Consider the following 115,343-nt stretch of genomic DNA (forward strand, 5'->3'; position numbering starts at 1 on the left):
GGGCGGCCTGGGTCGCGCCGCCGCGTGGTCGGTGGCGGGCTGGCTGGTGGCGGGGCTGCAGCTCTGGGTGCTCTGCCTGGGGCTGGGCCTGCCCCCGACCGCCCGGACGCTCGCGCTGGCGACGGGCGGCTGGGCGCTCGCGTGGACCGCCGGGTTCCTGTTCGTGGTCGCGCCGGCGGGCGCGGGCGTGCGCGAGCTGGTGCTCGCGGCGGTGCTCGCCGGGGTGCTCCCGGGCCCGGCGGCGGGGCTCGCGGTGCTCGTCAGCCGGGTGGTCCTGACCCTCGTCGACCTGGCGTTCGCGGGTGCGGGGCTGCTGCTCGCCCGGGCTGCCGGACGAATTCGTGCCGGATCACCGCCGTTACGCCCGTGAATGCCCGGCGTGTTCGGCGCGTCCTACCCGGTCAGCGGCGTAGTCTCGGCGCGTGAGATCGGTGAGACAGTGTTCGCGCTCGGCCTGCACCAATGCGGCCGTGGCGACGCTCACGTACGTGTACGCGGACTCGACCGCGGTCTTGGGTCCGCTGGCGCACCTGGCCGAGCCCCACAGCTACGACCTGTGCGCGGAGCACGCCGAACGGCTGACCGCGCCGCGCGGGTGGGAGGTGGTGCGCCTCATGCCCGAGTTCGAGGACGCGGGGCCGAGCCCCGACGACCTGTCCGCGCTGGCCGACGCCGTGCGCGAGGCCGGCCGCCGGCGTCGTCCGGCAGAACCGCCGACGGTGACGGAGACGGCCCGCCGCGGCCACCTCCGCGTGCTGCGCGCGGACGACGACAACTCGGCCTGACGGTCGGCCGCGCTGTGGCCGGCGTGCCCGCGCCGGGCTGATCGGCAAAAGGGTCGGTGATCGGCAGAAGGTCAGGTGATCGGCACCCCGGGGTGCCGATCACCTGACCTTCTGCCGATCATCCGAACCGCGTGGTCGAACCGCGCGTCGTCCGGCGTGCAGCGCCGCGGCGGGTCAGGGGACCCAGGCGCAGACCGCGTGGCCCGCGCCCGAGAGCTCCAGGTTGCCGGCGTCGTGCGGCACGAAGACCGACTCGCCCTGCGCCAGGCGCTGCGGACCCTCCTCGGAGCGGTCGGCGGTGAGCACCAGCTCGCCGTCGAGGCACAGCAGGATGCGCGGCCCCGTCGCGGGCAGCGCCACGGGCTCGCCCGGGTCGACGTCGGCGGTGGTCAGCGCGAACTCCGTGACCGGCACACGGTAGGTGTGCACCTGCCCGCGGCTGCCCGCCGTCGTCACCTCGGGGGCGGACGGTTGTTGCGGGGCGAACACGGTGCACGCGACGAGGTTCTCCTCGTCCACGAGCTTGGTGGTCAGGCCCGCGCGGAGCACGTTGTCGGAGCTGGCCATGATCTCGATGCCGACGCCGGACAGGTAGGCGTGCACCACGCCCGCGGGCGTGAACGCGGCCTCGCCCGGCTCCAGCGAGAACCGGTTGAGCATGAGGGACGCGATGGCGCCCGGGTCGCCGGGGTGCTGCTCGGCGAGGTCGATCACGGTGCGGTCGGCGCGCTCGAACGGGGAGCCGGCCGCCAGGCGGGCCCGGACCGACTCGAGGGTCGCCTCGATGTCGGCGGCGCAGGCCTCGTCGGCACGCGCGGAGAGCAGGTGGTTGAACGCCTCACGCATGCCGTCGTGGCTGCGGTCGTTGAGCAGGGCCGCGCGGACGCCGGCGACCATGTCACCCGCCAGGCCCTCCAGCACGTCGAGGATGGTGCGCGGCGTGCGGAAGCCCGCCAGCCCCTCGAACTGCGAGAGCGCGACGATCATCTCGGGCTTGTGCTGGTCGTCCTTGAACGACCGCTTCGGCGAGGTCAGCGGCATCCCGGCCTTGTTCTCGCGCGCGAAGCCCTCCCGGGCCTGCCGCGGCGAGGGGTGCACCTGGAGCGACAGCGCCTTGCCGGCGGCCAGCACCTTGAGCAGGTACGGCAGGCGCGGGCCGAACTGCTCCGCGACCCGGTGGCCGAGCGTCTGCACGGGCGCCTCGCGGACCAGGCGGTCGAGGGCGACGTGGTCGACCTCGCCGTCGCGCGCGATCGCGCTGACGGACGGCGCGCTGGTGTGTGCGCCGAGCCACATCTCCGCCTGCGGTTCACCGTCCGGTTCCGCGCGGAGCAGGTGCGGGATCGCGTCGACGGATCCCCAGTCGTACCGCTGGATCGTGTTGGTCAGCGGGAGCGGGGAGTGGAACTGGGCAATCGCAAGCACCGCGCAAGGATAACCGTACGAAACATCCGGTTCCTGGACAGGGGTGGTCGGGGCACCCCGACCCGCGGATGGGGGGCACCCCTGATCGCGGTGGGCCGTCCGCGTTCCGTAGGCTGGCGGCGTGGCCATCGATCTGAGCACCCTCGTCAAGGCGTACGACGTACGCGGTGTCGTCCCCGACCAGCTCTCCCCGCACGTGGCGCAGGCCCTGGGGGCCGCGTTCGCCCGCGCGGTCGTCCTCGCGGACGCCGGCGCCGGTTCCGCGGACGCCGACGAGGCCGCGGCGGGCCGGCCCGCCATGGTGATCGGCCGGGACATGCGGGACTCCGGGCCGGAGCTGGTGGATGCGTTCGCGCGGGGCGTGACGGGTCAGGGCGTGGACGTCACGCTGATCGGGTTGTGTTCCACGGATGGTCTGTACTTCGCGTCGGGGCGGCTGGACGTGCCGGGCGCGATGTTCACCGCGAGCCACAACCCGGCGCGGTACAACGGGATCAAGCTGTGCCGTTCGGGCGCGCGTCCGGTGGGGCAGGAGACGGGTCTGGCGCAGGTCCGGGAGCTGGCGCAGGGGTATCTGGACGACGGGCTCCCGGAGCCGGTCGCCGAGCCGGGCCGGGTGACCGAGCAGGACGTGCTCGCCGACTACGCGGGGTTCCTGCGGGAGCTGGTGGACCTGTCCGGCGTGCGGCCCCTGAAGGTCGTGGTCGACGCCGGCAACGGCATGGGCGGCCTCACGGTCCCTGCCGTCCTGGGCGATGCCGCGGGCCTGGCGGGGCTGCCGGTGGAGGTGGTGCCGTTGTTCTTCGAGCTGGACGGCACGTTCCCCAACCACGAGGCCAACCCGCTGGAGCCGGCCAACCTGATCGACCTGCAGGCCGCCGTGGTGGCGAACGAGGCGGACCTGGGGCTCGCGTTCGACGGCGACGCGGACCGGTGCTTCGTGGTGGACGAGCGGGGCGGCGCGGTCTCGCCGTCCGCTATCACGGCCCTGGTGGGGCTCGCGGAGGTGACCAAGGAGCTGACCGCCGGCCGCACGCCGACGGTGATCCACAACCTGATCACGTCCCACGCCGTCCCGGACCTGCTGTCCGCGGCGGGCGCGGAGACGGTGCGCACCCGGGTGGGGCACTCGTTCATCAAGGCGCAGATGGCCCGGCACGGCGCGGTGTTCGGCGGCGAGCACTCCGCGCACTACTACTTCCGCGACTTCTGGTTCGCGGACACCGGGATGCTGGCCGCGCTGCACGTGCTGGCCGCGCTCGGGACGCAGGACCACACGATGTCGGAGCTGGCCGAGATGTTCGAGCCGTACGTCGGATCGGGGGAGATCAACTCGACGGTGCCGGACGCCGCGGCGGCGACCGAGCGGGTGCTGGACGCGTACCGGGCGGCGTATCCGGGGATCGTGGTGGACACCCTGGACGGGGTGACGGTCTCGCACTGGGAGTCGCACCCGCAGTGGTGGTTCAACCTGCGCGCGTCCAACACCGAGCCGTTGCTGCGGCTGAACGTCGAGGCGGCCGACCAGGACATCATGGAGAAGGTGCGCGACGACGTCCTGTCGCTCGTGCGTGATCCGGCCGCCGAGCCGGCCGAGGGAGAAGAGACACCGTGAGCACTGCCAAGACCGAGGCGCTGGAGCCGTGGGTGCGCGAGATCCTGCGCTGCCCCGTGACCGGGGCGACCCTGACGGACGGCGTCGGGCCCGGCGGCGAGCCGGAGCTGCACTCGACCGATCCCGAACGGCCGCTGGCCTACCCGGTGCGCGACGGCATCCCGGTGCTGCTGGAGTCGGACGCCCGCCCGCTCTGAGCGGCCGGACGGGCGAGCAGCCGGCCGGGCTCAGCCTGGCCGGATGCTCGTGAACCAGGACGACGGCACGTTGCCCGCCGAGGTCTTCGCGCCCACACGGGACCGGATCTGGTCGGCCTTGCCCGAGACGCTCCGGGTGGCGCCGTTCGGCGCCGTGGCCACGAGCCGCTTGACCTGACCGCTCGAGTACCGGTCCGTCACCTTGATCGACGCGACCCGGTCCAGGCCGAAGAGCTGCTGCGCCCTGGCCTGGCTGAGCGCCCGCTCCCAGCGCACCATGCCGTTGCCGGGGGCGGCCTTCGAGTACGGGTCCGTCTCGGACCGCTCGTAGGGCACGGCCGACGACCACACGTCCTCGGACCGGGCGCTGCGCCAGCCGTACCGGGAGCTCCCGCCGCTCGACGAGTAGTAGTGGGCGGCCACGGGCCGGCCGCCGTAGGTCAGCACGCTCGCCCGGCTGAGCGAGCGGGTGGTGGAGCTGACGGCCTTGCGCCAGTACGCGCTGCCCTCGCCCGAGGCCTTCTTCCACCCGGAGAACTGCTGGTCCCGGATGTCGTCCACGACGTGGCAGCGGCAGACCGCCTTGCGCTGCGCCGTCTCCAGCACCGCGTACGACCGGGCGACGACGGCCTGCGCGCGCAGCGCCTGCTGGCCCCCGGCGGAGCCCCACGAGGAGGGCATCTCGGCCACGCCGTACAGGTAGTCGGTGTTCAGCCGCAGCCGGTTGACGACGTTCGGCACCCCCTGCGACGCGCTGAGCAGGAGCCGCCCGTACCGGTAGGAGCCGTGCGCGCCCTTGACGCTCGCCGTCGCGGGGCTCGCGCCGGGTTTGTACGAGGGCGTCCCGGCCCACTGGAGCGTGAGCTCGTCGTGCCGGTGCAGCCTGCCGTCCGGCGTACGCACCAGCACGTCGCCCTTGGCCGTCGACACGTTCAGCGTGCCCGCCGGGCCGAAGGCCACGGTCCGCTCGCCCACGCGCAGCCGCCACCCGCCGCCGCGCACCGTGACCTTGGTCGCGCCCGCGTCGCCGTAGCTCGCGTACGAGTACGGGTCGGGCCCGTAGACCTGCACGTCGATCAGGGTCTTGGTGTTGACCCGCTTGGCCACGGTGCCCTGGTAGTAGTGCGCGAGGATGCCGGCGGCGGAGTGCCCGCGCCGGGACATCTCGTAGGCGCCGTACTGCGCCATCCCCACACCGTGCCCGAAGCCCGAGCCCTCGATGACGAACCGGTCGGGCACCGCCGCGCTCGCGGTGCCGGGGGCCGCGACGAGCGACGCCGCCGCGAGGACGACGGGGAGCAGGAGGTGGCGCCAGCGGTGCGGGCGACGCCGCCCGGGCTGGCGTTCGCGTCCGCCGCGCGGGGCGGGGGAGGGGACGGGTCGTTCGGCGCCGGCTCGTGTGCTCATGGTGATCTCTCCTCACTGCACTCTGCATCACGGCCCGCCGCTCGGCACCCGGGGTCACCCACAGGTCACCCGCCCTCACCCGAAACGGGTGATTAATGCCGCCATGGGTGCGGTGTCGCCCGGCCCTGCCTACGGTCGGGGCCATGAAGCCACTCGTGCGGCGAACGACCACGACATCCCTGGTACTCGTGCTCTCCGCCGGTGGCGTGCTGCTGCCGGCCGTCGAGCTGCCCCTTCCGGAGGCCTCGGCGGTGACACCGGAGGTCGACGAGGTCCGCGTGCGCGGCGTCGACCCCGCGGCGCGGCGCGACCCGAGCGCCCTGCGCGCGGCGCAGGGCCACGACGAGGCCCACGCGGACGCCCACCCGGACGCCCCCGCGGACGCGAAGGACGACGACGGTGGCACGGCCGGCGGCACGCAGTCGGGGTCCGCGGACGACGCCGGGGCGGCGCCCGGCCGGCTCGCGGCGCTGAGCCCCCGCACCGAGACCCTGGAGTTCCTCGTCGCCGGCGTCACCTGGGACGCCGGCTCGGACGAGGAGGTCACCGAGGTCGCCCTGCGCGTCCGGGAGGACGACGCCTGGGGCGCCTGGCAGTCGGTCGGCGTCGAGGAGGTCGGCGCCGACGGCGCGGGCGTCCCGGGCGGGCGGGCCGGGACCGAGCCGTTCCTGTCCGCCGGCGCCGACGCCGTGCAGGCCCGCGTGCGGACGGTGAGCGGGCGGACGCCGTCCGGCCTGCGTGTCGACGTCGTGGACCCGGGCGCGACGGCCGCGGACGCGAACGCGGGGGCGACGGCGCAGCCGGCGGGCTCGGCGAACGCGGCGACCGGTGACGAGATCCGGCCGGCACTGGTGCCGCGCAGCGGCTGGGGCGCCGACGAGTCGCTGGGCGAGGTGTGGCCCGAGGTGTCGGGCCGGCTGGACGCGATGTACGTGCACCACACGGCGGGCACCAACTCGTACAGCCGGAGCCAGTCGGCGGCGATCGTCCGCGGCATCTACGCCTACCACACGCAGTCCCGGGACTGGCCGGACATCGGCTACCAGTTCCTCGTCGACCGGTACGGGACGGTGTTCGTGGGACGCCGGGAGGCGGCGACGGACAACCCGATCGGCGCGCAGGCCGGGGGCTTCAACACCGGCACCATCGGCATCTCCGCGATGGGCAGCTTCGACTCGGCGTCCCCGACGTCGTCCCTGCTGCGCAGCCTGGAGCGCGTCCTCGCGTGGAAGGCGTACCGCTACCACATGCCCGTGACCGGGACCGTGGGCCTGCCGAACGGCGGCAGCTCGGGATCCGGCACGCGCAGCGACCCGGGCGACGTGGTGCGGGTGCCCCGCATCCTCGGCCACCGCACCACGAACTTCACCGCGTGCCCCGGGACCCGCCTGGCCGAACGGCTCCCGGCGATCCGCCGGGCGGTGAACGCGATGAAGAACGCCGCGCTCGACCGCTATGGCACCGTGCGCTTCACGACCGGCACGATCACGGCCCGGGCCGCGAAGGGGAACCAGTACCCGATCCAGTGGCCGGCCCGCACGCGGTTCCACTGGGCCGCCGAACCGGGGGCGGTGCGCTACCAGGTGCTGGAGCGGTACGCCGGCTACCGGTCGCCCATGCCGAACGAGCGCTACTGGCGGCGGATCGTCACGGTGACGGGCACCTCGGCCAACCTGTACGCCGCCGAGGGGCTGTCGGTGCAGTACGCCGTGCGGGCGGTCGACCGCAACGGCCGGCTCGGCCCGATCTCGCACCTCGTGCGCACCACCCGCCCCGTGCCGTTCGCCTCGATGGCCCGCACCACGGGCACCTGGGCGCTGGTGCGCAACGGCTCCTACTACCGGGACCGGGCGTGGTCCACGGTGCACGCCGACAGCCGGCTCGTGGTGTCCGACGTCGAGCGCGTGACGCAGGTGCGGGTCATGACCGCGACGGCGCCCGGGCGCGGGCGGCTGGCCGTGTACGTGGGGTCGACCCGCGTGGGCGTGCTCGACACCGACCGGCCGAGCGCGGCCCAGCGGGTCCTCACTGTCCGCCTCCCGCGGACCATGTCGGGGCGGGTGACGCTGCGCACGCTCGACGACGCCCGGGTGCGGGTCAGCGGGGTGGCGTTCGTGCGGTGGTGAGCCTGCCAGGAAGCACTTCACGGAGGGGGTAGGGACCGCCTGTATCCTCGTGGGCGTTCATCCGCCCCGAAAGGTTGGTTCCCGTGAAGCACCTCGTCCTGCACGTCGGCGCGCACAAGACCGGTACGACGCTCGTGCAGAAGGCCCTCCGTGCGAACCGTGAGGCCTTCGCGGCGCGTGGTTACGACGTACTCATCCGCAACGAGTACGAGAACCTCACCGAGGGATACCACTCCCGGTGGCGCCGGCAGGGCGGCAGCCTCCGCAACGTGACCCGGGCCTTCGAGATGGTGCGGAACGCGGCGACGCAGGACAGCCTGATCATCTCGCACGAGGACCTCCTGGCCTCGGTGCACTCGTTCCGGACCGGCCCGCTGTACGCGCCCGCCGGCGACGTCCTGGGGATCGCCCAGGAGGTGCTGCGGCCGGAGCGCACCACGGTGCTGCTGTACGTGCGCCGCCAGGACCGGTTCGTCGAGAGCTCCTACCTGCAGACCGTGCGCGTGGGCTCGACCCAGTCGTTCGAGGAGTTCATGAAGCCCGTGACCTCGGACAACCTGCGGTGGGACACCCTGGTCGAGACGATCAAGGGGGCCGTCCCCGCGGACGCCGAGGTGCGGGTCAACTACTTCGAGGGCATCAAGGAGCTGCACTCGCGGCCGTTCGTGCGCGAGTTCTACCAGCAGACCGGTGCGGGTGTGACACCCTCGTTCTCCTTCAACACCGAGGCCGTCAACCGCGGGTACTCTGACGCGGCACTGAAGCTTGCGCTCGTCGGCAACGGCGAGCTCGACGCGGAGGACCGCCGTAAGCTCCGCCTGTTCCTCGACGCCAACTTCTCGAACGTGACGCACCCGTCGCCGCTGCTCCTGACGCCGGAGCAGCGCGAGCAGATGCTGACCGAGCTCGCGCCGTCCAACAAGGCGCTGCACGGGATGGTGACACCCGGCATCTCGCAGGCCGCGGCGGACCTCGCGGTGAACAAGGGCGAGTCGCCGTACCTCCGCGGCGGGAAGTGACCCGCACCGCGACATGACGTTCCGTCGCCCAGGGGGCGGCGGGCTTGGCAGATCTGACCACACTGATCAAGGATGGTTCCCGTGCATTCCAAGACCCGGCGCGTGACACGATGAAGCGACTTCGACTGTTCCATTTCGACATCAAGACGTACGGCAACTACGGGGACACCCTGCTGTTCGAGACCGTGCGCGAGCTCTTCGAGGGCTTCGCGGGCGGGGACGCCTTCGAGATCGTCCAGAGCCGACAGCTGCGCGACCCCGTGACCGCGCGTCTGGTCGACTTCATCAACGAGAACGTCGACGCCGTCGTCGTCGGCGGTGGTGGCCTGTTCCTCAGCGACACCAACCCGAACCAGCGCTCCGGCTGGCAGTGGAACATCTCGCTGGACCTGCTGCGCCGCATCGAGAAGCCGCTCATCATCTTCGCGGTGGGCAACAACCGCTTCATCGACCAGCCGGACTTCGAGGACCCGTTCCGCGAGCACGTCAACCTGACGCTCGAGAAGTCGGTGTTCTTCGGTCTGCGCAACCACGGCTCGGTGGAGACCATCAAGCCGTACATCACGGAGTCCAACCGGGACCGGGTCACGTACCAGCCGTGCCCGACGACGCTCTCGTCGTTCCTGTACCCGGACCTGTTCCGCGACGAGATCCCGCACGAGCGCCGCATCTCGGCCGAGTCGATCGTGGGCAAGCGCCAGGCGCGCGCCGGGTTCGACGCCGACAAGATCTACGCCGACCAGGTGGACGTGCTGGCCAAGCTCTCGGGCGAGGGCTGGCGCATCGAGAGCGTGCCGCACGCCCGCGCTGACATGGGCTTCCACGACCGGCTCACCGAGCGCGGCATCGTGGACAGCGAGCATGTCCTGTGGGGCAACCGCGACGTGCTCTACCAGGGCATCGAGTACTTCGCCGGCCTGCCGATGATCCTGGGCACCCGCGGTCACGCGCAGATGGTGCCGTTCGGCATGGGCGCGATCCCGCTGTCCCTGTACGTGCACCACAAGATCCGCTACTTCGCGACCGACATCGGCCACGCGGACTGGGCGATCGACCCGCGCGCGGACGGCTTCCAGGACACCCTGTACCGCACCATCAACGAGGCCTACGAGCGCCAGCCGGAGCTGCGCAAGGAGCTGGCGGGCGTCCGCCAGGGCTTCTTCGACACGTCGATGGACAACCTCTCGACGATCTACAAGAACCTCACGGGCGAGACGGTCACGCCGTCCTTCCGCGCGCTGACGCCGCAGGAGCGCCGTACCGCGGCGCGGGCGTACGACTCGTCCATGCGGTTCGACAAGCTCGAGCAGGACAACGGCCGGCTCAAGCGCGAGCTGAACAAGGCCCGTAAGGACCTCGAGGCCGTGGGCGGTCCCCGCAAGCAGCTCGTCCCGGACGGCCTGCGCCGGCGCCTGCGCCCGCTGCGCAAGCGCCTCATGGGCGGCTGACCTGAGGTGAGCCGAAGCGCCGGGGTGGTCCGCCGACCGCCCCGGCGCTTCGTCGTGCGCGGAAATCCGGGCCGTCGGGCCCGCCCGCGCGTACTCTCGGTGCGATGAAGCACCTCGTGCTCCACGCGGGCGCTGCCAAGACCGGCAGCACGCTCGTGCAGAAGGCCCTCAACGCCAACCGGGAGAAGCTCGGGGCGAAGGGCTACGCGGTCCTGGTCCGCCACGACTACGAGACCGCCACCGGCGGGGCGCACGCCCGGTGGCGCCGCAAGGGCGCCGGGATCGAGAACGTCGGCCTCGGCTTCGCGCGGCTGCGCGACCAGCTCGACCACGAGAGCCTCGTGCTGTCGCACGAGGACCTGTTCGCGACGGTGCAGTCGTTCCGCGACGGGCCGGTCTACCGGGCCGCGGGCGACGTGCTGCGCCTCGCCCTCGACGAGCTGCGCCCCGAGCGGGTCACGGTGCTGTTCTACGTGCGCCGGCAGGACCGGTTCGTGGAGAGCGCCTACCTGCAGACCGTCCGCATGGGCTCCACCCTCACGTTCGAGGAGTTCATGGAGCCGGTCGCCGACGAGTACCTGCGCTGGGACGTGCTCGTCGACCGGATGCGGGCGGCGCTGCCCGACGGCGCGGACCTGCGGGTCAAGTACTTCGAGAGCATCAAGACCCTGGGGTCGCGCGGCTTCGTGCGGGACTTCTTCGCGGCGACCGGCGCGGGCGTGCCGCCGACGTTCTCGTTCAACACCGCGAGCGTCAACCGGGGCTACTCGGACGTGGCACTCCAGATCGCGCTCCTCGGCAACGGCCTGCTCGAGAAGCAGGACACGCGGGAGCTCCGCCACTTCCTGGACGCGCACTTCTCCAACCTGACGCACCCGCCGCCCCGGCTCCTGACCCCGGAGCGGCGGGCCGAGCTGCTCGCCACGCTCGCGCCGTCGAACGAGGCCCTGCACCGTTGCATCGGCGCGGACGGCACGTCGCCGTACCTGCCCGGAGCCGGCTGACGTCGCCGCTCACACACCGGGTGACGTCGTCGCGGTCCCCGCGCAGGTCGGGCGGCCCGCGGTTATATTCCCCTCAGAGGGGGCAGCCGCGCGATGTGAGGGGACCATGCGACGTCTACGCCTTCTGCACCTCGACCTCAAGACCGTCTACAGCTACGGCGACCAGCTCCTCTTCGAGCTCGTCCGCCAGACCTTCAACTCCTGGGGCGGCGGTGAGCAGTTCGAGCTCACGAGCAGCAGCCCGTTCCGCGAGCGGGCGACCACCGCGTTCGTGGACGACATCAACGAGCACTTCGACGGCGTGGTCATCGGCGGCGGGGGCATCTTCCCGCGGCGCACCAACGCCACCCCCGCCTCGGGCTGGCAGTGGAACATCACCACGGAGCTCCTGGCGCGGCTGAGGAAGCCGATCATCGTGTTCGGCGCCGGCAACCCGGCCCCGTTCGACCCGGAGCGGTACAACGAGGTGTTCCGCAGGCACGTCAACCAGACGATGGCGCAGAGCGTCTTCTTCGGGCTGCGCTCGACCGGCGCCGTCGAGGACATGCGCGACTGGCTGGAGGCGCCGGAGGACGCCCCGCAGCTCACGCTGCAGCCGTGCCCGACGACGATCGCGCGCGTGCTGCTGCCCCGCCTCGCGAGCGAGCCCCCCGACGAGGACGCACGGCGGATCGGTATCCAGGTGGGCCTGGAGGCGGCGCACGTGAGCTCGGGTCTTGAGCCCGATGCGATCTTCCCGCGCCTGCGCGACCTCGTCCGGGCGCTCCAGGAGGACGGCTGGGCCGTCGAGTTCCTGGGCCACAAGCGCACGGACATGAAGTTCTTCCAGGAGTACGGCGCCGAGCTCGGGCTGGTGGGGCACCGGCTGTTCGGGAGCACCCGCGTGCTGTTCGAGGGCGTGCACACCTACGCGCACCTGCCGCTGGTGCTCGGGGCACGCGGTCACTCGCAGATGATCCCGTTCGGCCTGAACAACATCCCGCTCTCGCTGAGCACCAACAACAAGATCAAGTACTTCGCCCATGAGATCGGCCACCCCGAGTTCCTGGTCGACCCGTGGCGGAGCGACTTCGCGACCGACGCGTTCGCGCGGATCGACGAGGCCGACCGGAAGCGCGCGGTGCTGCGCGCGGAGCTCGCGGCGACCCAGCAGCGCTTCGTCGACACGACCCGGCACAACCTCTCGGTCATCTACGAGCGCCTCACCGGGGAACAGGTCGACGCCGACCTCGTGCCCTACAGCGAGCGGGAGCTCAGCCTCGCGCAGGCCTGCTACGACGCGGACTTCGAGCGGCGCCGGCTGGCCGAGGAGGCCCACGCCGCGCAGGCCGGGGCACGGGCGCAGGGGCCGGCGGGCGGCGCGGCCGCCGCGCGCACGGCGCGGCCGACCCGCTCGGCGGCGCACGCGGCCTCCGGCAAGCAGGGGTCGCTGGCCACCTTCCGCCGGATCGTCCGGGCCGGCCGCCGCCGGGCCCGGCGCGTCCTCAACCGGTGACGCAAGAACCCGTGGGGCGGGAACCGTCCGGTTCCCGCCCCACGGGCTGCGTCGTGCTCGGTTCCGCTCCGGGCGAGTGCCTCGTTCCTCGGCCCTCACCCTGCGCTGCGCCTCCGGCTCAGGCTCTGCTTGTCTGTCGCCTGAGCCTGCGGCTCCGCTCCGGGCGAGTGCCTCGTTCCTCGGCCCCCACCCTGCACTGCGCCTCCGGCTCAGGCGAGCTTCTTCTTGATGGAGCGTGCCTGCGCCAGCATCATGTCCTTCATCACGCTGCGGCGCGGGTCGATGGCGTACGCCTGCTTGAGCACGCGCGCGCAGTCGTCGTGCCGGCCCAGGCGGCGGTACGCCTTGGCCAGCTCGCGCAGCTCGCCCGACGTCGGCTGACGCTCCGCGATGACGCCCTCCAGCAGGCGCACGGCCTCGTTCGCCTTGTTGGTCCGGTTGGCGAGCTGGGCCTGCCGGAACGGGCTGCTGCTGCCGGCCTCCGGCGGCTTGCCGCCGGCCGCGGTGTGGCGCAGCTCGCGCACCAGCTCGTTCTTCTCCCAGTCGGAGAGGTAGTCGAGCCAGGCGTAGTCGAGCTGGTCGTACCGCTCGCCCTTGGACGTCGGCTCCCACGGCTTGCGGCCCACGTAGTGGAGGACCTTGACGTCCTCCTCGTTGAACACCTGCGGGTGGTGGGAGTAGATGCGCTTGGTGGTGTTGTACTCCAGCGGCAGCTTGCGCCAGTCCGAGAAGAACTGGTTGAGGAAGCCCTGGTCGCCGCCGTCGTAGGACGTCGTGTGGCTGAGCTGCGACATCATCTTCTCGAACATGCCGTGCGACGGGTTCACGGCGAAGACGCCGGAGTTGAACACGTTGCCGTCGGGCAGGTCCAGGCCGGCGTCCGGCACGGCGGCGAAGTCGTCGCCCTCGAACAGCTCGTCCAGGCTGCCCTTCACGACGGTGTCGCTGTCGAGGTAGACGACCCGGTCGAAGAAGTCGAGCCGGAACACGTGCAGCTTCGTGTACGTCATCGCGAAGCGCGCCTGGATCTTGTTGCCGCCCGAGTTCATCGGGTTGCGGATGCCCGGGACCTGGATGGTCCGGATGTCGCTCGCGGCCAGTGCGCTGCGGTCGGCGTCGGGCGTGACGAGCGCGATGAGCGGGACGTCGGAGTGCTCGCGCAGCGAGTTCGCGAGGGCGCGCGCGCCGTGGTGGTACGAGCCGGAGACCACGGTGACGTACGCGCACTTGCGCCCGCCGATCTCCTTCCACAGCGGACCGCCGACCGCGGGGACGATCACGGAGGTGTCCTCGCCGACCTCGGGGAGCTCGAGGTCCACCGTGTCCTTGGAGGCGGCGAGCGTCGGCACCGCCTCGGGCGTCAGGTGCGGGCGCTCCGTCAGCTCGTCGGCCGGGGGCACGAACAGGTGCAGCGTGTCGGACTGGCTCACCGAACGGATGGTCGCGTCCGGGAACTCGGCGAGGCAGGAGCGCAGGAACGCGAGGTCGGAGTCGAGGCCGTGGGCCGACTCGTAGCCCGGCGTGAGGTCCTTGTCCTTGAGCGCGGACTCCGCGGCCTGCGTGACCGTGTAGCCGTAGCGGCTGTCCTTGGACTCGTAGAGGTCGACACCCGCGAGGTAGATCTCGCGGAAGCCGACCCCGAGGCCGAACGCCAGGGCCTGCATGCCCGTGGTGGGCAGGCCGGGCCGGCTCATGAAGGCGCGGGCGAGGCGGGGGTGCCGCGCCGGGATGGACCAGGAGTCCAGCTCCTCGACGCCGGCGAGCGGGTCCAGGCCGTACTTGTCCCCGTCGCGGTTCGCGGCGTGCCGCATCGGGCTGAGGATCCGGCGGACGTCGTAGCGTCCCGAGCGGACCTCGTCCTGCAGCAGCTTCTCCAGCTTCTCGTTCGGGATGGCGCTGAAGTACGCGTCGACCCGGTCACCGAAGTGGTAGTTGCTCTCCAGGAAGAACCAGTTCATCCGGAAGACGACCACGTCCGCCGGGATCCGGTGATAGGGAGGCATGGCCGACGACGGCCCGTTGCCGACGATCAGCAGGGGCCTGTCGATCAGGTCGGCGAACGATGCGATCTCCGCGTCGCCCGGTTCACGGCCGAGCGGCACGCTCCGCATGGTGGGCATCGAGATAACTCCCTTTCGGTGTACTGAGACCGGTTGAGTCTAACGGCGATGTGGTGACACGAGAGGTCAAGCCTTGGCGACGTCCGCGGCCGCGGCGCGGACGTGCGGGAGCAGCAGCAGCTGGCGGTCCGCGACGTCGGCCCGGTACTCGTCCTCCCGGGCCAGCACGTCGAGGGTCCGCTCCGCGAGCCGGGCGCCCAGGTCGGCGTCCGCCACGTCGTAGCCCCAGTCCGGGCGCTCCACGTCCTCCAGGAAGTACCGCATCTTCGGGTGCGACACGATGCTCAGGACGGGGGTGCCCAGGCCGAACGGGATCATGGTCGCGTGACCGCGCATGCCGATCACGAGCGACGCCTGCCGGTAGACGGCGAGCGCGTCGGCCTGGTCCATGTAGTGCAGCTCGTCGACGGGCAGCACCAGGTCGTGCGCCTCCTCCAGGTCCTTCGCGAGCTTCAGGTCGCCGCGGGTGTGCGCGGCGATCCGGACCTCCGCGCCGCCCTTGCCCGCCTTCTCCGCGAGCTCGACGATCTGCTCGAGGAAGTCCGCGTACCCGCCGCCGAAGCGCCGCTCGCTGCGGTCGAAGGCCGCGTTGATCAGCACCGTGCCGGAGCCGGTGCGTCCGGCGGGCAGCTCGGGGCGGATGTGCTCGAGCACGGTGGTCGGGCAGGGCACGAAGCGCACCTTGTCGTGCAGCTCGGCGGGCAGCAGGTCGCGCACGCGCTCCATCGAGCCGGTGTTGCGCAGGCCCAGGAACTCGGCCTTGCGCGTGAACTCGATCAGGCTGCGGCGGAACAGGTCGCCCTTGAACCGCTGCCCGGTGAAGAGGTTGAAGCCGACGGCGAAGGCGTAGACGGGCACCGTCAGCGCGTCGAGCGAGGCGGGCGGCACGTTCCACTGCCAGCCGCTGTTCGAGTTGGGCGAGGTGTCCGGGAGGAAGAGGCCGCCGCCGCCCACGACGAGCGCGCGCTGGGCGTTCGCGATCCGGACGAACTCGTCGTCGAACACCTGGTGGGCGTGGAACGGCGTCCACTCGGTGGGGCCGGCGGGCTCCGTGATCGCGTCCCGGACGGCGTCCGGCAGGACGATGTCGCCGAAGTTCTCCCCGCGGTCCACGTAGAACGCCACGTGGCCCATGCCGCCCGTGGGGGCGTCCGCCTCCGCGGGCGTGATCGGGTTCTCGGACCGGGCGAGCACGGTCCGCACCGACGAGCGCGGCATGTCGTGGCGGATCGCCTTGCGGGCCAGGGCGTGCGCCGACTCGTCGTCGTGCATGATCCAGGCCACCTGCGCCGCGCGGGCGGAGCCGAGGCCGGGGCTGGCGATCCGGAAGGCCCGGCGCGCCGCGTCGTACCGGCTGAGCGCCGACAGCGTGGTGCCGAGGGCGACGAGGTACCGCTCGGTGACCATGCCGTACTGGCGGAACGTGCCCTGCAGCAGGTGCAGCGCGCCGGCGTGGTCGCCGTCGGCCGCGATGTACTCGGCGTTCTCGACGGCGACGTCGAGCAGGTCGGGCCGTGCCTCCAGCACCGTCATGCGGCCGGCGTCGGCGAACGCGTCCAGGAGGTCGCCCAGCGGTCCCTCGACGCCGTGGGTCAGGCACGCGACGAGGTACCGGCCGAACGCGGCGTCGGCCGCCTTGCGGTTGGCGAGGGAGACCGTGGCCGCGAGCTCGCGCAGGTCGGCCAGCTCCGCCGGGCCGTCGTCGTTGCGCATCCCCGCGCGGAACTCCACGAACTGCTGCATGTCCTCGACGGCTCGCTTCGCGTTGGCGTGGCGGCGGGCCACCGAGCCGGTGCCCTTGGAGGCGTCGTAGAAGTGCTGCTCCGCCGCCTCGGCGTCGCCGCCGAGAAGGGCGACGATGCCCGCGAGGCGGAGGGTCTCGGCGTCGGGCGCGCCCGTCCGCAGCAGCCGGGTGAGCGTGGCCGCGGCGGGCAGGTCGCCGCGGTCGATCGCCGTGCTCGCGCCGGCGAGCAGCGCCGCGCGCACCGCGGGGACGTGCTTCCAGGCGATCACGCCTCGCGCGAGCGCGCGCGTGGTGGCCGCGTCGAGCTTCGGCCGGGAGCCCGTGGCCCGCTGCAGAGCGCGCATCACCTCGGCGGTACGCTGCGCGTTCTCACGCCGCTTGGTCCGGGAAACGGCTCGAGGCACGTCGCCGTCGTGCGGGGAGTTCGCCATGCGACCTTCGGTTCCGGGCACTCGAGCTGTCTCCGTTCTCGGCACGGTCACGCCGGCTTCTGGGGCGCCGCATACCGTTTCGTGGGGATTCTTCTGGGGGACCGGCGGCTGTCGCCGCGCTACGGCAGGATCCCACATCCTGCCCGGCGCCGGGGGCGGGCCCGTGTGCGTCGGACGGCGCGGGTCGCGCTAGTGTGGACGGCGTACCCGTCCAGTCCCGATCCGAGAGTGCCACGTATGTCAGTACCCGGTGAAACCCCGTCCGCCGTCGTCGTCATCCCGGCCCGGGGAGGTTCGCAGGGCGTACCCCTGAAGAACCTTGCGCGGGTGGACGGGATCACGCTGGTCGGACGGGCCGTCCAGGCGTCCCTCGCCGCCCCCTCGGTGGCCGAGGTCATCGTCTCGACCGACCACGACGAGATCGCTGCCGAGGCACGGCTGCACGGCGCGCGCGTGGTGGTCCGCCCCGCCGAGATCGCCGGCAGCACGGCGTCGTCCGAGTCGGCCCTGCTGCACGTGCTCGACCGCGTCGAGGCCGGCGACGGCGGCCTGCCCGCCCAGGAGATCCCGCCCGTCACCGTGCTGGTGCAGTGCACCTCGCCGTTCATCGACCCCGAGGACCTGGACACCGCCATCCGCCGCGTCACGCGCGGCGAGAAGGACGTCGTGGTCGCGGTCTCCGAGACGCACGACTTCCAGTGGCGCATCGACGACGGCGTCGCCACACCCGTGGGCCACACCACCGACTTCCGCCCGCGCCGGCAGGACCGCGCCCCGCACTTCCGCGAGACCGGCGCGTTCTACGTGATGCGCACGGACGGCTTCCGTGAGACCGGCCGCCGCTTCTTCGGCGACGTCGGCATCCAGCCGCTGGCGCCCGAGTGGTCCATCGAGATCGACGAGCCGCGCGACCTCTGGCTCGCCCGTCAGCTCGTCGACCAGGAGAGCGACGCCGCGCCGGTGCCGCTCGACGTCGACGCGCTCGTCACCGACTTCGACGGCGTGCACACCGACGACCACGCCTACGTGGACCAGGACGGCACCGAGCAGGTGCGCGTGAGCCGCGGCGACGGCATGGGCGTGTCCCGCCTGCGCCGGACCGGCCTGCCGTTCCTCATCCTCTCGACCGAGACCAACAAGGTGGTCGCGTCCCGCGCCGACAAGCTGAAGGTGCAGGTCATGCACGGTGTGGAGGACAAGGCCGCCGCCCTGCGGGCGTGGATCGCCGAGCAGGACCTCGACCCGGCACGGGTCGCGTACGTCGGGAACGACGTGAACGACCTGGCCGCCATGGCCGTCGTCGGGTGGCCCGTCGCGGTCGCCGACGCGCGTCCCGAGGTCAAGGCTCAGGCCCGGCTGGTGCTGTCCCGCGAGGGCGGGAACGGTGCTATCCGTGAGATCTGTGACCGTATACTCGCTGCGCGTCCGGGTGAAGTCACCGCCAGTTCGGCAGCCACCCAGACCCCCGTCGTCACCGGTTAGTCCCGACGACACGTAACAGCACTACCCTGTGCTCGACCCTTTCGGAAGGACCTTCTTATGAGCGCGACGAACGCGCAGCCCGCGCCGGTCACTATCGGCGACCTGCAGGTCGGCGCCGACCAGCCCGTGTACGTGATCGGTGAGATCGGCATCAACCACAACGGTGACGTCGAGATCGCCAAGAAGCTGATCGATGTCGCGGTCGAGGCCGGATGCCAGGCCGTGAAGTTCCAGAAGCGCACTCCGGAGATCAGCACGCCGAAGGACCAGCGTGACAAGATCCGTCAGACGCCCTGGGGCGAGATGACGTACCTCGAGTACAAGTACAAGGTCGAGTTCGAGGAGCCCGAGTACACGGAGATCGACGCGTACGCCAAGGAGAAGGGCGTCCAGTGGTTCGCCTCTCCGTGGGACGCTCCCTCGGTGGACTTCCTGGAGAAGATGGGCGTGCCGACCCACAAGGTCGCCTCCGCCTCGGTCACCGACCACGAGATGCTTCGTGCGCTCGCCGCCACCGGCAAGCCGATCATCCTGTCGACCGGTATGTCGACGCTGGAGCAGATCGACGCCGCCGTGGAGATCCTGGACACGAGCAAGCTCGTGATCCTGCACGCCACGTCGACCTACCCGCTTCCCCCCGAGGAGGCGAACCTGCGCACCATCACGACGCTGCAGGAGCGCTACGGCGTGCCCGTCGGCTACTCGGGCCACGAGACCGGCCTGCAGATCTCCCTCGCCGCCGTGGCGCTGGGCGCCGTGGCCGTCGAGCGGCACATCACGCTCGACCGCGCCATGTGGGGCTCGGACCACGCCTCCTCGCTCGAGCCCAAGGGCCTCGAGAACCTGGTGCGCGACATCCGCATCCTCGAGAAGGCGCTCGGCGACGGCCAGAAGCGCGTCATGCCCGGCGAGTTCTCGCCGATGTCGCGCCTGCGTCGCGTCGACGCCTGAGCCGAAGGTACAACGCAGGGTGGGGGCCGAGGAACGAGGCACCCGCCCGGAGCGGAACCGCAGGCTCAGGCGTCAGAAGAACAGAGTCTGAGCCACAGAGCCTGACACCGCACCACTGCTTGAGTCGTCGGAGGCGGGCACCGCACGCGCGGCGCCCGCCTCCGATGTTTCCGAAGACCGACTGAACACGAGATCGTGGACCCCTGGGTCCCGCCAGCGCGTCAACGAGAGGAGGCCTCGTGCCCGAGCGGGTAGAGGCGGCGAGCATGCCGTTGGTGACGGTGGTCGCCGTCGTACGTGACGAGGAGCCCTACCTCGAGGCGATGGTGCGCTCGATCCTGGGCCAGGACTACCCGCACCCGCTGCACATGGTGCTCGCGGTGGGACCGTCCAAGGACCGCACCCGCGAGATCGCGGACAAGCTCGCCGTCGAGACCGGACGCGTCACCGTGGTGGACAACCCCACGGGCTCCAAGCCGCTCGGCCTGAACGCAGGCCTGGAGCGCATGCCCGAGGGACACTCGATCTTCGTGCGGGTGGACGGCCACACGGTGGCCGAGCCCACGTACGTGCGCCGCGCCGTGGAGGCCCTCCAGGCCGCCGGCGCGGACGGCGTCGGCGGGCGGATGCTGCCCGTCGGCGACACCCCGGTGCAGAAGGCCGTCGCGCGCGCGATGAGCCACCCGGCGGGACTCGGCGCCGCGTCCTTCCACACGGGCGGCGTCGCCGGCCCGGCCGAGACGGTCTACCTGGGCACCTTCCGGCGCGAGGCGCTGGAGCGCGTGGGCGGGTACTCGCCCGTGTACGTGCGCGCCCAGGACTGGGAGCTGTGCCTGCGCCTGCGCACCAGCGGCAGCCTGCTGTGGTTCGACCCGTCGCTCGTGGTCGAGTACAAGCCGCGCCGCAGCCTGGGCGCCGTCGCCACGCAGTTCTGGCGCACCGGCATGTGGCGCCGCGAGGTCGTGCGCCGCAACCCCGGCACCGCGAACCTGCGCTACCTCGCCCCGCCGACCGCCGTCGTCGTGCTGGGCGTGTCCGTGCTCGTGGCGATCGGCGGCGCCGTCGCGGGCTCGCTGCCCGTGACGCTGGTGGGTCTCGTGCCGCCGGCCGCCTACCTCCTCGGCGTGCTGGCGGCGTCCGCGCACGCGGCGACACGCCGCCCGCGGCTCGACCTGCGCTCGGCGCTGGCCCTGCCGGCGACCCTCGTGACCATGCACATGGCGTGGGGCGCCGGGTTCCTGCGCGGGCTCACGGAGCGCGTGCGGGTCGACGACGGCGTCTAGTCCTCGTTGAGTGCTGGGTATTTGTGGGTTCTCCGCTCTCGGAGCCACAAATACCCAGCACTCAACGAGGGTGGTCAGGCCTTCTTGTCCAGGAACAGCAGCCGCACCGGACGGGTCGTCAGACGGATCGTGTCGTAGACGAACTTGGGCAGGTACATCTGCAGCGCCATCCGCAGGTAGCGGGCACGCAGCCACGGCTTGACCTGGGCCAGCTCGGTGAGCGTCCCCGCCTCGCGGCGCGCGGCCAGCTCCCGGACCGTCGCCGGCAGCTCCGAGTCGGTGGCGTGCAGATAGTTGTCCTCGAGCCATGCGGTGTCGGGCTGGGGCCCGCCGGCGCGGAACGCGTCGCCGGCGTCGGCCACCGGCATCACGCAGCCGCTGCCGGCGAACGGCGCGTTGAGCAGCTCGGGGGTCACGCCGAAGTCGTCGATGATGACGGTCGACAGGCCCAGGGCCAGCGACTCCATCGCGGCGGTCGAGCTGACGGTCATGAGCGCGGAGCCGGCCTGCAGCCACTCCGCCATCGGACCGTCGACGAACCGCAGCGCGTCGCTGCGGTGCCCCAGGCGCTCGTGCTCGGTGTCCCACAGCTCGTCGTAGGGGAACGCCTCGTTGTGCGTCTGCCGCTCGCCCTTGCGGGCGCGCAGCTTCACGATGACCTCGAAGTCGTCCTCGGCGAGCTTCGCCAGGCGGTCCAGGAGGGTGACGCGGTCGGGCCGGTTGTCCGGCACCTTGGCCTGCGCGGCGAACACGACGCGCTTGACCGGCTCGGCGCCCAGGCTCGTGGCCATGTGCTCGAGGAACGGCAGGTGGGCCAGCGGCACCTCGGGCGTGACCCCGTGCGCGGCGAAGGCCTCGTGGTAGGCGTCGACCTCGAGGCGGCTGTGCACCACGAACGCGTCGCACCAGCGGCGCCAGCCCGTGCCCTCGGGCGTGGCGGGCAGCGCCATGCCGGGCAGGCCGGTGATCAGGGCGGGGCGGCGCTTGCCCGCCGCGGCGACGACGGCGCGCGCCACGACCTCGGCGACGGGCCCGGTGGCCGCGATGAGCACGACGTCGGGGGTGTTGTCCCGGATCTGCGCGGCGAGGTCCCGGACGGGCAGGACGGCGGGCCGGACCACCGAGGACCCGGCGACAGCGGCGGCGATCTGACTGGTGGTCGGCGCGATCGGCGTCTTGACGATCACGGCCGAGCGGTCGAGCCCGCTCTCGTCGGCCGGGCCGAGCCTGTCGAGCGTCGCGCATGCCCACTTCAGATACGAGTCGCTGTCCGCGACCGCGAGCACGCGGATGGTCATTCGTTCGCCTCCGGGGAGTCGGTTTCCGAAGCGTCGTCGGCTGCTGCCCGGGCTTGCCGGGCGAGCTCGACGACGCTGGTCAGGTGTGCTCGTTGTTCGGCCGTGGCGCGCGGTGTCCACCAGTCGGCGGGCACGTCGAGCGCGGTGACGGGGACACCGAGCGGTGAAATGATAGTGGTCAACAGGATGGTCGATGTCGACGGCAGGCTGAGCACCCGCTGGCCCGCCCGCAGGCCCCGCAGCCGGATCTCGACGGGGGCTCCGGGAGCGTCGACGGTCACGCCGTCGATCTCGGCCAGGGTGGCGAGCAGCTCCGGCGTCTGCCGGCGGTGCGGCACGTAGCGCAGGGCGCTCTCCTTGGCCAGCGACCGGATCCAGTCGACGTAGCGGTGCGGGTCGATCAGCTGGTCCGCGGCCATCGCCGACCCGACGACGATCGTGGGTTCCGGCATGGCCTCGTCGGCGGGCTGCGCGGTGAGCCAGCCGAACTGGTTGTGCCGCACGTCGAAGCCCTGGGCCCGCAGGCCCGCGGACAGCTCGGGGGTGAGCGGCATGGCGGTGAAGATCGTGACGCGGCCGTCGGCGGCGAGCGACCGCAGACGTCCGGCGGCGACGGCGCCGAGCCGGCGGCGGGGGGCACGCGCGGGCCGGCCGATCCGGACCAGCGGGTCGCGGCGCACCAGCAGGCGGCACAGCTCGAGCGTCGCCAGGCCGTCGTCGACCAGGACCATGCGCTCCGGGCGCCGCAGGGGCGCGGTGGCCTGGAACAGGCCGGAGAAGGCGTCGCCCACGAGCCAGACGGGCTCGCGCGCGGTCAGGGCGCTGCGGCGGCCGGCCAGGTCGAAGGTCAGTCCGTCGGGGAGGCTGAGCTCGCGCACCGCGGACAGGGCGTCGCCCAGGGCGGGGACGTCGTCGCGCACGTGCACGTGCGTCTCGGTACCGCCGTACCCGGCGGCGTGCGCTTCCACCGTGCAGAGCAGCTGCAGCGGCGACTCGACCAGGGCGCCGGCGACACGCGGGAACGTGGCGTCCGGGTCGGTCGTTCGAGGAGCGGGACGGGGGTGCTGCACGCGTGGCAGTCTCTCACGTGACACGTCCGCCGAGGTCCGGCGGGCGTGGTTCCGTGCGGTCCTCCGCTAATCCCGACCACACTGCTAGGGTTCGTGACCCGCTAGGATCGAACGGCCGGATCGTCACCGGCAGTGCCCCCGACCAGACAGGTATTTCCCAGACCGTGAGCACACCTACTACCGACGCGGCCGCGCCAGCAAAGCCTGCCGCCAGCGGTGATGCTAAGAAGCCACCGCCGCCGCTCGTCCCCGGCACGACGTCTGCCGAGCGGCTCGCTCTCGCGAAGAAGTACGGGCTGCGCCCCCTGAACGTCCGCCCGCCGCTGGGCGAGTACATCCGCGACCTGACCGGACGCTGGGCCTTCATCCGCGTCCTGGCCACGTCGACGGCGTACGCCAAGAACCAGAACAACTACCTGGGCCAGCTCTGGGCAGTGCTCAACCCCATCCTGAACGCGACCGTGTACGTGCTGATCTTCGGCATCCTGCTCGGGCTCAACCGCGGGGTGGACAACTCGATCGCGTTCATCGTGATCGGCGTCTTCATGTACCGCTTCATCGAGTCGTCGGTGACCGGCGGCGCCAAGTCGATCAGCGGCAAGACCCAGCTGCTGCGCTCCCTGCACTTCCCGCGCGCCGTGCTGCCGATGTCGACGGTGCTGTCGCTGCTGACCACGCTGCTCCCCGCGATCGTGGTCATGTGCATCGTGTCGCTGCTCAGCGGGCTGCTGCCCGGCTACGAGATGATCCACATCACCTGGTGGTGGCTCCTGCTGCCCGCTGCCGTCGCGCTGATGTGGATCTTCAACACCGGGCTGGCCTTCTTCATGGCGCGGTACGTGGCCACGACGCCGGACATCGAGAACGTGCTGCCGTTCATCATGCGTGTCGTCATGTACGCCTCCGGCGTCATCTTCCCGCTCGCCGACTACGTCGCGCGGATGGAGATCCCCGAGACGTCCAAGGCGATCGTGGGCGGCATCCTGGAGTACCAGCCGGTCGCGGTGTACCTGTACCTGGTGCGCTCCGTGCTGATGCAGGAGGAGCAGTTCCCGCCCAGCGGTCTCATGTGGGCGCTCGGCGGCGTGTGGGCCGTCGTGTTCTTCGTGGCCGGGTTCATCGTGTTCTGGCGCGGCGAGGAGAGGTACGGACGTGACTGAGGCCGACGAGCACATGGACTTCGACCTCGAGGTCGAGCCCGAGGACGCCGGGCAGGAGGCGCTGGAGACCGACCTGGGCGACCCCTGCCTCGTGGTGGACGACCTGCACGTCGTGTACCGCGTCATCGGCGGCCGCGCCCGCAAGGAGGCCGAGAAGGGCGGGGCCGAGGTCCGCGAGATCAAGGTCAAGGTGCCCTTCCACAAGCGGCTGCTCCAGGCCGGACGCCGGCACGTCGGCGCGGTGAGCGAGGTGCACGCCGTGCGCGGCGTCTCCTTCACGGTGCGGCACGGCGAGTCCGTCGGGATCGTCGGCGTCAACGGCTCGGGCAAGAGCACCATGCTCCGGGCGATCGCCGGCCTCATGCCGCCCAAGAAGGGCAGCGTGCACGTGTCCGGCGAGCCGTCGCTGCTCGGTGTGAACGCGGCGCTCATGCCGCAGCTCTCGGGCGAGCGGAACATCATGATCGGCGGCCTCGCGCTCGGGCTCACGCCCAAGCAGGTCGACGAGAAGTTCGACGAGGTGGTGGAGTTCGCCGGCATCGGCGACTTCGTCTACCTGCCGATGCGGACGTACTCCTCCGGCATGGGCGCGCGCCTGCGGTTCGCGATCTCGTCGGCCGCGTCGCCGGACATCCTGATGATCGACGAGGCCCTCGCCACCGGCGACGCCGCCTTCAAGGAGCGCAGCAAGTCGCGCATCGAGGAGGTCCGCGCCAACGCGGGCACCGTCTTCCTGGTGAGCCACTCGATCTCGACGATCGAGGCCATGTGCACGCGCGTGCTGTGGATGCACCAGGGGCAGCTCGTGATGGATGGTCCCGTGCACGAGGTCGCCGAGGCGTACAAGAACTTCGTGCGCGCGCAGCGTCCCGGCATGGGCCCGGCCCGTCGGCGGGCGCTGCAGCGCAAGCGTGCGGCGGAGGAGGCCGCGCGGAAGAAGGCGGAAGAGGCCGAGCTGAAGAAGGCCGAGGCCAAGAAGGCCGCGGAGGCCACGGCCTGAACCCGGGGCTCTGACGGGCCCGGTGGGTGATCGGTAGAAGGTCAGGTGGTCGGCAGCCCGGGCTGCCGACCACCTGACCTTCTACCGATCACCTGACTTCTTGCCGATCACCCTGCGCCGCGCTGTCTCAACCCAGCAGGGTCTGGAGGTGGCGGCGCACCTGCTCCACCGCCTGCGGGACCGGGACGTCGGTCGTGTCGATCACGAGGTCGGCGTCGTCGGGCTCCTCGTAGGGGGAGGAGATGCCCGTGAACTCGGCGATCTCGCCGGCGCGGGCCCGGGCGTAGAAGCCCTTGCGGTCGCGGGCCTCGCACACCTCCAGCGGCGTGCTCACGTGCACCAGGACGAAGTGCGCGCCGGCCTCCTCGGCCATGGCCCGCACCCGCGCCCGGCCGGCGGCGAAGGGCGCGATCGGCGCGGCGACGGCGATGCCGCCGTGCCGCGCCACGAGCGCCGCCACGTAGCCGATGCGCTCCACGTTGGTCTCGCGGGACGCGCGGTCGAACCCGAGCCCCTTCGACAGGTGCTGGCGCACCTCGTCGCCGTCGAGCAGCGTGGTGCCCAGGCCGTCGTCCTCCAGCTCGGCCGCCAGGGCGCGCGCCACCGTCGACTTGCCGGAACCCGACAGGCCCGTGAAGAACACGACGGCGCCGCGGCGGTGGGCCCCGCTCGCGGCGCGGGTCAGCTCGGCCGCGGACGCCGGCGGGTACAGCGCGCGGACCGCCTCGTCCCGCACGCCCGGCAGGGCCGCCACGCGCTCGGCCGTGGCCGGCGAGCGGTGCGCGGCCAGCCGCTCGACGCGGGCCGCGCCGTAGGCGGCGGCGACGTCGTCCAGGGACGCGCCGCCCCGCCCGGACCACGGCACGACGACGGTGGTCACCCGCGCGCCCGTGCGCTCGGTCAGGGCGGCGGCCAGGCCCTGGGCGGCTCGCACGAGCCCCGGGGCGCCGACGACGCCGGGGCCGGGGGCGTGCCGCGCGACCGGCACGAGCAGCAGCACGCCCGAGCCGGCGTCGCTGCCGGAGCCGGAGCCGGAGCCGGCGTCGCTGCCGGAGGCGAGCGCCACCGCGGCGTCGGTCTCCTCGCGGGTCGGCACCTCGGTGACGAGCAGGCCGAGGCCGGCGCCCGGGCCGTCGCCGAGGCTCGCCCGCACCTCGCGGGCCGGACGGCGCACGGCGGCGTCCCACTGCGGCCCGATCGCCGCGGCGAGCGGCTTGAGCGGCTCGACCGCGGGCGCCTCGCCGGGCCGGGTCGTGAGCCGGGCCAGCGGCGTGTTCTCGGCATCCGTCAGCAGGATGCCGGCGGGCAGGGCGGCGGCGGGCAGGGTGGCGGCGGGCACGGTGTCGGCGACCGGGCTGTCGGCCGGAGCGTCGGCGGCGGGCACGTCGTGAGCCGGGCCGGGCCGCAGCGCCGTCACGAGCGCCGACGGCGGGAGCGCGCCGCCGAGGGTGAGCTCGAGGACGTCCAGCTCGTCGTCGGACAGGACGCGGGCGGGGGAGTCGGTCATCGGTGCGGGCTCGTCTCTGCCGGGTCGTCGGCGGTCTCGGGTTCGGGTGCGGGGCCGGCCGGCGGTCCGGCAGCAGGTCCGGCTGTGGGTGCGGTCGTGTGTCCGGCAGCGGGTTCGGCGGTGGGCCCGGCCGTGCCTGAGGCCGGACCGGCCGGGTGCCGGTCCTCGTCCGCCGAGTCTGCTACGGATGCGGGCCGGCCGGCGCCGAACCGGCGCTTGACCCAGAACCACACCAGGTTGCCGACCACCAGGGCGGCCCCGGCCGCGCCGAGCACCACGGGCAGGCTCGCGCCGAGCAGCTTGAGCGCGGACGCGAGCAGCAGGATGGCCAGCGCGCGGCGGATGATGCCGCCCGGCGCGCGGGACGACACGTGGGCGCCGAACCAGGCCCCGGGGATCGCCCCGATGAGCAGGGACGTGGTCAGCCCGAGCGAGAAGTCGCCGTACAGGATGTGGCCCAGCGACGCCGCGGCGACGAGGGGCACTGCCTGGACCAGGTCGGTGCCCACGAGCTGGGACGCCTTGAGCGCCGGGTAGAGGAGCAGGAGCACCACGATCACCACGGAGCCGGCCCCGACCGACGTCATGCCCACCAGGAGCCCGGCCACGGCGCCGAGGATCACGGTGGGGACGGGCCGGACCACGAGCTCGCGCGGCGCGGACGCCGGTGTCGGGCCCTCGCCGAGCGCCGAGCGGCTCCGCACCATCTGCAGCACGGCGCGCAGCACGAGGCCGCCGGACGCGATGAGCAGGGCCACCCCGAGCACGGTCTGGAGCGCGGTGTCGAGGGAGTCGCCGAACGGCAGCGCCTTGATGAGCAGGGCGCCGGAGAACGCGGCCGGCACCGAGCCGATGCACAGCCACAGCACGAGCCGCAGGTGCACCGTCCGGCGCCGCAGGTGCACGATCGCCCCGGCGGGCTTCATGAAGAGACTGGCGACCACGTCGCTGGAGACCGCCACGAGCGGGTCGACGCGGAAGACGAAGATCAGCATCGGCGTCATGAGGGCGCCGCCGCCCATCCCGGTCAGGCCGACGACGAAGCCGACGGCGAGACCGCCCAGGACCAGGGGAAGGTCGACGCTCATCCGGCGCGGACCACGGGTCGGGAACTGATCGTCGGTTTCCCGATCAAACTCATCGGAATAGTGGTCATTAGCGCTCCCTGCTGCCGGTAGTGATGCTTACTGGTCCACTGGCGCTGGATCGCATGCCGGAATGGTAGCCTCGGCGCGTCCGCCGGACTGCACCTGTGGCACCTTGGCCCCCTGTCGAGCGTCGCGTCAGGACGGCCGGATCTGCCGGAAGCCGTCCACCCTGGAGACCGATGAACGCGCCGTCCCCCACGCTCCCTCCGGCGTCGCTCGACGACGACGCCCTCGCCCGCGCACTCGCCTCGGGAGCGGCGGAGGTGCTGCTCGCGCTCCGCGCCGAGGTCGACGCCGCGGGCGGCTCCTTCGTCGCGAAGGAGCTGAAGGACGCGGGTGACGCCGCCGCCCAGGCCTGGCTCGCGGCCGCGCTGTCCGAGGCCCGGCCCGCCGACGCCGTCCTCTCGGAGGAGGCCAAGGACGACGCCGTCCGCACCGGCGCCGACCGGGTGTGGATCATCGACCCGCTCGACGGCACCCGCGAGTTCGCCGAGCGGCACGCCGACGGGCCCCTGGCCGGGCAGTGGCGGGACGACTTCGCCGTTCACGTCGCGCTCTGGGAGCGGGGCCCCGGCCTCACCTCCGGCGCCGTCGCCCTGCCCGCCCGCGGGCAGGTCCTGACCACCGCGGACGCCGTCCTGCGGGACGACGACTCGGCCGCGGTGCTGGCCGGGGACCGGCCGCTGCGGATCGCCGCGAGCCGGAGCCGCCCGCCCGCCTTCGTGGCGGCGCTGGCCGAGCGCGCCGACGTCGAGCTGGTGCCCATGGGCTCCGCCGGGGTCAAGGTGCTCGCGGTCGCCGACGCTACAGTTGACGCTTATGTCCACGGCGGTGGGCAGTACGAGTGGGACTCCGCGGCGCCCGTCGCCGTGGCCGGGTCCCGCGGTCTCGTCTGCACCCGCCTCGACGGATCCGAGCTCGAGTACAACCGGGAGAACCCCTGGCTCCCCGACCTGTTCGTATGCCCCCCGGCCCTCGCTCCGCGCCTGCGTGAGCTGCTCGACTCCGTCGGTGTCGAGTCCGTGGTCGGGGCAGATAGCAAAGAAGGTGCTTGAGGAGTGAAGAGTCACGTCCTGAGCCAGCTGCGCAGCCTGGAGGCCGAGAGCATCCACATCATGCGCGAGGTGGTCGCCGAGATGCAGCGGCCCTGTCTGCTGTTCTCCGGCGGCAAGGACTCCATCGTCATGCTGCACCTCGCGGTCAAGGCGTTCGCCCCCGCGCGCGTCCCGTTCCCCATCATGCACGTCGACACGGGGCTGAACTTCCAGACCGTGCTCGACTGCCGGGACCGCTGGGTGGAGCGCACGGGCGTGCAGCTCGTCGTCGCCTCCGTCCAGGAGGGGATCGACCGCGGCCTCGTGCAGGAGGAGCCCAACGGCTCGCGCAACCGGATCCAGACGCCGGTGCTGCTGGAGGCGGCCGAGAAGCACGGCTTCGACGCCCTGTTCGGCGGCGGCCGCCGCGACGAGGAGAAGGCCCGCGCCAAGGAGCGCGTGTTCTCCTTCCGCGACGACTTCGGCCAGTGGGACCCGAAGAACCAGCGCCCCGAGATCTGGAACCTCTACAACGGCCGCGTGCACCAGGGCGAGTCGATCCGGGTGTTCCCGCTGTCCAACTGGACCGAGCTGGACATCTGGTCCTACATCGAGGCCGAGGACATCGACCTGCCCGACCTCTACCTCGCCAAGGAGCGCGAGGTCGTGGAGCGCAGCGGCATGCTCTACGAGGTCAACGACTTCACCCCGCTCAAGGACGGCGAGAGCGCCCAGGTCCTGTCCACGCGCTACCGCACGGTCGGCGACGCGAACCTCACCGCCTGCGTCGAGTCCGCCGCGACCACGCTGCGCGACGTCGTCGAGGAGGTGGCCGCCGTCCGCCTGACGGAGCGCGGCGCCACCCGCGGCGACGACAAGGTCAGCGAGGCCGCCATGGAGGATCGCAAGAAGGAAGGCTACTTCTGATGACGACGACTCTTCCCGACGCCGCCGCGGCGCACCCCGAGGTCGCCAGCGGCGACCTCCTGCGGTTCGCCACGGCCGGCTCGGTCGACGACGGCAAGTCCACCCTGATCGGCCGGCTGCTGTTCGACAGCAAGTCGATCTTCGCCGACCAGCTCGAGTCGGTGGAGCAGGTCAGCCGGGACCGCGGCAACGACTACGCGGACCTGTCGCTGCTGACGGACGGGCTGCGCGCCGAGCGCGAGCAGGGCATCACCATCGACGTGGCGTACCGCTACTTCGCGACGCCCAAGCGCAAGTTCATCATCGCGGACACCCCCGGCCACATCCAGTACACGCGGAACATGGTCACGGGCGCCTCGACGGCGGACGTGGCGCTCATCCTCGTGGACGCGCGCAAGGGCGTGGTGGAGCAGTCGCGCCGCCACACGTTCCTGGCCACGCTGCTGGGCGTGCCGCACGTGGTGGTCTGCGTGAACAAGATGGACCTCGTGGACTACGACGAGCAGGTCTTCGAGAAGATCCGCGCGGAGTTCACCGAGTTCGCCTCCCGCCTGCGCGTGCCCGACCTGACCTTCATCCCGGTGTCCGCCCTGGCGGGCGACAACGTGGTGACCCGGTCCGAGAACATGCCGTGGTTCGACGGCTCGCCGCTGCTCAGCCACCTCGAGCGGCTGCACGTGGCCTCCGACCGCAACCTGGTCGACGTCCGGTTCCCGGTGCAGTACGTCATCCGGCCCCAGCAGAACGACGCGCGCGACTACCGCGGGTACGCGGGCACCGTCGCGTCCGGCGTCATGAAGCCGGGTGACCGGGTGCTGGCCCTGCCCGCCGGGCTGGAGACCACGATCGAGTCCATCGACACGGCCGACGGCCCCGTCGAGGAGGCGTACCCGCCCATGTCGGTGACGGTGCGGCTGGCCGACGAGATCGACATCTCGCGCGGCGACATGATCTGCCGCCCGAACAACGCGCCCACGGTGACGCAGGACGTCGACGCGCAGATCTGCTGGATGGACGAGTCGGCCGCCCTGGTGCAGGGCAAGAAGTACGCGATCAAGCACACCACCCGGTGGGCACGCGCGATGGTCAAGAACATCAACTACCGCGTCGACGTGAACACCCTGCACCGCGACGAGGAGGCCACGGAGATCAAGCTGAACGAGATCGCGCGCATCCGCCTGCGCGTGACCCAGCCGCTGTTCGTGGACTCCTACCAGGCCAACCGCCAGACGGGTGCGTTCATCCTGGTCGACGAGGCCACCAACAAGACCGTGGCCGCGGGCATGATCGGCGGGGCCGCGCACCAGTACTGAGTCACCTCCGGGTCACCGCTCGGGCGGGGTCCGGCCAGCGCTGGGTGCGTCCACCCGGTCCTGATACGCTCCGCAGCGCCAGAGGGCCGCCGACCTCGGTCGGCGGCCCTCCGACGCTGCCGAAGTGGTCCCTGGCCAGGGCGCTCGTTCCCCCGCCGGACCACACGCTCCGTGCACCGACCCGGAGGATCAGTGACCGTTGTCTCCGACCCGCTGCCGCCCTCGGGCGTGACGGCGGGCCCGGCCGGTGCGCCCGACGACCGGTCGGTGCCGCTCGCCGTCGTCCGGCCCCGCGCGAGCACGCACATCCCCGAGCTGCACGGCCTGCGCGGCCTGGCCCTGGCGCTCGTGGTGGCGTTCCACCTGTTCGGCAACGGCCGGGTCTCCGGCGGTGTCGACGTGTTCCTGGTGCTCTCGGGGTTCCTGGCGACCGGCTCGCTGCTGCGCCGCGCCGACACCCGGAGCCTGCGCCTCGGCGACCACTACGGGCGCACGTTCGCCCGGCTGGTGCCCCCGGCGCTGCTCGTCCTCGCGGCGACGGCGGCCCTCACCTGGTGGGTGCTGCCGCGCGGCACGTGGGTGCAGACCGGCCGTGAGCTCCTCGCCTCCGCGCTGTACTACGTGAACTGGGAGATGATCGCCGGCCAGCTCTCCTACGGCGCGGCCGGCCCGCAGACCAGCCCGCTGCAGCACTTCTGGTCGATGTCCGTCCAGGGCCAGTTCTTCCTGGCCTGGCCCGTCGTGGTGCTGCTCGTGGTGGCGGTCGCACGCCGGTTCTGGATCAGCTCGCGCGACCTGCTGCTCGTGGTGGTCGGCGCGCTGACGGTGGCCTCGTTCGTCTTCGCGCTGACCCTGCACGGCGCGGACCAGCCGGTCGCGTACTTCCACTCGTGGGCGCGGTTCTGGGAGCTGGGTGTGGGCGGCTTCCTCGCCCTGCTGCTGCCCTGGCTGCGGGTGCCCCACGGCCTGCGGCCGCTGCTCGGCTGGGCCGGCCTCGGCCTGGTGGTCTCCAGCGGTTTCGTGCTCGACGGCGGCGCGCTGTTCCCGGGGCCCTGGGCCCTGTGGCCGGTCACCGGCGCGCTGCTCGTGCTGCTCGGCTCCGGCGGCGCCGCGGCCTGGGGGCCGCGCCGGCTGCTGCAGGTGGCGCCCCTGCGCTTCGTCGCCGACATCTCCTACGCGCTGTACCTGTGGCACTGGCCGCTGCTCATCGCCTACCTGCACCACGAGGGGCGCGACCGGGTGGACCCGCTCGGCGCCGCGGCGATCATGGCGGTCTCGGTCGCGCTGTCCTGGCTCACCACCAAGCTGGTGGCCGACCCCGCGCAGCGGTTCCGGGAGGCGGTGGGCGGCTCGCGTGCGCTCGTGGCGACCGCGGTGGCCGTGTCGCTGGTGGCGGGCGGCGCCGTCGTCGGCATCCGGCTCCTGGAGCGGCAGGACGCCGCGCTGCTCGCCGCCGCCGAGGCGGCCGCGCAGGCGGACGCGCGGTCCTACCCCGGGGCGCTCGCCCTGAGCCCGGCGCACGGCGCGGACGTGCCGGTCGACGTCGACGTGCTGCCGGCGCCCGCCGTCGCCGCGCTGGACCTGCCCGCCGTCGACGACGACGGGTGCATCCAGGACAACGTGGTGAACCCGGGCACCGACGTGCCGATGACGTGCACGGTCACCGGCTCGCCGGACGCGGACCACCTGGTGGTCATGGTGGGGGACTCCCACATGATCCAGTGGGCACCCGCCATGGCGGAGGTGGGCAGCAGGGAGAACTGGGAGGTGCTGCTGCTGGCCCGGCGCGGCTGCCGCCTCGCGGCCCCCGTGGGCGCGACCGACCCGGCGGACATGTGCTGGTCGTGGCGGATCAACGCGCTGGAGCGGCTGGAGGAGCTGCAGCCGGACGCCGTCGTCGTGATCGGCAGCCGCACGTCGACCTCCGAGCCCGGCGACACCGTGATCCCGGCGGAGGCCCGGGCCTGGCGGCAGCTCGCGGACGCGGGCATCCGGGTGGTCACGCTGCGCGACAACCCGCGGTTCGGCTTCCAGGTGCCCGCATGCGTGGAGCAGCACGCCGACGGCCTTGCGTGCGCCCGCGCCCGTGCGGACGTGTACTCGCCGGTCAACCCGGTCGAGGAGGCCGAGGGCGTGCCGGACTCGGCGGTGCACCTCGACCTGACCCGGTACATCTGCGGGGACCAGCTCTGCCAGGGCGTCGTCGGCAACGTGCTGATCTACCGCGACGACAACCACATGACGGCCACCTACGCGGGGACCCTCGCCCGCCCGCTGCACAACGCGCTGCGGGTCAAGGCGCCGTGGCTGTTCGTGGACCCGATGAAGCCCCCGGCGGTACGCACCCGCTTCTGACCCAGGAACGTGTCAGACCCTCAGGTCCCGGGAGGGACCTGAGGGTCTGACACGTTCAGGACGCGGAGTCAGCGGTTGACGGCGTCCAGGGCGTCGGCGATGCCGTCACCGTAGAAGCTGTTCTCCGCCGGCGTGCCCACGCAGGCCGGGCCGGCCGTCGTGGTGGTGCACTCGTGGTCGTCGGCCTGTGCCCGGACGGCCGCCTCCAGCCGGGCGGGCGACCAGCGCGGGTGCGCCGACTTCAGGAGCGCCAGCACGCCCGCGACGTGCGGCGACGCCATCGACGTGCCGCTCTTGAGGCCCCACGTGCCGTCGAGCTCGGTGGACAGGATCGAGCTGCCCGGCGCGGAGACGTCGATCTTGCCGAGGCCGCGGTTCGAGAACGAGCTCAGGTTGCCCGCCTGGGTCAGCGACGAGACGGACACGACGCCGTCCAGCTCGGTCGGGATGTCCTCGCACCCGGAGTTGATGGTCCGCTGGACCGCCGCCGAGTCGTTCGGGCTCGAGCTGTCCGTGGTGTTGTTCGCCAGGTCGGTGGCCGCGTTGCCCGCTGCGGCGGCGTGCACCACGCCCTGCTTCGTCGAGAACTCCACCGCGCGGCGCACGGCCTCCTTGGCGGCGGCCTGGTCGGGCTGGTCCTCGCACCAGTACATGAAGGGGTCCACGTAGTACGAGTTGTTCGTGACGTCCATGCGCTCCAGGCCCGCCCAGACGAAGCCGCACACCGCGTACTCGGGGTAGATGTAGCCGTCGTCGTTCACGACCTTGACCGAGGCCAGCTTGACGCCCGGGGCCACGCCCACGATGCCGGTGCCGTTCTGCGCCGCGGCGATGGTGCCGGCCACGTGCGTGCCGTGGTCGGACGTGGTGGGCAGCCAGCCGGTCGCCGACAGGTCGGGCTTACCGGCGTCGGTGCAGTTCACGGACTGGTCGGCGTCGACCTGGGAGGCCAGGTCCGGGTGCGCCGCGTCGATGCCGGAGTCGAGCACGCCCACCGTGACGCGCGCCGACCCGGGGTTGATCTCGACGGCCTGGTCGGCCTTGATCATCTCCATGTCCCACTGCGTCACCTCGCCCGGGTCGGGGTCGGCCGTGGTGGAGCGGGACGGACCGTCGACGGTGCCGCCCACGGAGCCCTTCTGCCCCTTGCCCACCACGGACCGGCTCTCCTTCGCGCCCGCCGGGGTGTCCCCGCCGGGCGTGCCCTCCGTGGGGGAGACGGTGCGCGTCGCGCCCACCGACTCGATGACGCCGAGGCGGTCGAGCGCCACCACGTCCTCACGGAACGAGCCGTTCGCGGAGTGCACCACGACGACGCCGATCTGCGGCCAGCTCTGCACGACGACGCCGTCCGCGCGCCTGATCGCCTGGGTGGCGAGCGCCGCCTGGGCGGCCCCGGGCCGCTCCGTGTTCACGACGTACGAGAACAGGGCCCCGTCCGGCGTGACGATCGGGACCGGGGTCGACTCGGGCTCGTCCGCCGCGCCGGCGACGCCGCCGAGCGCGGTGAGCGCGAGCGTCGTCGCCGTGGCGACGGCGAGTGCTCGACGGGAGTGGGACATGCGCATGCTTCACTCTCCAGTGGCTGAAAGTTCGAGTCCCCCTGCGGGACCCCGTAGGGCAACCTACGCGTCCTGACCAGGATCGCCATCGCATCCGCACAAACTGAAACGGGCGCGAAACACGAAATTCTTCACCCCACTGTTTTTGTGGGACAGTGGGCCCCGTCCTTGCCCCCGAAGCGAAGAGCCTGACACTCCATGACGGCAACGACGACGGCTCCGGCCGCCACCGAGGACCACGCCTCGACGAACTCCGAGGCCCCCGTCCGCACCCGCAAGTTCCGTCCCGAGGTCCAGGCACTGCGAGCCCTCGCGGTGCTGCTCGTGGTGATCTACCACATCGATCCCACGGTCCTGCCGGGCGGCTATATCGGTGTGGACGTCTTCTTCGTGATCTCCGGGTTCCTCATCACGGGCCACCTGTGGCGCGAGGTCTCGACCACGGGCTCGGTGAGCCTCAAGAAGTTCTGGGCCGCCCGCGCCCGGCGCATCCTGCCCGCCTCGGTGGTCACCACCGTCGGCGTGATCGTGCTCTCGCTCGTGCTGCTGCCGCCCTCCCTCGTGGAGTCCTGGTGGCGGCAGGCGCTCGCCTCCGTGCTCTACGTCGAGAACTGGGCGCTCGCGGCCGAGGCCGTGGACTACCAGGCCGCCAGCAACGACCCCACGGCGTTCCAGCACTTCTGGTCGCTGGGCGTCGAGGAGCAGTTCTACCTGGTCTGGCCGCTGCTCGTGCTGCTGGCCGTCGGCATCTGGGGCGGCGCGCGCCGCGGCGTCGTGGTCAAGGACCCCGAGTCGCTGCGCCGCGTCCTGCTGGTGATCTTCTCCGTGGTGGGCGCCGCCTCCCTGGTCTGGGGGGTCCGGCAGTCGCTCGCGGACGACCCGGTGGCCTACTACTCGACGCTGACCCGCGTCTGGGAGCTCGCCGCGGGCGGCATCCTGGCCCTGCTGATCCGGGACACGCAGCGCTTCGCGCCGCTGCGCAGCACCATGGCCGTGTTCGGCGCCGCGACCATCGTCGCGGCGGCCTGCCTGTTCGACGACGGCACGCCGTTCCCCGGCTTCGCCGCCGTCGCGCCCGTGCTCGGCGCGTGCGCCGTGATCCTGGCGGGCCGCACCACGGGCCCGGGCTCGCTGCGCACCGTCACCGAGTCGTGGGGCGTGCAGCGCATCGGCGACATCTCCTACTCGCTGTACCTGTGGCACTTCCCGGTGATCGTGTTCTTCGGCGTCTACACCGGCCGCGACCCCCGGTTCACCGACATCATGGTGATCCTCCTGGCCTCGTTCTCCATGGCGATCGCCAGCTACGCCCTCGTGGAGCAGCCGGTGCGCGCATCGCGCTGGTTCCGGGCCGACGGCCGCATGCTCGTGGCCGCCCTCGTCGCGATGGTGCTCGTGGCCGGGCTCACGCTGACCCTGCCGTGGCGGGTGCAGGGCATCATCGAGCGCTGGGACCACAACGCCCAGGAGGCCGCGGACGAGGCGGACCAGACCATCCCCGAGGGGATCCAGCGGGACTTCGCGCCGTTCGTCGACGGCAGCACCGCGATCTCGCCCAACCCGATCAAGGCGGCGCAGGACAAGAGCCCCGAGGTCGACGCCTGCCAGGCGGGCCAGCGAGACGCCGTCACGACGCCGTGCGAGTTCGGCGCGACCGAGGACCCGGCGGCCACCGTGGCCGTGGTGGGCGACTCGCACGCCGCGATGTTCACCGAGCCGCTCGTCCAGGTCGCCACGGAGCGCAACTGGCGCGTGGTCACGTACCTGCACTCCGCCTGCCCGTACAGCGCGGACTCGCGCAACGGGTCGAGCCCCGAGATCGATGCCTGCAACGCGGCCAACGCGCAGACCCGCGCCGAGCTGCGCGAGCTCGCGCCCGAGCTGGTGGTCACGACCTTCCAGGAGTCGTACTCGCTCGCCGCGCGCGACGGGGAGGAGCACTCCGGCGCCGCGGGTCTCGCCGAGGTCTGGAACGAGCTGACCGACCGGGGCTCGCAGGTCGTGGTGCTGCGGGACACCCCGCACGCGCGCGAGGACGTCATCGAGTGCGTCACCGAGAACTACTCCGACCCGACGCAGTGCGACCAGCCGAGGAGCGACGCCCTGGGCGGCCGCGACACCGTGCCGGGCGCGCTCGAGGAGGCGCCGGGGGTCAAGTCCGTGGACGTCCTCGACTACTTCTGCGACGAGGAGACCTGCCCCGCCGTGATCGGGAACGTGCTGGTCTACCGCGACCCGAACCACGTGACGCGCACCTACATGACCGAGCTGACCGACCGGCTGCGCGAGGCGCTGCCCGCGCGGCTCTGACCGCGTTCGTCCTGCGCGTTCCGCGGGACGGACGTAGCCTGCCGGACATGTGGCGATCTTTCGCTCGGCAGACCGGTTCGCCCCGCTGGGTCAGCACGGCGCTGGCGGTCGCGCTGCTCGTGCCCACCACGGGCGGCGCGGCAGGCGCCGCGCCCCGCGAGGCCTCGGGCACCACCGCCGGCGCCGTCGCCACCGCTGCCCGGCCGAGCGCCCTGACCGGCGCCGTCACCGAGCGGCGGCTGCGCAAGGGGGAGACGTTCTGGATGTTCGGCCGCCTCACGGTGGGCGGCTCGCCCGCGGCGGGCCGCGCCGTCGTCGTACAGAAGAAGCGGATGGACGAGTCCGGCTGGCGCACGGTGGGCGCCGACACCACGAACCGGTCGGGGCGGTACAGCGTGCGGGTCCGGGCGGGCGCCGTCTACGAGTACCGCGCGATCTACCGGGGCTCCGCGAGCGCGCGGTCGTCGTGGACGGCGCGGATCGGCGTCGGGTTCACCACGGCGGACCGGACCATGACGTCCCGCGAGCGGCAGATGGGCGCGGCGATCGGCCGGCCGACGTCGGGCCACCGGCAGGTGACGCGTACCGTGGTGTCCCGCTCGTACCAGAAGGGGATCCTGGTCAAGGTGACCCGCTCCGGCCGCGACCGCACGTGGTGGGTGCACGGCGGCATCCTCGCCGAGTACCGGCACCTGGGCGGCGCCACGGGCCGTATGGGCGCCCCGGTGATGGACCCGCTGTGCGGCCTGGCGCGCGGTGGCTGCGTGCAGCGGTTCGAGGGCGGCGTGCTGTACTCCAACGGCGACGGCGCCGAGGCGTCGACCGGGCTGACCGGCGTGCTGGGCGAGGTCGTGGCGGCGGCCCGCTCCCAGGTGGGCTACGTGGTGCGGTACGACGGCGGCAACGGCTCGCGCTACGACTGGTACAGCAAGTACAACGCGTGGGCGCGCACCAACGCGCCGTGGTGCGGCCTGTACCAGTCCTGGTTCTTCAAGGCGTCCGGCCACGCGACGCTCGTGCCGCAGTCCACCACGTGGGGCGCCTACCGCGACTCGGTGCGGCGCAACCTGCCCACGGGCTCGACGCCGCGCGTCGGCGCCCTGGCCTTCGTGTCCTACATCGCGTCCGGCGAGGCGTCGCACGTGATGTACGTGGTGCAGGTGGACGGCTCCCGGATCAAGGTGATCCACGGCAACACCGGGGGTGCCGGCACGGTGCCGTCCGGCGCGCGGGGCGTCGTCGAGCAGTGGGTGCGCGAGTCGCAGGTGCTCTACTACGCGTACCCGCGGTACTGACCCCTCGGGTGCCGGCCGGCTAAGCGGGCCGGCTGAGCCGGCCGGTCAGGCGAACCGGCGACGCCGCGCCCCGACCCGTTCCAGCACGCCCGCCACGACGCAGCTCGCCACGAGGATCGCGACGGTGACGGCGGCCCCGAGCGCCATCGACCGCAGCCAGCCCACCTCGGGCGTGTGCAGCGCGTCCGTGACGAACGGGTGCAGCAGGTAGACGTACAGCGAGTGGTGGCCCACGGTGCGCAGCGCGTCGCCGACGATCGGCAGGGGAGTGCGCAGGGCGTCCCGGAGCGCCGGCACGCACAGGGACGCGCCCAGCGAGAGCACGGTGAACGCGGCGACGCTCCACCACGGCCCGGCGCCGTCCGAGGTGTAGACCCAGCTCCGGGCGACGAGGCCCACGGCCACCACCGGCAGCACCCACACCAGGGCGAGGCGCGGGATCCACCCGTTGCGCACCGCCACCCCGAGCAGGATCCAGACGAAGTACCCCGCGTACCGGGCGTCCACGTTGTCCAGGACGACCTGCGGGACCAGCTCCTTCAGCGGCGTCTGGAACAGCAGGGCGCCGGCGACGGCGGCCACGCCGAGCGCCGCCCGGGCCACCACGGAGCGGGCGAGCGGCCCGCCGAGCAGGCGCAGCAGCAGCACGCTCAGGAACAGCATGGGCACGTACCAGAGGTGGAACGAGGGGCGCAGCACCAGCACCTCGACGAACGACCGCACCGAGCCGAAGGCGTCGGGCTCCTGCACTGTCAGCCACAGCACGCTGACCACGAGCCACGCCGCGATCATGCGCTTCCAGTAGTGGCGCAGCAGCTCGCCCCACGGCCGGGTGCCGAACCGTGCCATCGAGATCATGTACCCGGACAGGAACAGGAACATCGGCATGTGGAAGCCGTAGATCATCCACTTGGTCCACGAGTCGCCGACGCCCTGCCAGAAGGTGTGCCCGAAGATCACGAGCACCATGAGGATGCCCTTGAGCTGGTCCGGTCCCGGGTCGTGCCGCGTGCTGCTCATCGCCGCAGAGGTTACCCCGGTCCGGCGCTCCGCCCGTCGGAGCGCCCGTCCCCGGCCGGTCCGTCCTCGAACAGCCAGGGCGCGCCGGCCCGGAGCTGCCGCCCCACGACGGGCGTGAGGGTGCGCACGTAGGTGTTGGTCAGGTGGTCGTCGTCGCGGTAGACGAGCACGTTGCCCACCACGGCGGCGCACACCTCGGGCCCGCAGATCGAGTCGGTGAGGTCCAGGTGCACCGCGGTCGCGGGCACGCCCGGCGCCGTCGGCACGGGCGAGACGGCGGCGAGCTGCTCGGCGCGGGGACGCCCGCAGGCCTCGGCGAAGCCGGCGGCGTCGACGCACTCGGGCACGAACCACTCGAAGCGGGGGTTGTCGCGGACGGTCACGACGCGGATCCCGGCGGAGTCCAGCGTGCGCCACGCGTCCACCTGGCCGGGCAGCACCTGCTCGGGCGAACCGTCCTCGTACGTGCGCGAACCGACCACCACGACGGCGTCCGGGCGGGCCGCCACCAGCGCGGCCAGCGCCCGGCCGTTCCATCCGGCGCACGACGGCGGGGGTACGGGGGCGGCGGGCGTGGCACCCGTGGGCCCTGCGCCCGTGGATCCCCTGCTGGCGGCCTCCGCACCCGCGGACCCCGTGCCGGCCGTGCTCTCGCCGCCGCCCGACGTCGCGAGGCGGCAGCCGTGCTTGAGCATCTCGCGCAGCTCCCAGCCGTGCGCCCGGGCCAGCGCGGCGAACGCCTCCTCGTACTGCTGCTCGTGCGACGCCCCCGCGAGGTAGACGACGGCCACCGGGTCGTCCTGCGCCACGACCGTGCACTCCAGCAGCTCGGAGCGGTCGCCGCCCTGCACGCAGTCGGGCCGGTCGGGATGGTCGTCGTAGGCCACCCACGTGGCGGGCCGGAACGGGACCGCGTCCGGGTCGTCGCGGCCGGCGTCCGCGGGATCCGCGGGGGGCGAGCCCGGGGCGAGGGCCGCGGCGCCCGGATGGTCCGGCGAGGGGGCGAGCAGCCCGTCGACGCTGTGCCGCACCGTCTGGTCGTGCGCGGTGGCCGCGGCCTGGGTGCCGCCCAGCATCAGCACGGCGGCGCCCGCGAGCACGGCGAGCGTCTGCCGGCCCGACGGCGTCCCGGTGGCCCGGGCGGTCACGTCGCCGACCAGGTCGGCGGGGCCGGGCGTGTCGGCGGGGCCGCGCTGGGCGGCGGCGCTCGCGGGCCGGCGCGCGGCCAGACGGGCCGTGACGTGGGCGAGCAGCGGCTCGGCCACGTACCGCGTGGTGAGCCAGGCGAGCGCGGCCGAGGCCACCAGGACCCCGGCGGCGGTCAGCGGGGTCGCGCGGTGCGCCCCCCGTCGTCAGGAGCCAGAACACCAGGACGGGCCAGTGCCACAGGTACAGCGCGTACGAGACGCGCGCGCCGAGACGCAGCGGGGCGCTGTCCAGGAGCCGCTCGACGCCGCGGGACGGGCGGCCGGCGGGACGCGCCCCCGCCGCCGGCCCCGGGACGGTCGCGATCAGCACCAGCGCCGCGCCGCCCACCGGCACGAGCGCCCAGGCGCCGGGGAACACGTCGGCGCCGTCGACCACGAAGCCCGACCCCACGACCAGGACGAGGCCCGCCCACCCGAGCCGGCTCCGTACGCGGCCGGCCTGGGCGACCGCGCGGCCGGCGTGCGGGAGGAGCAGGGCGAGCAGCGCCCCCACGCCGATCTCCCAGAACCGCGTGAAGGTGCTGAAGTAGGCGACCTGCTGGTCCACCCGGACGAGCCACAGCGCGTAGCCGAACGACGCGGCGGTGGCCGCGCCCGTCACCGCGGTGACCAGGTGCCGGGGCGCCGACGGTCCGCGCCCGGCTCGCGCGCGGCGTCGGGCGGCGGCGACCAGGCACAGCACCACCAGCGGCCAGACGGCGAAGAACTGGCCCTGCACCGAGAGCGACCAGAAGTGCTGCAGCGGGCTGGCGTCGGGTCCGGCCGCGCCGTACGCGAGCGCGGAGTGCACCAGCTCCCAGTTCTCCCAGAACGTCGCGGCCGCGCCGACCTCGCGCAGGCCCGCCGACCAGCGCAGCCGGGGCGCGAGCGCGAGCAGGGCGACCGTGACGGCGGCCAGCACCACGAGCGCTGCGGGCAGCAGGCGCGCGAGCGTCCGGGCGTAGTGCGCCGCGAGCCGCAGGGTGCCGCCCTCGGCGCGGCGCAGCAGCGTGCCGGTCGCGAAGAACCCGGACAACACCAGGAACACGTCGACGCCGCCCGAGACCCGGCCCTGGCCGAAGAGGTGGAACGCGACCACGAGGAGCAGGGCGAGCCCGCGCAGCCCGTCGAGGGCGGCGACCCGACGGGCCGGTGCGGCCGGGGCTGGTGCGGCGGGGAGGGTGAGGAGCACGTCGGCACGCTAGGGCCCGCGCCTTACGCCTGGATGGCCCGCAGGTCACGTCCTGATCTCGGCCGCCGATCGCCTGCTGAATCTCTGTCAGTCCACCGAGGCGTCAGCCGCCCTGGTCAGCTGCCGTCAGCTCGCCTGGGCCCGGCGGGTCGCCTGCTCCGCCGGGTCCGGGACCGGGGCCGCCGCCAGGAGGCGTCGCGTGTAGTCCTGCTCCGGGCGGCCCAGGACCTGCACCCGCGCGCCCGTCTCGACCAGCCGGCCGCGGTGCAGGACGGCGACGCGGTCGGCGAGCTCGTCCACCACCGCGAGGTCATGGCTGATGAACAGGCACGCGAAGCCGAGGGACTGCTGCACCTGGCGGAACAGGTCGAGCACGGTGGCCTGCACGGACACGTCCAGGGCCGACGTCGGCTCGTCGGCGATGAGCAGGTCCGGCCCCAGCGAGATGGCGCGCGCGATCGAGACCCGCTGGAGCTGGCCGCCCGACAGCTCGTGCGGGTACCGGGACACCCACGCCGCGGGCAGCTCCACGCTCTCCAGCAGCTCCGTGGTGCGGCGTTCCAGCTCGGGCCCGCGCAGACCGGCGTGCACCCGCAGGGGCTCGGCCACGGACTCGCCGATCGAGTAGCGCGGGTTCAGCGACGCGGCGGGGTTCTGGAACACCACCCCGATCCGGGCCCGGGCGGCACGCACCGTTCGCGGGGTGTCCTGGCCGGGGCGGGTCCCCACCACCTCGACCGATCCGGACGTGACGGGCGCCAGCCCGAGCGCGCAGCGGCCCATCGACGACTTCCCGGAGCCGGACTCGCCCACCAGCGCGACGATCTCGCCGGGCTGCACGCTGAGGGTGACGCCGTCCACGGCCCGCACGGCGCGGCCCCGCCGGTCGCGGTACTCCACCACCAGGTCGTCGAACGCGAGGGCGGGCCGGCCGCCGTCGTCCGCCCCGCTCGGGCGGTCCGGCGTGCCCACGCGGGGCACGGCCGCGAGCAGCTCGCGCGTGTACGCCGCACGCGGCGCCTCGAAGAGCTGCCGCACCGGCGCGGTCTCGACCACCTCGCCGCCGCGCATCACGACCACGCGGTCCGCGAGGTCGGCGACCACGCCCATGTCGTGCGTGATCAGCACGATCGCCGTGGAGACCCGCTCGCGCAGCCGGCGCAGCACGTCCAGGACCTCGCGCTGCACGGTGACGTCGAGGGCCGTGGTCGGCTCGTCCGCGAGCAGCACCTCGGGGTCGCAGGCCAGCGCCATCGCGATCATCACGCGCTGGGCCTGGCCGCCGGAGAACTGGTGCGGATAGAACTTCAGGCGCTCGGCCGGGTCGGGCAGCTCGACCAGGCGCAGCAGCTCCACGGACCGCTCCCGGCGCTCGGCGCGCGTGAGGCCGGGCGCGTGCCGCCGCAGCATCTCGTCGAGCTGGTAGCCCACGGTGAACACGGGGTCCAGCGCGCCCGAGGAGTCCTGGAAGACCATCGCGACGCGGCGCCCGCGCACGTCCTGCAGGGCGCGGCGCTCCAGCCCGATCAGCTCCACGGCCTCCCGGCCCGCCCCGCCGAGGCGGGCGCTGCCGCCCACCGTCGCGTGCCGGCCGAGCAGCCCGAGCAGGGCGAGCGACGTGACGCTCTTGCCCGAGCCGGACTCGCCGACGACGGCGAGCACCTCGCCCGGCAGCACGTCGAACGACACCCCGCGCACGGCGTGCACGTCGGGGGCGTGGCCGTCGTCGACCCGGAACGTGACGGTCAGGTCGCGCACCTCCAGCACGGGGGTACGGTCGGCGCCGGCGCCGGCGCCGGCGCCGGGGCCGGGGCCGGGCGCGGTGCCGGGCTCGGTCTCGGGCGAGGGGCCGGAAGCGGTGGCGACGTCGGTCACGGTTCTCCTGTTCCGTCCGCCGCCTGGGCGTCGCGGTACGCCTCCCAGTCGGCGAGCATCTTGCGGTGGTACCCGGCAAGCCATTCCATGTAGTTGCGCGCGTTGACGAGCCGCTTGTGCGGGCCGTCGGCGTCGCCCGCGAGCGCGAGCCCGTCGTCGATCACGTTCCGCAGGTGGCCCAGGTAGGCCCGTTCGCTCGCGAGGAAGCTGCCCCAGATGTCGTCCTCGACGCGGAAGTAGTGCTGGCGGTCGCCGAGCACCGCGTGCCGCTTGACGAACCCGGTCTCGACCAGGCGCCGGGTGCTCGTGGAGACGGCGCCGGCGCTGGCCTTGAGCAGCCGCGCGATCTGCTGCGAGGACAGGTACGGCCGGTCCACGATCATGAGCAGGCCGACGATCCGGCCCTCCATGCGCGGGCTGTGCGACGCACCCCAGGTCAGGGCGAACTGCTCCACGAAGTGCTCGGCCGCGGCGTCGAGCACGGGGTCGTCGGCGGCGTCGGCGGGCTGGTCAGCGGGGGTGTGGCTGCTCATGCGCCCACCCTAGGAGCCGGGCTCACGAGCGACCCCTCGGGTCGAGCACGTCGCGCAGCACGTCACCCAGGGTGATCATGGCGAGCACGGTGATCGTGAGCACGACGGCGGGCGCCACCAGCATGTGCGGCGACGTCTGGAAGAACGACTGCGCGCTGGAGAGCTGCAGCCCCCACGAGATCGACGGCGCGTTGAGGCCCAGCCCGAGGAACGTGAGCGTCGACTCCGCCACGATCACGCTGCCCACCATGATCGTCGCGACGGCCAGCACCGGGCCGAGCGCGTTGGGCAGCACGTAGCGCGCGATGATCCGCCGGTCGGGCAGGCCCATGGCGCGCGCCGCCTCGACGTACGGCGCGTCACGCACGGTGCGCACCGAGCCGCGCACGAGCCGCGCCATGGTGGGCCACGAGAACAGCGCCAGCACCAGGGCCACGGACACGGCGGACCGCGAGCCCACCGACGTCAGCACGACGACGGCGCCGAGCAGGAACGGGAACCCGAGGAACACGTCGGTCAGCCGGGCCACGACGCGGTCGAGCCAGCCGCCGTAGTAGCCGGCGAGCGTGCCGACCACCAGCGCGACGGCCAGCGCCACGGCGGTGCACAGCAGCCCCACGGTCAGCGACGCGCGCGTGCCGAACACGACGTTGGCCCACACGTCGCAGCCCTGCACGTCGGTGCCGAGCACGTGCCCGCCGCCGGGCGGCAGGGCGCTGGAGGCCAGGTCGCAGGCCCGCGGGTCGGGGTGGCCGAACCAGCCGGCGAACGCCGAGGGGACCAGCGCGACCAGGCCCAGCACGGCGAGCACGGCCGCGGACACCCAGAACAGCGGGCGACGGCGCAGGGTGCGCCAGACGCCGCGCCGGGCGACGGCCGGCGCGACCGCGGGGGCCGGGTCTCCCGCGGCGGGGGGTCCCGCGGCGGGGGCGGCGGGCAGGGGTTCACTCATGGCGGATCCTCGGGTCGAGGACGGAGGCGAGCAGGTCGACCAGGAGGTTGGTCAGCAGGAACACGAGGATGAGCGCGGTGGACACGCCCACGATCGTGGGGCCCTCGTGGGCGCGGATCGCCTGGAACAGGAGCTGCCCGACGCCGGGCAGGTTGAACACGCCCTCGACCACGACGGTCCCGCCGAGCAGGTACCCGAGGTCGATCGCGAGGTAGGTGAGCACCGGGATCGCGGAGCTGCGCAGCACGTGCACCCCGACCACCTGGCGCTCCCGCAGGCCCTTGGCCCGCAGGGTCCGCACGAAGTCGGTGCGCAGCGTGTCCACCACGGAGCCGCGCATCAGGCGGGCCACCGAGGCGAGCCCGAACACGGCGATGACCGCGGCGGGCAGCAGGTACGCCGTCGGCCACCCCGCGCCGGTGCCCGCCACGGGGAACCAGGCCAGCTCCACGCCCAGCCAGAGCTGGGCGGAGACGGCGAGCACGAACACCGGGATCGAGGTGGCCACGACGGTGCCGGCCAGGACCAGGCGGTCGCTGACGGCCCCGGCGCGCAGCCCGGCGACCAGGCCGAGCAGCACGCCGAGCAGCACCTCGATGCCCCAGGCGGTCAGTGCCAGGGTGATGGTCACGGGCCAGCGCAGGGCCATCCGGTCGCCCACGGACTGCCCCTGGAACGTGGTGCCGAGGTCGCCCTGGAGCAGCCCGCCGAGGTAGCGCAGGTACTGCTGGAGCACGGGCTCGTCCAGGTGGTAGCGCTCGCGCAGCTCGGCCACCACGTGGGGGGCCAGGGGCCGGTCGCCGCCGAGGGCGGCGATCGGGTCACCGGGCAGCGCGAACACCATGAGGTAGATGATCAGCGTTACGCCGAGGAAGACCACGAGCAGGTCGACCAGGCGTCGGGTGACGCGCCGGGTCATGCGCGCGCCGCCAGCACGTGCGACACGGCCAGCGTGGCGCCGTACTGCACGCCCACGAGCCGTTCGACCGGCAGCACCTGGAGGCCGGCCACGGACTGGGCGTCGGCCAGCCAACGGTCGTACAGGTCCCGGGCCCGCGCGTGCACGCGGTGCAGCCGGGCCGTGGCCAGGCCGGCCGTGGCCTCGGCCGCCAGGGCGCGGACCAGCATGCCGCCGAACCGCAGCCGGAACATCCGCACGACCTCCTCGCTGCTGAACACCTCGGCGCCCGTCGCGGGCCGCGACGGCAGGCGCCCGGCCCGGACGAGCTCGCTGGTGCCCGTCTCGGTCATCATCGGTACGAAGGACTCGCTGGCCCGCAGGAACGGGCTGCGCAGCGTCAGGTCGCCCCGGGCCTCGTCCAGCAGGCCGGTCAGGGTGCTCCCGAGCTCGACGAGCGCCTCGGCCTTGGCCCGGACGACGTCCACGTAGTCGGCGCCGGAATCGGCCGTGTCGTCCGCCGCCGGGTGCGACCAGTACGGCAGCTCGGCGATCAGGCTGACCGTCCCGTGCCGCCGGGCGTAGGCCGCCGACCCCTCGCCGCCCACCAGCGACGGGGCGTCCAGCCCGAGGGACTCCAGGTAGTCGTACTCGTTGCGGGTCGACCCCGCCCGGTAGATCGCGGGGGCCAGCCGCTCCAGCGCGGGGGACTCGGGCTCGCCCGTGTCGAGCGGCAGGCCGAGCGCGGCGGGCACCGCGTGGAGGGGCGCGACGGCGTCCGGCAGGTCCTCGCTGAGGTAGTAGTACACGCCGCCCAGCTCGGCGTTGTGCAGGCTGACCATCAGCTCGGGCCGCAGCTCGTCGATCAGGCGCATGAGCGCCTGGGTCTCCGGAATCACGTCGTCGAAGTACGCGCCCTTGTACGCGAACGGGAACGTCCACTCCACCTGCTCCGACGGCGCCGGCCGGTAGAACCCGCGGGCGTAGGCGGCGCGGTCGGCGGGGTCGCCGAACCAGGACTCGTTGAGCCGGGTGCCGTCCGGGTCGATGCACGGCACGAGGTGCCAGGTGGCACCGGTCGAGGCGCGCAGCCCGGGGTCGGCCACGAGCTCGGCGGCCAGGTGCTGGAGCGTGCGGAACCCGATGGGCTCGTTGGGGTGCACGCCCGCGAAGAGCAGGTGCGGCCGCGGCCCGTCGCCCACCGAGAACATCTCGATCGGCTCCCCGAGCCGCGACGTCCCCACGCGCCGCCGGCGCACGAGCGACGGGTGGTCGTCGGCCAGGGCCGAGAACCAGTCCAGGAGCGCGTCGACCGTGGGGAAGTCGCTGATCGGGGGGACGGCGCGGGCCCGGTCGAGCACGTCGTCGAGCAGGCTCGCGTCGAGCCCCCCGGTGGTGGTGCCGCTCATGCGCCCTCGGCGAGCACGACGGCGGAGAAGGTCGGGTTGCCCACCGCGGACGTCGGCAGCTCCGCGACGCGTTCCGAGGTCACGTAGGAGTACGTCTCGAAGAACAGCGGCGGGGCCGGGAAGTCCTCCAGGAGGCGCTCCTGCACCGCGGCGTAGGCCTCGCCGGCCGCGTCGGGGTCGGCCTCGGCGTCGGCCGCCGCGATCAGGTCGGCGACGTCGTCCTCGTAGTACGGGATGCAGTTGGGGCAGCCGCCGTTCTCCACGAAGAACGAGCGCAGCGTGTTCTGCTGGCTGGGGTAGAGGGCGCCCCAGCGGGAGAAGAACGGCCCGTCGATGTCGCCGTTGGTGCGGTTCTCGGAGAACTCGGCCCAGTCGGCGCTCGGCGTGGCGACGGCCTCGACGCCCAGGTTCTGGCGGAGCTGGTTGGCGATGGCCTTGTACAGCTCGTCCAGCCCGATTCCGCCCGGGAAGTAGATGTCGATGGTGCCGTCGAACCCGCCGGCCTCGTCCAGCAGGGCCTTGGCCGCGGTCGGGTCGTACGTGCAGAAGTCGCCGCAGATGCCCTCGGGCGTGCCCGCCTCGACGGCCGGGGTGAACGCGGTGGCCGGTGTGTAGAGGCCGCCGTAGACGACGTCGGAGATGGTCTCGCGGTCGATCGCCATGGAGATGGCCTGGCGCACCCGCACGTCCTCGTACCGCTCGTCCCACAGCGGGAGCCCGAGGAACGAGATGCCGGGCGCCTCGAAGGTGTACAGGCGCTCGCCGAAGTCGCCGGACGCCTGCGGCAGCCGGGCCGCCGGCACGCTCGCGACGTCGATGTTGCCCGCCTGCACGTCGGTGTAGGCGGTGGTGGCGTCGGCGTACGGCACGAACGAGATGGCGTCGACCGTGGGGGCGGTGCCCTGGTAGTCGGCGTACGCCTCGGTCTCGATCGGCTCGTTCTCCACGTAGTCGCCGACCACCTGGAACGGGCCGTTGCCCACGGGGTGGGTGTTGTAGGCGTCCATGTCCTCCAGGGCGGAGGCGGGCATCGGGTACATCGCGGTCTGGGCCTGGCTGACCTGCATCGGGAACTGCCCGTCGGGGCCGTCCAGCGTCACGGTGAACGTCAGGTCGTCCGTGACGGCCAGACCCGACATCTCGGTGGTCCTCGGCTCGCCCTCCGCCGGGTTCAGGTCGTCGTACCCGGCGATGCCGGCGAGCTGGCCGGAGTTCTCGAAGGCGTCGGGCCCGTAGGCGACGGCGTTCCAGGAGTCGACGTACGACTGGGCGGTCACGGGCGTGCCGTCGTGGAACGTCCAGCCGTCGCGCAGCGTCACGGTCCAGGTGGTGGCGTCGTCCGACTCGATCGACTCGGCGGCCACGTAGGTGAGCTCGCCGTCGGCGTCCACCCAGGTCAGCGGGGACCAGACCGCCATGTTCAGGTCGTAGGCGACGGTCTGGCGGCCGGGGATCGTCTGGATCGGGTCGGTGACGGCCACGCTGATGGCGCCGCCGCCGGCGTCACCGGCGGCGTCGTCGGCGCCGGCCGCACCGCAGGCGGACAGGGCGAGGGTCAGCGCGAGGGCGGTCACCGCCGTACCGGCGCGGTAGGGGAGCGACCGGAGTCTCGGGTTCATGGTTCCTCCACGGGTAGCGCGCTCTCGCGCACCGGGTCCTGCTCGGGTGGCGAACAGTTGAGCGCACACCGGCGATCAAGGTCAATGAAGTTTCAGAAGGAAATGAAAGTTTTACGCGGCGGTCACACGTGACGGGTCCCGCACAGGCCTGCCCTGATGGTTCGATGACCCTGTGATCCACACGAGCGACTACGAGATCCAGGACGAGGCCCGCGTGCGCGACCTGGTCCGCACCCACGGCTGGGCCACCCTGGTCTCCGTGGCCGACGACGGCGCCCCGGTCGCCTCCCACCTGCCGGTCCTGCTGGAGGACACGCCCCCGGGCGCACCGATGAGCCTGCTCAGCCACGTCGGCCGGCCCGACGAGGTGCTGCACGCCCTGGACAGCGGCCGCGAGTCCCTGCTGATCGTGCAGGGCCCGCACGGCTACGTCTCGCCCGGCTGGTACGACATGACGCCCGCCGTGCCGACGTGGGACTACCTCGCCGTCCACCTCTGGTGCACGGTCGAGCTGCTCGGGCCCGAGGAGTCGTACGCGGTCCTGTCCGACACCGTCGACCGGTACGAGTCGGTCATGCCCGAGCCCGTCCGGCTGCCGAGCGTCGAGGAGTACGCCCACCGCATCGCCCGCGGAGCTGCCGGCTTCCGGCTGCGCGTCAACCGCTGGCAGGGCAAGGCCAAGCTCAGCCAGGACAAGCCGCGCGCCGTCGTCGAGCGCGTCGTGACGGCGCTCGGTTCCGACCCGCACTACGCGCAGCCGGCGCTCGCGGCCGAGGTGCGCGCCGAGCTCGACCGCCGCCCGGCGGACGCGCCATGACCCCGGCCGAGCCCCTGTTGCTGACGAACGCCCGCCTGGTGGGCGGGTGCGTGCCGAACGTAGGGATCGTCGGCGGATCAGGGGGTGTTGCGCCGACCAGTCCTACGTTCGGCGGGGCCGCCGGGGGGTCTGTCGGCGGGACCGTCGACGTGTTGGTGCGGGACGGGGTGGTCGCCGCCGTCGGGGCGGCCGGGCGGGTCGGCGACGGCGGCGTCGAGCGCGTCGACCTCGGCGGGCGCACCCTCATGCCCGGGCTCTGGGACGCGCACGTGCACCTCACGCAGTGGGCGCTCGTGCGGCGCCGGCTCGACCTGTCGGGCGCGCGCTCGGCCGCCGAGGCCGCCGCCCTGGTGCGCGACCGGCTCGCCGCGGGGCCGCCCGAGCCCGGCACGGCGCTGGTCGCCTACGGCTTCCGGGACGGGTTGTGGCCCGACGTCCCCACGGCGGACCTGCTGGACGCCGTCGCGGGCGAGGTGCCCGTGGTGCTCGTGTCCGGCGACCTGCACTGCGCGTGGCTGAGCACGGCAGGCCTGCGGTTCGTCGGCGTCGGCGCGCACCCCACGGGCGTGCTGCGGGAGGCCGAGTGGCTGCCGCTGGCCGCCGCCGTCGACCGCGCGCCCGACCACCTGGCCGACGCCTGGGTGGCCGACGCCGCCGCGGCCGCCGCGGCGCGTGGCGTGGTCGGCGTCGTCGACCTGGAGATCACGGACAACCTCACGGCCTGGCGCCGCCGGTTCGCCGGCGGGTTCGGCGCGCTGCGGGTCCGCGCCGGGGTCTGGACCCCGTGGCTCGACGACGTCCTGGCCGAGGGCCTGCGCAGTAGCGACGTGCTGCCCGGCACGGGCGGCCTGCTGGAGCAGGGGCCGTTCAAGGTGGTCACCGACGGCTCGCTCAACACGCGCACCGCCTACTGCCACGACGCGTACCCGGGCCTGACCGGGCCCGAGGCGCACGGCATCCTGTCGGTGCCGCCCGCCGAGCTGGTCCCGCTCATGGCACGCGCGCACGCGGGCGGGCTGCGGTGCGCGATCCACGCGATCGGCGACCACGCCAACACGCTCGCGCTGGACGCGTTCGCCGCGACCGGCGCGGTCGGCTCGGTCGAGCACGCGCAGCTCCTCGACCCCGCGGACCTCGCCCGCTTCGCCGAGCTCGGCGTGGTCGCGTCCGTGCAGCCGGAGCACGCCATGGACGACCGCGACATCGCCGACCGGCACTGGTCGGGGCGCACCGGCCGCGCCTTCGCGTTCGGCGCGCTGGACGACGCCGGGGCGGTGCTCACCCTGGGCTCGGACGCGCCGGTCGCGCCGCTCGACCCGTGGTTCGCGGTCGCGGCGGCGGTCAGCCGGTCGCGGGACGGCCGCGCGCCCTGGCACCCGGAGCAGCGGATCGGCCTGCGCACGGCCCTGGAGGCCTCGACGGACGGCCGCGGCCTGGTCCCGACGGCGGGCGCGCCGGCCGACCTGGTGGTCCTGGACGCCGACCCGCTCGCGCCCGGGGCGGACGCCGGCTCGGGCTCGGGCGACGCCGATGCCGCCGACCTGGACGCGGCGGCGACGGCGCTCCGCGACCTGCCGGTGGCAGCGACCCTCCTGTCGGGCCGCTGGACCCACCGCACGTTCTGACCCGCCGCGCTCACTCGATCGGTGGGGCCCACCCCCGGCGGCCGTGCGCGCCCGGGCGCGCGTCGCGTGAGGCTGCGCCCAGAGGCCCAACGTAGGAGTAGTCGCCGCAAGAGCGCTCTTGCGGCGACAACTCCTACGTTCGGCAGCGGCCCTCGTTCAGCGGCCCTCAGTCAGCGGCGTTGAGCGCCACCGTGCGGAAGCCCGCGTTGCCCATCGACGAGTCCGGGGTGTTCGACGAGCGCGCCGAGTTGCGGTAGCGGTTGCAGTACGAGAGGTGGCACAGGTAGCTCCCGCCGCGCAGGATGCGCTGGGCACCCCGCTCGGGGCCGGCCGGGTTCGCCGCGGGGGAGTGCGCGTAGTACCCCGGGTCGAACCAGTCCTGGCACCACTCCCAGACGTTGCCCACCGGCTGCCACAGGCCGTACCCGTTGGGCTCGAACGTCCGCACCGGGGCGGTGGTGAGCCAGCCGTCGTCGAGCGTGTTGGTCCGCGGGAACGCGCCCTGCCAGATGTTGGCGCGCCACCCGCCGTCGTCCACCTCGGCGTCGCCCCAGGGGTACTTCGCGTCCTCGACGCCGCCGCGGGCGGCGTACTCCCACTCCGCCTCGGTGGGCAGGCGGCGGCCCGCCCACGCGCAGTAGGCGACGGCGTCGTTCCAGCTCACGTGGGTTGCGGGGTGGTCGTCCAGGCCGTCGACGTCGGAGCGCGGCCCGCCCGGGTGCGCCCAGTCCGCGCCCTGGACGCCGAACCACCAGGGCGTGCCGTCGGCCTGGCCCATGATGTCGGCGGGGTCGGCCGCGACGGCGAGGTGGAACACGGCCGAGAAGCCGAACGTCTCCGCCTCGGTGCGGTAGCCGGTGTCGTCGACGAACCGCGCGAAGTCGGCATTGGTCACCGTGGTCGCGTCGATCTCGAACGCGTCGAGCGTCACCTCGTGGCGCGGCGTCTCGCCGTCGCCGGGGTTGCGGTCGCCCGACGAGTCGCCCATGGTGAACCGGCCGGCGGGCACCCGGGTCTGCTCGACGTCGTGCCGGCCCCCGGCGGGCGCCCCGGCGACGTCGGCCGGGCGGGAACCGAGCTGGACGAACGCCTCCCGCCCCGGGGTTCCGCACCCGCACCCGCAACCGTCGTGCCCTGCCCCGTCGTGCCCTGCCCCGTCGTGCGCGTCCCCCGTCTGCTCGTCGCTCGTCACGCCCCCACGGTATCCGCGCCGGGCACGGTGCCGCCCGCTGCGCTGCCGCCCGGTGCGGCGGCCGAGCGCGCGGCGACGGCCGCGGCGACCTCGGGGTCCGAGCTGGGCCGCGTGACGCCGTAGCGCGCCAGGTAGCCGATCCGCGACTCCCGGACGTGGGCCGCCATCAGGGCGGCGGCCCGCTCGCCGTCGCCGGCGTCGATCGCCCCGACGATCACCCGGTGGTCGGGCCAGAGCCGCTTGCCGCGCGACTGCATGTCGGCGGCGTAGAGCCACTCGATCTTCCAGGAGAGCTGGCGCAGCAGCCGGGTCAGGGTCGCGCTGCCGCTGAGCTCGGCGATCGCGATGTGGATCTGGTCGTTGATGCCGACCAGCGGGTCGAGGTCGCCGGCGGCGACGTGCGCGTCCCCGGCGTCGAGCAGGGCGGCGATCTGCCGCCGCAGGCGCCACCAGTCCTCGGGGCTCTCGTCGCCCGAGTAGAGCGCCGCCGCCCGCCGGGCGGCGCTGCGCGCGGTGGACACCTCCAGCGCCTCCCGCACCGCGAACAGGTCGTCGGCGTCGTGCACCGGGATCGCGGCGACCCGCGAGCCCACGTGCGGCCGGGAGTCGATGAACCCCTCGCTCTCCAGGCCGCGCAGCGCCTCCCGGACCGGGACCCGCGAGACGTCGTACCGCTGGGCCAGCGAGGCCTCCGTCACGCGGGCGCCGGGCGTCAGGACCCCGGCGATGATGTCGCGCCGGATCGCGTCCTGCACGGTGGGTCGCACCAGAGCGGGGAGCGCGGGCTCATCGGGCAAAGGCGGCACCGGGGATGGCTCCTAGCAGGTCTCGGGTGTAGTCGGCCCGCGGGGAGTGGAACACGTCGTCGACGGACCCCTGCTCCTCGACGCGGCCTTGCCGCAGCACCACCACATTATCCGCTATGCCGCGGACCACCGCGAGGTCGTGGCTGATGAAGAGGTACGACACACCGAGCCGTTCCTGCAGGTCAGCGAGCAGGTCCAGGATCTGCTCCTGGACCAGCACGTCGAGCGCCGAGACCGCCTCGTCGAGCACCAGCAGCTCCGGCTCGGGGGCCAGCGCCCGCGCGATAGCGACCCGCTGCCGCTGCCCGCCCGACAGCGCGCCCGGGTGCCGCTGCGCGACGTCCCGGGGGAGCGCCACCTGGTCCAGCAGCTCCGCGACCCGCGCCCGGCGCGACTCCCGGTCGCCGATGCCGAAGATGCGCAGCGGCTCGTCGATCACCCGCTCCACGGTGTGGGTCGGGTCGAGCGACGCGTACGGGTCCTGGAACACCGGCTGCACCCGGCGGCGCAGCGCACGGCGCTCGGCCCGGCCCGCCCCGGCGATGCTCGCTCCGTCCACCAGCGCCTCGCCCGAGGTCGGCGTCTCCAGGCCCAGCAGGATGCGCGAGACCGTCGTCTTGCCCGAGCCGGACTCGCCCACCAGGGCGGTGGTGCCGCCGCGCGGCACGGAGAAGGACACGTCGTCGACGGCGCGCAGCAGCCCGCCGCGCCCGCGCACCTTGTACTCCTTGACGAGGTTCCGCACGGTGACGACGTCACCCGCCGGGCCGGCGTCGCCCGCCGGGCCGTCGTCGCCCGCCGGGCCGACGTCGCCCGCCGGGCCGACGTCGCCCGCCGGGCCGGCGCCGCCCGCCGGGCCGTCGTCGCCCGCGGCCGCGGTGGCCGAGCCGGCCGGAGCCGCCGCGGCCTCCGCCGCACCCTGCGCGACGACGGCCGCGGGCGCCGCCGCGACCAGCCGCCGCGTGTACTCGTGCTGCGGCGAGCGCAGCACCTGCTCGGGCGTGCCCTGCTCCACGATCCGCCCGTCGAGCATGACGATCACCCGGTCCGCGCGGTCGGCCGCGAGCCCCAGGTCGTGCGTGACCAGGATCATCGCGGTCCCGTGTGCCTCGGCGAGCGCCACCAGGTGGTCCAGGATGCGCCGCTGCACGGTCACGTCCAGGGCCGACGTCGGCTCGTCGGCGAGCAGCAGCTCCGGCTCGCGGGCGAGCGCCATCGCGATGAGCACACGCTGGCGCATGCCGCCGGAGAACTCGTGCGGGAACTGCCGGGCGCGGCGCTCCGGCTCGGGCACGCCGGCCTCGGCCAGCAGCTCCAGCACCCGCTGCCGCACCGCCGGGCCCCGCAGGCCGTCGGCGCGCAGCGCGTCGGCCACCTGGTCGCCCAGCCGCATGGCCGGGTTGAGGTTGGTGCCCGGGTCCTGCGGCACGAGCCCGATCCGGCCGCCCCGGACGGCCCGCATGCGGGACTCGCCGGCCGCGGCCAGGTCCTCGCCGTCGAGCTCGACGGTCCCGCCGGTGATCCGGCCCGCGCCGGGCAGCAGCCGCAGGAACGCGGCGATCACCGTCGACTTGCCCGAGCCGGACTGGCCCACGATCGCCACCCGCTCGCCACGCGCGACGTCGAGGTCGACGCCGCGCACGACGGGGGTGTCGCCGTAGGCGACGTCCAGGTCGCGCACGCGCAGCAGCGGCGCGGCGGTGTGGTCAGCGTCCTGCGGCATATCCCTGCGCTCCTCTCGGGTTGGCGGCCGCGCCGAGCAGTCCTGTGGCCGGGTCGCGGGTCACGGCGGACAGGCGCCCCAGCGCCCAGTCGCCGGCCCGGGTCACGACGTGGCCGCGGCCCTCCAGCGCGGTGATGACGTCGTCGCCCAGCCGGTCCTCCACGACCGCCCCGCCCGGGGTCCAGGTGCGCGGCCAGAACGAGCCGGGGAACGACGTGGTGTGCAGGGCGGGCGCGTCGATCGCCTGCTGCGGCGTGTACCCGCCCACGAGCACGCGCAGCAGGAACAGGAGCTGCCACTGGTCCTGCTGGTCGCCGCCCGGCGAGCCGAGCGCGATCACGGGCTCGCCGTCGCGCAGCACGAGCGTGGGCGTCAGGGTGGTCCGCGGACGCCGCCCGGGCGTCAGGGCCGACGGCGACGCCTCGTCCAGCCACGTCATCTGCAGGCGCGTGCCCAGGCAGAAGCCGAGGCCTGGCACCGTCGGGGAGGACTGCAGCCAGCCGCCGGACGGCGTGGCCGAGACCATGTTGCCCCAGCGGTCCACGACGTCGATGTGGCACGTGTCGCCGCGGGTGGCGCCGGTGTGCTCCGGCGAGTCGGGCTCGGTGGTGGGCGCCGGCACGGTCGGCTCGCCCACGCCGGGCGCCGGCACGGTCGGCTCGCCCACGCCGGGCGCGGGCACCGTCGGCTCGCCCACCCCCGCCGCCGCGCCGCTCCCGGGCGCGCCCGGCAGCGACCCGGCGGGCGCGCTGGTCGCGTACTCGGTGCGCAGCACCGGCACCGGAGGCGTCGCCCGCCCCGGCACGTCGCCCGGGCGCAGCTCGTGGCTCGCGGCGTCCGTGATCAGCGCCCGGCGCGCGGCCGCGTACTCCTCGCTCAGCAGGTACGTCAGCGGCACGTCGTCCGCGGCCGGGTCGCCGTACCAGACGTCGCGGTCGGCCAGCGCCAGCTTCTGCGCCTCGATGACCGTGTGCGCGCCGAGCTCGGTGGACGGGTCCAGCGCGGCGTCGTCGAACCCCTCCAGGATCTTGAGGGTGGCCAGCAGCGCCGGGCCCTGGCCCCAGGCGCCCGTCTTGGCGACCGTGTACCCGCGGAAGGTGACGGTCGTGGCGTCCTCGTACGACGCCGAGAAGGCCGTGACGTCGGCCGCCGTGATGACGCCGGCGTGGTCGCCGCCGTCGGAGTGCCGGTGCGGGGTGGCCACGAACGCCTCGACGGCCGCGCCCACGCGCTCGCGCCACGCGGCGCGGGCCAGGTCGATCGCCGTCGCGCGGTCCGTACCGCCGGCACCCGCGGCGACCACGGCGTCCAGCAGGTCGGCGTACTCCGGGTTGGTGATGATCGTGCCCGGGGCGGGCACCTCGCCGTCGGGCAGCCAGTGCGCCGCGGACGTGGGCCAGTGGTCCCGGAACAGGCCGGCGACGGTGCGCAGGGTGCCGGTGACCCGCTCCAGCACGGGGTGCCCGTCGCGGGCGTACCCGATCGCGTAGGCCAGCACGTCGCCCAGGTCCCAGGTGCCGTGGTCGCGCAGGAGCAGCAGCCAGGCGTCGACGCTGCCCGGCACCGCCGCCGCCAGCGCGCCCGAGCCGGGCACGAGGTCGAGGCCCTCGGACCGGTAGTGCTCGATGGTGGCGGCCGCGGGCGCGGGACCCTGGCCCACCAGCACGCGCGGGTGCGCCGGCTCGTCCGCCGTCACGAAGACGCCGGTCATGTCACCGCCCGGCCCGTTGAGGTGGGGCTCCACGACGTGCAGCACGAACGCGCCGGCGACCGCGGCGTCGAACGCGTTGCCGCCGCGCTCGAGCACGGCCTGGGCGCTCGCGGTGGCGATCCAGTGGGTGGAGCCCACCATCCCGAACGTGCCCCGCAGGTCGGGCCGCGTGGCCGGGGTGGTGGGGCGGACGAACGGCGAGGTGGGCCGGGCGGACGGAGCGGAGGTCATGACACTCACTTACGGTCGGTGGTCGGGTCGAGGGCGTCGCGCAGGGCGTCCCCGAGGAGGTTGAAGCCGAGGCAGATGGCCACGATGGCCAGCCCGGGGAACAGCGCGGCGGTGGGCGCGCGGCCCAGGTACTGCTGCGCGTCCGAGAGCATGATGCCCAGGGACGGGGTGGGCGGCTGGATGCCGAGCCCCAGGAACGAGAGCACGGCCTCGCCCAGGACCGCCGCCGGCATGATCACCGTGGCCTGCACGATGATCGCGGACAGGCAGTTGGGCAGCACGTGCTGCGCGAGGATCCGGGGTCCGGACGCGTCCATCGCGGTCGCGGCCAGCACGAACGGGCTCTCCTTGAGGCGCATCGTCTCGGCGCGCACCACGCGCACCATGGTCGGCACCTGGGCGATGCCGAGCGAGATCGCGGCCCCGGCCAGGCTGGGCCCGTTGATGGCGGCCAGGCCCACGGCGAGGATGAGGAACGGGAACGCGAGCGTCACGTCGGTCAGGCGCGAGACGGGTGCGTCGAGCAGGCGCCAGTAGCCGGCGGCCAGCCCGAGCGGCGTGCCGACGACGACGGCGAGGCCCACCGCCACGATCCCCACCATGAGCGACGCGCGGATGCCGTACATCATCCGGGACAGCACGTCGCGGCCCAGGTCGTCCGTGCCGAGCGCGTAGCCGACGGTGCCGGGGAGCTGGAACGGGGCGTCGAAGTGCACCTCGGCCGGACCGTGCGGGGCCAGCAGGGGCGCGAGGAGCCCGGCCAGGACGACCACCGCGAGCATCGCGGCGCCGGTGATCGCCTGCGGCGTGCGCAGCCGGGACAGCAGGCGGCGCGGGCCCACGGCGACGGGCGCCGGCTCGGGCGAGAGATCGCTGTGCTCGATGACGGTCATGAGCGACCTCCCACTCGGATACGCGGGTCGATGACGGAGTACAGGACGTCCACGGCGAGGTTGACCAGCACGTAGCCCACCGTGGTGAGGACCACGACGGCCTGGATCACCGGGTAGTCGCGCTGGAAGACGGCGTCGAGGGTGAGCTTGCCGAACCCCGGGAGGGCGAAGATCTGCTCGGTCACGACGGCGCCGGAGATGAGGCCGCCGAGCTGGAGCCCGGCGATCGTGACCACGACGATCAGGGAGTTGCGCAGCCCGTAGCGCAGCAGCACCCGGGTGCGGCCGAGGCCCTTGGCGCGGGCCGTGCGCACGTAGTCGGTGCGCATGGCCTCGATCATGGAGGCGCGGGTCTGCCGCATGATGACGGCGGCCAGGCCCGTGCCGAGGATCAGCGCCGGCAGGGTCAGGTGGACCAGCCAGCCCACCGGGTCGTCGGTCAGGGGCACGTAGCCCGACGCCGGGAACAGGCCCAGGCCGATGCACAGGTAGAGGATCGCGAGCATGCCGAGCCAGAAGTTCGGCACGGACAGGCTGGTCAGTGCGGCCGCGTTGGCGACCCACTCGGGCCAGCGGCCGCGGTAGCGCTCGGCGAGCAGGCCGAGCGCCACGCCGGTCACGACGGCCACGACGATCGCGTAGAGCGACAGCCACAGCGTGACGGGCAGCGTGGCGCCGATCATGCTGGCGACGGACGCCCCGGTGCGGGTGGACTCGCCGAGGTCGCCCGAGGCGACCTCGGCGAGGAACCGCCCGTACTGCACCCAGACCGGCTGGTCCAGGCCGAGGTCGGCGCGGATCATGGCGAGCCGCTCCGGCGTGGCCTCCTCGCCCGCCATCGCGAGCGCGGGGTCGCCGGGCAGCATGCGCACACCCAGGAAGATCACCATCGACGCCAGCAGCAGCGTGATCGCCGACTGCCCGAGGCGGACGAGGAGGTAACGACGCATCGGAGGTGCTCTCAGCCTTCGTTCGGGTCGACGAACGCGGCGTGGCTCAGCCGGACCACGCCGTCGGCGTACGTGGAGATGCCCGCCACCTCGTCGGCGTAGCCGGTCAGGCTGCGCGTCCGGTAGAGGTAGATGATCGGGTTGTCCTCCTGGACCTTGGTCACGACCTGGCCGTACAGGTCGGCCCGCTCGGCCGGGTCGATGACGGTGGCCGCCTCGGTGAGCAGGTCGTCGACCTCGGGGTCGCTGTACCCGGAGTAGTTGTTGCCGGCGCCCGTGGACAGGAAGTTGAACATGTTGCCGTGCGGGTCCACGCGGCCCGACCAGCCGAGCTGCAGCAGGTCGAAGTCGCCCTGCTCCTGGACCTCCAGCAGCGAGGAGTACTCGACGGGCACGATCGTCAGCTCGAACCCGCCCTCGGCCACCGAGGCCTGCACGGCCTGGGCCAGACGCAGGGTGTCGGGCGTGTTCGTCACCTTGATCTCGATCTTGTACGGCACGTCCGCGCCGGCCTCCTCCAGGAGCGCCTTGGCGCCCTCGGGGTCGTACTCCGGGCACGCCTCGCTCGCCGCGGTGCTGAACGTGGAGGCGGGGGAGATGGGCGAGCAGGCCGGGTCGAAGCGGTCGTTGAAGACGGACTTCACGAGCTGCTCGCGGTCCACGGCCATCGACAGGGCCTTGCGCACCCGCGGGTCCGTGGCGATCGGGGTGTCGATCTTCCCGGGCGGGGCGCCGACGCCGTCGGTGTTGCCCACGTTGACGGTCATGGCCTGGTAGCCCAGGGAGCCGACCTCCAGGAGGCCCACGCCCTCGGCGTCCTCCAGCTCGGCGAGGTCCTGGGTCGAGAGGGTGTCGGCCACCTGGACGTCGCCGGAGCGCAGGTTGGCGGAGCGGATGCTGGCGTCCGTGATGATGCGGTACGTGATCGAGTCCAGGTGCACGTTCTCGGCGTCGTAGTACAGCGGGTCGCGCTCGACCGTGATGGACGTCTGCGGCACGCGCTCGGCGAACTTGAAGGCGCCCACGCAGACGGGGTGCTCGCCGAAGTCGTCGCCGGCCTTCTCGAGCTCGGTCGGCGACATGATCATGCCCGCGCGGTCGGCCAGCACGGCGGTGAGCGGCGCGAACGGCGTCTCGTAGGTGATCTCGACCGTGCTGTCGTCGACGGCGGTCACCTTCTCGATCGGGCCCAGCTCGCTGCGGCGGGACGAGTCCTCCTTGGTGAGGTGGCGCTCGATCGAGGTCTTCACGGCCTCGGCGTCGAACGGCGTCCCGTCGGCGAACTGCACGCCCTCCTTGAGCGGGAAGGTGACGGTGAGGCCGTCGTCGGACACCTCGGGCAGCTCGGTGGCGAGCATCGGGACGATCTCGCCCGCCTCGTCGATGTCGTAGAGCTTCTCGCACATCGTCTGCATGACGTAGCGCGTGTAGAGCGACGACGACGTGGTGGGGTCGAGCACGTCGGGCTCGGCCGACAGGGCCATGACGAGGTCGCCGCCCTCGGAGATCGTCCGGCCGTCGAGGGTGACGCCGGTGACGTCCGCCGTCTCCTGCGCGGGGGCGGCGGTCTGCACCTCCTGACAGCCGGACAGGACGAGCGCCGCGGCGAGAAGGCCGGCGGCGGGGGCGAGTGGGCCGCGCAGCCGCGGCAGTGGTGTGCGCACTGGAGAATCCAATCCGGGTCTGAGAAGGACGATTGCATACAATCACTCTCGACGGGTTGGCTGTGTATGCAATGCATAACGGTCCTGTTAAACCTCTGTGACACGGGCCGGTGTGGGGCGCGTCCCTTTTGGGTGGGTGAAATGCCTGGGTACAGTCACGCCATGGAAAAGGACAATGAGGTCACTTCGCAGGGGGTTCCGGGGGACCGGCTGACGGCCGGCCCGCAGACTGAGGCCACGGCCGGTGGTGCGGGGGGCGCCGGCCCCGGGGGCGGCGAGACGCTGGAGAGACCGCGCTGGCGGATCATCGGCCCTGGTCTGGTCGTCGCGGCCACCGGCATCGGCGCCGGCGACCTCGTCGCCACGATGGTCGCGGGCAGCAACTACGGGTACGCGCTGCTGTGGGCGGTGATCCTCGGCGTCGTCGTGAAGATCGCGCTGGTCGAGGGTGCGGGCCGCTGGACGCTCGCGACCGGCCGCACCATCTTCGACGGCTGGAAGTCGCTCGGCCTCTGGGCGGTCGTCTACTTCGGCGTCTACGTCGTCGTCTGGGGCTTCAGCTACGGCGCGGCGGCGATGTCCGGCGTCGGCCTCGCGCTGAACGGGCTGTTCCCGGTGCTCGACGTGCGGTACTGGGCCATGCTCTCCGGCGTCGCCGGCCTGCTGCTGGTCTGGTTCGGCAAGTACAAGCCGTTCGAGAACGTCATGGCCGTGCTCATCGGCGTCATGTTCGTGACCGTGGTGGGTTCGGCGGCGCTGACGACGCCGAACCTCGGCGAGATCCTGGCCGGCCTGGTGCCGATCATCCCGGAGGGCGCGGTGCTCAACACGCTGGGCCTCGCGGGCGGCGTCGGCGGCACCATCACCCTGGCCGCGTACGGGTACTGGCTCACAGAGAAGGGCTGGGACACGCCCCGCTGGATGCGCGTGATGCGGATCGACAACGCGTGGGCGTACTTCATGTCCGGCGTGTTCGTGATCGCCATGCTGATCGTGGGCGCCGAGCTCCTGTACTCGGCGGGCCTGGCGGTGGCGGACGGCGAGCAGGGGCTGGTCGACGTCGCCGACGTGCTCGCCCAGCGGTACGGGGCGTTCATGGCGCCGCTGTTCCTGGTCGGCTTCTTCGCCGCGACGTTCTCGTCGGTGATCGGCGTCTGGCACGGGGTGTCGCTCATGTTCGCCGACTTCGTGGCCACGATGCGCAACCTGCCCGCCGACGACCACCGCCGCGGCGCCGGCGGCACCTACTACCGGTGGTACATCCTCTGGCTGACGTTCCCGCCGATGGCGCTGCTGTTCCTCGACAAGCCGATCCTGCTCGTCGTGGTCTACGGCGCTCTGGGCTCGCTGTTCATGCCGTTCCTCGCCCTCACGCTGCTGTTCCTGATGAACAGCAGGGCGGTGCCGCAGCAGTGGCGCAACCGCTGGTGGGTCAACGTGATCCTGGTGCTGGTGGCCGCGATGTTCCTGGTGCTCGGCGGCAACGAGCTGGTCAAGGCGGTGGCGCCGGTCCTCGGCGGCTGACCCCTTCCCGCGGGAGACGTGTCAGACCCTCAGGTCCCTCGGGTGACCTGAGGGTCTGACACGTGCGAGAGGCGCCGGGTCAGGCGGCCGCCGTGGCCCCGCGCATGGCGTGGACCTTCTCGTAGATCTCGGCGAACGCGTCGAGGGTGCCGTCCACGGCGTGCGCGGCGACGAGCTCGCGGCTCGCGGCGCCCATCCGGTGCCGCAGGCCGGCGTCCGCCAGGAGGTCGCCCAGCCGGTTGGCCAGCTCGCGCACGTCGCCCGGCGTGTAGAGCCAGCCGTTGACGCCGGGGCGCACCAGGTGGGGCAGCGCCATCGCGTCGGCGGCGACCACGGGCAGGCCCGAGGCCATCGCCTCCAGCGTGACCAGGCTCTGCAGCTCGGCCACCCCGGGCATGCAGAACAGGTCGGCCTCGGAGTAGGCCGTGAGCAGCTCGTCGTCGGGCACGTACCCGCGGAACCGGACGCGTCCGGCGACGCCGGACTCGGCGGCGAGCGCGGCCCAGTCGTCGGCCTTCGCGCCGGTGCCCACGATCTCCAGGCGGCCCGGGAGGCCCTCCGGGAGCAGGGCGAAGGCGCGGATGATCTCGTCGACCCGCTTCTCCTGGTCCAGGCGGCCCACGAACAGGACCGTCGGCTCGGTGCGGCCGTCACGGACGGTGGTGGTGTACCGGTCGGTGTCGATGCCGTTGGACACGGGGATCGCGTGGCTGAGCCCGGCGTGCTGCGCGAGCAGGTCCACGGCGCGCGGCGTGGGGGCGGTCACCACGTCGGCCTTCGCGTAGACGCGGCCGATGTCCTGCCACAGCCAGCGCCCGACCCTGCGGTGCATCGAGCCGGGCACCAGCAGGTAGCCGACGAGGTTCTCCGGCATCAGGTGGTTGGTCGCCACGATGGGCAGGTCCCGGCGGTGCGCGGCGTCGACCAGGGCACGGCCGACGATGAAGCTGCCGTTGGTGTGCACGACGTCGGGCCGGACCTCGTCGAGCACGTCCGCGATCGCCCGGCGGGTCTCCCAGGGCAGGGAGATCTGCAGGTTGTGGTGCGTGGGGTACCGGCTGGAACGCAGCCCGTGCAGGACGACGCCGTCGCGCACCTCGCGCACGGGGCGGCCCGTCGGCGACGGGGCGACGACGTGCACCTCGTACCCGCGGCCGGCCAGGCCGGTGGCCAGGCTGCCGGCGAACCGGGCGGCGCCGTTCACGGCGGGCGGGTAGGTATCGGCGCCGATCAAGATCGTGCGGGGAGTACCAGGCAGGTTCACTGTGCTGTACCTCTCGATGGTCCGGGAAGTCTCGAAGGGGCGGTTCGCGCCGCGCGGGCCGCGACGGCGTCGGGGTGGAGCCGGGCAAGGACGAGGACCCCGGCGGACGCGGCGAGCGCCGCACCCCCGAGGACGAACCAGGTGGCGACGGGCGTGTCGGCGCCCTCGCCGAGGAGCACCGCGCCGAGCAGCACGGCCACGATCGGGTCCACGACCGTGAGGCAGGCGACGACGACCTCGGGCGGGCCCGACGGGTAGGCCTGCTGCACGAGCCAGCCGCCCAGCACGAGCGCGGCGATCGCCGCCGCGCCGGTACCGAGCACCTGCGGGTCGTACCAGGGCGTGCCGACCGCGAGCTCCTGGAAGATCACGCGCATCAGCGCGGAGAGCAGGCCGAACGCGGTGGCGCCCGCCGTGGCGCAGGCGACGCAGCGCAGCCAGCCGCCGGCCGCGAGGCCGGCGACGCCCAGGCCCACCACGACGCCGCCGACGATCAGGACGGTCGGCAGCGTGGACCCGGGCGGCGGTACGTTGCCCGAGGTGGCGCTCACGGACGCGGCGACGAAGACCGCCACCCCGGCCATGGTCAGGGCGACGCCGAGCAGCACGTTGCGGCCCGGCGCCCGCCGCAGCAGCAGCGACGAGAGCAGCACCGCCACGGGCACGGCGAGCACCCCGATCGGCTGGACCAGGCGGAGCGGCGCGAGCGCCAGCGCCACCGCGTGCACGATCGTGCCGCCCGCCGCGAGCCCGAACCCGGCCAGCCAGCCGGGCCGGCGGACGATCCGGCTGAGGCGGCGCAGGGACAGGACACGCTCGCGGGGGAAGGGCTGCCCGTAGAGGTCGGCCACCTCGCGGTGCTGCAGGACCGCGGCGCCGGCGAACAGGGCGGCGCCGAGGACGGCGAGGGCGACCGCTATGGCTTGCATGGGACAACGGTGACGTAAGGACGCCCTTCTCCGCCACCAGGTTTCCCCCCGTTATGAGATGGGGGTTTTCCCCCATCTTTCTCCGACCACTCCCGTGACCGTCCCTCGAGTGCTTAGGGTCAGCGCGATGAACACCGACACGCGCTCGCGCGACCTCCAGGCACCGTACGCGGGACTCGTCGCGGCCACACCCGCGCGCGACGAGGACCTTCGCCTCCGCGGCGTCCGCGCGCACGTCCGGGTGTACGGGGACGCCGGGGCCCCGCACCGGCTCGTGTTCCTGCACGGGCTGCGCGGCGACCACCACGGGCTGGAGCCGATCGTGGCCCACCTCATCGCGCAGCGCCCTGACCTGCAGGTATGGGTTCCCGACCTGCCCGGGTTCGGCGCGTCGGAACCGCTGCCGGACGGGGGGCACGACGTCGCCGGCTACGCCGGGTGGACCGCCGAGCTCCTGGCCGCCGTCGCCCCGGGAGGTGACGCGGTGCTCGCCGGGCACTCCTTCGGCTCCATCGTGGCGGCGGCGACGGTGGCCGGACCGGCCGCCCGCCCGGCGCCGGGCGGACCGCCCGTGCGCGCGCTCGTGCTCGTCAACCCGATCGCGACGGCGGCGCTCGACGGCCCCCGCCGGGCCATGAGCGCCGTCACCGTGGGGGTGCACCGGCTCGCCGCGGCGCTGCCGGAGCGCGCCGGGACCGGCCTGCTGCGTCACCCGCTGTTCACCCGCGTCGCGAGCCTCGCGATGGTCACCTCGCACGACCCCGACCTGCGGCGCTGGATCCACGCGGAGCACGACCGGTACTTCTCCGGCTTCGCCGACCGGCGCACCCTGCTGGAGGCCTTCCACGCGTCGGTCGGCACCGACGTCTCCGCCTACGCGGGGCGCATCACCGTGCCGACGCTGCTCGTCGCGTCCGAGAACGACGACGTCGCACCCCTGCCGTCCCAGCGGGTCCTCGCGGCGGCGCTCGCCGACGCCCGGCTGGCCGTCGTCCCGCGGATCGGCCACCTCGCCCACTACGAGGCGCCGGACGTCGTGGCCCGGGAGACGGCCGGATTCCTGGCCGGTCTCCAGGCCACCGGCGAGCGGGGTGAACAGTGAGGGAAGCTCAGATGAAGATCGTCGTCGACTGCCGCTACCTGCGGGTCGGCCGGCACGACGGGATCAGCCGGTACACCGCGGGCATCGTCACGGCGCTGGCCCGGCTGCACCCGATCGAGGTGCTGGTGGACGACGAGCGCCAGCTCGCCCACCTGCCCGACGGGCTGCCCTGGCACCGCGTGAGCGCCCCGACGAGCTGGCGCGAGCCCTTCGTGGCGCGACAGGTGGGCCGCACGGGCGCCGACGTCGTGTTCAGCCCGATGCAGACCATGGGCACCTGGGGGCGGGACTACCGGGTGGTGCTGACCCTGCACGACCTCATCTACTACCGGCACCCCACGCCCCCGCGGAACCTACCCGCCGCCGTGCGGCTGCTGTGGCGCGCGTTCCACCTGGCCTGGTGGCCGCAGCGGCTGCTGCTGAACCGGGCCGACGCCGTGGTCACGGTCTCGGAGACCACGCGTGACCTGATCGCCCGGCACCGGCTGACCCGGCGTCCGGTGACCGTGGTGCCGAACGCGCCCGACCCCGTGCCGGACCTGCCCCGCACGCCCCGTACCCGGTCGCTCGTCTACATGGGCTCGTTCATGCCGTACAAGAACGTGGAGCTGCCGGCCCGCGCCATGGCCCGCCTGCCCGGGTGGGAGCTGCACCTGATGAGCCCGGTCACGGCCGAGCAGCGCGCGCGGCTGACGGAGCTGGCCGGCGCGGGCACGCTCGTGTTCCACGACGGAGCGTCCGACGAGGTCTACCGCGACGTGCTGCGCGGCGCGACGGCGCTCGTCTCCGGCTCCCGCGACGAGGGCTTCGGGCTGCCGCTGGTGGAGGCCATGACGCTCGGCACGCCCCTGGTGGTCAGCGACATCCCCGTGTTCCGCGAGGTCGGCGGGCCGGCCGGGGCGTACGTCGACCCCGACGACGTGGACGGGTTCGTCGGCGCCGTCCGCGAGCTCGACGACCCGCGGACCTGGGCCGAGCGGTCGGCCGCCGCACGGCTCCGCGCCGCGGGATACGACTGGGACACGTCGGCCAAAACGCTCCTGGCGCTTCTGGTAGGGTGATTTTTGACCGTTATCGTTCCGTGATCTAAGGTCGGCGGCGATGACCCGTCCTGACGAGAGCCTGACCGCGTCCGTACCCGAGGCGAACCCCACGACCACGGGCAGTGAGCGCCGGAAGACCACCGGCCGGCTCGTGGCCATGGACGGCCTGCGCTTCGGCGCCGCAGCCGCCGTGCTGCTCTACCACTTCACGGCGACCTCGACGGTGACCAGCTACTGGGGCGCCGACCCCGAACGGGCGTTCCCGCTGCTCAACGAGGTGACCCGGTACGGCTGGCTGGGTGTCGAGCTGTTCTTCATGATCTCCGGGTTCGTGATCCTGCTCAGCGCCGACGGCCGGGGGATCTCCGGCTTCGTCGCCTCCCGGGTGGGCCGCCTCTTCCCGGCGTACTGGGCGTGCATCGTGCTGACGGTCGGCCTGCAGCAGTTCTGGTCGGGCGGCCGGCAGACCAGCCTCACCGAGACCCTGGTCAACCTCACGATGGTGCAGGACCTCTTCGACGTGACCGGCGTCCAGGTCGTGTTCTGGACCCTGCTGGTGGAGCTCAAGTTCTACCTGCTGGTGCTCGTGGTGCTGGCCTTCGGCCCGCTCACCCGCAACCGCGTGCTGACCTTCGCCACCCTCTGGCCGCTCGCCGGCTGGGCCGCGCAGGAGCTCGGCGCCCACTGGCTCGCCGACTGGCTCGTGCCGGTCTATGCCCCGTACTTCGCCGTCGGCATGCTGCTGTTCCTCGCCTACCGCGACGGGTTCGACCTGGTCACCAGCACGCTGCTCGCGGGCGGCCTGGTCCTGTGCGTCCTGCGGGTGCAGGAGGCCGCGGGCCGCGCGTCCGACCTCCAGGGCGTCACCGTGAACCCGGTGATCGCCGTGATGATCATGCTCGCCAGCGTCGTGGCCGTCTGGGCGACGACGCTCCGGAGCAGCACGGCGCCGCCCCGCAGGGTCGCGACCGTGCTCGGCACGGTCGGCGCCCTGACCTATCCCGTGTACCTGGTGCACACCCAGTTCGGGTACGCCGTGATCGACATCCTGGCCCACGAGACCACGCGCACGGTCGCCCTCTTCGCGGCGGGCGCGCTGAGTCTGGCCCTGGCGGTGGCGATCCACTACGGCGTCGAGCGGCCGACGTCGGCCCGGCTGCGCCGGGCGGTGCAGGCCGGCCTGCTGCGCTGCTCGGGGGCGCTGCGCTCGCGCGGGTTGATGCGCGCCTGGGACGACGTCCGGACCTGACCTGCGCGCGACGCGGGCGCGGCGGGCCTCGGCGCGGCCGGGCTCTGTGGGGCGGGCCTCGGCGCGGCCGGGCTCTGTGGGGCGGGCCTCAGCGCGGCGGGTCGGCCACCGCGAACGGGAGGCGGTGCAGCAGCTCCGCCTGCTCCTGCGCCCGCCGGCGCTCCCGCTGACCCGCGGCGAGCTCGCGCTCGCGGCGCTCGGCGAGCACCGCGTGCAGGAACGCCTCGGGGTGCGTGCCCGGCGGCGGGCCGGGGGCGACGTACGGCTCGATACGGCCGGCGAGGTCGTCGGCCAGCCGCGCCCGGGACTCGGGCGCGAGGCGGGCGGCGCGGCCCAGCATCTGCCGGGCGGCCAGCGCCAGCCCGTCGGGCAGGCGGCGCATGTCCGCGGTGTGCGCCCACGCGGCCAGGGACTGCGGCATCACGACCGGGGCCGACACCGGCTTGCCGCCCCGCACCCGCACCGCGTACGTGCCGGCGGCGAGGTCGCCGAGTCGCTTGCCCTTCGCGTTGGACAGCGACGCGATCGCCGCGATGCCGCCGAACGTCAGCCACAGCTCGATCACGCCGATCAGCGCCCGCACCAGCGCGTGCCGGAACCGGACCGGGCCGCCGTCGTCGCGCACCACGCGGATGCCGCAGGCGAGCTTGCCGACCGAGCGGCCGCGCGACAGCGTCTCGACCGTGACCGGGATGCCCACCATGACCACGACGTTCGCCAGCACGTAGACGATCGCCGCGATGTCCTCGCCCAGCACGGCGTTCTCCAGGAACCAGACCGCGCCGACGATCAGGACGACCGCGACGACCGCGCCGATCACGAGGAAGTCGAGCATCGCGCCCATGGCGCGCGTGATGAACGACGCCGGGCGTGCGTCCAGCACCACGCCCTCGCCGATGACGATGCCGTCCTGCACGTTTCCTCCGGTCGGGGTGCTGTCGGATGGTGCGGGCCCTCGGGACGTGCCGCGGTCCCTGTGCGGCAGACTACCGTCGTGGACATCGACGCCTTCACCGCCGTGCACGCCGCAGAGTGGGACCGCCTCAAGGAGCTCGCCTCCCGGCGCCGGCTGGACGGCGCCGAGTCGGACGAGCTGGTGCGCCTGTACCAGTCGGTGGCCACGCACCTGTCGACCGTCCGGTCCGCCGCGCCGGACCCCGCGCTGGTGACCCGCCTGTCGGACGTGCTCAACCGGGCGCGCACCCGCATCGCCGGCTCGCACGAGCCCGCGTGGCGCGAGGTCGTGCGGTTCGCCGTGGTCTCCCTGCCCGCGGCGTTCTACCGGATCCGGTGGTGGTCGCACGGGGTGACGGCGGCCTGCGTGCTCGTCGCGGTGGTCGCGGGCGTCTACATCGCGTCCGACACCGACGCGATGAACTCCCTGATGTCGCCCGCCGCCCAGGAGGAGTACGTCAACAACGCCTTCGCCTCCTACTACGACCCGGGCATCGGGTTCGCCGGCGTCGTCTTCACCAACAACGCCTGGATCGCGGCGCAGGCCGTCGCCGGCGGCATCACCGGCTTCTTCACCCTGAACGTGCTGTGGCAGAACGCCGTCCAGATCGGCGCCACCGGCGGCATGATGGCCGCCCACGACGAGCTCGACCTGTTCCTCACGCTCATCGCGCCCCACGGCCTGCTGGAGCTGACGTGCATCTTCGTCGCGGGCGCGGCGGGCCTGCGGCTCTTCTGGACGCTGGTCGACCCGGGGCACCGCAAGCGGTCGGTCGCGATGGCCGCCGAGGGACGCGCCCTGATCACCACGGTCATCGGGCTCGCGGCGGCCCTGGCGGTCTCGGGTCTCGTGGAGGGCTTCGTGACCGGCTCCGAGCTCTTCTGGTGGCTCAAGATCGTCATCGGCGCGATCGTGCTCGCCGCCTTCTGGACCTACGTCTACGTGCTGGGCGGTCGCGCCGTGCGCGCCGGCGCGGACGGCGACCTCGCGGAGCACGAGGCCGGCGCTACGGTGGTCACAGCGGGGTGACGATCGCGTGGCGACCCGCCCGCCCGCTCGAATGACGCCGCCCCCTGTCAGTACCCCGTACTAGGGTTGCGGCGCACAGGCATCACCGCAGACGACACCCGGAGCACGCCCCATGACGACGCCCGAGAGCGCACCCGACCAGCCGGCGCAGCCGACGCCCCCGCAGTCCGGAGGCTCCCAGCCCGCCGGCTGGGGCGAGCCGCCGCGGTACGGGCAGTACGCGCCCGGGTACGACCCGTCCGCCCCGCAGGCTCCGGAGCAGCCGCAGTACGGCACGCCGCCCGCGGGCCCAGCGGGGCAGTACGGGCAGAACCAGTACGGGCAGGCGCAGTACGGCCAGACCCAGTACGGCCAGCACGCGCCCGGCGGCGCCGTCCCCGGCTACCGGCCCGCCGCCGACAAGCCCGGCATCGTCCCGCTGCGCCCGCTCACCCTCGGCGAGCTGTACGACGGCGCGTTCGGCGCCGTGCGGCACAACCCCGCCGTCACGCTCGGGCTCACGGCCATCATCGTGGTCGTCGCCGTCGCGATCGGCACCCTGGTCAGCATCCCGCTCACCACCTGGTTCACCGACCTGTGGGGCAGCTTCTTCGCGGAGCTCGAGAACGACCCGGCCATGCAGGACATGGGGTTCACGCAGGACATGCTGGGGGTGACCTACGGGTCGCTGCTCGGCACGAGCCTGCTGCTCATGCTCGCCTCGCCCCTGGCGATGGGCGTCATGGCCATCTCCGTCAGCGACTCGGTCATCGGGCGCAAGATCTCGGTGTCCGACGCGTGGCGCCGCGTCGCCAAGCGGGCCTGGTTCCTGATCGGCTTCTCGCTGCTCAGCACCCTCGTGGTGCTCGTGGCCTACGTGCTCGCCGTCGGCATCGTCGTCGGTCTGTTCTCCGTGGACCCGACGCTCGGCGTGGTCGGCCTGCTCGTCGTGCTCGCCGCGCTCGTGGTGGTCGGCGTCTGGGCGTTCACCCGCGTGATCCTCGTCCCGCCCGCGCTCGCGGTCGAGGGCGGCGGCTTCTGGGCGACGTTCGCCCGCGCCTGGAAGCTCACGCGCGGCTCGTTCTGGCGGGTGCTCGGCATCTACCTGCTGACCTCGATCATCCTGAGCGTGATCGGCCAGATCGTGTCCCTGCCCATCGGCGCGGTCCTGGGCCTGGCGATGATGTCGGCCAGCGACGTCGCCGTGGCCGTCAGCTACGGGGTCACCTACGTCATCACGGGCGGCATGAGCGTCCTGTTCCTCGGGGGCGTCACCGCCCTGCTGTACATCGACACCCGGATGCGTCGCGAGGGACTGGACGTGCAGCTGCAGGCCGCGGCCGCAGCCGCGGCGGACAAGTGACATGAGGGCCGATCTGCCCGTCGTCCCCGACCGGGACACCGCACGCGAGTGGCTCACGAGCGAGCTGCAGCGCCCCGAGTACGCGGAGCGCGAGTCGCTGCTGTCGCGCGTGATCCGCTGGGTCATGGACTGGCTGAGTGGCATCGACTGGCCCGACACCGCGATGTCCGGGCCCCAGCTCGGGGTCGTCCTCGCGATCGCCGCCGTGGTGGTCCTGGCTGTCGCGTGGCTGATCGCCGGGCCGGTGCAGCTCGGCCGCAACCGCACGGGCAAGGCCGAGGTGCTCGACGCCGACGACGCGCGGACGGCGGCGCAGATGCGCGCCGCTGCCGACGCCGCCGCGGCGTCGGGCGACTGGCGGACGGCGACCGTGGAACGCTTCCGCGCCGTCGTCCGGTCCCTGGAGGAGCGGGTGGTCATCGAGCCGCGACCCGGCCGCACGGCGCAGGAGGCCGCGGGCGACGCGGGCGAGCGCCTGCCCGGTCAGGCCGCCGGCCTGCGTTCCGGCGCCGACCTGTTCGACGGCGTCGAGTACGGCGACCGGGTCGCCACGGCGGCCGACGACGCCGCGCTGCGCGAGCTCGACGCCCAGGTCACCGCGGCGCGGCCCACCGCCGTCCCCGCCACCGGGCCCGGAACGGGCGCCGGCCCTGACGCGCACGACGACACGCACGCCGATACGACCGAGAGCGCGGACGAGAAGCCGGGGGTGTCCGCATGACCACGCAGCTGCCCTCCCCGTACGCCCCCGCGGCGCCGCCCGCCCCGACGCCGCCCTCGGCGGTGCCCGTCGCGGCCGCGGGCCCGGTCGACGAGCCGCCGGTGGTCATCGGCGACGACACCACGGGCCGGTCACGGGCCGCGAGCCGGTGGCGGCGGATGCGCTGGCCGCTGACGGTGCTCGCCGCGGTCGCACTGTTCGTCCTGTTCCTCGCGGTGGTCCGCACGCCCACGTCCGCCGAGTCCTACGCGCCGGACAACCCGGAGGCGGACGGGGCCATGGCCGTGGCCGAGGTGCTCAAGGACCAGGGCGTGCACATCACGCACGTCACCTCCGTGGCCGACGCCGTCGCCGCGGCCGGGCCGGACAGCACGCTCCTGGTCACGCCCAACCCGTCGTTCTTCGCGGACGACCAGATCTCCGCGCTCAACCGCACGGGCGCCGACCTCGTCGTCCTCGCCCCGGACTACAGCATGGTCGCGGGCGTCAGCCGCGACGAGCTCGACATCACCTACGGCGAGCGCCCCGACCCGGTCGAGCCGCAGTGCGACGACCCGGCGGCGCAGGCCGCGGGCGCGGTCACGCTGGCGCCCGGCCTGTACGACGCGTCCGGCGCGGGCGACAAGGTGCGGCCGGTCCTGTGCTGGCCGGACGGCGCCGGCGCGTTCGCCTACGCCCGCCTCGACTTCCCGGACCGCTCCGTGACCGTGGTCAGCGACCCCTCGGTGCTCCGCAACGGCACCGTGCTGACGGAGGGCAACTCGGCGCTCGCGCTGTGGATGCTCGGCCAGAACGAGGACCTCGTCTGGCTGGTCCCCGACCCGATGGACGTCAGCACCGGCAGCGACGAGCCCACCCCCGCCGAGCGCGGCCAGGTGAACGCGGTCATGCCGCCCGGCTCCGCGCCCGTCGCCCTGGTGGTGCTGCTCGCCGCCGTGCTGCTCGCGCTCTGGCGCGTGCGCCGCATGGGGCCGCTGATCGTCGAGGACCTGCCGGTGCTCGTCCGCTCGGCCGAGGCCACGCGTGGTCGCGCCCGCCTGTACCGGGCCGCCCGCGCCCGCGGGCATGCCGCCGCCGGCCTTCGGGCGGCGTCCGCCGACCGGATCGCCTCGCGCCTCGGCCTGGCCCGCTCGTCCGACGCCAACACCGTGGTCGACGCCGTCGTGGCCGCCACGAACCGCCCGTCGCAGCAGGTGGCAGACCTGCTCTACGGCCCACCGCCCGCTGACGACGCCGCGCTCGCCGAGCTCGCGCGCCGACTCGACACCCTGGAGAGCGAGGTCCACCGACCGTGACCGAACCAGCCTTCCCCCCGCAGAGCGCGGGCCGGCCCGCGGAGCCGACGTCCGACCCACAGGCCGCCCGGACCGTGCAGACGGTGCCCGTCGACGGTGCGGCCGAGCCGCCGGCCGCCGCCGCCGACGCCGCGGCCCAGCCGCCCGCCCCGGCTCAGCCGCCCGCCCCGTCGCAGGAGCTCCGCGCCGCCCTGGCGGCGGTCCGTACGGAGGTGGGCAAGGCCGTCGTCGGGCAGGACGCGGCCGTGACCAGCCTGCTCATCGCCCTGCTGTGCCAGGGGCACGTGCTCCTGGAGGGTGTGCCGGGTGTCGCCAAGACGCTGCTGGTCCGCACCCTCGCGGCGGCGCTGAAGCTGGACACCAAGCGGGTCCAGTTCACGCCCGACCTCATGCCGGGTGACGTGACGGGCTCGCTCGTGTACGACGCGCGCACGGCCGAGTTCTCGTTCCGCGAGGGCCCCGTGTTCACCAACCTGGTGCTCGCGGACGAGATCAACCGCACGCCCCCGAAGACCCAGGCGTCCCTGCTGGAGGCCATGGAGGAGCGTCAGGTGTCGGTGGACGGAACGCCGCGTCCGCTGCCGGACCCGTTCCTGGTCATCGCCACGCAGAACCCCGTCGAGTACGAGGGCACCTACCCGCTGCCCGAGGCCCAGCTCGACCGGTTCCTGCTCAAGCTGGTGCTGCCGCTGCCCGAGCGGGACCAGGAGGTGGAGGTCCTGGCCCGGCACGCCGCCGGGTTCGACCCCCGCAACCTGGCCGCCGCCGGCGTGACGCCCGTGGCCGACACCGGGGTGCTGGAGCGCGCCCGTGCCGAGGTCGCCCGCGTCCAGGTGTCGCGCGAGGTGCTGGGCTACGCCGTCGACGTCTGCCGCGCCACGCGGTTCTCGCCGTCGCTCTCGCTCGGCGTCTCGCCGCGTGGCGCCACCGCGCTGCTGCGCACGGCGCGGGCCTGGGCGTGGCTGTCGGGCCGCTCGTTCGTGACGCCGGACGACATCAAGGCCCTGGCCCACCCGACGCTCCGGCACCGCGTGCAGCTGCGCGCCGAGGCCGAGCTCGAGGGTGTCACCGCCGAGGGCGTGCTGGACACGGTGCTGGCCTCCGTGCCCGTGCCGCGCTGAGGCCCGCATGGTCGTGACGTGGCGGGCCGCCGCCCTGATGGGCCTCGGCGTGGTGCCCGTGCTGCTCCTGCCGGCCGACGGGACGGTGCTGGTCTGGGCCACGTTCGTGGTCCTGGTGTGCGTGGCCGACGTCGTCCTGGCCGCCTCGCCGCGCCGGGTGGCGGTGCAGCGGCGCGTGCCGGCGTCGGTCCGGCTGCGCTCCGAGGCGACGAGCGAGCTCGTGGTCCGCAACGCCTCCGGCCGGCGCCTGCGGGCGGTGGTCCGGGACGCGTGGGGCCCGTCGGCCGGTGCCGGCCCGGGGCGGGGGCGGTCCGAGCGCGTGCGCCCGGCGTCGGGCGGACCGGGGCGCCACCATGTGGACCTGCCCGACGGCGAGGCCGCGCGCCTGCCGACCGTCCTCGTGCCGACACGCCGCGGCGACCGGGCGGCGGGCGGCGTGACGATCCGCAGCCTCGGGCCGCTGGGCCTGGCGGGCCGCCAGGTGACGCTGCCCGTCCCGGGCCGGCTGCGGGTGCTGCCGGAGTTCGCCAGCCGTAAGCACCTGCCGTCGCGCCTGGCGCGGCTGCGGGAGATGGACGGCCGCGCCGCCGTGCAGATCCGCGGCGAGGGCACGGAGTTCGACTCGCTGCGGGAGTACGTGGTGGGCGACGACGTCCGCTCGATCGACTGGCGCGCCACCGCCCGCAGGCGCGAGGTCGTGGTGCGCACCTGGCGCCCCGAGCGCGACCGGCGCGTGCTGATCGTCCTGGACACCGGTCGCACGGCCGCGGCCCGCGTGGGCGCGGCCGACTCGACGGGCGCGCCGCGCCTGGACGCGAGCATCGAGGCGGCGTTGCTGCTCTCGGCGCTGGCCGGGCACGCGGGCGACCGCGTGGAGCTCGTGGCGTTCGACCGCACCGTGCGGGCGCGGGTGGCCGGTGCCGCCGGACCCCGGCTCATGCCGGCCCTGGCGGAGTCGCTGGCCACCGTGGAGCCGGTGCTGCTGGAGACGGACTGGCCGGGCGTGGTGGCGCAGGTGCGCACGCGGATGACGCAGCGCGCGCTCGTGGTGCTGCTCACCACCCTGGACCCCGCGGCGGTGGAGAACGGCCTGCTGCCCGTGGTGGACCAGCTCGCCCGCGACCACACCGTGGTCGTCGCCTCCGTCGCGGACGAGGAGGTCGCCGCGCTGCGCGCCGGCCGCGAGACGGTGGCCGACGTGTACGACGCCGCGGCCGCCGCCCGTGGCGACCTGGAGCGCACCGCGGTCACCACGATGCTGCGCCGCTACGGGGCCGACGTCGTCGAGGCGCTGCCGGACGACCTCGCGCCCCGGCTCGCCGACGAGTACCTGGCCCTCAAGGCCGCCGGCCGGCTCTGAGCCGACGACAGCAGCGCCCGGCCGCGAGGGGCGGCCGGGCGCTGCTGCTCATCCGTTGCTGGTCATTCCGTTGCTGGTCATCCGTTGGTCTGGACGGCGAGCTGGTGCACAGCGCTGTCGAAGTGCGGCGCGCCGATGGAGCGGTTCTGCGGGGTCCCGTACGAGGTGACGCCGCGGACGTACCCCAGGCGGGTCTTGTCGCTGTAGTGCCAGACCCACGGCCCGCCGGAGGAGCCGGTGCCGAAGTTGCACCCGCTGATCAGCGAGGTGCGGGCCGCGACACCGCTCTTGCGGGTCATGCCCTGGCAGCCCCACATCACCTCGCCGTAGTCGCGGTTCGACGGGTACCCGAAGACCTTCACCGGCCAGCGGTAGTACTGGTCGATCTTCAGCCCGTTGCCGCCGACGGCGGGGACCACGCGCTGCCCCGCCTCGTTCGCGAACGTCGTGATCATCCCGACGTCGCGGTACCAGCCCTGCGCAGTGCCGCCCTTCTGGACCCAGGTCTTGAAGGTGTGCAGGGTGCGCGCCTGGAACGTCCCGTACGGCGTCGGGTCGGCCGCGTTGCCGTCGTACCTCGGCACGAAGACCAGGTTGCTGTGCCAGGTGCCGCCCCGGCCCTCGTGCACGCAGTGCCCCGCCGTGATCACCACCCGCTTGGACCTGGTGTTGATCGTCGCCGCCGAGCAGTAGCTCCCGCTCCCGTAGCCGCCGATGAAGAGCTTGCCGGTGCTGATCGGGAACGTGTTGATCGACTGGGTCTGCGCCCCGCCCGCCGAGGCCTTCTCGGGAGCCACCGGGCGGGTCACGGTCGTGCCCGCCGAGGTGTCGTCGGCCGGCCGGGTGGCCGGGAGGCCACCCGCGCGGCCCACCGTGGTGCCGGCCATGAGCTCCGTCGCGACGCCCTTGGCCATCTTCTCGACGAGCGCGGGGTCGCCGGGGGCGTCCAGCGGCTTCGCCGCCGCCATCCGCTCCTCGGTCCAGTACGCCAGCACGGCAGGGTCCCCGCCCTCGGCGTCGACCCGCTGCATCTCCTGCGCGGAGTAGGTGCGCCGGGCGGCGCCGTCCGCCTTCAGGACCGGCGCGACGGTCGACACGATCCCGGTGTCGGCGGTCCTGGCCGCCCGGGCCACCGGCGCGCCGGTGTCGGTCACGCCCCACGCCGTCGGGACGACGGCTACCGTCGCCGTGACGGTCACGGCGGCCGCCATGGCCGCGAGGCGTAACCTCTGCGTTCTGCCCATAGATCTCCCCTGTCCACTTGTCCGGTTCATCCGGTCCATGCCGAATCGGACACATCGTAGACAAGAACCGTTAGGGGGTCTATCGGTTTCTGCGGTCGGGTTCGCCGGCGGTCACCCGCCGCGTCACACGCCGAGGTGCCGGAGCACGGCCAGGACCCGGCGGTGGTCCGCGGCGTCCTGCGGCAGGTCCAGCTTGGTGAAGATGGCCGCGACGTTCTTCTCGACCGCCCCGGCCGACAGGTGCAGCAGGTCCGCGACGGCCTTGTTGGACCGGCCCTGCGCCATGAGGCCCAGCACCTCGCGCTCCCGCGCCGACAGGCGCTCCAGGGCTGCGTCGTGGCGGGCGGAGCCCATGAGCTGCGTGACCACCTCGGGGTCCAGCACCGTGGCGCCGCGCGCCACGCGGCCGAGCGCGTCGACGAAGTCGCGCACGTCGGCCACCCGGTCCTTGAGCAGGTAGCCCACGCCGCGCGCGTCGCCGGCCAGGAGCCGGCTCGCGTACCGGGTCTCCACGTACTGCGAGAACAGCAGCACGGGCAGCCGCGGGTGCCGGGCGCGCAGGCTCAGCACGGCCCGCAGGCCCTCGTCGGTGAACGTGGGCGGCATGCGGATGTCGGCCACCACGACGTCGGGCAGCGCGTCCTCGCGGGCGGCGCGGGCGACCTCGCGCTCCAGCGCGTTCCCGTCCCCGACGCCGGTCACGGTGTGGCCCCGCCGCGTCAGGAGCGCGGCGAGGCCGTCGCGCAGGATCGCCGAGTCCTCCGCGACGAGCACGCGCAGGCCGGCGCCGGACGTCGGGCCGGTGCCCGGCGTCGGGCCGGTGCCCGGCGTCGGGCCGGTGCCCGGCGTCGGATCGGCCGGGCCGGTCACGCGCGCCCGGCCGGGTCAGGGGTGGGCAGGGTCACGGTGACCACCGTAGGCCCGCCGACCGGGCTGGACAGGTCGAACGTGCCGTCGACGGACCGCACCCGGTCGGCCAGACCGGCCAGGCCGGACCGCAGCCCCGAGCCGTCGGGCGCGACGACCACGGCGCCGCCGCGGCCGTCGTCGCGCACCCTGATCCGGAGCGCCGCCCCGTCGCCGCCGGCCGCGCCCACGGACTCGACCAGCACGTACACGCCGGAGGCGCGGGCGTGCTTGGCCGCGTTCGTGACGAGCTCGGCCACGCTGAAGTACGCGATCGACTCCAGGGCCGGGGCCAGGCGGCCGTCCGCCTCCACGCCCGGGTCCACGTCAACGGTGACGGGCAGGGGCGACCGCGCCGCGAGGGTCTCCAGGGCGACGACGAGGCCGCTGTCGAGCGCCGGCGGGTGGATGCCCCGGGCCAGCTCGCGCAGCTCGGTGAGCGCCTCCTTGGTCGACGCGTGCGCGGTGTCGACCAGCTCGGCGGCCTGGGTGACGTCACCGCCGTCGGCGAGCTGCTCGCGCGCCTCGCCGAGCTGCATGGCGACGGCGACCAGGCGGGCCTGCGTGCCGTCGTGCAGGTCGCGCTCGATGCGGCGCAGGCGGGCGTCGGCGTCGTCCACGGTGCCGGTGCGGGACCGCTCCAGCTCGGCGACCCGGAGGCTGGCCCGCGTGGGGCTCAGCAGGCCGGCCGTGAGCATCCGGAAGAGCAGCGCGAACATCCGCGTGATCCACGGCCAGCAGAAGAGGAGCAGCAGCCCGGCGAGCGCGGCGAGGGCCAGGCGCGGGGGCGTGTCCAGGAAGTAGGCGTCGCCGAACTGCGCCCCGCGGTGCAGGGCGCCGTCGCTGCCGGTCTGCTCCGGCAGGTACCGGTACCAGAACCAGTACGTGAGGCCGCCCAGGCCGGTGGCCAGGAACGTGATGCTCGTGACGAAGGACAGGATGGCGAGCGGGAACGCGACGAACATGAACAGCAGGGCGCGCCAGCCGGTGGCGTCGCCGATCAGGGAGCCGATCGTGCGCCAGAAGCCGCGCGGCCGCACGTACGGGGCGGGCGCGGCGACGTCGAGGTCGAGCAGGTCGCGGGCGAGGCCGCGGTACATCGCGCCCCAGCCGCTGCCGCCCGCCACGACGGCCCCGGCCACGAACAGGCCGACCACCGTGACGGCGATCCCGGCGGTGAAGCTGACCGCGAAGAGCGTGTAGGTCAGGGCGAACGGGGCCAGCAGGAGCACCAGCGTCAGGTAGCCCTGCTCGCGCCAGGTGCGGGCGGCGAAGGGGGCGGTCAGGAAGCCGGGGCCAGGCCGCGCGGCGCCGTCCGGGACGACGGCGGGTGCGAGCCGGTCGGCGGTCATGGTTGTCATGGTGCCAGGTTCGCCCCTTGCGGGGTGGCGGCGACATGGGGTCGACCGCCGGGTTCTCCGGGGGTTTACCCCCGTACCGGGCTGCGGTCCACCTGCGGCCTCCCGCATACCCCCACCGGGTGAACCTGGGCCGAACACGCCAGGTCGGGCCGCACGAGGCCGGGTTTGCTGGACCAGGCTGGCACACTGGAGGGCATGAAGGTACGAGTTCTTGTCGTCGACGACGACACAGCACTGGCGGAGATGATCGGCATCGTCCTCAAGGGCGAGGGCATCGAGGCGATCTTCTGCGCCGACGGGGACTCCGCGCTGGGCATGTTCCGGACCCATCAGCCCGACCTCGTGCTGCTCGATCTCATGCTGCCCGGCAAGGACGGCGTCCAGGTCTGCCGCGAGATCCGCGCCGAGTCGGGCGTGCCGATCATCATGCTGACGGCCAAGTCGGACACGCTCGACGTGGTCGTGGGCCTCGAGTCCGGCGCCGACGACTACGTGTCCAAGCCGTTCAAGCCCAAGGAGCTCGTCGCCCGGATCAAGGCGCGCCTGCGCCGCAGCGAGGACCCGGGCCCGGAGCGGCTGGTCGTGGGCGACGTCGAGATCGACGTCACGGGCCACACGGTCATGCGCGACGGCGAGCGCATCGCGCTCACCCCGCTCGAGTTCGACCTGCTCGTGGCGCTGGCCCGCAAGCCGTGGCAGGTCTTCACGCGTGAGGTGCTGCTGGAGCGCGTGTGGGGCTACCGGCACAGCGCCGACACGCGCCTGGTCAACGTGCACGTGCAGCGCCTGCGCTCCAAGATCGAGCGTGACCCGGAGAACCCGGAGATCGTGCTGACGGTGCGCGGTGTCGGCTACAAGGCGGGCGCGACACGCTGATGCCGTCCGGCCTGGCCGCGCGGCTCCGCCGAGTGGTCTCACGGGCCCGGGTGGTCACGGTCCGGGCCACCCGCCGCGGGGTCGCGCAGTGGCGCTCCTCGCTGCAGCTGCGCGTCGTCACCACCGCCCTCGCGATCGGCCTGGCGGCGATCGCCGTGCTCGGGCTGTACCTGTCGACGTCGGTGCGGGACGGGATCTACGAGCAGCGGCTCGCGGCGATCGACCGGGAGGCCGCCGCCCTGACGACCCAGGTCTCGGAGAACTTCTCGAACTCCGCGACGACGTCGAACGGCGACCTGCAGAGCCTGCTGAACGACACGGTCTCGACGCTCACCGCCACCAGCGGCTCCACCGCGCAGGACTACTTCCTGCTGCAGGAGCCCGGCGGCACCGCGCAGGTGTCCGACGTCGTGTCCCGGGGTGACCTGACGGACGTCGTCATCACCGACGAGCTGCGCCAGGCGAACATCGCCTCCGAGGACGACCAGGTGCTGCAGGCGGTGGGCATCCCGGCGGCCGACGACCCGGGCGTGGTCCGGCCGGGCGTCATCGTGGGCTCCACGGTCCAGGCCGCGCCCGACGCCCGCTACGAGATCTACTACCTCTACTCCCTGGAGCCCGAGCAGGAGACGCTGTCGTTCGTGCACCGCGTGCTGCTCGCGGGTGGGTTCGGGATGCTGGCCCTGCTCGGCGTCGTCACGTGGACGATGGCCCGGCAGACGGTGACGCCGGTGACGCGGGCCGCGACCGTGGCGGAGCGGCTGGCGGAGGGGCACCTCTCGGAGCGCATGCCTGGCGCGCGCGGCGCCGACGAGATGGCGAGCCTGGCGCGGTCGTTCAACGAGATGGCCGAGAGCCTGCAGGACCAGATCCGGCGCATGGAGGAGCTCTCCGCGATGCAGCGGCGGTTCGTCTCCGACGTGTCGCACGAGCTGCGCACGCCGCTGACGACCATCCGGATGGCGAGCGAGATCATCCACGAGTCGCGCGACCAGATGGATGCGGACGCCAGCCGCTCCGCCGAGCTGCTGCTGGGCCAGATCGACCGGTTCGAGTCGCTGCTGGCCGACCTGCTGGAGATCAGCCGGTTCGACGCCGGCGCCGCCGTGCTCGACGCCGAGCGCCGCGACCTGGGCGACCTGGTCATGTCCGTGGTGGAGCAGGCCGCCCCGCTCGCCGAGACCAAGGACGTCCGGGTCTCTGTGCGCCTGCCCGACGGCGACGCCGCGGCCGACTTCGACCCGCGCCGGATCGAGCGCATCCTGCGCAACCTCGTGGTCAACGCGATCGAGCACGCGGAGGAACGACCCGTCGAGGTCACCGTCGCGGAGAACGACCGCGCGGTCGCCGTCGTGGTGCGCGACTACGGCGTCGGCATGACCAAGCAGGAGGTCGAGCACGTGTTCGACCGGTTCTGGCGGGCCGACCCGGCGCGCGCCCGCACCACGGGCGGCTCCGGCCTGGGCCTCGCGATCGCCCTGGAGGACGCCCACCTCCACGCGGGCCGCCTCGACGCCTGGGGCCGACCCGGGCAGGGGGCGAGCTTCCGCCTCACGCTCCCGCGCAGCGCGGGCATCCAGGTGGAGGAGCCGCCGGTGACCATGGCGCCCGCCTCGCACGAGCCCGGCGTGCGCACGGGGCAGATCCCCGTGGTGCACCCGTCCGCCGGGCCGACCCCGACGCAGATCCCGGACCTGTCCGACCACGGCCTGGACGAGCGCGGCGAGCGCACCGGATCGAGACCCGCGACGACCGACCTGGAGGTGCACTGATGCGGAGGCCAACGCACGCGGCGGTCGCCGTCGTCGTCGCCCTGCTCGCCGCCGTCGGGCTCGGGGCCTGCGCCCAGATCCCCACGTCCGGCCCCGTCCGGGTGGGCACCGCGCCCGTCGAGCCGCAGACCGACATCGCGTTGCTGCCGCGCGGACCCATGTCCGGCACGGAGCCCCAGGCGATCGTGTCGGGCTTCCTCGGTGCGGCGGCGGCCGCGGCGACGTCGCCCAAGGAGTTCCAGACCGCCCGGGAGTTCCTGACCAGCGAGGTCGCGGACGCCTGGGACCCGGACGAGGCGGTGCGTGTCGTCCGTGAGGCGCCGCTGCCGGAGCCGCTGGAGGAGGAGATCGACCTCGGGGCGACCGACACGGTCGAGATCGTCGTCCGGGCGACGACCATCGCGACCCTGGACAGCACCGGCGCCTACACCGAGGTGGGCAGCCCGCGGGAGGTCGGCTACCGGTTCACGCTCGTCATGGTGGGCGGCGAGTGGCGCATCTCCGCGCTCGACAACGGCGTGCTCGTGCCCGCCAACCTCTTCGCCAACCAGTACCGGGCCACGCGGCTGTACTTCCCGAGCGCGAACGAGATCACGACCCTGGTGCCCGACCTGCGCTGGTTCCCGCGCCGGCTGTGGCAGAAGGTGGCTGTGGAGCAGATCCTCGCCGGTCCGCCCGAGTGGCTCCAGGGCGCCACGCAGTCGCTGGTGCCGGACGGGACCGGGCTCGTCTCCCAGTCCGTCCCGGGCCGGGACGACGCCGACGTGGTGCCGATCCGGCTCACCGAGCAGATCAGCGAGGTGCCGGCGGCGCAGCGCGCGGTGATCGCGGCGCAGCTCTCCGCGACCCTCTCCGAGGGCGCCGGCCGGGTGGTCCCCGTCGAGCTGTTCAGCAACCAGAACCGGCTGTCGGTGGACGCGGCCAACGTGGACGTCCCGGCGACGATCGCCCAGGCGATCGTGCTCAAGGACGACAAGCTGTACCGGGTGGACGACGGCCGGCTCGTCGAGCACGACGTGACCATCGACCTGTCGGGCATCGACCCGACCGCGCTCGCCGTCAGCCCCGGGACCACGCCCATCGTGGTGCGCGACGGCACGGACCGGATCGTCAACCTCTCGCTCGACGAGGGCGAGGGTCCGGTGCCGGTCCTGGAGGGGTCCGACCTGGCGGCGCCGTCGGTGGACAAGTACGGCAGCACGTGGACCAGCGGCGACGCGGGCGAGCTGCGGGTCGCGACGGACACGCTCGACGTGGTCGAGCTGAAGCCCGAGTGGCTCAAGGGCCGCCGGGTGATCAGCGTGTCGGTGTCGCCGGAGGGCTCGCGCGTCGCGGTCGTGAGCGAGACGCCGTCCGGCCGGCAGGTGCAGGTCGCGGGCATCGTGCGCGACGCCGAGCACACCCCGGTCAGCCTGGCGGCGGCGCTCTCGGTCGCCGCGCCGGTGGCCGACGTCGTGGAGGCCCGCTGGGCGGGGCTCACCACGCTCGCCCTCCTGACCCGGAACGGTCAGGGCACGTCGTCCGTCTGGAACGCGGGGGTCGGCGGCCTGGCCGGCACCGCCGGGCAGTCGCGCCAGCTCCCGGGGCTCACCGACGTGGCGCAGATCGCGGCGGGCGTGACCGACCAGGGGATCCTCGTGCTCACCGAGGACGGCAGCCTGGAGCACGAGGAGACCGGCGTCTGGCAGCCGATCGCCGAGGACGTGGACCTCGTCGCCTACCCGGGCTGAGCCGACGCGGGAACAGGACGGCGGCGAGGCGGAACCGCATCCGCCTCGCCGCCGTCCTGTTCTCGGCTGTGCCGTCCCGGCCTGCTCGCTACGTCAGGTCGGTGACCGGGGCGCCGCCGCACGGGTTGTCGAGCTGGATCACACCGAACGACCAGCCCTTGCGCTTGTAGAGCACCGACGGACGCGACGTCTCCTTGTCGATGAAGAGGTAGAAGTCGTGGCCCACCATCTCCATCTCGTAGACCGCGTCGTCGAGGGTCATCGGGTCGGCGTGGTGCAGCTTCTGGCGGATCACCACGGGCGAGTCGCCGATCGTGGTCTCCACGGAGTCACCCGGCGCGGCCAGCGCTGCCGGGGTCGAGATCTGGGGCTCGGGTCCGCTGGAGCCGCCGTCGGTCAGGATCTCGTCGAGCGGGCGCACGTCCACGGGGGCGAGCACCTTGTTGTTCCGGTGGTCCTTGCGACGGTCCCGGGCTCGGCGGAGTCGTTCGTTCAGCTTGTCGATCGCGAGGTCCAGGGCACCGAAGCGGTCGTCTGCCGCAGCTTCGGCGCGGATCACCGGGCCCTTGGCGCGCAGCGTGAGCTCGACGCGCTCGCGGTTCTCGGACAGCCGCGGGTTGTTCTCGTGCGTGACCTCCACATCCACCCGGCGTACGTAGGGGGACAGCAGCTCCACCTTGGCGAGCTTGTCCTCCACGTGCTGGCGAAAACGGTCTGCCACGTCCGTGTGCCTGCCGACAACGACAATTTCCATGTGCGTATCTCCGCTCCGGGAACACTGGGCCACGCCGTCCCTTGCCGGCGGCGCGCGCCCTCCTCTACTGGGTCTGGCACCCCCTGCTGGTGCCGGGCACGAACCACCTCCCGTCGCGTCGCCCGACAACTTCGTCGAGCCTCGGATCTTGCGTGGGAGGTTCAGGCTAACTCCGTCGCCTGGGTAACGACAGTCCCAACCAACGGTGAACAAGACGACACAGATCTGTCACACTTTCAGGTTCGGATCGGAACGTCGCTTTCACCCGACGCTCACGTTTCCACGATCTGAGCTCCGCGTCCCGGGGGCCGGGGTCGCTGCCAGCACGGTTGCTCCCAGGACGTCGTGCCCGCACTCCTCCAGGGCTCGTTCGACGGCGGCGAGGGTCGCGCCGGTCGTGAGGATGTCGTCCACAAGAATGCACATGGATCTTTGTCCCAGTGCCCGCGCCCCGCGTCTCGTCATCCGGACGGAACCGCTCAGGTTGCGCCCGCGGGCCCGCGCGCCGAGGCCCACCTGGTCCCGCCCGCGACCGGTCCGGGCGAGGGCGGGCACCACGCGGGCGGGCACCCCGCCGTCGTGCAGCCCCGTGGCCACCGCGCGGGCCAGGACGGCCACCGGCTCGCGGCCGCGCGCCCGGCGCGCGGCCCCCGTGGACGGCACGGGCACGACCGCGAGCGGTGCGCCGCAGGCGGGGGAGAGCACCGGCCCGAGGCGGGCGACGGCGCGGCACAGCGCGGGTGCGAGGAGGCGGTCGAGGTCGGCGCGCCCCCGGTCCTTCCAGTGCACGACGACGTCGCGCACCGGGCCGGCGTACGGCGTCAGCGCCCACACGGGCACCGGCGGCACGCCGTCGAGCCGGTCCAGGCGCGGCGCACCGCGCTCGACCCGCGCGAACGGAGCGGCCAGGAGGACCGCGCACCGGGGGCACCAGGGCACGTCGGGCTCGCCGCACGGGCAGGCGACGGGCAGAAGGAGGTGAGCGAGCTCGCGGACGGGACGCATCCGCCCACCCTGCCCGCCCCCGTGCTCCGGTGCCGGTTGTCCACAGCCCCGTGCCTGTGTCGGACGGACAGGTCCCCCGGGGTGGTCTGCGCGTCCGACGCGCCGGGGGCGGGCGCGTCCGACGCGCCAGGGCGGGGGGAGTGTCAGTGGTACGCGGCAGGATGGGGCCGTGCAACCGATCCAGATGTCCCTCGACCAGGCCCGCCGGGTCGCCGTGGCGGCCCAGGGCCTGCATCGCCCGCGCACCGACGGGCCGCGCACCATGCGGCACGTCCAGGGTGTGATCGACCGGCTCGGCCTGTTCCAGATCGACTCGGTGAACGTGCTGGCCCGCGCGCACCTGCTGCCGCTGTTCTCCCGGCTCGGCTCGTACGACACCGACCTGCTGGACCGGGCCACGGTGTCGGGCCGGCACGCCCGGCGCTCGACGCGGGGTGCGGCGGCGGACCGCCGGCTCGTGGAGAGCTGGGCGCACGTCGCGGCCTATGTGCCCCCGCACGTCTGGCCGCTGCTGGCGTTCCGCCGCCGGTGGTTCGCCGAGGAGTACGACTGGCGTGAGCTGGACGGTGTGCGCCTGCCGGACGCGCCGCAGGTCCGCGAGGTGCACGACCTCGTGGCCGCCGAGGGCCCGCTGTCGGCCTCGCAGATCCACGACCGGTTCGTCTCCGAGGGGCGCTCGGTGCGTCGTAAGCGCGGCACCTGGTGGGACTGGAGCACCGAGAAGCGCGTGGTCGAGCACCTGTTCTTCACCGGTGAGGTGGTCTCGGCGGGGCGCAACGCGCAGTTCGAGCGGCTCTACGACCTGCCGGAACGCGTGCTGCCTGCGTCGGCCCTGGTCGAGGTGCCCGAGTTCGAGGCCAAGAAGACCCTGCTGGAGCTCGGCGCGCGGGCACAGGGGATCGGCGACGCACGCAGCATCAAGGACTACTACCGGCTCAAGGGACCGGTCGCGGACCGGGCTCTGGCCGAGCTCGCCGAGGACGGCGTGCTGCTGCCCGCACGGGTGGCCGGCGGGTCGGAGAAGTGGTTCCTGCATCGCGACGCCGCCCGCCCGCGGCGCGCGGCGGGGCAGGCCCTGCTCGCCCCCTTCGACCCGCTGGTCTGGGAGCGCACCCGCCTGGAGCGCCTGTTCGGCATGCGCTACCGGATCGGCATCTACACGCCGGCCGCCCAGCGCACCGACGGCTACTACGTGCTCCCGTTCCTCGAGGACTCGCAGCTCACGGCCCGCGTGGACCTCAAGGCAGACCGCGCGGCGGGTGTCCTGCGGGTCCAGTCGGCGCACGCCGAGCCGACGCTGACGGACCAGACGCCGGCCCGGCTGGCGCACGAGCTGCACGCCATGGCCAGGTGGCTGGACCTGGAGGGCGTGACCGTCGAGGACAAGGGCACCCTTTCACCCGCACTGCGTGCCGCGGCGGCGGTTTCCTGAAACACGCGACAACTAAACTCGGGGCATGGCCACCGCTGCGATCTTCCTGGTAGCCACGGTCGCGGCCGGGCTCGGCGCGGTGCTGCTCCGGCTGCCGCCGCTGGTCGGGTTCCTGGTGGCCGGGTTCGCGCTCCACGCGGCGGGGGTCCAGGAGCCGGCCTACCTCGGGACCATCGCCGACCTGGGCGTGACGCTGCTGCTCTTCGGCATCGGCCTCAAGCTCGACGTCAAGACGCTGCTGCGCAAGGACGTCTGGTTCACCACCGTCGCGCACCTGCTGGTCAGCGTTGCGATCGCCGTCGGGTTCCTCGGCCTGCTCGGCGTGGTCGGCTTCTCGATGCTCGCGGGCGAGGGCCTGGGCGTCCTCGCGCTCCTCGGTCTCGCCCTGTCGTTCTCCTCCACGGTGTTCGTGGTCAAGGTGCTCGACGGCCGCTCCGACCAGTCCGCCCTCTACGGCCGGATCGCCATCGGCGTGCTCGTCATGCAGGACCTGATCGCCGTCGTCTTCCTGTCGGTCGCCTCCGACCACCCGCCGAGCCCGTGGGCGTTCGCCCTCGTGCTCCTGATCCCGGGTGCCTGGCTGCTGCGCAAGGTGTGGTCGCGCGTGGGACACGGCGAGCTGCAGGCACTGTTCGGCGTGGCGGTCGCGCTCGGCCCGGGCTACGCGCTGTTCGAGGCGGTGGGGCTCAAGGGCGACCTCGGCGCGCTCGTCATGGGCATGCTCCTGGCCGGCCACCCCGCCGCCACCGAACTGTCCCGCAACCTCTTCACCGTCAAGGAGCTGCTGCTCGTCGGCTTCTTCGTGTCGATCGGCTTCTCCGGCGAGCTGAGCTGGCAGGCCGCGATCATCGGGCTGCTCCTGCTGCTCATGCTGCCGCTCCAGGCCATCGTCACGGCCGTGCTGCTGCGCCTGATGCGCCTGCGCAAACGGACGGCGATCCTGTCCGGGCTGGTGCTGGCCAACTACTCCGAGTTCGGCCTCATCGTGGTCGCGGTCGGTTCCCAGACCGGCCTGCTGCACGACGAGTGGCTCGTCGTGCTCGCCGTCGCGGTCGCCGCCAGCTTCGTGCTGTCCTCCGCGATCAACACGCGCGGCAACGAGTTCGCCATGTCGCTCGCCAAGCGCTTCCCGTCCAAGCCCAACGAGTGGCTGCACCGCGAGGAACGGCTCATCGACGTCTCGGGCGCGGAGGCACTGGTGCTCGGCATGGGCCGGGTCGGCCGCGGCGCCGTCCGGCAGCTCCGCGAGGACTACGGCCTGGACGTCGTGGGCGTCGAGCACGACCCGACCCGCGTCGCGGCCCTGCGCGCCGAGGGCTTCACCGTGGTGCAGGCCGACGCGACGGACATCGAGTTCTGGGGCCGGGTGCGCAGTGCCGGCGCCGTCCGCCTCGCCATCCTCGCCATGCCGTTCCACGCGGCCAACCTCATCGCGCTGTCCCAGCTGCGGGCGAGCGGCTTCGAGGGCACGGTCGCCGCCATCGCCCGGTACGACGACGACGCGGCCGAGCTCGAGCGGCACGGCGCCGACGCGGTGTTCCACCTGTACGGCACGGCCGGCCTGGCCCTCGCCGACGAGGCGGCCGAGGCGGCGCTCGGGTACGACGCCGCCGAGCGGATGCGCGACGCCCAGGCGGAGCGCCGGTCCGCCGCGGCGGCCGGGGACGAGCCCGCCGACGAGGCGGCGGACGAGCCCGCCGACGAGCCGGCCGCCAGCGGCGGTGCCGCCTAGGGCGCGTCCGGAGACCGGCGGGCCTTGCTGTATATGCAACAATGGCTGGATGAGCGATTCTGCGGTCGAGGAGGTCGTGCACGAGTGCCTGGCCCTGCGGGTCCGGCTGATCGGCCGCGCGATCACGAGCATCTACGACACGGCCCTCGAGGGGCACGGACTGACCATCGCCCAGGTCAACCTCTTGGCCGCCCTGGGCAAGATCGGCCCGTGTGCCCCGTCCCGGCTCGGAGAGGCGCTCCAGATCGAACGCTCCACCGTCAGCCGCAACCTGGCCCTGCTCCTGAAGCGTGAGTGGGTCGAGGTGGTGTCGGCGGATGCCAAGGGCCTCCGGGAGGTCGGGCTCACCGGAGCGGGGCGGGCCAAGGTCCGGTCGGTGCTGCCCGAGTGGCGGTCGGCCCAGGAGGAGGCGGCACGGCTCCTCGGACCGGCCGGGGCGGCATCGGTCCGTTCGGTGGCGAGCGGTCTGGGTTTCTCGCCGGGAGCGTAGGGGCGAACCGCCGTGCGGCGGAGTGCGCGGCATATGTTGCATATACACCAACAAGGAGAGCGGATCATGAACATGTCCTTCAAGGGCCAGGTCGTCCTCGTGACGGGCGCCTCACGGGGAATCGGCCGGGGCATCGCCCTGGCCTTCGCACAGGAAGGCGCACGGCTGGTTCTTGCCGCACGCTCGCTCGACCGTCTGGCCCAGGTGGAACGCGAGGCCCGCGCCCTGGGGGCGGAGGTCCTGGTGGCACCGACCGACGTCACCTCGGCCGACGACGTGGCTGCGCTCGTGGACGCGGCGACGAACCGTTTCGGCCGCATCGACGTGCTGGTCAACAACGCCGGGATCGGCCGGGTCGGCGACGTCGAGGAGGCGACCTTCGAGGAGGACGTCCGTCAGACGCTGCAGGCGAGCCTCTTCGGGACGGTCCGCGTGACGCAGCGGGTCCTTCCGGTCCTGCGCCGCCAAGGTTCCGGTGTCATCGTGAACATGTCATCGGTGATGGGGCGCAAGGCGTTCGCGCGCTTCGGCTCGTACGCCATCGTGATGCATGCGGTCTCCGCCTTCTCCGACAGCCTTCGCCAGGAGCTGGCCGGGACCGGGATCCGGGTCTCGGTCATCCACCCGGCGCTCACCGCCACCGACCTGCTGCGGGAGACAGAACCGGACGAGCTGCCGGCCCCGTTCCGGCACATGACGCCGCTGTCGCCGGAGGACGTCGGGGCGGCGGTGGTGGTAGCCGTCCGCCGCGGACGGCGTCGCATCGTGCTGCCCCGGACCGCGAACATGCTCCTCCTCGCGGAAGCGCTGTCGCCGCGCCTGGGCGACGCCGTCGCCGAGGCGCTCGCGCGAGGCAGGGTCCTCGGTGTGCTCAGGATGAACCGGGGACGGACCTATCACGAGACGATCGAGTCGCCCGCCGGCTCGACACGTTGATCGCGCGAGCCCGGCTCGTCGACGACACCGATCGTGCGCAGGACCGCGACGTCATCCCTGTGACCGGGCCGGTCACCGGAGGGCACGAGCAGGGCGTCACGCCTGGTCCCGCTGCGCCGAGGTGCGCGCCGGGAAGGCGTCGTCCGCGGTGTCCAGGAGGGTCGCGTCGACGCACCGCGTGCGCAGCCCGGCCCGGCCCACCATGTAGGCGGCCACCGGGGACGTCATGAGCTGGAAGATCGCCACGAGCAGGAGCATCGTCGCCGAGCCCTTGTCCTGCAGCCGGAGCGCGACGCCCGCCAGGAGCAGCAGCAGGCCCAGGACCTGCGGCTTGGCCACGACGTGCATCCGCGAGAGCAGGTTGTCGAACCGCATCACGCCGACGCCGGCGGAGAACGAGAAGAAGGCGCCGAGCAGCAGGCAGACGGCGGCGACGACGTCGGTCACGACGGTCATGACTCCTCCCGCCCGCCGACGGCGCCCGACGGCGCCCCCGGGCCGGCCTCGCCGACCTCGCCCGAGTCGGACGAACCCGACCCGCCCGGTCCCGACCCGCCCGGCCCCGGGCCGACCGCGCCCGGCCGTGGCCCGGACCGCTGCGCGGCGGTGCCGTTCTTGGGGGGCTCGACGGCGGCGAAGCGGGCGATCGTCACGGACCCGATGAACCCGACCAGCGAGAGCACCACGAGGATGGGCACGGACTCGGTGCGGCGGGAGATCGCCGCCTCGACCGCGATGGCACCCACGAGGGCGGTGGTGAGCACGTCGAACGCCACGGTCCGGTCCAGCATGGTCGGACCGCGCTCGATCCGGACCACCGCGAGCAGCGCGCCCACGGCGAGCAGGGCGGTCGCTACCACCCCGACGGCGAGCATCATCGGCGTTCCTCCTTGTCCAGGGTGTACGGAGCGAGCCCGACCCGGGCCAGCTCGGCGCCCGGCGCGAAGGCGCGGAGCAGCCGTGCCTCCAGGTCGAGGGTCGCCTTCCGGACGCCCTCGGGCCCGCCCGACGCCGCGATGTCCAGCACGTGCAGCCGCAGGGTCCGGCTGGGCCGGTCGAGGTCGATCACGAGCGTGCCAGGGACCAGGGACGACAGTCCCGCGGTCGTCGCGATGAACAGGTCCGAGTCGGCACGCAGGGGCACCGAGACGAGGGCGCCGTGCGGCGTCGGGCCGCCGCGCGTCCTCCGGCGCGGGACCACGGCGGTCCACGCGACCTGGAACGACGCCAGCACGAGGTCCCCGACGAACCGGCCGAGCAGGTGGAGCAGCGGGCCGAACCGCAGGGTCGCGGCCGTACCGATGGGCGGCAGCGGGAAGGCGAGCGCGACGAGCGCGCCGAGCAGCACGCCGGACACCACGTTCGCCCAGGACAGGTCGCCCCACAGGAGCACCCACAGCACGGCCCCCACGACCATGGTCGGCCAGAGTGTCACGACCCGGCGCGCCCGGCGCCGCCAGGGGCTCTGGACGGTGTCGGTGTGGTTCACGGCTCCACCTCCACGGTGTCGTCGGTGACCTTGTTCGACTCGCCGGTGCCCCGCGGAGCACCGTCGGGGAACACGGCCTCGATGTAGGTGTGCCCGTCCATGACGGACTCGGCCGCCCGGTCGGCGTAGTCGTAGAGCGGGCCGGCCAGCACGGTGAGCCCGACGCTGACGGCCACCAGGCCCGCCGTCGGCCCCACCATGCCCCAGGGCAGGGGCGTCGGCTCGGGCAGCTTCTCGGGGCAGGGCTGCCAGAACGCCTTGTTCCAGGCTCGGACCACCGCGTAGAGCGTCAGCAGCGAGGTGACCACCGAGCCGACGACGAGCACCCAGGCCAGGCCGGAGCCGTCCACGACACCCGCCTCCAGCAGGCCCACCTTGCCCAGGAACCCGGACAGCGGCGGGATGCCCGCCAGGTTCATGGCGGGCACGAAGAACAGGACCGCGAGCCCGGGCGCCAGCGTGGCGAGGCCGCCCAGGCGGTCGAGCGACGTGGTCCCGGTGCGGCGCTCGATGAGCCCCACCACCAGGAACAGCGCCGTCTGCACGGTGATGTGGTGCACCACGTAGAAGATGGCCGCCGCGGTGCTCGCCTGGGTGGCGAGCGCGACCCCGAAGATCATGTAGCCGATGTGGCTCACCAGCGTGAACGACAGCAGACGTTTCACGTCGTCCTGCGCGACGGCGCCGAGGATGCCCACGATCATGGTGGCGAGCGCCAGCACGAGCAGCACGTTCTCCAGGGTCTCGTTCCGCGGGAAGAGCAGCGTCTGGGTGCGCAGGATCGCGTACACGCCGACCTTGGTGAGCAGGCCCGCGAACACGGCGGTGACCGGCGCGGGGGCCGTCGGGTACGAGTCCGGGAGCCACGCGGACAACGGGAAGATGGCGGCCTTGATGCCGAACGCGAGCAGCAGCAGCGCCTGGATGCCGAGCCGCACGCCGGGGTCGACGTCGGGCAGGCGCTCGGCGAGCTGGGCCATGTTCACCGTGCCGGTGGCGGCGTAGACCAGGCCGACGGCGACGAGGAACACGATCGAGCTGAGCAGCGCGACCACCACGTAGACGCTGCCCGCCCGGATGCGCTCGACGGTCCCGCCCAGCGTGAGCAGCACGTACGAGGCGGCGAGCAGGATCTCGAAGCCGACGTACAGGTTGAACAGGTCGCCGGCGAGGAAGGCGTCCGCCACGCCCGCGGCGAGGATGAGGAACGTCGGGTGGAAGATCGCCACGGGCAGCACGTCACGGCGCACGTCCTCGTCGGCGTCGGGGTCCTGGGCCTCCAGGGCCTCGCGCAGGATCTTCGTGTCCTTGGTGGCGGGCGCCGTCCGGTCGTCGCCGTCGGCGATGCCCTGCGCCATCGAGTAGAGCAGCACGCAGAGCAGCACCACGCCGCTGACCAGCAGCATGAGCGCGGAGAGCGGGTCGGCCACGAGGTTGACCCCGACCGGCGCGGCCCAGCCGCCGACGTCGATGACGACCGGCCCGTCCTGGGCGGCGACCACGAGGCCCGCGGCGGCGGCCACCACCACCGACAGGGCGACCACGGAGATGATCCGCTGCGCCCGTTCGTACCGGTGCAGCGCCAGGGCGAGGCCCGCGGCGAACAGCGGCACCAGCACGGGCAGGGGGACGAGCGTCTCGGTGCTCCACAGGTTCATGCGCCGGCACCCCCGCGGGCGCCGGTGCCGCTCCGGGCGTCGTCCGGCCCGGAGGCGGGGTCGGGGAGCGCGACCTCGTCCCGCACGGCCACCGCCTCCTCGTCCAGGGTGGACCCCGACTCCTCGGCGTCGCTGTCGGCGTACGACGGCGCGTCCGCGACGGCGAGCCGCGCGATGCGGGTGTCCTCCACGTCGTCCTGCACCTCGTCGTGGCCGTGCAGCTGCCACGAGCGGTAGGCCATGGCCAGCACGAACGCGACCAGGGCGAGCGTGATGACGATGGACGTCAGCACCATGGCCTGGGCCAGCGGGTCGCTCATCGGCTCCGCGGTGGCGCCGGTGATGGGCGGCGCCCCCGCGCGGCCGCCGGCCACGAGGATCGCGAGGTTGGCCCCGTTGCCCATGAGCACGAAGCCGAGCAGGACCCGGGTCAGCGACCGTTCCAGCAGCAGGTACACACCCGAGGCGAACAGCACGCCCACGGTCAGCAGCAGGGCCCCCGAGGGCACGGTGTCGAGCACGATCATGCGCGGTCACCCCCGGTGCGGACCTCGACGCGCCGGCGTTGGCCGATCGACCAGGCAAAGGGTTCCGCCTGCCGGTCCAGCTCGGCGCCGAAGGTGCGCAGGATGTCGATGACCAGGCCGATGACCACGAGGAACACTCCGACGTCGAAGAACAGGCTGGTGACCAGGTGCACGTCGCCGAGCACGGGCAGGTGGAGGTCGACGATCGTGCTCTCGAGCGCCTCCTGCCCGGCGAGCAGCGCCACCAGGCCCACGCCCGCCGAGAGGAACAGGCCGGTGCCGAGCACGAGGCCCGGGTGCACCGGGGCGGCCTCGCCCAGCTCGAACCGGCCGCCCGCCAGGTAGCGGACGGTCAGGGCCAGGCCGGCCACGAGGCCCGCGGCGAACCCTCCGCCCGGCGCGTTGTGCCCGCTGAACAGCAGGAACAGGGCGAACAGCATCATGGGATGGAAGATCACGCGCGTGAGCACCTCGAACAGCATCGACCGCTGCACGGGGTCGAGCGTGGGCCCGGCGAGCAGCCACCGGCCGCGCCGCGCCGGCTGGGCGCCGGCGCTGTCGGCGGGCTGGACCGCCTGCGGGTTCGCGGCCCGGTCGAGGCGCAGCACGTCACCGCTGCGCTGCCGCAGGAAGACGAGCGACGCGACGCCGGTGGCGGCCACCAGGAGCACGGAGATCTCGCCCACGGTGTCCCAGGCGCGGATGTCGACGAGCGTGACGTTGACGATGTTGTGCCCGCCGCCGAAGGTCTCGGCCTCCACGGGGAAGTCGACGGAGACCGGCGTGTGCACCCGCACCAGCGGCGCGGCGGCCACGAACGCCATGACGACCAGGCCGGTGACCACCCCGATCGCGAGCCGCACCCAGCGGCTGGCCGCCAGGGGACGGTCCGAGAAGTACGGCGGCAGGCGGCGGAGCACCAGCACCATGACCACCAGGGTCAGGGTCTCGCAGAGCACCTGGGTCAGGGCCAGGTCGGGCGCGCCGTGCAGCAGGAAGAGGGCCGCGTTGCCGTAGCCGGCCACGCCCGCCAGGATCACTGCCTTGAGCCGGCGGCGGGCGCGCGCCGTCAGCACGGCGGCCAGCACGACGACGAGCACGACGACGAGCTGCGCCGGGCGGTCCCACGGCACCAGGGCGAACGGGCCGAGGTGGAGCACGCCGTCGCGCCCGGCGGCGTCCTGCGCGACCGGGAGGCCGTTCGGCTCGCCCACCAGGCCGAAGGCGAGCGCGAGCCCGGGCCCCACGGCGAGCGTCACGAGGATGACGCCCAGGTAGAAGGGCAGGGACCCGCGCTGCGTGCCCGCCGTGACGTCGCTGGCCAGGCGGTCGAGCTTGCGCATGAAGCGGCGGTAGAGCACGTCGGCGCCGTCGGGGGACCACAGCGAGTCCTGCAGCCGCTCGACACGGGCGCGCTGCCAGAAGGCGAGGCCACCGGCCAGGAACACGGCGACGGTGATCGCGAGGGCGGGCGTGAACCCCTCCCAGAGGGTGAGGTGCCCGGGCTCGCCGACGGGGTAGGTGTTCGCGTACGGGGCGAGCAGCTCCTGGCCCACCTGGGGCACGAGGGCGACGACCAGACCGAGGATCGCGAGGACCAGCGGCGGCGCGACCATCCAGAACGGCTGCGGGTGGATCGTGCCGGGTGCGGCCTCGGGCAGGGCGGGGGGAGTCGTCGTCGGCGTGCTGCCGGGTGCCGCGCCGTGCGCCGTCGCGACCTCTCGTTCCGGGGGCGCGGCCGTGGCCGGCAGGCGCGGCTTGAACGCGCCCCAGAGGAACCGCAGCCCGTACGCGACGGTGAGGGCCGAGCCCACGGCGACCACGACGGTCATGACCCGGCCGAGCACGTCGCCGTCGTGCTCCCAGGCGGCCAGCGCGGCCTCCTTGGCGACGTAGCCGGCGAACGGGGGCAGGCCGATCATCGAGGCGGTCGCGAGCGTGGCGGCCAGGGCGGTGACCGGCAGCCGCCGTCCGACGCCGGCGAGCTTGCGCAGGTCGCGGGTGCCCGTCGCCGCGTCCACGACGCCGACCACGAGGAACAGCGACGCCTTGAACATGGCGTGCGCGCCGAGCAGCGCGAGACCCGCCAGCGCGGTGGCGCGCGTGCCGTAGCCGAGCAGCAGCGTGAGCAGGCCGAGCTGGGAGACCGTGCCGAACGCGAGGACCAGCTTGAGGTCGTGCTGGCGCAGCGCGCGGTACCCGCCGAGCAGCAGCGTGGTGCCGCCGAGCACGAGCACGACCGTGCGCCAGGCCGTGAGGTCCGAGAACGCGGGCGCGAACCGGGCCACCAGGTAGATGCCGGCCTTCACCATGGCGGCCGCGTGCAGGTAGGCGGACACGGGCGTGGGCGCCGCCATCGCGGCGGGCAGCCAGAAGTGCGTGGGCACCAGGGCGGACTTGGTGGCCGCCCCGGCCAGCAGGCAGACGACGGCGACGGTCACGGCCGGCCCGGTCGGCGGGTCGGCGATGACGGCGGACACGCTCCAGGTCCCGGCGGCGACGCCCAGGACGACGACGCCGACCAGCATGGCGAGCCCGCCCGCGGTCGTCACGACCAGCGCCTGCATCGCGGCGCGCCGCGACGAGGTGCGGTCGGCGTAGTGGCCGATCAGGAGGTAGGAGAACACCGTGGTGAGCTCCCAGAACACGAACAGCAGCAGCATGTCGTCGGCGGTGACGAGCCCGGCCATCGAGCCCGCGAACGCCACGAGGAACCCGCCGAACCGGCCCAGGCCGCGGGCGTCCTTGGCGAAGTAGGCGCTGCAGTACAGGAGGACGAGGGTGCCGACCGCGCCGACGATCAGCAGCATCAGCCAGGACAGCGGGTCGAGCCGCAGGTCGACGGCCAGGCCCAGCGCGGGGATCCACTCCACCCGTTCCGTGGGCGTGCGGCCGGCGTACACGGCGGACGTCTGGGACAGGGCATACGCAGCGGCCCCGGCGGGACCGAGGGCGAGCACCCAGAAGGCGCGTCGACCGAGGCGGTTGACGAGGGCTGGCGCGGCGAGCGCGAGGACGCCGTGAGCGAGGAGTACCGGAAGCACGTCCGTTCCGTCCTGTCAGGGCTCGTGGACAGGACGTCGTGCCAGGGGTACCAGGTGCGAACCCGGGGTCGAGCACTGGACGGCTTGCCGCGCGAGCGCGGGCGGGTGGGCGATGTGACCACTCTATCCGGTGTCGGTCTCCGGTTCGTCACGAGGAACCCATGGCGGGCTCAGGAACCGCATGCTTCCCGTGATCGTTACCCCGAGAGCGAACCCCGTCGGTCCGTCGTCGGCTCTGGGCCACCCGCTCAGGTTTACGGCCTACCATGGGCGACGGCGAAAACTCGACGACGACCTGGGAGAACCCGCGTGTCCATCCTCGACAAGGTCCTTCGCATCGGCGAAGGACGTGTCCTGAAGAAGCTGCATAACGTGGCTGAGCAGGTCAACCGCTTGGAGCCCAGCTTCGTCGAGCTCAGCGACACCGAGCTGCGCGAGGAGACCGCCCGCTTCCGCGAGCGTCTCGAGCACGGCGCCGACCTGGACGAGCTCATGCCGGAGGCGTTCGCGGCGATCCGCGAGGCGGCCCGCCGCACGCTCGGCCAGCGGCACTTCGACGTGCAGATCATGGGTGGTGCGGCGCTGCACCTCGGCAACATCGCCGAGATGCGCACCGGTGAGGGCAAGACGCTGGTGGCGACCACCGCGGCGTACCTCAACGCGCTGTCCGGCGACGGCGTGCACGTCATCACCACGAACGACTACCTGGCCAAGTACCAGGGTGACCTGATGGGCCGCGTCTTCCGCTTCATGGGGATGACCACCGGCGTCATCCTGTCGGGCCAGACGCCGGCGCAGCGCCGCGAGATGTACGCCGCGGACATCACCTACGGCACGAACAACGAGTTCGGCTTCGACTACCTGCGCGACAACATGGCGTGGTCGACGGACGACCTGGTCCAGCGCGGGCACAACTTCGCGATCGTCGACGAGGTGGACTCGATCCTCATCGACGAGGCGCGCACCCCGCTGATCATCTCGGGCCCCGCGGCCGGCGACGCCAACCGCTGGTACACCGAGTTCGCCAAGGTCGTGCTGCGGCTGGTGCCGACCGTGGACTACGAGGTCGACGAGAAGAAGCGCACCGTCGGCGTGCTCGAGCCGGGCATCGCGAAGATCGAGGACTACCTCGGCATCGACAACCTGTACGAGTCGCTGAACACGCCGCTGATCGGCTTCCTGAACAACGCCATCAAGGCCAAGGAGCTGTTCAAGCGCGACAAGGACTACGTCGTGCTGAACGGCGAGGTCATGATCGTCGACGAGCACACGGGCCGTATCCTCGCGGGCCGGCGCTACAACGAGGGCATGCACCAGGCCATCGAGGCCAAGGAGGGCGTGGAGATCAAGGCGGAGAACCAGACGCTCGCCACGATCACCCTCCAGAACTACTTCCGCCTGTACGGCAAGCTCTCGGGCATGACCGGTACGGCCGAGACCGAGGCCGCCGAGTTCCAGGGCACCTACAAGCTCGGCGTCGTCCCGATCCCGACGAACAACCCGCCGCAGCGCCTCGACCAGCCCGACCTCGTCTACAAGAACGAGGACGGCAAGTTCAATGCGGTGGTCGCCGACATCGTGGAGCGGCACGCCTACGGGCAGCCGGTCCTGGTGGGCACCACCAGCGTCGAGAAGTCGGAGCTGCTGAGCGCCAAGCTGAAGAAGGCCGGCGTGCCGCACAACGTGCTCAACGCGAAGGAGCACGAGCGCGAGGCCGCGGTCGTCGCGATGGCGGGCCGCAAGGGCGCCGTCACGGTCGCCACGAACATGGCCGGCCGCGGTACCGACATCATGCTCGGCGGCAACGCCGAGTACCTGGCGGTGGCCGAGCTCGCGGAGCGGGGCCTCGACCCGGTCGAGACGCCGGAGGAGTACGAGGCCGCCTGGCCGGAGACGCTGGAGAAGGCGAAGGCGCGCGTCGCCGCCGAGCACGACGAGGTCAAGGCCGCCGGCGGCCTGTACGTGCTGGGCACGGAGCGGCACGAGTCCCGCCGCATCGACAACCAGCTGCGCGGTCGTTCCGGCCGCCAGGGCGACCCGGGGGAGTCCCGGTTCTACCTGTCGATGCAGGACGACCTGATGCGGCTGTTCAACTCCGGCCTCGCCGAGTCGATGATGAACCGCGCCGGGTTCCCGGACGACATGCCGCTGGAGTCCAAGATGGTCACGCGCGGCATCATGTCCGCGCAGGGCCAGGTGGAGTCCCGCAACTTCGAGATCCGCAAGAACGTCCTCAAGTACGACGACGTCCTGTCCCGCCAGCGCACGGTCATCTACGCCGAGCGCCTGCGGGTGCTGGAGGGCGAGGACCTGCGCGAGCAGGTGCAGCACTTCCTCACGGACACCATCACGGAGTACGTCACCAACGCGACCGCCGACGGCCCGCCCGAGCAGTGGGACCTCGACGCGCTGTGGACGGCGCTCAAGGCCGTCTACCCGGTGTCCCTGACGCCGGAGGAGGTCGTCGAGGAGGCCGGCGGGATCGACCGGCTCGGCGGCGACATGCTGCTGGAGGAGATCCTGTCCGACGCGCGGGTGGCCTACCAGGCACGCGAGGACGAGCTCTCGGCGCCGGCCATGCGCCAGCTCGAGCGCCGCGTGGTGCTCTCGGTGCTGGACCGCAAGTGGCGCGAGCACCTCTACGAGATGGACTACCTCAAGGAGGGCATCGGGCTGCGCGCCATGGCGCAGCGCGACCCGCTGGTCGAGTACCAGCGCGAGGGCTTCCAGCTCTTCCAGGCGATGACCGACGCCATCAAGGAGGAGTCGGTCGGGTTCCTGTTCAACCTCGAGGTCACGGTGCAGCAGCCGGGCGCCGAGCAGGGGGAGGACGGCGGCTCCGAGCTGCCCGCCGCCGGGCCGGTCCCGCCGCGCGGCCGCCTGGGCACGGGCCAGCCGGACGCCCCGCCCACCACGCAGATCCCGGTGGTCCAGCCTGCCTCGGCCCCGCGGCAGGGGCAGCAGCCGCCGCCCCCGCGCCAGCGCCGTGCGGCGGGTGCGGCCACCGAGCCGATCCTGCTCGCCAAGGGCCTCGACGCCCCGCGGCAGCAGCAGCCGCTGACGTACTCGGCCCCGAGCGAGGACGGCACGGGCTCGGCGTTCATGCAGTCGTCGGACGGCGCGCGCCGCCGGGCGTCCCTGCACGGCGAGGCGACGGCCGCCACGAGCGACGGCCGAACCTTCCCGGGCACGCCGCGCAACGCGCAGTGCCCGTGCGGTTCGGGCAAGAAGTACAAGGTCTGCCACGGGATCAACGAGGCCTGACCCGGCCTGGCCCCACGGCGAGGTAGAACCCTGGCGAGGTAGAACTGCGGTTCTACCTCGCCAGGGTTCTGTCTTGCTGGGGGCCGGCGCGTTGCCTCCACGGTCGGCAGCTTCCTGCGAGGTCGGCACTCTGCATCGAGGTCGGCACAGGCCTGTGCCGACCTCGATGCAGAGTGCCGACCATGCGCGGCAAACTGCCGACCACAGCAGCAGACTGCCGACCGCGGCCTCGGCGAGACGGGCGCCGGCGTGAGACAGGGCGCCCGTATGTCGGACGCTCCGGTTACCCTGGTCGCAACGTCCCGACCCGTGCGGAACCGCGCCGGGAGCGGACCGTCCCCCGAACACGAAAGCAGGATCGCTGTGCCTGTCCCCGAGCCCGCCCGCGGGCTGCGTGTCGCACTGCTGGGCTGTGGCGTCGTGGGCACCGAGGTGGCCCGGATGCTGCTGGAGCAGGGCACTGATCTCGCCGCCCGCGCGGGCGCTCCGCTGGACCTCGCCGGCATCGCCGTCCGTGACGCGAGCCGCCCCCGTGACGCCGCCATCCCGCCCGAGCTCCTCACGGAGGACGCCGGGTCACTGGTGGACGGCGCGGACATCGTCGTCGAGGTGATGGGCGGCACCGAGCCCGCGCGAGCCCTGCTGCTGCGTGCGATCGAGGGCGGCGCCGCCGTCGTCACCGCCAACAAGGCGCTGCTGGCCGCGGACGGCCCCACGCTCTACAAGGCGGCCGACTCCGCGGGTGTCGACATCTACTACGAGGCCGCCGTGGCGGGCGCCATCCCGATCGTGCGGCCCGTGCGCGAGTCGCTCGCGGGCGACCACGTGCGCCGGGTCCTGGGCATCGTCAACGGCACCACCAACTACGTGCTGGACCAGATGGCCACCGGCGGGCTCGACCTCGACCAGGCGGTCAAGCAGGCGCAGGAGCTCGGCTACGCCGAGGCCGACCCCACGGCCGACGTCGAGGGTTACGACGCCGCGGCCAAGGCAGCCATCCTGGCCAGCCTCGCCTTCCACACCCGCGTCTCCGCGGACGACGTCGCCCGGGAGGGCATCTCGGGCGTCACGTCGGACGACGTCGCGTGGGCCGCCCGCACCGGGCACACCGTGAAGCTGCTGGCCATCGCCGAGCAGACCGGCGAGGGCGTCTCCGTGCGCGTGCACCCGGCGCTCGTGCCGCTGGAGCACCCGCTGGCGGGCGTGAAGGGCGCGTTCAACGCGGTCTTCGTCGAGGCCGATGCCGCGGGGCCCCTCATGTTCTACGGCCAGGGCGCCGGCGGCCGGCCGACGGCGTCCGCGGTGCTGGGCGACGTCGTCTCGGCGGCGCGCCACCGTGTGCTCGGCGGCAAGGGCCCGCAGGAGTCCACGTACGCGGCCCGCCCGCTGCTCCCGGCGGACGCCGCCGTGACGCGCTACCAGGTGCGCCTGCTCGTCGCCGACCTCCCGGGCGTCCTCGCCCAGGTCGCGGGGGTCGTGGGCGACCACGGCGTCTCCATCGACACCGTGCGCCAGACCGGGCCCTCCGAGGGCACCGCCGAGCTGCTGCTGACCACCCACGCGGCCCGCGAGGCGTCGCTGGCCGCCACCATCGCGGCCGTGCGCACGCTCGAACCGGTCCGCGAGATCACGTCCGTCCTGAGAGTCGAAGGCTGAACCGTGCCCGTACTGCCCGCAGAACCGAACGTCCCGTCCGCCGGCCCGGACCGCGCCCCTGCCTCGCGCCTCTGGCGTGGCGTGATCGCCGAGTACGCGGACCGGCTGCCCGCCCACCTCCAGCAGAAGATCGTGACCCTGGGCGAGGGTGGTACGCCGCTGGTGCCTGCCCCGGCGCTGTCCGAGCGCACGGGTGCCGAGGTCTACGTCAAGGTCGAGGGCATGAACCCGACCGGCTCGTTCAAGGACCGCGGCATGACGGCCGCGATCTCCGCGGCCGCCGGCCGTGGCGCCCGCGCGGTCGTGTGCGCGTCGACGGGCAACACCTCGGCGTCGGCCGCGGCGTATGCGACGCGCGCCGGCATGGTCTGCGCGGTGCTCGTTCCGGACGGCAAGATCGCCATGGGCAAGCTGAGCCAGGCCGTGGCGCACGGAGCCCGTCTGCTGCAGGTGGACGGCAACTTCGACGACTGCCTCGTGGCGGCCCGCAAGCTCGCCGACACCCACCCCGTCGAGCTCGTGAACTCGGTGAACCCGGACCGGATCGAGGGCCAGAAGACCGCTGCCTTCGAGATCGTGGACGCCCTGGGCGACGCCCCGGACATCCACCTGCTGCCGGTCGGCAACGCCGGGAACATCACGGCCTACTGGAAGGGTTTCACCGAGTACGCCGAGGCGGGCGTCGCGAGCCGGACCCCGGCCATGTGGGGCTTCCAGGCCGCGGGCGCCGCCCCGATCGTCAAGGGCCACCCGATCGACGACCCGGACACGATCGCCACCGCCATCCGCATCGGCAACCCCGCCTCGTGGGAGCTGGCCGAGCAGGCCAGGGACACCTCGGGTGGCGTCATCGAGGCCGTCACCGACGAGCAGATCCTCGCGGCGCACCGGATCCTGTCGGCCGAGGTCGGCGTGTTCGTCGAGCCGGCGTCCGCCGCCGGTGTCGCGGGCCTGCTGGCCCGGCACGAGCGCGGCCTGGTGCCCGCGGGGGCGCGCATCACCATCACGGTGACCGGCCACGGGCTCAAGGACCCGAGCTGGGCGCTGCGCACGCCCGACGGCGGCGAGGTCGAGCCCGTACGGGTCTCCGCCGACGTCGTCTCGATCGCCGACGCGCTGTCACTCTGATGCAGCTCGGCGCCGACCACGTGCGGGTCCGGGTGCCCGCGACGAGCGCGAACCTCGGGCCCGGCTTCGACTCGCTGGGCCTCGCGCTCGCCCTGTACGACGAGGTCGAGGTGCGCCTGGTGGCGAGCTCCGACGTGGTCGTGGAGGTCGAGGGCGAGGGCGCCGGGGAGGTCCCGCTCGGGGAGGACCACCTGGTGGTGCGGGCGCTGCGCCGCACGCTGGACCTCGCGGGCGCCGTGCCCACCGGCATCCACATGACGTGCCACAACGTGATCCCGCACGGTCGCGGCCTCGGGTCGTCGTCGGCTGCCGTCGTGGCCGGGATCGTCGCCGCGCGCGCCCTGCTGGCCGACCCGCGGGCCATCGACGCCGCCACCGTGCTGGGCCTGGCCACGGAGTTCGAGGGGCACCCCGACAACGCCGCGCCCGCGATCCAGGGTGGCGCCACCGTCGCGTGGACCACCGGGGACGGCCCGCGCGCGGTCGGGCTGGACATCGACCCGGCGATCGAGGCCACCGTGCTGGTGCCCGACGTGCGGCTCGCGACCGCCCGCGCCAGGGCGGCCCTTCCCGCGCGGGTCTCGCACGGCGACGCCGCCTTCACGGCGGGCCGCGCGGCACTCCTCGTGGAGGCCCTGGCCCGGCGTCCGGAGCTCCTGTTCGACGCCACGGAGGACCGGCTGCACCAGTCGTACCGGGCGGGCGTCCTGGGCGCCTCCGCCGAGCTGCTGCGCGCGCTGCGCGAGGAGGGCGTACCGGCGACCGTGTCGGGCGCCGGGCCCACCGTCCTGGTGCTCGCCGGACCCGGGCACCGGGCCGCGCGCGACGCCGTCCTGCGGGATCTCGTGGACGAGACCGCGGGCTGGAGCCGGCTGAGCCCCGGGATCGATCTGACAGGTGCGCGTGCCCGGAGGATTGCCGGTAACACGGGTGCGCTATCGTCCGGCTCGTCGGGGGCAAAGAGAAGTCATGTCGGACCAGGATCACCAGCAGTACGGGGTGGTAGTATGCAGTGAACCTTCGGGATAGCACTCCTGAGCCATGGTGGCGGGAACACGGATTCAACATCGGTTCCTCACCGCCTACCCAGCGACAGTCTCAGCCGCTCAGCCGTGCCCGTAGCAGGCCGTGATCTACGGCCACCGCATCTCGCGAGAAGGCAGACAACGCCCCCGTCAGCCGTCTTCGCCGTACCACTGATGCGAGGTTTTCCGCGTTCCGGCCGTTCGGCGCCGGGCGCCCACTATCCCGCGGCCCGCGATCAGGCGACCAGCCGCAGTTCGAGGGGGAAGGGTCCTTCGTGACAGACACCACCGATAACGCTCAGTCAGCCACCGGCCGTGCGGCCGGCACCGGAGCGCTGAGCAGCATGCGCCTCGCCGAGCTCCAGGCACTCGCCGGAGACCTGGGCGTGAAGGGCACCTCCAGGATGCGCAAGAGCGACCTCGTGGACTCGATCCGCGAGAAGACGGGTGGCGCGACGAAGCGCCCGGCCCGTGCCGCTTCGATCCCGGAGCTGCCCACCACTGACAAGCCTGCCCGTAGCGAGGCGCCGGTCGCCGCCGCCGAGGTCACCACCTCGGGTGTGCGCGCCGCCGCGAGCACGGAAGCCGACAAGGCCGCCCGTCTCGCCCAGCTGGCCGACGCCGTCGCGGCGCCGCGGGAGCAGAACGGACGCCGTCGTGGCGCCGGACAGGGTGCCGCCGACGGCACCGCCGACAAGTCCGCCGAGGACAAGACCCGCAACGGCCAGGCCGCCAACGGCCGTGCCGCGCGCGGCGGTGCCGACCGCGGCGCCGAGCGCGCGGGCGACCGCACCGCCGACCGGTCCGAGCGGGGCACCACCCGGACCGTGGAGCGCACCGCCGACCGCGGCGCGGACCGCGGCGCCGACCGGACCGCCGCCGGCGACCTCGACGACGACCGCAACTCGCGCCGCCGCCGGGGCCGCGACCGGGGCCGGGACCGCAAGCGCGGCCGCGGCCGCCAGGGTCCGGACGTCGCGGGCCTCGAGAACGTCGAGGTGCGCGAGGACGACGTGCTGCTGCCCGTCGCCGGCATCCTCGACATCCTCGACAACTACGCGTTCGTGCGGACGTCGGGCTACCTGCCCGGCAACAACGACGTCTACGTGTCGCTGAACCAGGTCAAGAAGGCCGGCCTGCGCCGCGGCGACGCCGTCGTGGGCGCCGTGCGCCAGCCGCGCGAGGGCGAGGAGCCGCCGCAGCAGCCGACCGGCCGCAACGCCAAGGTCAACAAGTTCAACGCCCTGGTGCGCCTGGACACGGTGAACGGCATGACGCCGGAGGAGGCGCGGGAGCGCCCCGAGTTCACCAAGCTGACGCCGCTGTACCCGCAGGAGCGCCTGCGCCTGGAGAACCCCGAGGCGACCAAGCTGACGCCGCGCGTCATCGACATCGTCGCGCCGATCGGCAAGGGCCAGCGCGGCCTCATCGTCGCGCCGCCCAAGGCCGGCAAGACGCTGATGATGCAGCAGATCGCCAACGCGATCACCGCCAACAACCCTGAGGTCCACCTCATGGTCGTGCTGGTGGACGAGCGCCCCGAGGAGGTCACCGACTTCGAGCGCTCGGTCAAGGGCGAGGTCATCTCCTCGACCTTCGACCGCCACGCCTCGGACCACACGCTGGTCGCCGAGCTCGCCATCGAGCGCGCCAAGCGCCTCGTGGAGCTGGGCCAGGACGTCGTGGTGCTGCTCGACGGCATCACCCGCCTGTCGCGCGCCTACAACCTGGCCGCCCCGGCGTCGGGCCGCATCCTGTCCGGTGGTGTGGACGCCGCCGCGCTCTACCCGCCCAAGAAGTTCTTCGGCGCCGCCCGCAACATCGAGGACGGCGGCTCGCTGACCATCCTCGCGACGGCTCTCGTCGAGACCGGCTCGAAGATGGACGAGGTGATCTTCGAGGAGTTCAAGGGCACCGGCAACATGGAGCTGCGCCTGTCGCGGTCCCTGGCCGAGAAGCGCATCTTCCCGGCGATCGACGTCAACGGCTCGAGCACCCGGCGCGAGGAGATCCTCATGTCGAAGGACGAGCTCGCGATCGTCTACAAGCTGCGCCGCGTCATGGGCGCGCTCGACCAGACGCAGGCCGCCGAGCTGCTGCTCGGTCAGCTCAAGAAGACCAAGACGAACGTCGAGTTCCTGCTGCACGTGCAGAAGACGACGCCGGGTGGTCTCACCGAGGACGACAACGTCGGCGAGACCGTCTAGTCCGAACGGTCCATGTCACACCCCACTGCCTCGCCGATCCGGGCAAGGTAGTGGCACAATTACTGGCTGGCTCGCTGGTTCACGTCCTCGCGGTTCTGCAGGGCGACCCAGTGGCATCTCACCAAGGAGCAACATGAGGGCTGGAATCCACCCCGAGTACGTCGTCACCCAGGTCACCTGCACCTGCGGCAACACCTTCACGACGCGTAGCACCGAGACGTCCGGCAAGATCAGCGCCGACGTCTGCAGCGCCTGCCACCCGTTCTACACGGGCAAGCAGAAGATCATGGACACCGGTGGCCGCGTGGCCCGGTTCCAGGCGCGCTACGGCAAGAAGGCCGCCGACAAGTAGCGACTCCGCAGCGCCGGTGGTCCGGTCCGACAACCTCTCCAGGGGCAGTCGGGCGCCGGACCACCGGCGCTGTTGCTTTGCCCAGACCCGCCGCCGTACCAGGGAGAGATCGTGACCGAAGCGTTCGCCGCCGTCGGACCGCTGCTCAGCGAGCACGCCGAGATCGAGACGGCGCTGGCGGACCCCGCCGTGCACGCCGACCCGGGTCGCGCCCGCACGCTGGGCCGCCGGTACGCGGAGCTCAACCAGGTGGTGGGCGCGTACAAGGCGTGGGAGCAGGCGCACGACGACGCCGAGGCCGCCGCCGAGCTCGCGGCCGAGGACGCCTCGTTCGCCGAGGAGCTGCCCGCGCTCCGCGAGGCCGAGTCGACCGCGGAGGAGAAGCTGCGCCGGGTCCTGGTGCCGCGCGACCCCGACGACGGCCGCGACGTGATCCTCGAGATCAAGGCCGGCGAGGGCGGCGAGGAGTCCGCGCTGTTCGCGGGCGACCTGCTGCGCATGTACCTGCGGTACGCCGAGCAGCGCGGCTGGTCCACGCAGCTCCTGGAGGCCACGGCGTCCGACCTGGGCGGCTACAAGGACGTGCAGGTGGCGATCAAGGCCAAGAGTGTCCAGGGCCCCGAGGACGGCGTCTGGCACAGCCTGAAGTACGAGGGCGGTGTGCACCGCGTGCAGCGCGTGCCGGTCACCGAGTCGCAGGGCCGCATCCACACGTCGGCGGCGGGCGTGCTCGTGTTCCCCGAGGTCGACGACCCGGGGGAGCTCGAGATCGACCAGAACGACCTGCGCATCGACGTCTACCGGTCCTCCGGCCCGGGCGGGCAGTCCGTGAACACCACGGACTCCGCCGTGCGCATCACCCACGTGCCCACGGGCATCGTCGTCTCGATGCAGAACGAGAAGTCGCAGCTCCAGAACCGCGAGCAGGCGATGCGCGTGCTGCGGGCCCGGCTGCTCGCCGCGCAGCAGGAGGCCGCGGCCGCCGAGTCGGCCGAGCTGCGCCGCTCGCAGGTGCGTACCGTGGACCGGTCCGAGCGCATCCGCACGTACAACTTCCCGGAGAACCGGATCGCCGACCATCGCACGGGCTACAAGGCGTACAACCTCGACCAGGTGCTCGACGGAGACCTGGGTCCTGTGGTCCGCTCCGCGATCGACGCCGACGAGGCCGCCCGGCTCGCCGAGGCCTCCGGTGTCTGACGGAGGGCCCGTGGCAGGCCCGGGCTCCGAGGCCGGCCCGGCGTCCGGGCCCGGCCCGGCCTCCGGGAGCCGCACGCCCGGTCCGTGCGCCCCGGGTCTGGCGGCCGGCGGCGCGGTCGGGCAGGCTTTTGTCGTGGTCGGAGGAGTGCGGTGAGCGCGCAGCTGTTGAAGTGGGCCCATGAGGAGCTGGCGGACGCCGGGGTCGGGTCGCCCCAGGCAGACGCGGAGGCGCTGCTGGCGTACGCCCTCGGGGTGGACCGCGGGGAGCTGCTGCGGCTGACCGTGCTCGGTCGCGAGGTACCCGACGACGCGGCCGCCGCGTTCGCGCGCCTGGTCGCCCGGCGGGCCGCCCGTGAGCCCCTGCAGCATCTGACCGGCGTCGCGCCGTTCCGGCACCTGGAGCTGGCCGTCGGCCCGGGGGTGTTCGTGCCGCGGCCCGAGACGGAGGAGGTCGCCCAGGTGGCGATCGACGAGGCCGCCAAGGTCGTGGGCGAGCGGGGCGGCGCCGTCGTCGTCGACCTGTGCACCGGGTCCGGGGCCATCGCGCTGGCCGTGGCCACCGAGGTGCCCGGCGCGCGGGTGCACGCCGTCGAGCTGGACAAGGACGCCCACGCGTGGGCGGCGCGGAACGTCGACACCCTGAGCGCCGTCGCCGCGGGCCTGGACCCCGCCGCGGCGGCGGACCCGCAGGCGGACCCCGACTCGGCCCCCGAGCGGATCGTCCGGCTGGTCAAGGGCGACGCCCGCACGGCCCTGTACGGGGTCGACGGGACGGCCGACGTCGTCGTCTCGAACCCGCCCTACGTCCCGTCGGACGCCGTGCCCGTGGACCCGGAGGTCGCCGAGCACGACCCGGCCGTCGCGCTGTACGGGCTGGGGCCCGACGGGCTGGAGGTGCCGCGCGGCATCACGGACGCCGCCGCGCGCCTGCTGCGGGCCGGCGGCCTGTACGTCATGGAGCACGCGGAGGTCCAGGCGGAGGCCGCGCGGGCGATGGTCGCGGCCGCGCGCGACACCGAGGGCAGGCCCGTGTTCGGGGAGCCGGAGACGCGCAAGGACCTGACCGGCCGGCCCCGCATGGTGGTCGCACGCCGGCTGGACCGTCCCGGGCCCGGATCGTGAAAGACTGGTCCGCGTGAGTGTGCCTGTGCAGCCCGTGCTCGACGCCACCGACCCGCAGTCCTGGGGCCCCGCGATCGACGAGGCAGTGAATGCGATCTCCCGTGGCGGCCTCGTGGTCCTGCCCACCGACACCGTGTACGGCATCGCGGCCGACGCGTTCGACGAGGTCGCGGTCGCGGCCCTGCTCGCGGCCAAGGGCCGCGGGCGGCAGATGCCGCCGCCGGTCCTCGTGGGTGAGGTCGCGACGCTCGACGGCCTCGCCACCGACGTGCCCGACGAGGCCCGCAAGCTGGTCGAGGCCTTCTGGCCCGGCGGGTTCACCGTCATCCTGAACGCGCAGCCGTCGCTGCAGTGGGACCTCGGCGACACGGGCGGCACCGTCGCCCTGCGCATGCCGGACCACCCCGCGGCACTCGCCCTCCTGAAGCGCACCGGCCCGCTGGCCGTCTCCAGCGCGAACAAGTCCGGCAGCCCCGCCGCGCAGGACGTGGCGGACGCCGTGTCCCAGCTCGGGGCGTCGGTCGCGATCTACCTCGACGGGGGAGCGGCGCCCGGCGGCGTCGCCTCCACGATCGTGGACGCGACCGGGCCGGTGCTGCGGGTCGTCCGCGAGGGCGCCGTGCCGCTGGACGAGCTGCGGAAGATCACGGATGTCGAAGGCCCTGCGGCGTCGCCGGAGGACGACCCGATCGCGCCCCCGGCCCCCGCCGCGGAGGACGACGAGTGAGGGTGTACCTGCTCCTGATGCTCGTGGCCGCCGCGGTCACGTTCCTGACCACGCCCTTCGCGCGCTGGGTCGCGCTCAAGACCTCGGCCATCTCCGCCGTGCGGGCCCGCGACGTGCACTCCGTGCCGACGCCCCGGCTCGGCGGGCTCGCCATGCTGATCGGCATCGTCGTCTCGGTCATGCTGGCCTCCCAGATGCCGTTCCTGTCAGGGGTCTTCGAGGACCGCCAGGCGTGGGGCATCGTGGGCGGTGCCGCGATCGTGTGCGCGCTCGGCTGGGCCGACGACAAGTGGGACCTCGACTGGGTCACCAAGCTCGCGGGCCAGGTGCTGGCCGCCGGGTTCATGGCGCTGCAGGGCGTCCAGCTCATCACGCTGCCGATCGCCGGGACGACCATCCCGTCGTCGCGCATGTCGCTCGTGGTGACGGTCCTGGCCGTCGTGGTCGCGATGAACGCCGTGAACTTCGTGGACGGCCTCGACGGCCTGGCCGCCGGCATCGTCGCGATCGGCGGCGCCGCCTTCTTCCTGTACACCTACGGGCTCACCCAGCAGGTCTCGGCAGAGGACTACTCCTCCCTGGCCTCGCTGATGATGGCGGTGCTCGTGGGCGTGTGCGTGGGCTTCCTGCCCTACAACTTCCATCCGGCGAGCATCTTCATGGGCGACGCCGGGTCGATGCTGATCGGCCTCGTCATGGCCGGCGCGGCGATCACCGTGACCGGCAACGTCACGCCCGACGTGATGACCGGCTCGCAGGCCCTGCCCGCGTTCATCCCGCTGCTCCTGCCGGTGGCGGTGCTCATGCTGCCGCTGCTGGACATGGGGCTCGCGGTGATCCGGCGGCTGGCCGCCGGCAAGTCGCCCATGGCGCCCGACCGCATGCACCTGCACCACCGCATGCTGGCCCTCGGCCACTCGCACCGCCGCGCCGTCGTGATCCTGTACGTGTGGACCGCCGTGTTCGCCTTCAGCGCCGCGGCCCTCGTCCAGTGGGACTGGGAGATCGTGCTGATCTGGACCACCGTGTTCGTGGTGCTCGCGCTGCTGGCCACCCTCGGCCCGCTCCGCAACCGCGGCCGGTTCCTGGACGACGACGTCGCGCTGTCGGGGCAGACCCCCATGGTGCCCGCCGCCGTCGGGGCCGGCAGCGTACCGGCCGCCGTCGCACCGCAGAGCGCCACGGAGAGTGTCGCCGCGCAGACCACCGTCAAGACCAAGGAGACCGTCGAATGACCGAGCAGGCACCCGATGCCCCCGACGCGCCCCGGGGCGCTGCCGAGCAGGCGGTGCTGCGTGCGGCCCTGCGTGACTGCCTGATCCTCGTGGGCGGCCTCGCCGTCCTGGGGTCGCTGGTCGGTCTGCTGGTCGCGGGCCTGCCCGGGCTGTGGGGCGCCCTGATCGGCGCCGCGCTCGCCGCGTTCTTCTGCGCCACCACGGTGTGGTCCATGCTCTACACCGTCGGCAAGGGGCCGGCCGCCATGGGCGCCGTGGTGATGGGCAGCTGGCTCGCCAAGATGGTGGTGCTGATCGTCGTCCTGGTGATCATCACGCAGTTCGACTTCTACGACCGGGTCGTCCTGTTCGTCGTGCTGCTGCTGGGCGCCGTCGGCTCCGCGCTGCTCGACTACCGCGCGGTCCGGAACGGCCGCCTGCCGTACGTCGAGCCCGAGGCTCAGCCCGACACCAAGCCCTGACCGGACCCCATGAGCGGCCCACGACCTGACGCGGGGTTGCGCAATAAGTCACAAGGGGCCGTGTCATGCGGTTCTACGGCCGGAACCGCATGGGACATAGGTTAGGCTTACGACGAATCCATGACGGCCAGGCCCGACGGCGCGCCCGTTCCGCCACACAGCGGGAAACGCGCGCGGGGCCGAATGACCACCTGGGAGTCCTCCTGTCCACGTATGCGACGTCCGTAATCCTCGCCGCCACCGAAGGCCACGAGGGTGAGGGCGGCTTCCACACGCCGTCGATCGCCGACTTCTTCCCGTCGGCCATTCTCTTCGAGGGCACAATCTTCCAGATCGACCGCATCTGGATCATCCGCATCATCGCCACGCTGGTGCTGCTGTCGGTCTTCCTGATCGCCGCGCGCCGCGCCAAGGTGGTGCCGGGCCGCTTCCAGGCCGGCGTCGAGTACCTGCTGGACTTCGTCCGGGTGCAGATCGCCGAGGAGATCCTGGGCAAGGACAACGCCAAGCGTTTCGTCCCCATGCTGACCACGATCTTCCTGGCGATCCTGGCGTTCAACGTCACCAGCGTCATCCCGGGCCTGAACCTGGCCGGTACCTCGCGGATCGGCATCCCGCTGCTGCTCGCGCTCTGGGTGTTCGTCACCTACTGGGCCGTCGGCATCCGGAAGCACGGCCTGGGCGGCTACCTCAAGGCGAACCTGTTCCCGCCCGGCGTGCCGTGGCCGATCTACTTCATCCTGACGCCGATCGAGCTGCTCCAGCTCCTGGTCATCCGGCCGGGCTCGCTGGCGGTCCGACTCGTGGCCAACATGGTCGCCGGTCACATCATGCTGGTGCTCTGCTTCGCCGCCACGCAGTTCTTCGTCGTGGACTCCGCGGGCGGCGGGCTGATGGCCTTCGGCATCCTGACCCTGCCCGCCGGCCTGTTCGTGACGCTCTTCGAGCTCCTGGTCGCGTTCCTGCAGGCGTACATCTTCGCGCTGCTGGCCGCGGTCTACATCAACATGTCGCTGGAGGAGGAGCACTGACGGTGCTCGCTCCTCCGGGCGGCGCTGCACAGCTTCACCTGGAAAACCCGCGACGGGCGCACCAGCGCCTTCGCACACCACGCGACGCCGCACCATCCGGTGCGGCGCCCAACGGAAGGAAGACGCAAGTGGACGTCACCACTCTCGCCGCAGTGACCGGTAACCTGAACGCTGTCGGCTACGGCCTCGCCGCGACCGGCCCGGGTATCGGTCTCGGCATCCTCATCGGCAAGACGATCGAGGGTATGGCCCGCCAGCCCGAGGTCGCCGGCCAGCTCCGCGCCACCATGTTCCTGGGTGTCGCGTTCGTCGAGGTGCTCGCGCTTCTCGGCCTGGTCGCCGGCTTCCTCTTCCCCGCCGCGTGATGGCTGCGCTCACGGGCGCTGCCGGGGTCGTGGCGGCGCAGACAGAGGAGCCCGCGGGCATCGACCTGTTCCTGCCCGCCGGATACGACCTGCTGTGGTCGACGGTGATCCTGTTGATCATCGCCGTGGCGTTCTACAAGTTCATCCTGCCGCCGATGAACAAGATCCTGGACGAGCGCGCCACCCTCATCGAGGGCGGCATCGAGAAGGCCGAGGCCGCGCAGAAGGCGGCCGACGAGGCTCTGGCGCAGCAGCAGGCGCTGCTGGCCGAGGCTCGTGCCGACGCCGCGCAGGTCCGCGAGGAGGCGCGTGCCGAGGGCACCGCCATCGTCAAGGACCTCAAGGCCAAGGCGAGCGAGGAGGCGGAGCGCATCACCGAGACCGCGCACCGTCAGATCGAGGCCGAGCGGCAGGCCGCGTCGGTGTCCCTGCGCACCGAGGTCGGCGCGCTCGCGACCGAGCTCGCGTCGAAGATCGTGGGCGAGTCCCTCGAGGACTCGGCCCGGCAGTCGCGCGTGGTCGACCGGTTCCTCGACGAGCTCGAGGCGAGCCAGGCCGTGGCAAGCAACAAGGAGGCGTGATGCGGGGATCGAGCGGGGCATCGCTGACGGCGGCGCAGGAGCGCTTCGAGCCGGTGCTGCGTGCCGCGGGTGCGGACGCGCTGACGCTGGGGGAGCAGCTGCTCACCCTGGTGTCGGCGCTCGACGACTCCGCCGCGCTGCGCCGCTCGCTCGCCGACCCCTCCCGCGAGGGCGAGGCCAAGGCCGGCCTGGTGGCCAGCCTGCTGCGCGGCTTCGACGAGCGCGTGGTCGACCTCGTGTCCGGGCTCGTCCGGGCACGCTGGTCGAGCGACGAGGACCTGGCCGATGCCGTCGAGCGCCTCGGCGTGGATGCCGTGCTGGCTTCCGCCGAGGCGCGCGGCGCGCTGGAGACGGTCGAGGACGAGCTGTTCCGGCTCAGCCGGTCGCTCGTCGGCCAGCGGGAGGCCAAGCAGGTCCTCTCGGACGCCTCGACCGCTCCGGAGCGCCGTGTGGCGCTCGTGGACGCACTGGTCGGTGGCAAGGTCGACACCGTGACCCAGCGCCTGGCGCAGCGCGCGACGTCGTCGCTGCGTGGCCGTCGCTTCGTGCAGACGATCGGCTGGTTCGGCGAGGTCGCGGCGGAACGCCGTCAGCGCCTCGTCGCCGCCGTGACGAGTGCGACGGTGCTGACGCGCGAGCAGGAGGAGCGCCTCGGCGCCATCCTCCAGCGCTCGTACGGCAAGCCCGTCCAGCTGAACGTCACCGTGGACCCCACCGTCGTCGGGGGCATGCGCATCCAGGTCGGCGCGGACGTCGTCGACTCCACCGTCCTGTCGCGCCTTGCTGACGCTCAGCGTCGTCTGGCCGGCTGAAAACGTGAACAAGAACCTTCCGCCGCGGCTCTCGCGGCCACGACAGGAGAAGAGCAATGGCTGAGCTGACGATCCGGCCGGACGAGGTCCGGGCCGCACTGGACAGCTTCGTGAAGGCCTACGAGCCCCAGGAAGCGGTCACCGAGGAGGTGGGCCGCGTCGCGTACGCCGCGGACGGCATCGCCCGCGTCGAGGGCCTCCCGGGCGTGATGGCCAACGAGCTGCTGCGCTTCGAGGACGGCACGCTCGGCCTCGCGCAGAACCTGGACGTCCGCGAGATCGGTGTGGTCGTCCTGGGCGAGTTCACCGGCATCGAGGAGGGCCAGGAGGTCCGCCGCACCGGTGAGGTGCTCTCGGTCCCCGTGGGCGAGGGCTACCTCGGCCGCGTGGTCGACCCGCTGGGCACCCCCATCGACGGCCTGGGCGAGATCGCCACCGAGGGCACCCGTGCCCTGGAGCTGCAGGCGCCCGGCGTCATGCAGCGCAAGTCGGTGCACGAGCCGCTGCAGACCGGCATCAAGGCGATCGACTCGATGATCCCGATCGGCCGTGGTCAGCGTCAGCTGATCATCGGCGACCGCCAGACCGGCAAGACGGCGATCGCGGTCGACACGATCATCAACCAGAAGGCGAACTGGGAGACCGGCGACCCGAACCAGCAGGTCCGCTGCATCTACGTCGCCATCGGCCAGAAGGGCTCGACCATCGCCTCCGTGCGTGGCGCCCTGGAGGAGGCTGGCGCGCTCGAGTACACGACCATCGTCGCGGCTCCGGCGTCCGACCCGGCCGGCTTCAAGTACCTGGCCCCGTACACCGGCTCGGCCATCGGCCAGCACTGGATGTACTCGGGCAAGCACGTCCTGATCATCTTCGACGACCTGTCGAAGCAGGCCGAGGCCTACCGTGCCGTGTCGCTGCTGCTGCGCCGTCCGCCGGGCCGCGAGGCCTACCCGGGTGACGTGTTCTACCTGCACTCCCGTCTGCTGGAGCGTTGTGCGAAGCTCTCGGACGAGCTGGGCGCGGGCTCGATGACCGGTCTGCCGATCATCGAGACCAAGGCGAACGACGTCTCGGCGTACATCCCGACCAACGTCATCTCCATCACGGACGGCCAGATCTTCCTGCAGTCCGACCTGTTCAACGCCGACCAGCGCCCCGCCGTGGACGTCGGTATCTCGGTCTCCCGAGTCGGTGGCGACGCGCAGATCAAGGCGATGAAGAAGGTCTCCGGCACGCTGAAGCTGGAGCTGGCGCAGTTCCGCTCGCTCGAGGCGTTCGCGATGTTCGCGTCCGACCTGGACGCCGCGTCGCGCGCCCAGCTGCAGCGCGGCGCCGTCCTGACGGAGCTGCTCAAGCAGCCCCAGTACTCGCCGTACGCGGTCGAGGACCAGGTCGCGGCCGTGTGGGCCGGTACCAAGGGCAAGCTGGACGACGTCGCGGTCGAGGACGTCAAGCGGTTCGAGTCCGAGCTGCTGGACC

Annotated in this window: 93 protein-coding genes and 1 pseudogene (2 of these 94 running past the window's edge); 55 read left to right on the forward strand and 39 right to left on the reverse strand. The window is 73.2% G+C overall.

Annotated elements, in window-relative coordinates; all coding sequences use genetic code 11:
- Positions 1 to 370 carry the final stretch of a lysylphosphatidylglycerol synthase domain-containing protein gene (locus ACH45N_RS23890; RefSeq protein ID WP_397398444.1) on the forward strand. 716 nt of this gene lie to the left of the window's left edge, so only the last 370 of its 1,086 coding nucleotides appear in the window; its start codon lies off the left edge, out of view; its stop codon occupies positions 368 to 370.
- A gap of 52 nt (positions 371 to 422) precedes the next feature.
- Positions 423 to 785, forward strand: a complete 363-nt coding sequence (locus tag ACH45N_RS23895; protein ID WP_026366101.1) for a DUF3499 domain-containing protein — start codon at positions 423 to 425, stop codon at positions 783 to 785.
- A 174-nt stretch (positions 786 to 959) separates the two neighbouring features.
- Here the strand turns inward: ACH45N_RS23895 and manA are convergent, their stop codons facing one another.
- Positions 960 to 2,210 carry a mannose-6-phosphate isomerase, class I gene (gene manA, locus ACH45N_RS23900; protein WP_397398445.1) on the reverse strand — a complete coding sequence of 417 codons (1,251 nt, stop codon included), beginning with the start codon at positions 2,208 to 2,210 and terminating at the stop codon, positions 960 to 962.
- A gap of 121 nt (positions 2,211 to 2,331) precedes the next feature.
- Here manA and ACH45N_RS23905 point away from each other — a divergent pair, with 121 nt between their 5' ends.
- Positions 2,332 to 3,825: a phosphomannomutase/phosphoglucomutase gene (locus ACH45N_RS23905; protein WP_397398446.1), complete on the forward strand. Its 1,494-nt coding sequence runs from the start codon at positions 2,332 to 2,334 to the stop codon at positions 3,823 to 3,825.
- The gene (locus tag ACH45N_RS23910; RefSeq protein WP_377227869.1) at positions 3,822 to 4,022 is read left to right on the forward strand and encodes a Trm112 family protein; all 201 of its coding nucleotides are present in this window, start codon (positions 3,822 to 3,824) and stop codon (positions 4,020 to 4,022) included. The genes ACH45N_RS23905 and ACH45N_RS23910 overlap by 4 nt, the downstream gene beginning before the upstream one ends.
- Before the next feature lie 30 nt (positions 4,023 to 4,052).
- Here the strand turns inward: ACH45N_RS23910 and ACH45N_RS23915 are convergent, their stop codons facing one another.
- Positions 4,053 to 5,429, reverse strand: coding sequence for a SpoIID/LytB domain-containing protein (locus ACH45N_RS23915; RefSeq protein ID WP_397398447.1), 1,377 nt, complete (start codon positions 5,427 to 5,429; stop codon positions 4,053 to 4,055).
- 143 nt (positions 5,430 to 5,572) lie between these two features.
- Here ACH45N_RS23915 and ACH45N_RS23920 point away from each other — a divergent pair, with 143 nt between their 5' ends.
- The 5 genes from ACH45N_RS23920 to ACH45N_RS23940 all read left to right on the forward strand — a co-directional run bounded on the left by ACH45N_RS23920 (position 5,573) and on the right by ACH45N_RS23940 (position 12,521).
- Positions 5,573 to 7,555 carry an N-acetylmuramoyl-L-alanine amidase gene (locus tag ACH45N_RS23920; RefSeq protein ID WP_397398448.1) on the forward strand — a complete coding sequence of 661 codons (1,983 nt, stop codon included), beginning with the start codon at positions 5,573 to 5,575 and terminating at the stop codon, positions 7,553 to 7,555.
- 83 nt (positions 7,556 to 7,638) lie between these two features.
- On the forward strand, positions 7,639 to 8,574 hold the full coding sequence (locus ACH45N_RS23925; RefSeq protein WP_397398449.1) for a hypothetical protein: 936 nt from the start codon (positions 7,639 to 7,641) through the stop codon (positions 8,572 to 8,574).
- Between the two features lie 110 nt (positions 8,575 to 8,684).
- Positions 8,685 to 10,022 carry a polysaccharide pyruvyl transferase family protein gene (locus tag ACH45N_RS23930; protein ID WP_397398450.1) on the forward strand — a complete coding sequence of 446 codons (1,338 nt, stop codon included), beginning with the start codon at positions 8,685 to 8,687 and terminating at the stop codon, positions 10,020 to 10,022.
- A 104-nt stretch (positions 10,023 to 10,126) separates the two neighbouring features.
- The gene (locus tag ACH45N_RS23935; RefSeq protein ID WP_397398451.1) at positions 10,127 to 11,026 is read left to right on the forward strand and encodes a hypothetical protein; all 900 of its coding nucleotides are present in this window, start codon (positions 10,127 to 10,129) and stop codon (positions 11,024 to 11,026) included.
- 106 nt (positions 11,027 to 11,132) lie between these two features.
- Positions 11,133 to 12,521, forward strand: a complete 1,389-nt coding sequence (locus tag ACH45N_RS23940; RefSeq protein ID WP_397398452.1) for a polysaccharide pyruvyl transferase family protein — start codon at positions 11,133 to 11,135, stop codon at positions 12,519 to 12,521.
- Between the two features lie 209 nt (positions 12,522 to 12,730).
- Here the strand turns inward: ACH45N_RS23940 and ACH45N_RS23945 are convergent, their stop codons facing one another.
- Positions 12,731 to 14,641 (reverse strand): glycosyltransferase, encoded by a 1,911-nt coding sequence (locus tag ACH45N_RS23945; protein WP_397398453.1) that lies wholly within the window; start codon positions 14,639 to 14,641, stop codon positions 12,731 to 12,733.
- 66 nt (positions 14,642 to 14,707) lie between these two features.
- Positions 14,708 to 16,729 carry a polysaccharide pyruvyl transferase family protein gene (locus tag ACH45N_RS23950; RefSeq protein WP_397398454.1) on the reverse strand — a complete coding sequence of 674 codons (2,022 nt, stop codon included), beginning with the start codon at positions 16,727 to 16,729 and terminating at the stop codon, positions 14,708 to 14,710.
- Between the two features lie 324 nt (positions 16,730 to 17,053).
- On the opposite strand from ACH45N_RS23950, the gene ACH45N_RS23955 reads away from it, so the two are divergent.
- The 3 genes from ACH45N_RS23955 to ACH45N_RS23965 all read left to right on the forward strand — a co-directional run bounded on the left by ACH45N_RS23955 (position 17,054) and on the right by ACH45N_RS23965 (position 20,532).
- On the forward strand, positions 17,054 to 18,298 hold the full coding sequence (locus tag ACH45N_RS23955; protein WP_397398455.1) for a cytidylyltransferase domain-containing protein: 1,245 nt from the start codon (positions 17,054 to 17,056) through the stop codon (positions 18,296 to 18,298).
- Positions 18,299 to 18,355: 57 nt separating this feature from the next.
- A complete protein-coding gene (locus ACH45N_RS23960) occupies positions 18,356 to 19,249 on the forward strand; it encodes an N-acetylneuraminate synthase family protein (protein WP_036959513.1) in 894 nt (297 codons plus the stop codon).
- A gap of 239 nt (positions 19,250 to 19,488) precedes the next feature.
- Entirely contained in the window at positions 19,489 to 20,532 is a 1,044-nt protein-coding gene (locus ACH45N_RS23965; protein ID WP_397398456.1) for a glycosyltransferase family 2 protein, read from the forward strand.
- Positions 20,533 to 20,606: 74 nt separating this feature from the next.
- Here the strand turns inward: ACH45N_RS23965 and ACH45N_RS23970 are convergent, their stop codons facing one another.
- Both ACH45N_RS23970 and ACH45N_RS23975 read right to left on the reverse strand, forming a co-directional pair.
- Entirely contained in the window at positions 20,607 to 21,830 is a 1,224-nt protein-coding gene (locus ACH45N_RS23970) for a DUF6716 putative glycosyltransferase (RefSeq protein WP_397398457.1), read from the reverse strand.
- Positions 21,827 to 22,900 carry a hypothetical protein gene (locus ACH45N_RS23975; RefSeq protein ID WP_397398458.1) on the reverse strand — a complete coding sequence of 358 codons (1,074 nt, stop codon included), beginning with the start codon at positions 22,898 to 22,900 and terminating at the stop codon, positions 21,827 to 21,829. Before ACH45N_RS23975 ends, ACH45N_RS23970 begins: the two co-directional genes overlap by 4 nt.
- Positions 22,901 to 23,064: 164 nt before the next feature.
- Here ACH45N_RS23975 and ACH45N_RS23980 point away from each other — a divergent pair, with 164 nt between their 5' ends.
- Together ACH45N_RS23980 and ACH45N_RS23985 are read left to right on the forward strand one after the other, a co-directional pair.
- Positions 23,065 to 24,060 (forward strand): ABC transporter permease, encoded by a 996-nt coding sequence (locus ACH45N_RS23980; protein WP_397398459.1) that lies wholly within the window; start codon positions 23,065 to 23,067, stop codon positions 24,058 to 24,060.
- Positions 24,053 to 25,060: an ABC transporter ATP-binding protein gene (locus ACH45N_RS23985; protein ID WP_397398460.1), complete on the forward strand. Its 1,008-nt coding sequence runs from the start codon at positions 24,053 to 24,055 to the stop codon at positions 25,058 to 25,060. Before ACH45N_RS23980 ends, ACH45N_RS23985 begins: the two co-directional genes overlap by 8 nt.
- A gap of 127 nt (positions 25,061 to 25,187) precedes the next feature.
- Here ACH45N_RS23985 and cysC read toward each other — a convergent pair whose 3' ends face one another.
- Both cysC and ACH45N_RS23995 read right to left on the reverse strand, forming a co-directional pair.
- On the reverse strand, positions 25,188 to 26,567 hold the full coding sequence (gene cysC, locus ACH45N_RS23990; protein ID WP_397398461.1) for an adenylyl-sulfate kinase: 1,380 nt from the start codon (positions 26,565 to 26,567) through the stop codon (positions 25,188 to 25,190).
- A complete protein-coding gene (locus tag ACH45N_RS23995) occupies positions 26,564 to 27,655 on the reverse strand; it encodes a sulfite exporter TauE/SafE family protein (RefSeq protein ID WP_397398462.1) in 1,092 nt (363 codons plus the stop codon). The genes cysC and ACH45N_RS23995 overlap by 4 nt, the downstream gene beginning before the upstream one ends.
- 239 nt (positions 27,656 to 27,894) lie before the next feature.
- On the opposite strand from ACH45N_RS23995, the gene ACH45N_RS24000 reads away from it, so the two are divergent.
- The 4 genes from ACH45N_RS24000 to ACH45N_RS24015 all read left to right on the forward strand — a co-directional run bounded on the left by ACH45N_RS24000 (position 27,895) and on the right by ACH45N_RS24015 (position 33,344).
- The gene (locus ACH45N_RS24000; protein WP_397398463.1) at positions 27,895 to 28,770 is read left to right on the forward strand and encodes a 3'(2'),5'-bisphosphate nucleotidase CysQ; all 876 of its coding nucleotides are present in this window, start codon (positions 27,895 to 27,897) and stop codon (positions 28,768 to 28,770) included.
- Between the two features lie 3 nt (positions 28,771 to 28,773).
- Entirely contained in the window at positions 28,774 to 29,676 is a 903-nt protein-coding gene (cysD, locus tag ACH45N_RS24005; RefSeq protein ID WP_397398464.1) for a sulfate adenylyltransferase subunit CysD, read from the forward strand.
- A complete protein-coding gene (gene cysN / locus ACH45N_RS24010) occupies positions 29,676 to 30,989 on the forward strand; it encodes a sulfate adenylyltransferase subunit CysN (protein ID WP_397398465.1) in 1,314 nt (437 codons plus the stop codon). Before cysD ends, cysN begins: the two co-directional genes overlap by 1 nt.
- A 192-nt stretch (positions 30,990 to 31,181) precedes the next feature.
- Positions 31,182 to 33,344, forward strand: a complete 2,163-nt coding sequence (locus tag ACH45N_RS24015) for an acyltransferase family protein (RefSeq protein ID WP_397398466.1) — start codon at positions 31,182 to 31,184, stop codon at positions 33,342 to 33,344.
- Between the two features lie 68 nt (positions 33,345 to 33,412).
- Here ACH45N_RS24015 and ACH45N_RS24020 read toward each other — a convergent pair whose 3' ends face one another.
- The gene (locus ACH45N_RS24020) at positions 33,413 to 34,906 is read right to left on the reverse strand and encodes a S8 family peptidase (protein WP_397398467.1); all 1,494 of its coding nucleotides are present in this window, start codon (positions 34,904 to 34,906) and stop codon (positions 33,413 to 33,415) included.
- A 198-nt stretch (positions 34,907 to 35,104) separates the two neighbouring features.
- Here ACH45N_RS24020 and ACH45N_RS24025 point away from each other — a divergent pair, with 198 nt between their 5' ends.
- Positions 35,105 to 37,216 (forward strand): acyltransferase family protein, encoded by a 2,112-nt coding sequence (locus tag ACH45N_RS24025; RefSeq protein WP_397398468.1) that lies wholly within the window; start codon positions 35,105 to 35,107, stop codon positions 37,214 to 37,216.
- 47 nt (positions 37,217 to 37,263) lie between these two features.
- Complete coding sequence (locus ACH45N_RS24030; RefSeq protein WP_397398469.1) at positions 37,264 to 38,511, forward strand: CHAP domain-containing protein; 1,248 nt, start codon at positions 37,264 to 37,266, stop codon at positions 38,509 to 38,511.
- A gap of 45 nt (positions 38,512 to 38,556) precedes the next feature.
- Here the strand turns inward: ACH45N_RS24030 and ACH45N_RS24035 are convergent, their stop codons facing one another.
- The 9 genes and pseudogenes from ACH45N_RS24035 to ACH45N_RS24075 all read right to left on the reverse strand — a co-directional run bounded on the left by ACH45N_RS24035 (position 38,557) and on the right by ACH45N_RS24075 (position 49,196).
- Positions 38,557 to 39,531 (reverse strand): acyltransferase family protein, encoded by a 975-nt coding sequence (locus ACH45N_RS24035; RefSeq protein ID WP_397398635.1) that lies wholly within the window; start codon positions 39,529 to 39,531, stop codon positions 38,557 to 38,559.
- Between the two features lie 11 nt (positions 39,532 to 39,542).
- Entirely contained in the window at positions 39,543 to 40,835 is a 1,293-nt protein-coding gene (locus ACH45N_RS24040) for an SGNH hydrolase domain-containing protein (protein WP_397398470.1), read from the reverse strand.
- Positions 40,836 to 40,947: 112 nt separating this feature from the next.
- Positions 40,948 to 41,910: pseudogene (locus ACH45N_RS24045) on the reverse strand (acyltransferase family protein); the annotation flags it as partial.
- Positions 41,911 to 42,036: 126 nt separating this feature from the next.
- The gene (locus ACH45N_RS24050) at positions 42,037 to 43,785 is read right to left on the reverse strand and encodes a dipeptide ABC transporter ATP-binding protein (protein ID WP_397398471.1); all 1,749 of its coding nucleotides are present in this window, start codon (positions 43,783 to 43,785) and stop codon (positions 42,037 to 42,039) included.
- Positions 43,782 to 44,318 carry a GbsR/MarR family transcriptional regulator gene (locus ACH45N_RS24055; protein WP_397398472.1) on the reverse strand — a complete coding sequence of 179 codons (537 nt, stop codon included), beginning with the start codon at positions 44,316 to 44,318 and terminating at the stop codon, positions 43,782 to 43,784. Before ACH45N_RS24055 ends, ACH45N_RS24050 begins: the two co-directional genes overlap by 4 nt.
- Positions 44,319 to 44,340: 22 nt before the next feature.
- Positions 44,341 to 45,270, reverse strand: coding sequence for an ABC transporter permease (locus ACH45N_RS24060; RefSeq protein ID WP_397398473.1), 930 nt, complete (start codon positions 45,268 to 45,270; stop codon positions 44,341 to 44,343).
- A complete protein-coding gene (locus ACH45N_RS24065) occupies positions 45,263 to 46,189 on the reverse strand; it encodes an ABC transporter permease (RefSeq protein WP_397398474.1) in 927 nt (308 codons plus the stop codon). The genes ACH45N_RS24060 and ACH45N_RS24065 overlap by 8 nt, the downstream gene beginning before the upstream one ends.
- Positions 46,186 to 47,577 carry a M14 family zinc carboxypeptidase gene (locus ACH45N_RS24070; protein ID WP_397398475.1) on the reverse strand — a complete coding sequence of 464 codons (1,392 nt, stop codon included), beginning with the start codon at positions 47,575 to 47,577 and terminating at the stop codon, positions 46,186 to 46,188. Before ACH45N_RS24070 ends, ACH45N_RS24065 begins: the two co-directional genes overlap by 4 nt.
- Entirely contained in the window at positions 47,574 to 49,196 is a 1,623-nt protein-coding gene (locus ACH45N_RS24075; RefSeq protein ID WP_397398476.1) for an ABC transporter substrate-binding protein, read from the reverse strand. Before ACH45N_RS24075 ends, ACH45N_RS24070 begins: the two co-directional genes overlap by 4 nt.
- A 172-nt stretch (positions 49,197 to 49,368) precedes the next feature.
- Here ACH45N_RS24075 and ACH45N_RS24080 point away from each other — a divergent pair, with 172 nt between their 5' ends.
- Both ACH45N_RS24080 and ACH45N_RS24085 read left to right on the forward strand, forming a co-directional pair.
- Positions 49,369 to 50,013, forward strand: coding sequence for an FMN-binding negative transcriptional regulator (locus ACH45N_RS24080; RefSeq protein ID WP_397398477.1), 645 nt, complete (start codon positions 49,369 to 49,371; stop codon positions 50,011 to 50,013).
- Entirely contained in the window at positions 50,010 to 51,638 is a 1,629-nt protein-coding gene (locus ACH45N_RS24085; protein ID WP_397398478.1) for an amidohydrolase, read from the forward strand. The genes ACH45N_RS24080 and ACH45N_RS24085 overlap by 4 nt, the downstream gene beginning before the upstream one ends.
- Positions 51,639 to 51,804: 166 nt before the next feature.
- On the opposite strand, the gene ACH45N_RS24090 is transcribed toward ACH45N_RS24085, so the two are convergent.
- Genes ACH45N_RS24090 through ACH45N_RS24120 form a run of 7 tightly spaced genes read right to left on the reverse strand, consistent with a single transcriptional unit; the run spans position 51,805 to position 60,808 of the window.
- Complete coding sequence (locus ACH45N_RS24090; protein ID WP_397398479.1) at positions 51,805 to 52,830, reverse strand: formylglycine-generating enzyme family protein; 1,026 nt, start codon at positions 52,828 to 52,830, stop codon at positions 51,805 to 51,807.
- Entirely contained in the window at positions 52,827 to 53,627 is an 801-nt protein-coding gene (locus ACH45N_RS24095; protein WP_397398480.1) for a GntR family transcriptional regulator, read from the reverse strand. The genes ACH45N_RS24090 and ACH45N_RS24095 overlap by 4 nt, the downstream gene beginning before the upstream one ends.
- Entirely contained in the window at positions 53,617 to 55,359 is a 1,743-nt protein-coding gene (locus tag ACH45N_RS24100) for a dipeptide ABC transporter ATP-binding protein (protein WP_397398481.1), read from the reverse strand. The genes ACH45N_RS24095 and ACH45N_RS24100 overlap by 11 nt, the downstream gene beginning before the upstream one ends.
- Complete coding sequence (locus tag ACH45N_RS24105) at positions 55,343 to 57,301, reverse strand: gamma-glutamyltransferase family protein (RefSeq protein WP_397398482.1); 1,959 nt, start codon at positions 57,299 to 57,301, stop codon at positions 55,343 to 55,345. Before ACH45N_RS24105 ends, ACH45N_RS24100 begins: the two co-directional genes overlap by 17 nt.
- 5 nt (positions 57,302 to 57,306) lie before the next feature.
- Positions 57,307 to 58,194, reverse strand: a complete 888-nt coding sequence (locus ACH45N_RS24110; RefSeq protein ID WP_397398483.1) for an ABC transporter permease — start codon at positions 58,192 to 58,194, stop codon at positions 57,307 to 57,309.
- Positions 58,191 to 59,144 (reverse strand): ABC transporter permease, encoded by a 954-nt coding sequence (locus ACH45N_RS24115; protein ID WP_285108271.1) that lies wholly within the window; start codon positions 59,142 to 59,144, stop codon positions 58,191 to 58,193. The genes ACH45N_RS24110 and ACH45N_RS24115 overlap by 4 nt, the downstream gene beginning before the upstream one ends.
- Positions 59,145 to 59,155: 11 nt before the next feature.
- Complete coding sequence (locus ACH45N_RS24120; RefSeq protein WP_397398484.1) at positions 59,156 to 60,808, reverse strand: ABC transporter substrate-binding protein; 1,653 nt, start codon at positions 60,806 to 60,808, stop codon at positions 59,156 to 59,158.
- A gap of 162 nt (positions 60,809 to 60,970) precedes the next feature.
- Here ACH45N_RS24120 and ACH45N_RS24125 point away from each other — a divergent pair, with 162 nt between their 5' ends.
- On the forward strand, positions 60,971 to 62,332 hold the full coding sequence (locus ACH45N_RS24125) for an Nramp family divalent metal transporter (RefSeq protein ID WP_397398485.1): 1,362 nt from the start codon (positions 60,971 to 60,973) through the stop codon (positions 62,330 to 62,332).
- A 79-nt stretch (positions 62,333 to 62,411) separates the two neighbouring features.
- On the opposite strand, the gene ACH45N_RS24130 is transcribed toward ACH45N_RS24125, so the two are convergent.
- Both ACH45N_RS24130 and ACH45N_RS24135 read right to left on the reverse strand, forming a co-directional pair.
- Positions 62,412 to 63,596 (reverse strand): glycosyltransferase, encoded by a 1,185-nt coding sequence (locus ACH45N_RS24130; RefSeq protein WP_397398486.1) that lies wholly within the window; start codon positions 63,594 to 63,596, stop codon positions 62,412 to 62,414.
- Positions 63,593 to 64,525 (reverse strand): DMT family transporter, encoded by a 933-nt coding sequence (locus ACH45N_RS24135; RefSeq protein WP_397398487.1) that lies wholly within the window; start codon positions 64,523 to 64,525, stop codon positions 63,593 to 63,595. Before ACH45N_RS24135 ends, ACH45N_RS24130 begins: the two co-directional genes overlap by 4 nt.
- A gap of 127 nt (positions 64,526 to 64,652) precedes the next feature.
- Here ACH45N_RS24135 and ACH45N_RS24140 point away from each other — a divergent pair, with 127 nt between their 5' ends.
- The 3 genes from ACH45N_RS24140 to ACH45N_RS24150 are packed head-to-tail and all read left to right on the forward strand — an operon-like array spanning position 64,653 to position 67,919.
- The gene (locus ACH45N_RS24140; RefSeq protein WP_397398488.1) at positions 64,653 to 65,627 is read left to right on the forward strand and encodes an alpha/beta fold hydrolase; all 975 of its coding nucleotides are present in this window, start codon (positions 64,653 to 64,655) and stop codon (positions 65,625 to 65,627) included.
- 11 nt (positions 65,628 to 65,638) lie between these two features.
- Positions 65,639 to 66,688 (forward strand): glycosyltransferase family 4 protein, encoded by a 1,050-nt coding sequence (locus ACH45N_RS24145; RefSeq protein WP_397398489.1) that lies wholly within the window; start codon positions 65,639 to 65,641, stop codon positions 66,686 to 66,688.
- Between the two features lie 40 nt (positions 66,689 to 66,728).
- Positions 66,729 to 67,919, forward strand: coding sequence for an acyltransferase family protein (locus tag ACH45N_RS24150; protein ID WP_397398490.1), 1,191 nt, complete (start codon positions 66,729 to 66,731; stop codon positions 67,917 to 67,919).
- Positions 67,920 to 68,007: 88 nt separating this feature from the next.
- Here ACH45N_RS24150 and ACH45N_RS24155 read toward each other — a convergent pair whose 3' ends face one another.
- On the reverse strand, positions 68,008 to 68,835 hold the full coding sequence (locus tag ACH45N_RS24155) for an RDD family protein (protein WP_397398491.1): 828 nt from the start codon (positions 68,833 to 68,835) through the stop codon (positions 68,008 to 68,010).
- 78 nt (positions 68,836 to 68,913) lie between these two features.
- Between ACH45N_RS24155 and ACH45N_RS24160 the strand changes: the two genes are divergently transcribed.
- The 6 genes from ACH45N_RS24160 (at position 68,914) to ACH45N_RS24185 (ending at position 75,742) form a co-directional block, all read left to right on the forward strand.
- Positions 68,914 to 69,903 carry a stage II sporulation protein M gene (locus ACH45N_RS24160; RefSeq protein ID WP_397398492.1) on the forward strand — a complete coding sequence of 330 codons (990 nt, stop codon included), beginning with the start codon at positions 68,914 to 68,916 and terminating at the stop codon, positions 69,901 to 69,903.
- 112 nt (positions 69,904 to 70,015) lie between these two features.
- Entirely contained in the window at positions 70,016 to 71,245 is a 1,230-nt protein-coding gene (locus ACH45N_RS24165) for a hypothetical protein (RefSeq protein ID WP_397398493.1), read from the forward strand.
- A 1-nt stretch (position 71,246) separates the two neighbouring features.
- Complete coding sequence (locus ACH45N_RS24170; RefSeq protein ID WP_397398494.1) at positions 71,247 to 71,966, forward strand: DUF4129 domain-containing protein; 720 nt, start codon at positions 71,247 to 71,249, stop codon at positions 71,964 to 71,966.
- Positions 71,963 to 73,261 carry a DUF4350 domain-containing protein gene (locus tag ACH45N_RS24175; RefSeq protein ID WP_397398495.1) on the forward strand — a complete coding sequence of 433 codons (1,299 nt, stop codon included), beginning with the start codon at positions 71,963 to 71,965 and terminating at the stop codon, positions 73,259 to 73,261. The genes ACH45N_RS24170 and ACH45N_RS24175 overlap by 4 nt, the downstream gene beginning before the upstream one ends.
- Before the next feature lie 83 nt (positions 73,262 to 73,344).
- Positions 73,345 to 74,382, forward strand: a complete 1,038-nt coding sequence (locus tag ACH45N_RS24180; protein ID WP_397398636.1) for an AAA family ATPase — start codon at positions 73,345 to 73,347, stop codon at positions 74,380 to 74,382.
- A 7-nt stretch (positions 74,383 to 74,389) separates the two neighbouring features.
- Positions 74,390 to 75,742: a DUF58 domain-containing protein gene (locus ACH45N_RS24185; protein WP_397398496.1), complete on the forward strand. Its 1,353-nt coding sequence runs from the start codon at positions 74,390 to 74,392 to the stop codon at positions 75,740 to 75,742.
- Positions 75,743 to 75,819: 77 nt separating this feature from the next.
- On the opposite strand, the gene ACH45N_RS24190 is transcribed toward ACH45N_RS24185, so the two are convergent.
- From ACH45N_RS24190 to ACH45N_RS24200, 3 genes are all read right to left on the reverse strand, one after another.
- A complete protein-coding gene (locus tag ACH45N_RS24190) occupies positions 75,820 to 76,986 on the reverse strand; it encodes a hypothetical protein (protein WP_397398497.1) in 1,167 nt (388 codons plus the stop codon).
- A gap of 123 nt (positions 76,987 to 77,109) precedes the next feature.
- Positions 77,110 to 77,766 carry a response regulator gene (locus ACH45N_RS24195; protein ID WP_397398637.1) on the reverse strand — a complete coding sequence of 219 codons (657 nt, stop codon included), beginning with the start codon at positions 77,764 to 77,766 and terminating at the stop codon, positions 77,110 to 77,112.
- Between the two features lie 86 nt (positions 77,767 to 77,852).
- Positions 77,853 to 79,253 carry a sensor histidine kinase gene (locus ACH45N_RS24200; RefSeq protein ID WP_397398498.1) on the reverse strand — a complete coding sequence of 467 codons (1,401 nt, stop codon included), beginning with the start codon at positions 79,251 to 79,253 and terminating at the stop codon, positions 77,853 to 77,855.
- A gap of 195 nt (positions 79,254 to 79,448) precedes the next feature.
- Between ACH45N_RS24200 and mtrA the strand changes: the two genes are divergently transcribed.
- Genes mtrA through ACH45N_RS24215 form a run of 3 tightly spaced genes read left to right on the forward strand, consistent with a single transcriptional unit; the run spans position 79,449 to position 83,631 of the window.
- A complete protein-coding gene (mtrA, locus tag ACH45N_RS24205; protein ID WP_026366090.1) occupies positions 79,449 to 80,129 on the forward strand; it encodes an MtrAB system response regulator MtrA in 681 nt (226 codons plus the stop codon).
- Entirely contained in the window at positions 80,129 to 81,901 is a 1,773-nt protein-coding gene (mtrB, locus tag ACH45N_RS24210; RefSeq protein ID WP_397398499.1) for an MtrAB system histidine kinase MtrB, read from the forward strand. The genes mtrA and mtrB overlap by 1 nt, the downstream gene beginning before the upstream one ends.
- On the forward strand, positions 81,901 to 83,631 hold the full coding sequence (locus ACH45N_RS24215) for an LpqB family beta-propeller domain-containing protein (RefSeq protein WP_397398500.1): 1,731 nt from the start codon (positions 81,901 to 81,903) through the stop codon (positions 83,629 to 83,631). Before mtrB ends, ACH45N_RS24215 begins: the two co-directional genes overlap by 1 nt.
- A gap of 88 nt (positions 83,632 to 83,719) precedes the next feature.
- Here ACH45N_RS24215 and hpf read toward each other — a convergent pair whose 3' ends face one another.
- Together hpf and ACH45N_RS24225 are read right to left on the reverse strand one after the other, a co-directional pair.
- Positions 83,720 to 84,385, reverse strand: a complete 666-nt coding sequence (gene hpf, locus ACH45N_RS24220; RefSeq protein ID WP_377228453.1) for a ribosome hibernation-promoting factor, HPF/YfiA family — start codon at positions 84,383 to 84,385, stop codon at positions 83,720 to 83,722.
- A gap of 261 nt (positions 84,386 to 84,646) precedes the next feature.
- Complete coding sequence (locus tag ACH45N_RS24225; RefSeq protein WP_397398501.1) at positions 84,647 to 85,390, reverse strand: ComF family protein; 744 nt, start codon at positions 85,388 to 85,390, stop codon at positions 84,647 to 84,649.
- A gap of 169 nt (positions 85,391 to 85,559) precedes the next feature.
- Here ACH45N_RS24225 and ACH45N_RS24230 point away from each other — a divergent pair, with 169 nt between their 5' ends.
- The 4 genes from ACH45N_RS24230 to ACH45N_RS24245 are packed head-to-tail and all read left to right on the forward strand — an operon-like array spanning position 85,560 to position 89,980.
- Positions 85,560 to 86,822 carry a winged helix-turn-helix domain-containing protein gene (locus ACH45N_RS24230; RefSeq protein WP_397398502.1) on the forward strand — a complete coding sequence of 421 codons (1,263 nt, stop codon included), beginning with the start codon at positions 85,560 to 85,562 and terminating at the stop codon, positions 86,820 to 86,822.
- A gap of 25 nt (positions 86,823 to 86,847) precedes the next feature.
- Positions 86,848 to 88,554: a cation:proton antiporter gene (locus ACH45N_RS24235; protein ID WP_397398503.1), complete on the forward strand. Its 1,707-nt coding sequence runs from the start codon at positions 86,848 to 86,850 to the stop codon at positions 88,552 to 88,554.
- 49 nt (positions 88,555 to 88,603) lie between these two features.
- On the forward strand, positions 88,604 to 89,044 hold the full coding sequence (locus ACH45N_RS24240; RefSeq protein ID WP_397398504.1) for a MarR family winged helix-turn-helix transcriptional regulator: 441 nt from the start codon (positions 88,604 to 88,606) through the stop codon (positions 89,042 to 89,044).
- 12 nt (positions 89,045 to 89,056) lie between these two features.
- On the forward strand, positions 89,057 to 89,980 hold the full coding sequence (locus tag ACH45N_RS24245; RefSeq protein WP_397398505.1) for an SDR family oxidoreductase: 924 nt from the start codon (positions 89,057 to 89,059) through the stop codon (positions 89,978 to 89,980).
- Between the two features lie 96 nt (positions 89,981 to 90,076).
- Here ACH45N_RS24245 and mnhG read toward each other — a convergent pair whose 3' ends face one another.
- From mnhG to ACH45N_RS24275, 6 genes are read right to left on the reverse strand one after another with little or no spacing between them, the layout of a single operon-like run.
- A complete protein-coding gene (mnhG, locus tag ACH45N_RS24250; protein ID WP_397398506.1) occupies positions 90,077 to 90,436 on the reverse strand; it encodes a monovalent cation/H(+) antiporter subunit G in 360 nt (119 codons plus the stop codon).
- Positions 90,433 to 90,858 carry a monovalent cation/H+ antiporter complex subunit F gene (locus ACH45N_RS24255; RefSeq protein ID WP_397398507.1) on the reverse strand — a complete coding sequence of 142 codons (426 nt, stop codon included), beginning with the start codon at positions 90,856 to 90,858 and terminating at the stop codon, positions 90,433 to 90,435. The genes mnhG and ACH45N_RS24255 overlap by 4 nt, the downstream gene beginning before the upstream one ends.
- Positions 90,855 to 91,469: a Na+/H+ antiporter subunit E gene (locus ACH45N_RS24260; RefSeq protein WP_397398508.1), complete on the reverse strand. Its 615-nt coding sequence runs from the start codon at positions 91,467 to 91,469 to the stop codon at positions 90,855 to 90,857. The genes ACH45N_RS24255 and ACH45N_RS24260 overlap by 4 nt, the downstream gene beginning before the upstream one ends.
- A complete protein-coding gene (locus ACH45N_RS24265) occupies positions 91,466 to 93,127 on the reverse strand; it encodes a Na+/H+ antiporter subunit D (protein ID WP_397398509.1) in 1,662 nt (553 codons plus the stop codon). Before ACH45N_RS24265 ends, ACH45N_RS24260 begins: the two co-directional genes overlap by 4 nt.
- Entirely contained in the window at positions 93,124 to 93,654 is a 531-nt protein-coding gene (locus ACH45N_RS24270) for a Na(+)/H(+) antiporter subunit C (RefSeq protein ID WP_397398510.1), read from the reverse strand. Before ACH45N_RS24270 ends, ACH45N_RS24265 begins: the two co-directional genes overlap by 4 nt.
- Entirely contained in the window at positions 93,651 to 96,698 is a 3,048-nt protein-coding gene (locus ACH45N_RS24275) for a Na+/H+ antiporter subunit A (RefSeq protein WP_397398511.1), read from the reverse strand. Before ACH45N_RS24275 ends, ACH45N_RS24270 begins: the two co-directional genes overlap by 4 nt.
- A 309-nt stretch (positions 96,699 to 97,007) precedes the next feature.
- Here ACH45N_RS24275 and secA point away from each other — a divergent pair, with 309 nt between their 5' ends.
- The 16 genes from secA to atpA all read left to right on the forward strand — a co-directional run.
- The gene (gene secA, locus ACH45N_RS24280; protein WP_397398512.1) at positions 97,008 to 99,962 is read left to right on the forward strand and encodes a preprotein translocase subunit SecA; all 2,955 of its coding nucleotides are present in this window, start codon (positions 97,008 to 97,010) and stop codon (positions 99,960 to 99,962) included.
- Positions 99,963 to 100,325: 363 nt separating this feature from the next.
- Positions 100,326 to 101,618 (forward strand): homoserine dehydrogenase, encoded by a 1,293-nt coding sequence (locus ACH45N_RS24285; RefSeq protein WP_397398513.1) that lies wholly within the window; start codon positions 100,326 to 100,328, stop codon positions 101,616 to 101,618.
- Between the two features lie 12 nt (positions 101,619 to 101,630).
- Entirely contained in the window at positions 101,631 to 102,746 is a 1,116-nt protein-coding gene (gene thrC, locus ACH45N_RS24290) for a threonine synthase (protein WP_397398638.1), read from the forward strand.
- Positions 102,746 to 103,762, forward strand: a complete 1,017-nt coding sequence (gene thrB, locus ACH45N_RS24295) for a homoserine kinase (protein ID WP_397398514.1) — start codon at positions 102,746 to 102,748, stop codon at positions 103,760 to 103,762. Before thrC ends, thrB begins: the two co-directional genes overlap by 1 nt.
- Positions 103,763 to 104,115: 353 nt before the next feature.
- Positions 104,116 to 105,978, forward strand: coding sequence for a transcription termination factor Rho (gene rho / locus ACH45N_RS24300; protein WP_397398639.1), 1,863 nt, complete (start codon positions 104,116 to 104,118; stop codon positions 105,976 to 105,978).
- A gap of 133 nt (positions 105,979 to 106,111) precedes the next feature.
- A complete protein-coding gene (rpmE, locus tag ACH45N_RS24305; RefSeq protein ID WP_119142620.1) occupies positions 106,112 to 106,330 on the forward strand; it encodes a 50S ribosomal protein L31 in 219 nt (72 codons plus the stop codon).
- 111 nt (positions 106,331 to 106,441) lie between these two features.
- Positions 106,442 to 107,530, forward strand: coding sequence for a peptide chain release factor 1 (gene prfA / locus ACH45N_RS24310; protein WP_397398516.1), 1,089 nt, complete (start codon positions 106,442 to 106,444; stop codon positions 107,528 to 107,530).
- 150 nt (positions 107,531 to 107,680) lie between these two features.
- Positions 107,681 to 108,652 (forward strand): peptide chain release factor N(5)-glutamine methyltransferase, encoded by a 972-nt coding sequence (gene prmC, locus ACH45N_RS24315; RefSeq protein WP_397398517.1) that lies wholly within the window; start codon positions 107,681 to 107,683, stop codon positions 108,650 to 108,652.
- 19 nt (positions 108,653 to 108,671) lie between these two features.
- Positions 108,672 to 109,379, forward strand: coding sequence for an L-threonylcarbamoyladenylate synthase (locus ACH45N_RS24320; RefSeq protein ID WP_397398640.1), 708 nt, complete (start codon positions 108,672 to 108,674; stop codon positions 109,377 to 109,379).
- Complete coding sequence (locus ACH45N_RS24325; protein WP_397398518.1) at positions 109,376 to 110,614, forward strand: MraY family glycosyltransferase; 1,239 nt, start codon at positions 109,376 to 109,378, stop codon at positions 110,612 to 110,614. The genes ACH45N_RS24320 and ACH45N_RS24325 overlap by 4 nt, the downstream gene beginning before the upstream one ends.
- A complete protein-coding gene (locus tag ACH45N_RS24330) occupies positions 110,611 to 111,075 on the forward strand; it encodes a hypothetical protein (protein WP_397398519.1) in 465 nt (154 codons plus the stop codon). The genes ACH45N_RS24325 and ACH45N_RS24330 overlap by 4 nt, the downstream gene beginning before the upstream one ends.
- Before the next feature lie 65 nt (positions 111,076 to 111,140).
- Positions 111,141 to 112,106 carry a F0F1 ATP synthase subunit A gene (gene atpB / locus ACH45N_RS24335; RefSeq protein ID WP_397398520.1) on the forward strand — a complete coding sequence of 322 codons (966 nt, stop codon included), beginning with the start codon at positions 111,141 to 111,143 and terminating at the stop codon, positions 112,104 to 112,106.
- A 128-nt stretch (positions 112,107 to 112,234) separates the two neighbouring features.
- A complete protein-coding gene (locus ACH45N_RS24340; RefSeq protein ID WP_397398521.1) occupies positions 112,235 to 112,471 on the forward strand; it encodes an ATP synthase F0 subunit C in 237 nt (78 codons plus the stop codon).
- Positions 112,471 to 113,052, forward strand: a complete 582-nt coding sequence (locus ACH45N_RS24345; protein WP_397398522.1) for a F0F1 ATP synthase subunit B — start codon at positions 112,471 to 112,473, stop codon at positions 113,050 to 113,052. Before ACH45N_RS24340 ends, ACH45N_RS24345 begins: the two co-directional genes overlap by 1 nt.
- Positions 113,052 to 113,864, forward strand: coding sequence for a F0F1 ATP synthase subunit delta (locus ACH45N_RS24350; protein ID WP_397398523.1), 813 nt, complete (start codon positions 113,052 to 113,054; stop codon positions 113,862 to 113,864). The genes ACH45N_RS24345 and ACH45N_RS24350 overlap by 1 nt, the downstream gene beginning before the upstream one ends.
- 56 nt (positions 113,865 to 113,920) lie before the next feature.
- On the forward strand, positions 113,921 to 115,343 hold the 5' portion of the coding sequence (atpA, locus tag ACH45N_RS24355; RefSeq protein ID WP_397398524.1) for a F0F1 ATP synthase subunit alpha. It continues 203 nt past the right edge of the window; the window shows 1,423 of its 1,626 coding nt (coding positions 1-1,423); it begins with the start codon at positions 113,921 to 113,923; the stop codon falls past the right edge of the window.

The organism is Promicromonospora sp. NPDC019610 (genome assembly GCF_044389365.1).
Classification (GTDB): domain Bacteria; phylum Actinomycetota; class Actinomycetes; order Actinomycetales; family Cellulomonadaceae; genus Promicromonospora.

Excerpts from the sequence above, each read along its gene's own strand:
- ACH45N_RS24065 (WP_397398474.1), bottom strand. The coding sequence starts at position 46,189 with ATGACCCGGCGCGTCACCCGACGCCTGGTCGACCTGCTCGTGGTCTTC.
- ACH45N_RS23940 (WP_397398452.1), top strand. The coding sequence starts at position 11,133 with ATGCGACGTCTACGCCTTCTGCACCTCGACCTCAAGACCGTCTACAGC.
- ACH45N_RS24085 (WP_397398478.1), top strand. The coding sequence starts at position 50,010 with ATGACCCCGGCCGAGCCCCTGTTGCTGACGAACGCCCGCCTGGTGGGC.
- ACH45N_RS24350 (WP_397398523.1), top strand. The coding sequence starts at position 113,052 with ATGCGGGGATCGAGCGGGGCATCGCTGACGGCGGCGCAGGAGCGCTTC.
- ACH45N_RS24110 (WP_397398483.1), bottom strand. The coding sequence starts at position 58,194 with ATGACCGTCATCGAGCACAGCGATCTCTCGCCCGAGCCGGCGCCCGTC.
- ACH45N_RS23935 (WP_397398451.1), top strand. The coding sequence starts at position 10,127 with ATGAAGCACCTCGTGCTCCACGCGGGCGCTGCCAAGACCGGCAGCACG.
- ACH45N_RS23915 (WP_397398447.1), bottom strand. The coding sequence starts at position 5,429 with ATGAGCACACGAGCCGGCGCCGAACGACCCGTCCCCTCCCCCGCCCCG.
- ACH45N_RS24240 (WP_397398504.1), top strand. The coding sequence starts at position 88,604 with ATGAGCGATTCTGCGGTCGAGGAGGTCGTGCACGAGTGCCTGGCCCTG.
- mtrB (WP_397398499.1), top strand. The coding sequence starts at position 80,129 with ATGCCGTCCGGCCTGGCCGCGCGGCTCCGCCGAGTGGTCTCACGGGCC.
- ACH45N_RS24185 (WP_397398496.1), top strand. The coding sequence starts at position 74,390 with ATGGTCGTGACGTGGCGGGCCGCCGCCCTGATGGGCCTCGGCGTGGTG.
- ACH45N_RS23995 (WP_397398462.1), bottom strand. The coding sequence starts at position 27,655 with ATGAGCGTCGACCTTCCCCTGGTCCTGGGCGGTCTCGCCGTCGGCTTC.
- ACH45N_RS24030 (WP_397398469.1), top strand. The coding sequence starts at position 37,264 with ATGTGGCGATCTTTCGCTCGGCAGACCGGTTCGCCCCGCTGGGTCAGC.
- ACH45N_RS23945 (WP_397398453.1), bottom strand. The coding sequence starts at position 14,641 with ATGCCCACCATGCGGAGCGTGCCGCTCGGCCGTGAACCGGGCGACGCG.
- ACH45N_RS24200 (WP_397398498.1), bottom strand. The coding sequence starts at position 79,253 with ATGACAACCATGACCGCCGACCGGCTCGCACCCGCCGTCGTCCCGGAC.
- ACH45N_RS24100 (WP_397398481.1), bottom strand. The coding sequence starts at position 55,359 with ATGCCGCAGGACGCTGACCACACCGCCGCGCCGCTGCTGCGCGTGCGC.
- ACH45N_RS23920 (WP_397398448.1), top strand. The coding sequence starts at position 5,573 with ATGAAGCCACTCGTGCGGCGAACGACCACGACATCCCTGGTACTCGTG.
- thrB (WP_397398514.1), top strand. The coding sequence starts at position 102,746 with ATGCAGCTCGGCGCCGACCACGTGCGGGTCCGGGTGCCCGCGACGAGC.
- ACH45N_RS24330 (WP_397398519.1), top strand. The coding sequence starts at position 110,611 with ATGACCGAGCAGGCACCCGATGCCCCCGACGCGCCCCGGGGCGCTGCC.
- mnhG (WP_397398506.1), bottom strand. The coding sequence starts at position 90,436 with ATGACCGTCGTGACCGACGTCGTCGCCGCCGTCTGCCTGCTGCTCGGC.
- ACH45N_RS24115 (WP_285108271.1), bottom strand. The coding sequence starts at position 59,144 with ATGCGTCGTTACCTCCTCGTCCGCCTCGGGCAGTCGGCGATCACGCTG.
- ACH45N_RS23955 (WP_397398455.1), top strand. The coding sequence starts at position 17,054 with ATGTCAGTACCCGGTGAAACCCCGTCCGCCGTCGTCGTCATCCCGGCC.
- ACH45N_RS23960 (WP_036959513.1), top strand. The coding sequence starts at position 18,356 with ATGAGCGCGACGAACGCGCAGCCCGCGCCGGTCACTATCGGCGACCTG.
- ACH45N_RS23930 (WP_397398450.1), top strand. The coding sequence starts at position 8,685 with ATGAAGCGACTTCGACTGTTCCATTTCGACATCAAGACGTACGGCAAC.
- mtrA (WP_026366090.1), top strand. The coding sequence starts at position 79,449 with ATGAAGGTACGAGTTCTTGTCGTCGACGACGACACAGCACTGGCGGAG.
- ACH45N_RS24035 (WP_397398635.1), bottom strand. The coding sequence starts at position 39,531 with ATGAGCAGCACGCGGCACGACCCGGGACCGGACCAGCTCAAGGGCATC.
- atpB (WP_397398520.1), top strand. The coding sequence starts at position 111,141 with ATGCGGTTCTACGGCCGGAACCGCATGGGACATAGGTTAGGCTTACGA.
- ACH45N_RS24125 (WP_397398485.1), top strand. The coding sequence starts at position 60,971 with ATGGAAAAGGACAATGAGGTCACTTCGCAGGGGGTTCCGGGGGACCGG.
- cysC (WP_397398461.1), bottom strand. The coding sequence starts at position 26,567 with ATGACCGACTCCCCCGCCCGCGTCCTGTCCGACGACGAGCTGGACGTC.
- ACH45N_RS24075 (WP_397398476.1), bottom strand. The coding sequence starts at position 49,196 with ATGAACCCGAGACTCCGGTCGCTCCCCTACCGCGCCGGTACGGCGGTG.
- ACH45N_RS24175 (WP_397398495.1), top strand. The coding sequence starts at position 71,963 with ATGACCACGCAGCTGCCCTCCCCGTACGCCCCCGCGGCGCCGCCCGCC.
- ACH45N_RS24060 (WP_397398473.1), bottom strand. The coding sequence starts at position 45,270 with ATGAGTGAACCCCTGCCCGCCGCCCCCGCCGCGGGACCCCCCGCCGCG.
- ACH45N_RS24170 (WP_397398494.1), top strand. The coding sequence starts at position 71,247 with ATGAGGGCCGATCTGCCCGTCGTCCCCGACCGGGACACCGCACGCGAG.
- ACH45N_RS24070 (WP_397398475.1), bottom strand. The coding sequence starts at position 47,577 with ATGAGCGGCACCACCACCGGGGGGCTCGACGCGAGCCTGCTCGACGAC.
- ACH45N_RS24000 (WP_397398463.1), top strand. The coding sequence starts at position 27,895 with ATGAACGCGCCGTCCCCCACGCTCCCTCCGGCGTCGCTCGACGACGAC.
- ACH45N_RS24135 (WP_397398487.1), bottom strand. The coding sequence starts at position 64,525 with ATGCAAGCCATAGCGGTCGCCCTCGCCGTCCTCGGCGCCGCCCTGTTC.
- hpf (WP_377228453.1), bottom strand. The coding sequence starts at position 84,385 with ATGGAAATTGTCGTTGTCGGCAGGCACACGGACGTGGCAGACCGTTTT.
- ACH45N_RS24025 (WP_397398468.1), top strand. The coding sequence starts at position 35,105 with ATGACGGCAACGACGACGGCTCCGGCCGCCACCGAGGACCACGCCTCG.
- ACH45N_RS24150 (WP_397398490.1), top strand. The coding sequence starts at position 66,729 with ATGACCCGTCCTGACGAGAGCCTGACCGCGTCCGTACCCGAGGCGAAC.
- ACH45N_RS23950 (WP_397398454.1), bottom strand. The coding sequence starts at position 16,729 with ATGCGCGCTCTGCAGCGGGCCACGGGCTCCCGGCCGAAGCTCGACGCG.
- ACH45N_RS24215 (WP_397398500.1), top strand. The coding sequence starts at position 81,901 with ATGCGGAGGCCAACGCACGCGGCGGTCGCCGTCGTCGTCGCCCTGCTC.
- ACH45N_RS24055 (WP_397398472.1), bottom strand. The coding sequence starts at position 44,318 with ATGAGCAGCCACACCCCCGCTGACCAGCCCGCCGACGCCGCCGACGAC.
- ACH45N_RS24265 (WP_397398509.1), bottom strand. The coding sequence starts at position 93,127 with ATGAACCTGTGGAGCACCGAGACGCTCGTCCCCCTGCCCGTGCTGGTG.
- ACH45N_RS24255 (WP_397398507.1), bottom strand. The coding sequence starts at position 90,858 with ATGATGCTCGCCGTCGGGGTGGTAGCGACCGCCCTGCTCGCCGTGGGC.
- ACH45N_RS24225 (WP_397398501.1), bottom strand. The coding sequence starts at position 85,390 with ATGCGTCCCGTCCGCGAGCTCGCTCACCTCCTTCTGCCCGTCGCCTGC.
- cysN (WP_397398465.1), top strand. The coding sequence starts at position 29,676 with ATGACGACGACTCTTCCCGACGCCGCCGCGGCGCACCCCGAGGTCGCC.
- ACH45N_RS24190 (WP_397398497.1), bottom strand. The coding sequence starts at position 76,986 with ATGGGCAGAACGCAGAGGTTACGCCTCGCGGCCATGGCGGCCGCCGTG.
- ACH45N_RS24020 (WP_397398467.1), bottom strand. The coding sequence starts at position 34,906 with ATGTCCCACTCCCGTCGAGCACTCGCCGTCGCCACGGCGACGACGCTC.
- rpmE (WP_119142620.1), top strand. The coding sequence starts at position 106,112 with ATGAGGGCTGGAATCCACCCCGAGTACGTCGTCACCCAGGTCACCTGC.
- ACH45N_RS24105 (WP_397398482.1), bottom strand. The coding sequence starts at position 57,301 with ATGACCTCCGCTCCGTCCGCCCGGCCCACCTCGCCGTTCGTCCGCCCC.
- ACH45N_RS24140 (WP_397398488.1), top strand. The coding sequence starts at position 64,653 with ATGAACACCGACACGCGCTCGCGCGACCTCCAGGCACCGTACGCGGGA.
- ACH45N_RS24165 (WP_397398493.1), top strand. The coding sequence starts at position 70,016 with ATGACGACGCCCGAGAGCGCACCCGACCAGCCGGCGCAGCCGACGCCC.
- ACH45N_RS24345 (WP_397398522.1), top strand. The coding sequence starts at position 112,471 with ATGGCTGCGCTCACGGGCGCTGCCGGGGTCGTGGCGGCGCAGACAGAG.
- ACH45N_RS24235 (WP_397398503.1), top strand. The coding sequence starts at position 86,848 with ATGGCCACCGCTGCGATCTTCCTGGTAGCCACGGTCGCGGCCGGGCTC.
- ACH45N_RS24145 (WP_397398489.1), top strand. The coding sequence starts at position 65,639 with ATGAAGATCGTCGTCGACTGCCGCTACCTGCGGGTCGGCCGGCACGAC.
- ACH45N_RS23970 (WP_397398457.1), bottom strand. The coding sequence starts at position 21,830 with ATGACCATCCGCGTGCTCGCGGTCGCGGACAGCGACTCGTATCTGAAG.
- rho (WP_397398639.1), top strand. The coding sequence starts at position 104,116 with ATGCGCCTCGCCGAGCTCCAGGCACTCGCCGGAGACCTGGGCGTGAAG.
- ACH45N_RS24270 (WP_397398510.1), bottom strand. The coding sequence starts at position 93,654 with ATGATCGTGCTCGACACCGTGCCCTCGGGGGCCCTGCTGCTGACCGTG.